This window comes from Chitinophagales bacterium (assembly GCA_013816805.1).
In the GTDB taxonomy this organism is placed as follows: domain Bacteria; phylum Bacteroidota; class Bacteroidia; order Chitinophagales; family UBA10324; genus MGR-bin340.
The window spans coordinates 1-86,050 of the sequence record JACDDS010000018.1 but is presented as its reverse complement, the minus strand read 5'-3'; the positions used below and the strand labels follow the sequence as shown (position 1 = coordinate 86,050).

At 39.8% G+C, this 86,050-nt stretch carries 77 protein-coding genes and 8 pseudogenes; 49 read left to right on the top strand and 36 right to left on the bottom strand.

Features of this window, described 5'->3' with window-relative positions; all coding sequences use genetic code 11:
• Positions 1-174: 174 nt before the first annotated feature.
• The 3 genes from H0W62_13935 (at position 175) to H0W62_13925 (ending at position 5,213) form a co-directional block, all read left to right on the top strand.
• On the top strand, positions 175-1,083 hold the full coding sequence (locus H0W62_13935) for a hypothetical protein (protein MBA3649622.1): 909 nt from the start codon (positions 175-177) through the stop codon (positions 1,081-1,083).
• A 17-nt stretch (positions 1,084-1,100) separates the two neighbouring features.
• A complete protein-coding gene (locus H0W62_13930) occupies positions 1,101-4,385 on the top strand; it encodes a T9SS type A sorting domain-containing protein (protein ID MBA3649621.1) in 3,285 nt (1,094 codons plus the stop codon).
• A 123-nt stretch (positions 4,386-4,508) separates the two neighbouring features.
• Positions 4,509-5,213, top strand: a complete 705-nt coding sequence (locus H0W62_13925; GenBank protein MBA3649620.1) for an SDR family oxidoreductase — start codon at positions 4,509-4,511, stop codon at positions 5,211-5,213.
• A 33-nt stretch (positions 5,214-5,246) separates the two neighbouring features.
• Here H0W62_13925 and H0W62_13920 read toward each other — a convergent pair whose 3' ends face one another.
• Both H0W62_13920 and H0W62_13915 read right to left on the bottom strand, forming a co-directional pair.
• Positions 5,247-6,440 (bottom strand): LysM peptidoglycan-binding domain-containing protein, encoded by a 1,194-nt coding sequence (locus tag H0W62_13920; protein MBA3649619.1) that lies wholly within the window; start codon positions 6,438-6,440, stop codon positions 5,247-5,249.
• 63 nt (positions 6,441-6,503) lie between these two features.
• Positions 6,504-7,139, bottom strand: a complete 636-nt coding sequence (locus tag H0W62_13915) for an O-methyltransferase (GenBank protein MBA3649618.1) — start codon at positions 7,137-7,139, stop codon at positions 6,504-6,506.
• Between the two features lie 248 nt (positions 7,140-7,387).
• On the opposite strand from H0W62_13915, the gene H0W62_13910 reads away from it, so the two are divergent.
• Positions 7,388-8,125, top strand: a complete 738-nt coding sequence (locus H0W62_13910) for an SDR family oxidoreductase (GenBank protein ID MBA3649617.1) — start codon at positions 7,388-7,390, stop codon at positions 8,123-8,125.
• A gap of 69 nt (positions 8,126-8,194) precedes the next feature.
• On the opposite strand, the gene hflX is transcribed toward H0W62_13910, so the two are convergent.
• Positions 8,195-9,382 (bottom strand): GTPase HflX, encoded by a 1,188-nt coding sequence (gene hflX / locus H0W62_13905; GenBank protein ID MBA3649616.1) that lies wholly within the window; start codon positions 9,380-9,382, stop codon positions 8,195-8,197.
• Between the two features lie 372 nt (positions 9,383-9,754).
• Between hflX and H0W62_13900 the strand changes: the two genes are divergently transcribed.
• Positions 9,755-9,871, top strand: a complete 117-nt coding sequence (locus H0W62_13900; GenBank protein MBA3649615.1) for a T9SS type A sorting domain-containing protein — start codon at positions 9,755-9,757, stop codon at positions 9,869-9,871.
• A gap of 62 nt (positions 9,872-9,933) precedes the next feature.
• On the opposite strand, the gene H0W62_13895 is transcribed toward H0W62_13900, so the two are convergent.
• On the bottom strand, positions 9,934-10,803 hold the full coding sequence (locus H0W62_13895) for a cyanophycinase (GenBank protein ID MBA3649614.1): 870 nt from the start codon (positions 10,801-10,803) through the stop codon (positions 9,934-9,936).
• A 189-nt stretch (positions 10,804-10,992) separates the two neighbouring features.
• Here H0W62_13895 and H0W62_13890 point away from each other — a divergent pair, with 189 nt between their 5' ends.
• Positions 10,993-11,859: a T9SS type A sorting domain-containing protein gene (locus H0W62_13890; protein MBA3649613.1), complete on the top strand. Its 867-nt coding sequence runs from the start codon at positions 10,993-10,995 to the stop codon at positions 11,857-11,859.
• A gap of 58 nt (positions 11,860-11,917) precedes the next feature.
• Here H0W62_13890 and H0W62_13885 read toward each other — a convergent pair whose 3' ends face one another.
• From H0W62_13885 to H0W62_13870, 4 genes are all read right to left on the bottom strand, one after another.
• Positions 11,918-12,604 (bottom strand): zinc metallopeptidase, encoded by a 687-nt coding sequence (locus H0W62_13885; protein ID MBA3649612.1) that lies wholly within the window; start codon positions 12,602-12,604, stop codon positions 11,918-11,920.
• 135 nt (positions 12,605-12,739) lie between these two features.
• Positions 12,740-13,186: a hypothetical protein gene (locus H0W62_13880; GenBank protein ID MBA3649611.1), complete on the bottom strand. Its 447-nt coding sequence runs from the start codon at positions 13,184-13,186 to the stop codon at positions 12,740-12,742.
• 98 nt (positions 13,187-13,284) lie between these two features.
• Positions 13,285-14,871, bottom strand: a complete 1,587-nt coding sequence (locus tag H0W62_13875) for a S8 family serine peptidase (protein MBA3649610.1) — start codon at positions 14,869-14,871, stop codon at positions 13,285-13,287.
• A gap of 245 nt (positions 14,872-15,116) precedes the next feature.
• Entirely contained in the window at positions 15,117-18,326 is a 3,210-nt protein-coding gene (locus tag H0W62_13870) for a sulfatase-like hydrolase/transferase (protein ID MBA3649609.1), read from the bottom strand.
• 806 nt (positions 18,327-19,132) lie between these two features.
• On the opposite strand from H0W62_13870, the gene H0W62_13865 reads away from it, so the two are divergent.
• The 7 genes from H0W62_13865 to H0W62_13835 all read left to right on the top strand — a co-directional run bounded on the left by H0W62_13865 (position 19,133) and on the right by H0W62_13835 (position 25,868).
• Positions 19,133-21,286 carry a hypothetical protein gene (locus tag H0W62_13865; GenBank protein MBA3649608.1) on the top strand — a complete coding sequence of 718 codons (2,154 nt, stop codon included), beginning with the start codon at positions 19,133-19,135 and terminating at the stop codon, positions 21,284-21,286.
• 109 nt (positions 21,287-21,395) lie between these two features.
• Positions 21,396-22,307 carry a hypothetical protein gene (locus tag H0W62_13860; protein ID MBA3649607.1) on the top strand — a complete coding sequence of 304 codons (912 nt, stop codon included), beginning with the start codon at positions 21,396-21,398 and terminating at the stop codon, positions 22,305-22,307.
• 171 nt (positions 22,308-22,478) lie between these two features.
• A complete protein-coding gene (locus tag H0W62_13855; protein MBA3649606.1) occupies positions 22,479-22,853 on the top strand; it encodes a response regulator in 375 nt (124 codons plus the stop codon).
• Between the two features lie 303 nt (positions 22,854-23,156).
• Entirely contained in the window at positions 23,157-23,774 is a 618-nt protein-coding gene (locus H0W62_13850; protein ID MBA3649605.1) for a hypothetical protein, read from the top strand.
• A 315-nt stretch (positions 23,775-24,089) separates the two neighbouring features.
• Positions 24,090-24,404: a hypothetical protein gene (locus tag H0W62_13845; protein MBA3649604.1), complete on the top strand. Its 315-nt coding sequence runs from the start codon at positions 24,090-24,092 to the stop codon at positions 24,402-24,404.
• Between the two features lie 16 nt (positions 24,405-24,420).
• A complete protein-coding gene (locus H0W62_13840; GenBank protein MBA3649603.1) occupies positions 24,421-25,098 on the top strand; it encodes a hypothetical protein in 678 nt (225 codons plus the stop codon).
• Between the two features lie 146 nt (positions 25,099-25,244).
• A complete protein-coding gene (locus H0W62_13835; protein ID MBA3649602.1) occupies positions 25,245-25,868 on the top strand; it encodes a DUF3455 domain-containing protein in 624 nt (207 codons plus the stop codon).
• 140 nt (positions 25,869-26,008) lie between these two features.
• On the opposite strand, the gene H0W62_13830 is transcribed toward H0W62_13835, so the two are convergent.
• From H0W62_13830 to H0W62_13805, 6 genes are read right to left on the bottom strand one after another with little or no spacing between them, the layout of a single operon-like run.
• The gene (locus tag H0W62_13830; GenBank protein ID MBA3649601.1) at positions 26,009-26,677 is read right to left on the bottom strand and encodes a tetratricopeptide repeat protein; all 669 of its coding nucleotides are present in this window, start codon (positions 26,675-26,677) and stop codon (positions 26,009-26,011) included.
• A complete protein-coding gene (locus tag H0W62_13825) occupies positions 26,677-27,684 on the bottom strand; it encodes a VWA domain-containing protein (protein ID MBA3649600.1) in 1,008 nt (335 codons plus the stop codon). The genes H0W62_13830 and H0W62_13825 overlap by 1 nt, the downstream gene beginning before the upstream one ends.
• Positions 27,681-28,664: a VWA domain-containing protein gene (locus tag H0W62_13820; protein MBA3649599.1), complete on the bottom strand. Its 984-nt coding sequence runs from the start codon at positions 28,662-28,664 to the stop codon at positions 27,681-27,683. The genes H0W62_13825 and H0W62_13820 overlap by 4 nt, the downstream gene beginning before the upstream one ends.
• Entirely contained in the window at positions 28,661-29,638 is a 978-nt protein-coding gene (locus tag H0W62_13815; GenBank protein MBA3649598.1) for a hypothetical protein, read from the bottom strand. Before H0W62_13815 ends, H0W62_13820 begins: the two co-directional genes overlap by 4 nt.
• The gene (locus tag H0W62_13810) at positions 29,639-30,514 is read right to left on the bottom strand and encodes a DUF58 domain-containing protein (protein ID MBA3649597.1); all 876 of its coding nucleotides are present in this window, start codon (positions 30,512-30,514) and stop codon (positions 29,639-29,641) included. It abuts the gene before it with no gap.
• Position 30,515: 1 nt separating this feature from the next.
• Positions 30,516-31,514, bottom strand: a complete 999-nt coding sequence (locus tag H0W62_13805) for a MoxR family ATPase (protein MBA3649596.1) — start codon at positions 31,512-31,514, stop codon at positions 30,516-30,518.
• 441 nt (positions 31,515-31,955) lie between these two features.
• Between H0W62_13805 and H0W62_13800 the strand changes: the two genes are divergently transcribed.
• Positions 31,956-32,117 (top strand): hypothetical protein, encoded by a 162-nt coding sequence (locus H0W62_13800; GenBank protein ID MBA3649595.1) that lies wholly within the window; start codon positions 31,956-31,958, stop codon positions 32,115-32,117.
• A gap of 91 nt (positions 32,118-32,208) precedes the next feature.
• On the opposite strand, the gene H0W62_13795 is transcribed toward H0W62_13800, so the two are convergent.
• Entirely contained in the window at positions 32,209-33,117 is a 909-nt protein-coding gene (locus H0W62_13795) for a prohibitin family protein (GenBank protein MBA3649594.1), read from the bottom strand.
• 116 nt (positions 33,118-33,233) lie between these two features.
• Here H0W62_13795 and H0W62_13790 point away from each other — a divergent pair, with 116 nt between their 5' ends.
• The 4 genes from H0W62_13790 to H0W62_13775 all read left to right on the top strand — a co-directional run bounded on the left by H0W62_13790 (position 33,234) and on the right by H0W62_13775 (position 38,205).
• Complete coding sequence (locus H0W62_13790; protein ID MBA3649593.1) at positions 33,234-34,604, top strand: GIY-YIG nuclease family protein; 1,371 nt, start codon at positions 33,234-33,236, stop codon at positions 34,602-34,604.
• A 32-nt stretch (positions 34,605-34,636) separates the two neighbouring features.
• Positions 34,637-35,239 (top strand): DUF479 domain-containing protein, encoded by a 603-nt coding sequence (locus tag H0W62_13785; protein ID MBA3649592.1) that lies wholly within the window; start codon positions 34,637-34,639, stop codon positions 35,237-35,239.
• Positions 35,240-35,355: 116 nt separating this feature from the next.
• Positions 35,356-37,665: a T9SS type A sorting domain-containing protein gene (locus H0W62_13780; GenBank protein MBA3649591.1), complete on the top strand. Its 2,310-nt coding sequence runs from the start codon at positions 35,356-35,358 to the stop codon at positions 37,663-37,665.
• Positions 37,666-37,725: 60 nt separating this feature from the next.
• Positions 37,726-38,205, top strand: coding sequence for a RecX family transcriptional regulator (locus H0W62_13775; GenBank protein ID MBA3649590.1), 480 nt, complete (start codon positions 37,726-37,728; stop codon positions 38,203-38,205).
• Positions 38,206-38,270: 65 nt separating this feature from the next.
• On the opposite strand, the gene H0W62_13770 is transcribed toward H0W62_13775, so the two are convergent.
• From H0W62_13770 to corA, 3 genes are all read right to left on the bottom strand, one after another.
• Positions 38,271-39,524 (bottom strand): amidohydrolase family protein, encoded by a 1,254-nt coding sequence (locus H0W62_13770; protein ID MBA3649589.1) that lies wholly within the window; start codon positions 39,522-39,524, stop codon positions 38,271-38,273.
• 81 nt (positions 39,525-39,605) lie between these two features.
• Complete coding sequence (locus H0W62_13765) at positions 39,606-40,742, bottom strand: hypothetical protein (GenBank protein MBA3649588.1); 1,137 nt, start codon at positions 40,740-40,742, stop codon at positions 39,606-39,608.
• A gap of 66 nt (positions 40,743-40,808) precedes the next feature.
• The gene (gene corA, locus H0W62_13760) at positions 40,809-41,891 is read right to left on the bottom strand and encodes a magnesium/cobalt transporter CorA (protein ID MBA3649587.1); all 1,083 of its coding nucleotides are present in this window, start codon (positions 41,889-41,891) and stop codon (positions 40,809-40,811) included.
• 126 nt (positions 41,892-42,017) lie between these two features.
• Here corA and H0W62_13755 point away from each other — a divergent pair, with 126 nt between their 5' ends.
• Together H0W62_13755 and H0W62_13750 are read left to right on the top strand one after the other, a co-directional pair.
• Positions 42,018-42,605, top strand: a complete 588-nt coding sequence (locus H0W62_13755) for a NifU family protein (protein MBA3649586.1) — start codon at positions 42,018-42,020, stop codon at positions 42,603-42,605.
• 121 nt (positions 42,606-42,726) lie between these two features.
• A complete protein-coding gene (locus H0W62_13750; protein ID MBA3649585.1) occupies positions 42,727-43,032 on the top strand; it encodes a KTSC domain-containing protein in 306 nt (101 codons plus the stop codon).
• Positions 43,033-43,038: 6 nt separating this feature from the next.
• Here H0W62_13750 and lpdA read toward each other — a convergent pair whose 3' ends face one another.
• Positions 43,039-44,442 carry a dihydrolipoyl dehydrogenase gene (gene lpdA / locus H0W62_13745; protein MBA3649584.1) on the bottom strand — a complete coding sequence of 468 codons (1,404 nt, stop codon included), beginning with the start codon at positions 44,440-44,442 and terminating at the stop codon, positions 43,039-43,041.
• A gap of 322 nt (positions 44,443-44,764) precedes the next feature.
• Between lpdA and H0W62_13740 the strand changes: the two genes are divergently transcribed.
• On the top strand, positions 44,765-45,907 hold the full coding sequence (locus H0W62_13740) for an alpha-amylase (protein ID MBA3649583.1): 1,143 nt from the start codon (positions 44,765-44,767) through the stop codon (positions 45,905-45,907).
• A 70-nt stretch (positions 45,908-45,977) separates the two neighbouring features.
• Entirely contained in the window at positions 45,978-47,294 is a 1,317-nt protein-coding gene (locus tag H0W62_13735) for an MFS transporter (GenBank protein MBA3649582.1), read from the top strand.
• Positions 47,295-47,302: 8 nt separating this feature from the next.
• On the opposite strand, the gene H0W62_13730 is transcribed toward H0W62_13735, so the two are convergent.
• Entirely contained in the window at positions 47,303-47,869 is a 567-nt protein-coding gene (locus H0W62_13730) for a hypothetical protein (GenBank protein MBA3649581.1), read from the bottom strand.
• Positions 47,870-48,060: 191 nt separating this feature from the next.
• Here H0W62_13730 and H0W62_13725 point away from each other — a divergent pair, with 191 nt between their 5' ends.
• A complete protein-coding gene (locus H0W62_13725; protein ID MBA3649580.1) occupies positions 48,061-49,089 on the top strand; it encodes a glycosyltransferase family 9 protein in 1,029 nt (342 codons plus the stop codon).
• 5 nt (positions 49,090-49,094) lie between these two features.
• On the opposite strand, the gene H0W62_13720 is transcribed toward H0W62_13725, so the two are convergent.
• A complete protein-coding gene (locus H0W62_13720; GenBank protein MBA3649579.1) occupies positions 49,095-49,331 on the bottom strand; it encodes a hypothetical protein in 237 nt (78 codons plus the stop codon).
• A gap of 143 nt (positions 49,332-49,474) precedes the next feature.
• Between H0W62_13720 and H0W62_13715 the strand changes: the two genes are divergently transcribed.
• Positions 49,475-50,110, top strand: a complete 636-nt coding sequence (locus tag H0W62_13715) for a carbonic anhydrase (protein MBA3649578.1) — start codon at positions 49,475-49,477, stop codon at positions 50,108-50,110.
• Between the two features lie 685 nt (positions 50,111-50,795).
• On the opposite strand, the pseudogene H0W62_13710 reads toward H0W62_13715, so the two are convergent.
• From H0W62_13710 to H0W62_13685, 6 pseudogenes are all read right to left on the bottom strand, one after another.
• Positions 50,796-51,131, bottom strand: a pseudogene (locus H0W62_13710) (PKD domain-containing protein).
• A 153-nt stretch (positions 51,132-51,284) separates the two neighbouring features.
• Positions 51,285-51,467 (bottom strand): annotated as a pseudogene (locus tag H0W62_13705) (PKD domain-containing protein).
• Between the two features lie 297 nt (positions 51,468-51,764).
• A pseudogene (locus tag H0W62_13700) lies at positions 51,765-52,058 on the bottom strand (PKD domain-containing protein).
• Positions 52,059-52,229: 171 nt separating this feature from the next.
• Positions 52,230-52,583 (bottom strand): annotated as a pseudogene (locus tag H0W62_13695) (PKD domain-containing protein).
• 132 nt (positions 52,584-52,715) lie between these two features.
• A pseudogene (locus tag H0W62_13690) lies at positions 52,716-52,958 on the bottom strand (PKD domain-containing protein).
• Positions 52,959-54,821, bottom strand: a pseudogene (locus H0W62_13685) (PKD domain-containing protein).
• 311 nt (positions 54,822-55,132) lie between these two features.
• Between H0W62_13685 and eno the strand changes: the two are divergent.
• From eno to H0W62_13665, 4 genes are all read left to right on the top strand, one after another.
• Positions 55,133-56,431: a phosphopyruvate hydratase gene (gene eno / locus H0W62_13680; protein ID MBA3649577.1), complete on the top strand. Its 1,299-nt coding sequence runs from the start codon at positions 55,133-55,135 to the stop codon at positions 56,429-56,431.
• A 125-nt stretch (positions 56,432-56,556) separates the two neighbouring features.
• Positions 56,557-56,907, top strand: coding sequence for a septum formation initiator family protein (locus H0W62_13675; protein ID MBA3649576.1), 351 nt, complete (start codon positions 56,557-56,559; stop codon positions 56,905-56,907).
• Between the two features lie 319 nt (positions 56,908-57,226).
• Positions 57,227-57,934, top strand: a complete 708-nt coding sequence (locus H0W62_13670; protein MBA3649575.1) for an esterase family protein — start codon at positions 57,227-57,229, stop codon at positions 57,932-57,934.
• An 82-nt stretch (positions 57,935-58,016) separates the two neighbouring features.
• A complete protein-coding gene (locus H0W62_13665) occupies positions 58,017-58,976 on the top strand; it encodes a hypothetical protein (protein ID MBA3649574.1) in 960 nt (319 codons plus the stop codon).
• 80 nt (positions 58,977-59,056) lie between these two features.
• Here H0W62_13665 and H0W62_13660 read toward each other — a convergent pair whose 3' ends face one another.
• On the bottom strand, positions 59,057-60,700 hold the full coding sequence (locus tag H0W62_13660) for a T9SS type A sorting domain-containing protein (GenBank protein ID MBA3649573.1): 1,644 nt from the start codon (positions 60,698-60,700) through the stop codon (positions 59,057-59,059).
• Between the two features lie 373 nt (positions 60,701-61,073).
• On the opposite strand from H0W62_13660, the gene H0W62_13655 reads away from it, so the two are divergent.
• The 3 genes from H0W62_13655 (at position 61,074) to H0W62_13645 (ending at position 63,532) form a co-directional block, all read left to right on the top strand.
• Positions 61,074-62,177, top strand: coding sequence for a carboxylate-amine ligase (locus H0W62_13655; GenBank protein MBA3649572.1), 1,104 nt, complete (start codon positions 61,074-61,076; stop codon positions 62,175-62,177).
• Between the two features lie 281 nt (positions 62,178-62,458).
• Positions 62,459-63,232 carry a GMP synthase gene (locus H0W62_13650; protein MBA3649571.1) on the top strand — a complete coding sequence of 258 codons (774 nt, stop codon included), beginning with the start codon at positions 62,459-62,461 and terminating at the stop codon, positions 63,230-63,232.
• A 42-nt stretch (positions 63,233-63,274) separates the two neighbouring features.
• On the top strand, positions 63,275-63,532 hold the full coding sequence (locus H0W62_13645) for a hypothetical protein (GenBank protein MBA3649570.1): 258 nt from the start codon (positions 63,275-63,277) through the stop codon (positions 63,530-63,532).
• A 10-nt stretch (positions 63,533-63,542) separates the two neighbouring features.
• On the opposite strand, the gene ispG is transcribed toward H0W62_13645, so the two are convergent.
• The gene (ispG, locus tag H0W62_13640; protein MBA3649569.1) at positions 63,543-65,498 is read right to left on the bottom strand and encodes a (E)-4-hydroxy-3-methylbut-2-enyl-diphosphate synthase; all 1,956 of its coding nucleotides are present in this window, start codon (positions 65,496-65,498) and stop codon (positions 63,543-63,545) included.
• 410 nt (positions 65,499-65,908) lie between these two features.
• Here ispG and gcvH point away from each other — a divergent pair, with 410 nt between their 5' ends.
• From gcvH to H0W62_13625, 3 genes are all read left to right on the top strand, one after another.
• Positions 65,909-66,289: a glycine cleavage system protein GcvH gene (gcvH, locus tag H0W62_13635; GenBank protein MBA3649568.1), complete on the top strand. Its 381-nt coding sequence runs from the start codon at positions 65,909-65,911 to the stop codon at positions 66,287-66,289.
• A 67-nt stretch (positions 66,290-66,356) separates the two neighbouring features.
• The gene (locus tag H0W62_13630) at positions 66,357-66,770 is read left to right on the top strand and encodes a VanZ family protein (protein ID MBA3649567.1); all 414 of its coding nucleotides are present in this window, start codon (positions 66,357-66,359) and stop codon (positions 66,768-66,770) included.
• 68 nt (positions 66,771-66,838) lie between these two features.
• On the top strand, positions 66,839-68,668 hold the full coding sequence (locus H0W62_13625; GenBank protein ID MBA3649566.1) for a tetratricopeptide repeat protein: 1,830 nt from the start codon (positions 66,839-66,841) through the stop codon (positions 68,666-68,668).
• Positions 68,669-68,690: 22 nt separating this feature from the next.
• Here the strand turns inward: H0W62_13625 and H0W62_13620 are convergent, their stop codons facing one another.
• Positions 68,691-69,395 (bottom strand): hypothetical protein, encoded by a 705-nt coding sequence (locus H0W62_13620; protein ID MBA3649565.1) that lies wholly within the window; start codon positions 69,393-69,395, stop codon positions 68,691-68,693.
• Between the two features lie 36 nt (positions 69,396-69,431).
• Positions 69,432-69,839 carry a 6-carboxytetrahydropterin synthase gene (locus H0W62_13615; protein ID MBA3649564.1) on the bottom strand — a complete coding sequence of 136 codons (408 nt, stop codon included), beginning with the start codon at positions 69,837-69,839 and terminating at the stop codon, positions 69,432-69,434.
• Between the two features lie 80 nt (positions 69,840-69,919).
• Here H0W62_13615 and H0W62_13610 point away from each other — a divergent pair, with 80 nt between their 5' ends.
• Together H0W62_13610 and H0W62_13605 are read left to right on the top strand one after the other, a co-directional pair.
• The gene (locus H0W62_13610; GenBank protein MBA3649563.1) at positions 69,920-70,465 is read left to right on the top strand and encodes a glutathione peroxidase; all 546 of its coding nucleotides are present in this window, start codon (positions 69,920-69,922) and stop codon (positions 70,463-70,465) included.
• A gap of 149 nt (positions 70,466-70,614) precedes the next feature.
• Positions 70,615-71,277, top strand: a complete 663-nt coding sequence (locus H0W62_13605) for an START domain-containing protein (protein MBA3649562.1) — start codon at positions 70,615-70,617, stop codon at positions 71,275-71,277.
• Between the two features lie 93 nt (positions 71,278-71,370).
• Here the strand turns inward: H0W62_13605 and H0W62_13600 are convergent, their stop codons facing one another.
• The 4 genes from H0W62_13600 to H0W62_13585 form a co-directional block, all read right to left on the bottom strand.
• A complete protein-coding gene (locus H0W62_13600) occupies positions 71,371-71,631 on the bottom strand; it encodes a hypothetical protein (GenBank protein ID MBA3649561.1) in 261 nt (86 codons plus the stop codon).
• Between the two features lie 170 nt (positions 71,632-71,801).
• A complete protein-coding gene (locus tag H0W62_13595; protein ID MBA3649560.1) occupies positions 71,802-72,287 on the bottom strand; it encodes a hypothetical protein in 486 nt (161 codons plus the stop codon).
• A gap of 36 nt (positions 72,288-72,323) precedes the next feature.
• Positions 72,324-74,015: a PspC domain-containing protein gene (locus tag H0W62_13590; protein MBA3649559.1), complete on the bottom strand. Its 1,692-nt coding sequence runs from the start codon at positions 74,013-74,015 to the stop codon at positions 72,324-72,326.
• On the bottom strand, positions 74,008-74,370 hold the full coding sequence (locus tag H0W62_13585) for a PadR family transcriptional regulator (GenBank protein ID MBA3649558.1): 363 nt from the start codon (positions 74,368-74,370) through the stop codon (positions 74,008-74,010). The genes H0W62_13590 and H0W62_13585 overlap by 8 nt, the downstream gene beginning before the upstream one ends.
• A 334-nt stretch (positions 74,371-74,704) precedes the next feature.
• Between H0W62_13585 and H0W62_13580 the strand changes: the two genes are divergently transcribed.
• Positions 74,705-77,278: an adenosylcobalamin-dependent ribonucleoside-diphosphate reductase gene (locus H0W62_13580; GenBank protein ID MBA3649557.1), complete on the top strand. Its 2,574-nt coding sequence runs from the start codon at positions 74,705-74,707 to the stop codon at positions 77,276-77,278.
• A gap of 188 nt (positions 77,279-77,466) precedes the next feature.
• A complete protein-coding gene (dinD, locus tag H0W62_13575; GenBank protein ID MBA3649556.1) occupies positions 77,467-78,258 on the top strand; it encodes a DNA damage-inducible protein D in 792 nt (263 codons plus the stop codon).
• Here the strand turns inward: dinD and H0W62_13570 are convergent.
• Positions 78,236-78,607, bottom strand: coding sequence for a hypothetical protein (locus H0W62_13570; protein ID MBA3649555.1), 372 nt, complete (start codon positions 78,605-78,607; stop codon positions 78,236-78,238). The genes dinD and H0W62_13570 overlap by 23 nt on opposite strands.
• Positions 78,608-78,688: 81 nt before the next feature.
• On the opposite strand from H0W62_13570, the gene H0W62_13565 reads away from it, so the two are divergent.
• From H0W62_13565 to H0W62_13515, 11 genes and pseudogenes are all read left to right on the top strand, one after another.
• The gene (locus H0W62_13565; protein MBA3649554.1) at positions 78,689-78,886 is read left to right on the top strand and encodes a hypothetical protein; all 198 of its coding nucleotides are present in this window, start codon (positions 78,689-78,691) and stop codon (positions 78,884-78,886) included.
• A gap of 64 nt (positions 78,887-78,950) precedes the next feature.
• Entirely contained in the window at positions 78,951-79,301 is a 351-nt protein-coding gene (locus H0W62_13560; protein ID MBA3649553.1) for a type II toxin-antitoxin system RelE/ParE family toxin, read from the top strand.
• A 224-nt stretch (positions 79,302-79,525) separates the two neighbouring features.
• Positions 79,526-79,864 carry a hypothetical protein gene (locus H0W62_13555; GenBank protein MBA3649552.1) on the top strand — a complete coding sequence of 113 codons (339 nt, stop codon included), beginning with the start codon at positions 79,526-79,528 and terminating at the stop codon, positions 79,862-79,864.
• Positions 79,861-80,091: a DUF4926 domain-containing protein gene (locus H0W62_13550; protein ID MBA3649551.1), complete on the top strand. Its 231-nt coding sequence runs from the start codon at positions 79,861-79,863 to the stop codon at positions 80,089-80,091. Before H0W62_13555 ends, H0W62_13550 begins: the two co-directional genes overlap by 4 nt.
• A gap of 511 nt (positions 80,092-80,602) precedes the next feature.
• Positions 80,603-80,842 (top strand): DUF433 domain-containing protein, encoded by a 240-nt coding sequence (locus tag H0W62_13545; protein MBA3649550.1) that lies wholly within the window; start codon positions 80,603-80,605, stop codon positions 80,840-80,842.
• Positions 80,826-81,146, top strand: a complete 321-nt coding sequence (locus H0W62_13540) for a DUF5615 family PIN-like protein (GenBank protein MBA3649549.1) — start codon at positions 80,826-80,828, stop codon at positions 81,144-81,146. Before H0W62_13545 ends, H0W62_13540 begins: the two co-directional genes overlap by 17 nt.
• A 181-nt stretch (positions 81,147-81,327) precedes the next feature.
• Positions 81,328-81,723: a VOC family protein gene (locus H0W62_13535; GenBank protein ID MBA3649548.1), complete on the top strand. Its 396-nt coding sequence runs from the start codon at positions 81,328-81,330 to the stop codon at positions 81,721-81,723.
• Positions 81,724-81,813: 90 nt separating this feature from the next.
• Positions 81,814-81,986 (top strand): annotated as a pseudogene (locus H0W62_13530) (DUF2283 domain-containing protein).
• A gap of 300 nt (positions 81,987-82,286) precedes the next feature.
• Positions 82,287-84,407, top strand: a complete 2,121-nt coding sequence (locus H0W62_13525) for a T9SS type A sorting domain-containing protein (protein MBA3649547.1) — start codon at positions 82,287-82,289, stop codon at positions 84,405-84,407.
• A 158-nt stretch (positions 84,408-84,565) separates the two neighbouring features.
• A complete protein-coding gene (locus H0W62_13520) occupies positions 84,566-85,312 on the top strand; it encodes a metallophosphoesterase family protein (protein ID MBA3649546.1) in 747 nt (248 codons plus the stop codon).
• A 97-nt stretch (positions 85,313-85,409) separates the two neighbouring features.
• Positions 85,410-85,936: pseudogene (locus tag H0W62_13515) on the top strand (aldo/keto reductase).
• Positions 85,937-86,050: the final 114 nt, after the last annotated feature.

Below are 86,050 nucleotides of genomic sequence, written 5' to 3'. Positions count from 1 at the left end.
AATAAAAATTATGGACATGCTTGGCAATGTTCGCCTCAGTGAAACAATGAGATCATCCAACTTTCATTGCCTGGTCAACGACCTGGCTGCTGGGTGTTACCTGATAATGGCAGTCGGTGAACAAGGCAAAGAGCTCTTTAAGGAAATAATTATTAAACAATAATCCTCATTCTTATGAAAACGTTATCTACTCTTTTGGTTTCACTGATCTGTTGGAGTTCTCTTATTGCACAAACAGTAAGTTCCGAAAATGGTTACTGGCTGCCTGCGAAAGGAACGGTGGCAACTCCTATTCAAATAAGAGTACTTGTTGTTTACGCAAACGTAGATTATACTGCCGGTAACTGTCTTACAGCACCTGTGTATGATAACAATGAATGGCCCGCAAATGCTCCACCCAAATGGGAAACAGGCGGTGGAAATTATCCCATAGCTAAACCGTTGTTTGATGCGGATTATACCGGAGCATCGAACATTACAAAGGGGACATTGACGGACTATTTCTTTGAAGCTTCCCAGGGCAGCTTAGTTGTGCTCGGCGATTATGCAAGTGTTATTGTGCCTTGTACCGCCTCCGGCCTAACCGACTACTGTTTTTCCGCCGGCCTGAATGCGCTCGCCTCATACATAACGAACAATTCGACAGCGCATGGAAAGCAATTGACCGACTTCGATATTATTGACAGCTACAGCAAAGGTTTGCAGAAAAGCAATGCAAATGATCCGAACAATGTTATTGATATAGTGTTTATCATTTGGAATCACAACCTGTACGGAAAAATTGCAGGTTCCTGTGCGGGCGGAGCAGGGGTAAATGGTAGCAATATCGTTGCGTTAAGCGATGCAAGTGGTCCCTATACTACTTATCTTGCTTCTTCATGGGGAGGATGCAGCAGGCATGATGCATGGCTCACATTTACCGCTGAATTTCTGCACGGACTTTTCGGAGGGAATAACTGGCATAGCGGCGGAGGGGCTGGACCTTGGACTTTTATGACAGCACCGAAGATGTATTGCACTACCGCACAGTATGATAATCCTTCAGATATATATTGTGGATATGACCGCCATCATCTTGGCTGATTGGAAATAGAAGCACTTTGCTGGGTGCTCTTAATGAAACCGGAACAACACTCATTGACTTTGAGCATTACTCTCAGGATAATAATCCCGATGGTGGCGTTTACATTCTGCGCGACTTTTGCAAATCGGGCGATGCGATCAGGATCAAGCTGCCCTACATTGATTATGTTGGCGGCAGCAATACAGCGCCCGGTGCGATCAAGAACCAATATTTATGGCTTGAAAATCATCAGATGATTTCAGAGTTTGATCATGAAAATAATGAAGGGGCTTTTAATTCCACACCATGGGCAAGCGGAATGTACGCATACATTCAGGTTGGCAAAGACAGGAAACTCACCACCGACCCCGGGCATTCGACAGATATTTTTCAGGATGTTTATGACTACTACGATCCAAATTGCTTAGGTAGTTGGATGATGCCAATACAAGCCGAAGGAAATTTCGATTTCGATTATCGCCCTAATTTAGAGCAACTGGGTGCTTGCTGGCAAAACAGCAGTACCTACGTAGTGCCTTTTGACAAATCATCTTACAATACACTTCCCAACCCATTTACAGGATGCTCTGATTTGTTTAATTACTATGATCGAACAGGAGATGGACGAATTTTGCTCGGATCTCCATATGCTGATAGCAGCGATGTATACAGAGGAGAAGTGGTGAATGGCGCATTTAGTTGCAATATGCAAGGATATGGCGATTCGGAAGATGCATTCAGTCTTGCTTCAGGCAAATCGAAGATTGGTATTTCAACAAATCCTTCGCCTGTTACCGTTTTAACTCTTCAGAGTCATGAATTTAATGTGGCTAACGATATTAATCCGCCAACAAGCAGTACGAGTCCATATTTCTTTGACCAATACGAAAATCGCACGATCCACCTTAATGGATTGTCGATAGAGATTTTAAATGAAATTCCAAACACCACCTGGGGAGCAACAAACATGATGGGTGAAACTCCAGTAGATCTTAAGGTAAGAATTCGTTGGGATGATTATGACATTATTAATGATGCTCGATGGTGCGCACCTGATATTCAACTTCATCCGAGCGTGCATTTTGATCCAGCGAACCTTCCCCTTAATGATCCAACCGAGTATTCGGTAAATATAACAGGCGGACATTCTGTTACGCTCGATCGCGGCGCGAGTCCCACTCAGCATATTGCCTATGATAACGATCCGGTCTCCGGCCAATATCGTTTCGCACAACCCACTGTGATGACCTGCCTGCCCAATTCATATTTTCATATCGATCCATATGGAAGTCTTTACATCAAAAATGGAAGTACATTAACAATGCAAGCGGGAAGCAAATTAGAAGTTCACGAAGGGGCTGCAGTATACGTACAGAAGGGCAGTACCCTTATTCTTGAAGACGGAGCCATGCTTTACATCTGGAATGATGGTTTAGTAGACATAGAACCAGGCGGTAAGATCATAATCAAGAATAATGTAGCAGGTCAGGGAATTCAGCTTAACTACCCGCAATATAACCAATATACAGCCGAGCTGCGGGTGGAAGGTACCCTGAAATTTGACAACGGCGCAGATTTCATTTATCAGGGAACCGGCTTTTACCATTTCATGAATAACTCCAATTTAACGTTGAGCAACAATAGTGATATTATATGGGATGGTGCGGGGCAAGGGCATAAAATGATAGAGCTTGATGACAATGTAGTGCTAACGCTGGACGGTCATCCAGTGACGATTAAAAATGGCGATGTGAGTATCCATAATAATGCGAAGATTAAAGTGTTGAATGCGTCTATAGATGTCAATCATGTAAATTTCACCGGTTTTTCATCTGCGCCTATCGGTAATGAAGGATTATATGGAAAAACAATCAGTACCGTGTGCGACATTAAAAACAGCACGTTTACAAATTTTGCTACAGGCCTTGAGCTCCGGCAGATTGCCCTTCCGCTTCAGGTAAATATCAATACCTGCAGCTTCTCCAATTGCCCTGCCGCCATCAATTGCAACCAGGTAGATAAAATGCGCATCATCGATTGCACGCCTACTTATAATCTTGCTGCTGGTTCCAAAGCTATTTCACTTATCAACTGTAAAAACACTACAATGGACGGCGGTGAGATCCAGGGATACGATCAGGGATTTAATCTGACTGACGTGAAAGCGCTTTACATGGATGGCAGCTCTGTTTATAACTGTAATACCGGAATATACGGTGTAGACTCGAAGATCTGGATGCGAAACGGAGCTAAAGTTGATCAGACACTTGTTACCGGAATGGCACTGTATGGAAGCTGGAACAGTGGCAGCGGCGCGTATACTTCTATGCTTACTATGGGTGATGCCGGTTGTGCTATGGTCGTCAGGGATGGCGGCGCAGGCATAAAAGGAACTAACACTATTTTGAATATCGATCCTGTTACAAATGATATTAATAGCGATAACAATGGATTGTTCAATCCTTTATGGTTTACACGGAACACCGGTAATAGTGCCCTGCTGTTCGACATGTGCTACACGCAAGCTTCAAATCCTATAACTACGATCAAGGCCCGAAGAAATATCTGGTGCCCGCCTGGCGGAGTAAATGTCCCGCCAGCACCGTCGAGCTATAAGTTTCAGAATTCAGCCACTTGCTCATCATCGGGCGGAGTAACATTCGACAGACAGCCTATATCTGTGTGCGTTCCTTCAACGTATGATTGTTCGTTTTGCAATGGCCAGGCAAGAATAGCCGATTCGGGAGAAGAGGATTCATCACTCTCAGTCTCCGATATTGTAACGGATGCCTTTAGTGATGCCTATGATGATTTTATAATAAAGGATAATGATAATACCCGTGAGAACTTCTCCACCCTTTCTGTTCTTGGCTTAAATTACGACTCCTTAAACACCTCCTGGACACTTACTACAGTTGACGGCATTGAGTTACCTACAGTAGATTCCATCGTTAACCTTATAATGGTAGCGAAAATATTAGATGAAGAAATAGATAGCAGTGCCGAAAGACTTTCGGGAGAAAATGTGGAAGATATCTTTGCAAAGTATTATACACAAATGCAAAGTGGTTCTAAAAGTAAACCATCTATGCTCTTTGTATATCCAAATCCAGCACAGAAGCAGGTTACCATAGAATTGAGAGGAACCTCCGAAATACGGAAAGTTATATTGTTGGATCTCTTAGGAAGGTCTTTTTACCATGGAACTATAGATTCAAAAGTTTCAGTGGATGTAAGCATGTTTCCGAAGGGTTTTTACCTTTTGAAAGGTTTGAAGGCTGATGGTAGTGTTGCTGAACTGCAGCAATTTATCGTTCAATAGTATTAAAATCAAAAATAATGGAAGATACCAAATTGTAATTTTAATATTTGAATTCAACTGCCTGATGCTGAAAATGACGATTTCCAAAAATAAAGCTACGTTTGGGATTATCGGAAGAACAATATGAATGCAGTAATTACAGGAGCTACAAAAGGCATTGGAAAAGCAATTGCAGAAAAATTTGCTGCAGAAGGCTTCAACCTTGCCATCTGTTCGCGTAATAAAAAAGAATTGGATCAGTTCTGCGAATCGCTGCAGCAGAAGTTTCCGGATATTGACATACTTGCACAGCAATGCGATGTTTCCGATAAAAAACAGCTAAAAGTTTTTGCCGATCTCATAAGGAGCAAATGGAACATCCTTTCGGTGATAGTTAACAATGCCGGAATCTTTTTGCCCGGCCAGGTGCACAAGGAGAAAGGGGGAACATTGGAAAAACTGATCAGGACGAACCTGTACAGTGCTTATTACCTCACCCAGTTTTTAATTAAGATGATGATCCGCGAAAAGAGCGGTCACATCTTTAATATCTGCTCCACTGCCAGCCTGCAGGGCTATCCCAATGGTGGATCATATGGGATTTCAAAGTTTGCATTGCTGGGTTACACTAAAAACCTGCGCTTGGAAATGATTCCCTATAATATTAAAGTTACGGCGTTGTTACCCGGGGCTACGCTCACCAATTCGTGGGAGGGCATGGATCTTCCGGAGGAGCGTTTCATGAAGGCAGAAGATATAGCCCGCGCAGTGTGGAATGCCTTCATCCTTTCACCGCAGACAGTAGTAGAAGAAATCCTGATAAGGCCGATGCAGGGAGATATAAATTGATTGCGGCAAGAAAAGCACCTTAGAAATTCCCTTTCACTTTTCAACTCTTAATTTCTCACCAACATATATCTGGCTTGAGCGAAGCTTGTTAATTCCTTTCAGCTCATCAATAGTCAGATTATATTTTTTAGAAATAGAAAAGAGGGTATCGCCTTTTGCCACTACATGATATTGCGGCTTTAACAGTTCAATTTTATCAGGGCTTATTTTAGAAATTTTTACTGAATCTTTAGTGACAGCAGTTGCTGTTAATGGAGCCACTTCTCTTTTTTCCCGCAGATAAATAACTTGACCGGATGCAGGTTGTGCGCCCTGATCGAGCAAGTTTTTTTTATACAATTCGTCGAGCTGAATACCATGGTCACGGGCAATATCAAACATAGTCTCACCTTCTTTTATGATTACCGTATCTGCGTCGCCATGACTGCGTTTGGGCTGCAGGTAAACCGTGTTGCCTGCAACCAGCTGTGAGGCAGTAGAAATATCATTATATCGCAGAAGACGTTTCATGCTGATTTCATAAGTAGTAGCGAGATCCTTAAGCGATTCTTCCGGCTGCAGCGTAACTGTTTTTATGTTATTGAATATGGAAATACGCTCTTCCGCATTCACACTGGTTAAAGAAGAATTTACTATTTCGGGATTTCCTTCTTCCTTAATGTTCAATTTTTTTTCTTCTGATTGGTTGACCTTTGCAAACCAGGCAGCGCGTTCTGCATCTTCTAAATCCCACTGGTGCAGATCATAGTCTTCTATGCATTTTATAAGAATGCCTGCATAGTGCGGGTTAGTGGCATAGCCGCATTTTTTTAATCCTTTTGCCCATTCTTTATAATCATCCGCGACATAAGTAAATAATACAGAATAGCGCTGATGCATCTTTAAAAAATCGGAGTGGTCTTTAAAAGAATCGAGTGCGGAAGGATATTTACGAAAGCACTCATTTTTACGATCGTCGTCATATAAGTAAGTTTCTCCATTCCAATCATCATGACACTTTACTCCAAAATGATTATTAGCCTGAGTGGTCAGTGGGCTTTGACCGGCAGAAGATTCAATAATGCCCTGGGCAAGTGTGATGCTTGCAGGTATTCCGGTTCGCTGCATCTCTTCTATGGCTATATCTTTATATTGATTGATATACTGATCTACCAGTTCATCATATGATTGCGCAAATGATCTGTAACAAATAAAAAAGAGAAAAAAAAATACAGTTCTTAATTTCATTCCTATCGTGTTTTACGCTGGAAATAAACGCTTACGATTTCCATCTTCGCGTGAATTGTGCAATCATTTTTTCCTGATCATCATTACGCCATCCCGTAACGGCAACAATATATGCTCTATACGAGGATCACTTTTAATCTTATTATTAAATGCAATTAATGCCTGTGTTTCTTCATCAGGCTCATTTCTTACTACTTTTCCACTCCATAAAACATTGTCTGCCAAAATCAACCCACCGCTATTCACTTTATCAAAAACCATATCGTAATAGCGGCTATAATTTTGTTTATCAGCATCGATATAAACCAGGTCAAAAACCACATTCAGCAAAGGAATAATTTCAACGGCTTTTCCTATAAGAAATTTTACACGGTTAGCGATACCCGCTTTTGATAAGTATTTCTCTGTTGTTTCTTTTAATTCTTCATTTGTATCAATAGTATAAAGAGTGCCATTATCCTGCAATCCGGCGCTCAGGCAAATGGCAGAATAGCCGGTAAATGTCCCAATCTCAAGAATATTCTGAGGCCGAATCAGTTTGCTTATCATTCGTAAAAACTGACCTTGCAGATGACCGGAGAGCATTTGCGGCATTAAGATCCGGGCGTAAGTTTCCCGATTGAGTTCTTCTAATACATTATCTTCTGCAGTTGTATATTGCTGCGAATAGTTTTCAATTTCTTCAGGAAGGAAATTCATGGATGTATATTATCAGCAAAGGTAAAAAGCCTAAAGAATAAGTAAATAATTTAGCAGTGTATTTACAAACAAGAATTTCTGAAGTGACCAGTTTAATATCCCTCATAAAAGGACCAGGTAATATAAGTCTATAAGTAATTCTCCAGACAGGGGTTTACAATTAAAAGAATTTAATTGTTAAATCGTCTCATAAATAAACTCAGGTGAAAAATACTGCACTCATAACAGGCGCTTCCGGTGGCATAGGAATGGAACTTGCAAAAGAATTTGCTAAGCATAAACATGACCTGGTGTTAATAGCCCGCAATGAATTAAAGCTTAATCAGCTTGCAGAGCAGTTAAGACAGCAGTTCAAAGCAGAAGTGATGGTGATTATAAAAGATCTGTCACAAAAAGGAGCAGCAGCTTTTATTTTTAATCAATTAAAAAGTGCGGATATACAAATTGATTACCTGGTAAATAATGCCGGTTTCGGTGACTTTGAAATGTTTATAGATGCTGACTGGAATAAGCTGGAAGAAATGATGAACCTTAACATGGTTACGCTAACGCAATTCTGTAAATTATTTTTACCCGGAATGAAAGAAAGAAAGGGTGGAAAAATTATGAATGTAGCCTCCACGGCAGCATTTCAGCCGGGCCCTACCATGGCGGTTTATTATGCAACCAAAGCTTTTGTATTGCATTTCAGCGAAGCAATTTATGATGAATTGAAGCCTTACAATATAACGGTTACAGCTCTATGTCCGGGCCCAACTGAAAGTGGCTTCCAGGAAAAGGCTGATTTGCACAATTCTAAATTAATAAAAGGTAAAAAGCTGGAAAGCTCCGCAGAGGTAGCAGCATATGGCTACAAAGCAATGATGAAGGGCAAGGCAGTTGCAGTGCACGGTCTTGTAAATAAGTTAATGGTTGAATCAATTCGGTTTACGCCCAGAAACCTCGTTGTTAAAATAGTTCGCAACATGCAGAATGAAACCAGGTAAGACATGGTTCAATTCCAGATGTTAGTTTAATAAGGTATCTGCATACACTTTTAATTGTTTGAGACTGTCTTAAAAGAATGCAGCCTTATACGGATATCGCTCTAAATAGAGTTCTTTAACCAGGTCATAGACCTTAGTTTTCAGGTCATCCACATGTTCTTTTTTGGTGGCTGAAATGAATACAGCATTTCCATTCGTTTGCTTGCTCCAGGCATGTTTTAGATTGCGCAGTAATTCTTCACGAACCGTTTCAGAAAGAAATTCATCAAAATAATTTTGTTCGTAGAGGTCCATTTTATTAAATACCAAAAGAGTAGGTTTATTCTGTGCTTTTAATTCAACGAGCGTTTCATTAACCACCTGAATCTGCTCTTCAAACTGAGGATGAGAAATGTCTACCACGTGCAGCAAAATATCTGATTCACGAACTTCATCAAGCGTCGATTTAAAACTTTCAACCAGGTGATGGGGCAGCTTACGAATAAAGCCTACCGTATCACTAAGAAGAAAAGGCATACGGCCCATTACCACTTTTCTCGTGGTAGTATCCAGCGTTGCGAACAGCTTGTTTTCGGCAAATACCTCTGATTTACTGAGCACATTCATTAGGGTAGATTTACCTACGTTGGTATATCCGACCAGTGCAACGCGGATTAACTCTCCTCTTGATTTGCGCTGTGTTTGATTTTGCTTATCAATTTTTTCGAGCTCTTTTTTTAACAGCGCTATCTGATACTTTACAATACGGCGGTCCGTCTCAATTTCTTTTTCACCCGGTCCGCGCATTCCTATTCCTCCGCGCTGGCGCTCAAGGTGGCTCCACAGTCCCTTTAAGCGTGGAAGCAGGTATTGAAGCTGCGCCAGTTCCACCTGTGCTTTTGCCTGAGCCGTGCGGGCCCTATTGGCAAAAATGTCGAGGATCAGGTTGCTGCGGTCGAGAATTTTAATCTTTAATTCCTTCTCAATATTATTGATCTGCTTTCCTGTGAGATCATCATCAAAAATTGCCAGGTCTATCTCTTTTGCTTCTACATAGTCTTTTACTTCCTCCAATTTTCCGGGGCCAATAAAGGTGCGCGGATCAGGTGCATGGAGCTTTTGAGTAAAACGTCTCATAGTTATAGCTCCCGCAGTTTCAGCAAGGAATGCCAGCTCATCAAGATATTCATTCATCTGCTCTTCCTTTTGCCCGCCATGAATAAGTCCAACTAAAATACTTTTCTCCTGAAGGTGTTGTGCTTTTGCTACCAGCGTCATGATAAAACGGTTATAAAATCCATATAATTATTTGAGTGGTGATAGGATACTCTAAAAGATTATTTTTCTAAAAATACATTTTGATTAATGAATGAAACAAACAAATACCATGGTTCTTTTCCTATGTACCATATGAGATACGGCAGTTTCTATTTGTTTAATAAAAGCCGGTAATAAGCCTGTTACTATCGCGAGATCAGGGAGCGTCGCAATTATGCCGTAATACATTTAAATTTTTTTTCATAAATTTCATAGTTAAGATTAATACATCATGCTGGAATATCTCTCCATCCTTATGTTTCTGATTACAACACAAATTAGTCACTCTGTTATGCCTCCTTTCGGCAAGAGTTTACCAATCATAAAAAATGTATCTTAACCAAGCAGGAATACACAGTTCCCCTTCAAAGTTTTCCTGATGGCATTTTAATATTGAGGGTAAACACCGGATCAAAAATAGTGACCAGGAAATTTATTAAACAACAATAGCTTACTTAAACTAGCGCTGTTATAATAAGCTGCGATAACTATTAGAATTAGCACTGTATAAATTAATTTTTTATCCTGAACTTTTCTTCCGGCAGATAAACAGAGACATCGATATCTTTTGCGCCCATTAAATAATGGCTGCCTTTTATCACTTTTTTAGGGTTAGAAAAAACGATGACCTCACTTGCTCCAGTTACCGTTGCAGAATCCTGGTGAACTATTAATGCCGTGGCTTCATCAATGCCTATACATTGATATCTCGGATATTCCATGATAGCGGAGAACAAACGGTTATATCGGCTGCGTGCCACAAAATGCATATCTACAATCACCGAATCCAGCAAGTCTAACCCTTCCGTCAATTCCAGGTTATTGCTATGAATCACTTTAAAGGTGGATGAATAAACGGTATCCTGTAACTGATTGCCGGTGATCATCTTTTCGCTCATCACTGCAGCTCCGGCGCTGGTTCCTCCCACAAGTGCGCCGTTGAAATAAGCATCATGAACAATCTGTTTTACATGTGAATTCTCTATCAGCCTCATGAACCGGCTTTGATCTCCCCCACTAATAAAAATGATCTTAGCTCCTTGCAAAGAATCTGATTTCTTTCCATCGTAAACAGCTGCAGAATCAAACTTGATAGCATTCTGACCCGTAAGATGATAGAACTGTTCATTCTCCCAAATGTAAGTGCTGTCATCACTGCTGGATAAGGTCATGATAGCAACATCATCGCCTTTTTTCCAACCTGATTCATCAATCATGCGTTGCATCAGTTTATCATTTCGATCGCCACCTCCAATAATGAATAGTGTACCCTTTGGGGATGTTTTTGCAGGTACTGGTTGTATCTTGTTTTGTTTGCATGACTGGGAAAAAATTAACGCCAGCAGGAAGAAAAAAGAGCATAGGACGGAATTTTGTTTCATTGATGCTACTAATAGTAAAATTCTTCAGGGAATGAAAAATATTGACACCTGCAAAATGAGAAATTGATTTGAAATTCCGCTATTCAGAGATGAGGATTTTGATATTAAACTATTCCTTTTAAATCTTTAGCAGCAAAGCAGTTTTTTAAAGTATTTTTCTTTATTTTTAATAAATAAAACCCGAACTTCATGAAAAAAGAAAACTCTACACTCCTCAGAAAATTAGTATCCTATTCGGCACTTGCAGCACCTATTATTGCAGGAACGACTAACGCCAACGGACAGATCGTTTATACAAACGTGGAGCCTGATGCTGTTGTTCAAAAAAATGGTGGTAATTATGCGCTTGATTTAGATGGAGATTCCAATACGGATTTTCTCATCCAGATATATGACACCATCAGCTCAAAAAATCATATAGTCCGTCAGGTTTATGCAATACCTTATCCCGGTAATTCTATAGCTGCGAGTACCAATGGTACGAGCTATGTTTATCCATTGGCTTTTAATGCAGGCGATGTTATAGACGCCAAAAAAGATTGGAGTACGTTTTCATCACAATACATGGCCACATTTGTAGGTACCAATCCTGGCGGAGATTTGCTGGCAACCTATGGAAATTGGTATAACGTGAAAGATAAATACCTTGGTTTGAGGGTTACTGCAGGTAACGGATTGCTCTATGGATGGGCAAGACTGGATGTGACTGCCAATAAAGACTCTGTCTACTTTATTGTTAAAGATTATGCTTATCAGTCCATTGCCGATTCAGGTATTGTGGCCGGAGATATGGGGCCAGCCGGGGTTGGAATTGCATCAGTAGAGAATCACCATGCAAGGATATTCACTTTTGAAAAACAGGTCTATATTTCCTCACCTTCTGCAAAAGGTACCATGAACATTCAGGTTTTTAATTTAGCAGGCCAGCAGGTTAAAGCCCTTTCTACAGATAAGAATGAATACCAGTTTTCACTTGCTGATCTTCCAGGCGGATTATACCTTGTAACAGTGGGGCAGGATGGTGCGATGGTAACGAGAAAAGTTTCTTTGAGATAGCCATAAAAAAATAAAAGCCCGTTCTCAAGGAACGGGCTTGTTTATGATTTCGCTTTAATCAGTTTCTTCTTCCTCCCGAGTAAATCATAATATAATAAACTAAAGTAGCAAGAGATCCGAGCGCAGCAACTACATAAGTCATAGCAGCCCACCAGAGGCCATCTTTAGCTTTTGTATAATCCTGGCTATTCATAAAACCGGTTTTATCCATCCAGGCAAGGGCCCGTTTACTGGCATCAAATTCTACAGGCAATGTAATAAAACTGAATAATGTAGTCAATGCAAAAAGAACAATACCTGCAAGTAACAATTGCGGAAACATCCGGATTGTTAATATTCCCGCCAGTAAGATCCATTGCATCCAACGGGAAGAAAAACTGACCACGGGAACCAGCTGGGAACGTAATGTAAGCCATCGATATGCCACAGCGTGCTGTACTGCATGTCCGCATTCATGGGCAGCAATAGCAGCCGAAGCGATGCTTCTTCCGCTGTAGATTTCCGGACTAAGATTAATTGTTTTATTCATTGGATTATAATGATCGCTTAGGTAACCTTCGGCAGAAATGATCTGCACGTCCAAAATTCCATTATCGCGAAGCATTTTCTCTGCTACGTCTTTTCCACTCATTCCGTTCGGGGATGGGTATTTGCTGTAGGCAGTGAGTTTAGAGCGAAGTCTGGCCTGTATGATAAAGCCCGCCACCAGCAATCCAATCATGATAATAAAAATAAAACCAGGCATCTCAATAAGTTTAGTTGAACATTACAGTAACAAAAGTAGTACAGTTAATTTTATTGTGTCTTTTTGTCAGAGTATTTAAAGGCGGAAATTTCAGGCAAATAAAACTAAATGACAGGGATTCTCTAAGAAGGTTCGTTACTGATGTACGTAATAATCAGTCACATTTTGTCCTGTTGTTTTAAGACAAAGAGTATCTTGTATAAACCATAATTCTTTCTCCATTGCATCTTTACTTTCTGTATCTGTAGAAAAACTGATTGATATAAGTTTATGACCGTTATCACTCTGTACTTTTTGGCTGTAAGTACCGCTCATAAATCTTACGGGCATTGCATCTACACCGCCGGAAGAATACGTTATGGAATCAGGAGCTATAAAGCAATACTGTTCCGGCCAGGCAGCCCATTTAGGATCGCCGGTTCTGAAGACGCGTGTTACTCTTCCGGAATCATTTTTTTCTAAAGAGAATTTCCAGCAACCAACCAGGTTATCTGTAATTTTTGTAGAAGAGCTGAGTACATTCTTAGTACAGGCATCTGTTATGGCTACAGAGAGAAAAGTTAAAAGAAGGATAAGTCTCATAATCGATCCATACAGTTACGGCGGTTCTGTTAACGAAGATAACAGTTAAATGGTGTTCCGATAATGATATTACTGCAGGTTGAAGGAAAGACTAAAAACTATTGCTTCATCTTCTCCGCAATTTTTACTGCATTATAGGCATTCACCACACCATTAGTTTGGGAGATTTTTTTAAGTTTTATCTTTTTATTGTCACTTCCGGGTAAGGTTATTTTTCCAGGAATTTTAACCACGCTTTTCATCAATACTTCTCTAACCTGTATAGCTGTCAGGCCAGGGAAATACGCACGAATGATTGCGGCGACTCCGGCAACAGCCGGCGAAGCCATACTGGTACCCTGCAGGTTTTGATATTTTGCATCCGTAACGGTAGAATAAATTTTCACTCCCGGGCCCCACAGATCCACACTTCTTCTTCCGTAGTTTGAAAATGAGGCTACATTTTTATCATAGGAAGAAGCTCCTACTTCAATCCAATTGGTTGCTGTGCCCGTCCCATCCGAGTAGTGAGCATTAGGATAATGATCATTTACATCATCGTCTTTACTATCATTTCCCGCGGCATGAACCAACAGGACGTCTTTGCTGGCTGCATATTTTACTGCCTCATCAACGGCTGCTTTATTATATCCATACGATTTTCCAAAGCTCATATTAATTACTTTGGCTCCATTATTTACAGCGTATCTTATGCCATTTGCAACATCTTTATCACGTTCATCGCCATCAGGCACTACACGCACAATCATAAGTCTTACATTATTTGCAGCGATGCCTTCCACCCCTTCACCATTTCCACGTACAGCTCCTATTATTCCTGCAACATGAGTACCATGCATTGATTCGGGTCCTTTTACATCATTATTCCCATAAATACGCTCTGAAGCATCTTTGTAATTATCGCCGACAATATATCTCGGATCAAAATCCAGGTTGTACATGTAATTCACCTGCGCCTGCACTTCCATAACGCCGTCATTCATTTCCCTTAGAGCATCGTGCAATGAATAACCATGAGATAAAAAGCTGAGCAGCAAATTTTTTGCTATGGCAAGTGAATCATTTTCAGGTTGAAATGAGGAGACCTGGTCGGCAGTGGGATCGTCGTTACTCAACTCTGCCGATAAGCGCTGAAGTGATTTAGCCATATTACCATAGAGTGTATAGTTGAATTTGGAAGTCATGGCTTCTCTCGTAAAATCCTGCTTCACTTTTAAATATCGCTCATAATCAGCTTTGTCCGCAGGCGAAATTTTGGAAGAATCGCTGTTACCAAATCTTGCATTGAGATCGCGGTAAACCCTCGTTATTTCCAAATTGTCATATTGCACATCACCATCTTTTCCACCAATAAAATTCCATCCATGTATATCATCAATGTAGCCATTGCCATCATCATCTATTCCATTGCCGGAAATTTCTTTGGGATTAGTCCAGACATTTGCCTTAAGATCAGGATGCTCAACATCTGTTCCCCCATCAATAATTGCGACAATTACAGTGTGACGAGTAAGGTTTTTTAATAATTCGCTGTAAGCGCGGTTATCACTTACTCCGTAATAATGGTCGAGTTTAGGGTCCAGATGGAACCAATCCTGAGGAATTGATTGGCCTGATATAGTTTGCCAGCAAACAGCACTCAGTAACACGGCCGCAATAAGTACCAGGCGCAATCTTTTTACCATGGAAAGTGATTTACAATAACTTTAGAAAACGAGGCGGCGAAAATAAGGTTTTAATGGTAATAAGAACCAGAACCGGTTTCAGTTTTCGACCAGAAATTATTTTCCTTAGATAAATCCCCAATCATTAATAGATTTATTAATTCCTTCGGAATGAATTGCTATTATATAGTATGGAATTTTAGTTTTTATATGGGAATAGTTCCTGTCTTTTAAATAGGTAAAATACAAAAAAAAGTTTTGAGGTTCTAATTTGCAATAATGACTTGCGCTGAATAGATTCTGTTATTTATAAGCACACTTACCATGTACATTCCCTCTCCAGAATTGAGAGTAATTTTTTTTACCACTTCGGTTTCATTGATGGAAAAATCTTCGGCATAGATTATTTGGCCGAGAATATTTCTTATTTCAAGGGTCGCTAATGTATAATCACCATTGGCCTTAAGCAGATCTTCCGGTAAATTAAATTTGACTGTGAATTTGTTATTAGCAGGATTCGGAAAGATGGATAAAACGAAAGAATTTGGAAGAAACATAGAATGCTCCCGGCATGTTTTCGTGACCTTTACTCCCGCTGATGTTTTACTGCAGTTGCTGCTGTTCGTAACCATAACTTTATAGGTGGCTGTTTTAGTTGCAGTATAATTTTGTCCTGTTGCTCCCGAAATATCAGCGTTTCCTTTAACCCATTGATACCTTAAGCCTGTTCCTGAGTTGGCTTGTAATACCACAGAGTTTGTCTGGCAGATATTCAGATTCCCTAACGGTGTAATGGTAGCTGTGGGAAGGCTGGCCAAATTAAGAGATGTAGTGGCAGAGGTGCCTGAACAATTAAAGGTATTCGTCTCTTTCACCTGATAGCCTGCTGCAGTCTTCGTAGAATAAGTTTGATTGGTAGCGCCGGAAATATTCTTGTTATTTTTTAGCCATTGATAAGAGATCCCCGTTCCGCTATTAGCGGTTAAGGTTATAGAAACTCCGCTGCAGGTGGTTACTGTTCCCGCGGGCGAAATGGTTGCAGCAATGGTATTTTCATCTACAATGCCATTGCAGTTATCATCTATGCCGTTACATGCATCGGCTGCTCCAGGATGAATATTTCCATTTGCATCATTGCAATCTGTATTATTTACTACATACCCCGAAGGTGCGGCACAAGCCTGCATGATAACAGTAGATTTCCCATAACCATCTCCATCACTATCCTCATAATAAGAGGATTTTACTCCCTCATCCACCTGTGAATTGCAGTTGTCATCAATACCGTTACACGCTTCTGAAGCTCCCGGATGAATATTTGCATTTAAATCATCGCAATCAGTATGGTCAGCCACATATCCGTTTAAAACCGAATCTCCTTCAGTACTTACATCAGGGTTTCCGAATCCATCGTGATCCTGGTCCGCGTAGAATGTTGATTTCTCATCAGTTAATCCATCGCAATCATCATCGATGCCATTCATTACCTCTGTTGAATTCGGATTAATGCGGGCATTGGCATCGTTGCAATCTGAAGAATTTAGGACATATCCATTTGGAACGCTGCATGCGGAAGTAGAATTATTTGCATTACCATAACCGTCTGCGTCGGCGTCTGCATAATAAATAAATTTTACTCCTTCATCAGTTTCCCAATTGCAATTATCATCAATGCCATTACAGTTTTCTGCTGCTCCGGGATGGATGCTGAGGTTGGCATCATTGCAATCCAGATCATTTGAAACATAACCTGTGGGAGCATTACAGGCGACGGTAAAAAAGGATGGGTTGCCATAACCATCATTATCTGCATCTGAATAAAAGGTTGATTTTACTCCTTCATCAATTTGGCCGTTACAATTATCGTCAATGCTATTACAGATTTCCAATACTCCAGGATGTTGACTTGCATTATTATCATTGCAATCACCGCTCATTAAAACATATCCGGAAGGAGCAGTAGTACTTTTTTTACTGATATCGGGATTTCCATAACCATCTCCGTCTGCATCCTGGTAATACACTGACTGCATTTTACAATTTCCAGGCAGAGGCTGAAGGGTGTCATTCGTGCTTAACCGAAAGCTGTCCCGTTTTACCCGGAACTGTTGAATAACGGAAGCATATGAAGGATCAAATATTAAATTATTATTTTCTTCAGGATCTGATATAAGATCAAAAAATTCTTCGGTAGAGCTGCTGCAATAACTATAGATATATTCATAGCTTAAAGATCGAATGGCTTCCCAGCAATAATCATCGGCAGGATAGAATTCAAAGAAAAAATCTTTACGGTGCACTTGACCCATTGCGAGTTGATGCAGCGAGATGCCATCCATTCTATAAGTATTCGGAACTCCGGCCGCCTCGAGCAGGGTTGGTGCAAAATCAATATTAGCAGCAAATTCATTGTCAACTACGGTTCCTGCTTCAAACCATTTCGGGTAACGAATGAAAAGAGGCACCCGAAGCGATACATCATAAGAAAGTTGTTTCTCCTTAAGATCGTGCTCTCCAAGAAAAAACCCATTATCACTTGAAAAGATAATCAGCGTGCTGTCAAGGATATGATTGGCTTCCAGATAACTGAGTACGCTGTCTACGCTGTACTCAGCAGCCTGACAAGTTTCATAGTAATCCCTGATGTATTGATCAAGGTATGCTGAGTCACCTGAATATTGATGGGCGGGATACAGATAGGAAGGAAAATTTTTCTTATAAGAAGCAAAGTTGTCAGGGAAAGTAATAGGGACATGCTGGTATAAAGTATCTTCCCCGGTTAGCGCCTGCAAAGGAGTGTGTGGAACACGGTGAAATAAAAATAGCATCCAGGGTTTACCTGAAGGTACTTTGTTTGTAAGAAAGTCGATTGCAAAATTTGTAAAGATCACGGCATCATGGCCCTGATATTTTGCAGTGGTTCCGTCATTAAATGTAATGGACGGACTTAAATGAGAGGCTACATTTGAAATTGCCCAGTAATTAAAACCAATAGGTGTGTCAGGCAAAATATCACTGAGGAGCCATTTGCCGACGAAGCCGGTGTAGTACCCTGCATTCTGAAGCAAGCTTGAGACATAAGTCAGCCCTTTTTTTGGTGAATGATAATTATCAATGGCCCCGTGATGATGAGAATATAAACCCGTATAGATAGACGAGCGGCTTGGCACGCACAATGAAGTAGTGACGCCCGTATACTTAAAATTAATCCCCTCCTCAGCAATGCGGTTTATAGCAGGAGTGCTGAAAAAGTCTGGCCCACCGTTGGGTGCAAACATATCGTACCGGGCATCATCCAGCAGAATTACCAGGATGTTAGGTGGCTTTGAATTATTCGACTGGGCAGTAATTGTATTCGAAACAAAGCTTTGTACAAACAATAATGAAATACAAATAAATAGCCGGGCAGTATATTTATTCAGGTGAAAAAATGTTTGATTAACATTTTTATTAGTAATTGCTAAATTGTTTTTCATAAAATCGGGTTTATATAATAATTGGAAGAGCGGATTATTCACTCCTCAACTAACGGATGCCTCACAGAGCAAAAGTGAGCGCTCATTACCTTATCATGAATAGATACAGATCATGACATCCGGTGGTATTTTTCCATTTATTCATAAGAGATGAGATTTTCATATTAGTGTATATAGTCAAAGTGAAATTATACGCTGTAGACGCATATGATGTAAAAATATGTAAATTATTAAGATATATCTTCAAATTTTATATGAATTTTTAAGTAATACTGCATGATTGGATTCGGGTGCTTAGGACTATTTGCTTGCGATACATTGATAGCAAAATGATTGAAATTGTTCATGTGGTAATAAACGGCGCTGACCGGTGACACCGGGACAAGCTATAAGAGGATCTAAATGAAGATTGCACTCAATAGGGGTTCGCTTTGTATAAAATTTATGAAACCCTTCATGTGCATCGATGCTCAACATCCGTTCCCTCATCAATAATTGCGACAATTATAGGGTGAGGAGTAAGATTGGTAATCAGAATCAGAACCCGTTTCAATTTTCGACCATGAAGAAAAAGCGACAGATCAATTCAAAAGAATTGGAATAACTTTTAAAAGGCTTTATATACACAAAAAGAGGAATATTAAAATATCGCTAATCTATAGTAGATATAAGATTATTAAATCCGAATTCAACTACATGTTTATGCACTTGCACTACAGCATTAGAAAGATGTTATTTACAGGGGGAAATTGAACTAATACAATTACTACTAATAATGATTAAATTACAAGGGACCATTTCAATATATGAAAATTCTATCTCCCTCAAAATTCTTCACAGGCCTTTGGGGATTTTTTATTAACTGTATTTTTTGCTCAGTACCTGCTATAATGTTTGCGCAAAATGACACGCTTTATTTTAAGCATTTTGGCATGCAACAGGGTATGTCTAGCAATAGTGTATCCAGAATAATACAGGATCATCTGGGTTATATGTGGTATGGTACCAGGGAAGGGTTAAACAAATTTGATGGTTATAACTTCACGGTATACCTGCATAATTCCAGGAATGTGAATTCACTTTCCAGTGATGATATTACCTGTTCCGCCGTAGGAGGTCAGGGGATGATATGGATTGGAACCTCTGGAAAGGGTTTGAATGGTTTCGACATTTATTCGAATAAATTTAGTTGTTATCATCAGTCTGCAAACAGCAGTTCACTGATACAGGATTCCATAACCTCACTTTTTGTCGATAGCAGCAATATAGTCTGGATAGGAACAGCAAGCATGGGTCTGGATGCATTTGATCCGCAAACAAAAATCTTTAAGCACTTCCGCTCTTTAGAAAACCAGGAAAATTCTCTCACTGATAATCACATTACGTGCATAGGCAGCAATGGAAAAGGGATACTTTGGATTGGTACAAGGTATGGTGGAATGAATAGGGTAAATACTCATAGCGGCGCTTTCACTGCTTTCAATCACAGAAACGAAAATTCTAATTCTATTTCCTCAAATAATGTTCGTGATATTTATGTAGATCCTGTGTCTAATACAATCTGGATTGCAACCGATTGGGGACTTAACAAATTTGAGCCCTGGGTGAATAAATTCACCGCTTATATTCACAATGAAAAAGATCTCTCATCCATATCAAGCAATGATGTCACCTGCGTATTTAAAGATAAATATGGAAAGATTTGGGCTGGCACTGCCGATAAAGGAGTGAATGTATTGTATGCAGAATCAACAAAGTTTCTACTCTACATTCACGACGCAGATCAATTAAATTCACTAAGCAGCAATAAAATCAGCTCTATTTCACAGGGAAGAAGTGGCATGATGTGGATTGCCACTACCGATGGGGGACTGAATGCGTTTAACCCCAAAAGCCTGCCATTTAATTTATCAAATCCTTTTACTGAACACTGTGACCATAATCACGCAGCATGTATAGTCGCTATGATTGAAACCAAAAATCATTCTATATGGTACGCTACGCCCGATGATGGCATCACTGAAATTAGCAGTTCGGGAGAAATAATCCATACTTTCAGACATGATGCAACCGTCGGCACTTCATTATGCAGCAACAACATTGTTTGTGCAATGGAAGATCATCGCGGATTGATTTGGATAGGATCCAGGGATGGTCTTAACACCATTGACCCGCAAACTCAAAAGGTTTCAAAAATAAATTTTCAAACGATAGAAGATGCAGGCGCTGCGGCATGGAATCCTCACTATTCATCTTCCGGCCATGCAATTACTGCCTTGCTGGAAACACGCAATAGCATTACGTGGATTGGAACATGTAATGGTCTCTTTTTATTTGACCCGGATAAAAATAGCACCGTATTATTTCGCACTGAAGAAGTACCAGATCCCTTCACGGGAATCATTACTTCTATTGCCGAAGATGGTGAGGGTGTAATATGGATTGGAACCAGGGAGGGTTTACTTACCTATCGACCACTTAGCAAAAAATTGACATGGTACCACCATGATATCAATAATATTCACAGCATAGGAAGTGATTATATTAATAGCGTCTATATTGATGCTGACGAAAATGTTTGGATAGGCACGGAGGATGCAGGATTAAACATTTTCAACAGAGAGGCTAATGGATTCGTAAGTTATGCTGCAGGCGACGGGCTTCCCGGCAATTCTGTGAGCAGCATTCTTGAAGACAACAATTCGCATATCTGGATTGGTACTTTAGCCGGGATCTGTAAATTAACCTTTGATCATTTTGCTTTAACCCGGATTCGTTCATTTGATGAAACGGATGGATTACCTACAACACATTTCGAAAAAAGTGCTTGTCTGAAAATGAATGATGGCCGCATGCTGTTCAGCTGCAGCAAAGGTATTATCATGGTTAACCCGGATAATCTGAATCCGAATACCAGAAAGCCCCCGGTGGTTATTACCGATTTCAGATTGTTTTTATAAATCAGTGACTCCAGGTGATCCGACAAAAATTCTGAGTACTTCGATTTCCAACACCAAAGATATCCGGCTCTGTTATAACCAAAATGTTTTCACATTTGAATTCACAGCAATGAGCTTTATTAATCCTGAAAAAAACCTATTTGCTTTTAAGCTTGATGGATTTGATAAGGATTGGCATACAACAGATTATAAAAACAGGATAGCAACTTATACCAGTCTTCCTCCGGGCAATTATAATTTCCTGGTGAAAGCGAGCAATAACGATGGTGTATGGAATGAAGATGGTACTGCAATCCATATTACTATTAATCCTCCATTCTGGAACACATGGTGGTTTTATATATTGTGTTTTTTGATGTTGGTACTCACACTGTATGTCCTTTACCGCTACAGGCTGAATCAAATTCTAAAGCTCCAACATGTACGGAATAAGATTGCGAGCGATCTTCACGATGATATCGGAAGTACCTTAAGCAGTATTGCAATTTACAGTGAGCTTGCAAATGAGGAAGTAAAAAACCATTCTCCGAAAGCTTCATCGCTATTGGATACTATAAACGAAAATTCACGTAATACCATTGAATCTATGAGCGATATCGTGTGGGCAATAAATCCTGATAACGATCGCTTTGAAAATATTCTTCAGCGCATGCGAACTTTTGCATCAGCTATTCTGGAAGCTAAGAATATGGCTCTCACATTTGAGTCATCTGCTTCCTTATCAGGATTAAAGCTATCTATGGAGAAAAGAAAAAATCTCTATCTTATTTTTAAAGAAGCTGTAAATAACGTAGCAAAATATTCTGGGGGAAAGAATTGCTCGATCAAAATAGGACTTGAAGGAAAAGTGCTGAATATGGAAATTGCAGATGTGGGAATTGGTTTTGATCTTAATAATTATGGACCCGGAAACGGATTGATAAACATGAAAAAACGCATTGATGAGATGCGTGGCAAATTTATGGTTCAAACAGCAATAGGAAAAGGTACTGTCATTCAGCTTTCCTTCCCGGCCCCCTAGTATGAATCAACCTCGTTTTTGCTAAACACTTTTAGCTGTAGTTAATAGACTAACAATAATTAAGCATTTTTTTTTTGAGAATATTATTTAGCAACCTGCATCTTGTTTTTGTTTGTCCTATCGAAAGAATTTTTTAACAATGAGTAAAATTTTTATCAGGGATTTGTCTTCATAAAGAATAAACCGCATGTAATAGAACAAACCCCTGTTAAAATATCAATCTTTGAAGACAACAAATCCCTGCTTAATGGACTGTCGCAGGTAATAGAGTGTACGCCCGGCTTTGAATTATATGGTGCTTATCCTGATTGCAATAATCTGGTTAAAGATCTCAACCTTGCTCCTCCTGATGTAGTGCTTATGGATATTCATATGCCAGGTATCGATGGAATATCTAATGCAAGTATAGTTGGAAACAAATCAAGTTACGGTTTTGATAACGAAGCGCTCCGTGTTGTGAATAGCATGCCGGATTGGATTTCTAAAAAAGTTAATGGCATAAGTGTAAAATCGTACTGCCTGCTGCCTATCGTTTTCAAACTGTGAAGAGAATTTCCTATAAGTTTATAATGGTTTTTTTCTCTTCGCATTTATGGCGAATAGAAATTGATAATCGCAATTCAAGAATCTTCTGTAAGGAAGATTTTTGATATTTTAATAACTTCTTTCCGAAAACTACCAGTAAGCTTTCCGGCGAGTTAATCGCTCTGCAAATTTTAGCAAAGGCATAAATAGATTAACTCCGGCATCTGATACTTTTGGGCACTACCACTTCATGTACTTGAAGCCGGCCTGTTAAGCACCTTACCTTTACGGCGTATATAATATATAACTATCTAAAACAATTTTATGAAAACCATTTTTATTTTTCTTACTGCTCTGTTACTTCAATACGATATTTCTGCACAGGTAAAATACACGTTATTGACTCCTCCTAAAAACATTATTGATTCATTTGTAATTGATATTAACAGTGATGGCATTCCTGATTTTATACTTAAGCATACGCAAAAAAAAGAATTAGCCGCAGGTGCAGAAGCAGTGAATTTTACCGATGATTATATCTCTTTGGTGCCTTTGAATTTCAATGCTTTCACACAATTGCCACTCGACTTCGGATCGATGATCAATAAAGATCAAAAGTGGTGTACAGTGCCTGCTGACCTGTTGTGGACATCTCACATTATGTTACGCAGCAAACATGTTAAAATCTGCAAACACGGCCCATGGATCCGTACTGCCGATAATTATATCGGAGTACAATTAAATTTAAATGGTCAATTCTTTTATGGCTGGATCAGGATTGAAGCAGCAAACAATGCAACCTCTGTTACAATTTATGATTTTGCCTTTACAGATAAGCCTATGCTTGGAATTTTCTGCAACAATGCCTATTCAATACGCCATTGCCTTTCTGTAATGCAGTTTCAGTTGCCAGTGACTGAAATGACTGTGACGGGTAAATAAATACTGATGCGTTTTATCAGGCAGTTTAAGATTTAATCCTTGTACTGCCAGCAGTCGGAGCCTTTGGCAAGACTTCGACTTTTCTTATCTATCATTCACTATCATTTCGTTTTGATATCCTATTATTCTCAGCGTTCAATATATTCTTTACAAATATTATAAATAAATAATATCTAATAATGCACCACTACCACATCATGCACTTGATGTGAGCGGTTCGGGAAGCTACTTTTGTTATCAATATATATTGACAGATTATATTAGGAGGAAGCCGAAAATCCTTTCCAGAGTAGGCAAAAAATAAATATCTAATTTATGAAAAATCAAATTCTTAAATCAAGAATGGCCGCTGTAATAATGCTGATCGCCATTTTACTCTTTTCTATTACAAGCTGTAAAAAATCAGTTTTATCTCCAAACACCTCAGATGAAAGCACATTGACAGAAGATAAGCAAGATGATGGTAGTACAAGCGCACGTTGCCTTGTTACCCATACCGAGGATGACTTGTTTGGTTATACCCTCGATATTTTTTATAACGCAGCAGGTAATCCTGATTCCATGAGCTTTGATGGAGGTTTTCCTGCAACCATGGAGTACGATAGTAAGGAATCGTCTTATAAAATCTAATTATGGTACAGACGGCGTGCACTTTGATTTTATTTATAAAGGTAACAGCCCTTTACCTGCTGTTCTAAACTATTATTATCCAGGTATAACTGACCCCCCTAACGATGAATTGATATTTATTGATAGTTTTCAATATAATATTCAGGGACAAATTATCAAGGATGGATTTACTAATTTGTTATCTCCCGAATATAATGGTGCATATATATATACATACAATAAGCTGGGAAACGTAAAAAGGGCTATGGTAAGAGCGGAAAATGGCGGAACTGTTTTTAATCCCGGCTATACTATTAATGAGGCAGCTGGTTATGATAACAATAGAAATTTTATGGCAGGCAGTAAATGGATAAAATATATTTTGTTTCACTCTGAGGTGGATCCAGCAGATTATTTCAGAATGTTTTGCAGGAATAATCCTTTGAACTGGACATGGAATTATTCCGATGGTACATTTAGTCCCATCTCAGCATCCTACATATATGATAGTGAAGGTTTCGCAAATACAGTGAACCTTAGTTTATTGGATACGGATGGTATCACTGAGGTGTTAGCTTTTACTGAAACGTCTTCTTCAACCTGTGACAATTTACAAGAGCCGGTTAAATATATGCCTTCAAACAGGGTTTCTTCTCTTCGCCAAAAGCCTGGCATATTAATGGGAATGCTTCCTTCTACAACCGTTAAGAAATAGTGATCAGGTGCTAACCTTGGTAGTAGCAAGGAATGAAATGCTTGCAGAAAATTTAAAAGTATCAATAAACATTAACTAACCATTTTCTTTAAGGACGAAGCCGAAAATCCTATTCAGAGTAGGCAAAAAAGTAAAACAAATAATTTATGAAAAGTCAAATATTTAAAGCCAAAAATATCGGGGTTGCGATGCTTATGGCTTTTTTTGCTCTTGTGATCACAAGCTGCTCAAAAGAAAATCTTTCCCCCATGGGAAATGATACGAATGTTGCTGCTTCAACAACAGATCTGAGAAAGGCCCCAATAGTGCCTGAAATAATCCAGGTTCCGGAAGGAAATAAATTAGTTTGGAGTGCTTATGCCACAGGCTCTCAGATTTACCAGTGCGAACGCAGTACAACCGATTCTACGGTATTCCTGTGGGTGTTTATAGCTCCGGATGCGACTTTATATTCCGATCAGGCATATACTGAACAGGTAGGTATTCACTATGTTGGTCCAACCTGGGAAGCCACCACCGGCCCTAAGGAAGGTAAAAAAGTAGTAGGCTTAAAATTGCAATCTATAACAGAAGATATTACCGCTGTACCGTGGTTGCTTCTCAGCGCAGTGCCCAGTTCAGAACCGGACAGTTATACGCAGATAACTTACATTCAGCGGTTGTATACTACAGGCGGTTTAGCACCCACTACAGGTGCAGATGCTGCTCACGAAGGTGAGCAGGTAAATGTTCCCTATACGGCGCAGTATTTTTTCTATGCAGCAAGATGATTAATTTTTAAGGGTACAGTTTCTTAAGGCATAGCTGTTTTGGTAAACACAAAGCAGCTATGTTTTTTTATTTTATTAATTTGTAAGTACTAAACCATATTTCTGATATCAGATTTGACTAGCCTTTACAAAAAATGTGTCTACCAATCTTTCACAATTTTTTTTCGCCCGCCAAGTAAGTTATGCTGAACCAATTGTTTTTGCGTTAGCAATTCATCCTTATTGATGGCTTCCTCTAATTTTTTTAATTCGTCAGGTGAGAGAGGAGGTATAACCATTTCAGGAATTTGTAGTTCCGTTTGATTTCTTTTATTTAACTGGATAGCAGATTGCCTTCCTTGCTGAATCATTGCATTAGCGTAAGCAAGGTTATACCGCGCCTCCTCATCATGGGGATTCAGCCGAACAGCTTCCTGATAGGCTAATATGCTTTCATCATATTTCTTTTGTGCAAGCAGGCAATTTCCAACATTAAAATACCCCGGCGCTTTTTTAGCGTTGTCTTTCTGGATGGTAATAAAGGTCTTGTATTGCATAGTGGCATTAGCGTAATCTTTCAATTTATAAAAAGCATTACCCAGGTTAAAAACAGCTTCCGGAAATCGATGGATATTGTCGTATTTAACTGCATCATTGTAATACTGTTTTGCCTGTAAGAAATCTTTTTTGGCATATGCTGAATTTCCCTTTTCAATAAGCTTTAGTGTTGATTGCGCATAAAGAGAATTGATTCCCGCAATTATTAGTAACAATGCGGCAATCATCGCTATTTGATTTATCCTTTTTTTTATTTCGCGGATGATAGTCATCAACTAAACCATTTGCTTTTCTTATTGCTTATAAACAGGTCGAATATCAGGCAGAGCAGTGCAGGAATTACCAGCCATTGAAATTTGGTATCGTATGCTGCGAAAATCTGTTCATCATACATATTATTATTTACTTCATTAAGCCGCTTTATAATTTGCTGCAGTGATTTTTCTTCAGAAGCAATCTCTGTATATATTCCATTAGTTTCCCGCGCGAGTTGTTGTAAGGTGGAGGGGATCAGTTTGGATAATACTACCTGTCCATGATCATCTCTTTTAAAAATTTGCTGTGTTCCGGTGTTTACCGGTATGGCTTTGCCATTTAAAGTTCCTGTTCCTGCTGTACAGATCATGATGTGTTCTTTTTGCGCTTCTTTAAGAGCTTGTTTTACCTGTTCCTCATGGTCTTCACCATCACTGATCAATACAATAGCCTTATAATGATTTTGATTTTCCGGTAACGCTTTTACTGCTTCAAGAATAGCTGCCCCTAAGTCTGATCCCTGTTCCATTGTATTTTCAGTGGAAGCAGTTTTTAGCATCAGCTGGACTTCGCTATGATCCTCCGTGAGCGGTAATTGCAATTGCGGAACCCCTGCGAAGGTGATCAGTGCGATCCGGTCATCTGTGCGGTGTTCAATAAGACGAGCGGCGAATTGCCGGGCAACTTCGAGACGGTTTGGTGAAACGTCCTCTGCCAGCATACTATTGGAAACATCTAACACAATAGCCAGGTCAATTCCCTCATGCTTTATCTTTTGCTTCATACCGGAACTTTGCGGATTTGCAATCGCTATAAGAATAAGTATTAAAGCACATAGCGGTACACCAAATTTTATAAAGTTTTTTTTTGCAGAGTATCCGGGAAGCAGTTGCAGCACAAGGGCAGGGTCACCAAATTTTTTCAGGAAATAAGTCTTCCACTTAAGGAATAGTACAAATATCCATACCAGCAGCGGGACCGTTAATAAAAAAAAGAGAAAAAGGGAATGTTCAAAGTGCATCATGTCAGTGTCTTAAACACGGTGTACCGCAGAAGTAATTCCAGAAATACAGCAAAGGCTGCAAGACCTGCAAACCAGCCAAAACGTTCCTCATATCGTGTAGTAGTTATCATGCTGACTTTGGTTTTTTCAAGCCTGTCAATTTCACGATAAATATCTTCAAGGTTTTTGGTGCTGGTCGCCCTGAAATATTTTCCATTCGTGATCTCAGCAACCTTAGCAAGCAGAATTCCTGCAGCAGGACTTTGCAAACCGTTTAAACCATTTTCAGCAGGTGGGTCTATATGAGAATTATGCAATTGAATACCGATGGTATATACACGGATAACGGAAGATCGGGCAAGTTGAGCAGCTTGCAAAGGAAGTATCTCCCCTGCATTATTTTCGCCATCAGTCATTAAAATGATCACGTGACTTTTGTCACTATTATTTTTTAACCGGTTTGCAGCAGTTCCCAAACCTGTTCCTATTGCAGTGCCATCCGTAATGTAGCCAGCCTTTACCTTGGCAAGGATATTCTTTAAACTGGCGTGATCTATTGTAACCGGGCATGCAGTATAGGCCTGACCTGCAAAAAGCACCAGTCCGATTCGGTCATTAGGGCGTCCGTCAATAAATGAAGCAGCAATTGCTTTTGCAGCTTCCAGCCGGTTGGGTGTAAAATCTTTTGCCAGCATGCTTCCGGAAATATCCAGTGCAATAATGATGTCGATCCCTTCACTGGAAATAATCTTTTTCCCCGAAACCAGCTGTGGGCGCGCTGCTGCCACTATGACCATAATAACGGCAATCATACGGAGCATAAATGTGCTGTGGCGCAGATAGACTTTATATGATGTCTTCGCTTTTTTAAATCCATATACAGAAGATAACTGCAGACTCACCTGTTGCCTGTTATTTTGCCACACATAAAATGCTGCCAGCAATGGTATTGAGTTTAAAAGCCAAAGGAATTGAGGATTTGCAAAAGAAAGCTGCATCATACAGAGTTATCTTTTTCAATTGCAAATGATTTTGTTTTATTTATGAAATCAACAGCGTTTATAAAAATGCGCTGGTGGTCTTTTTGCGATGGCCGTGCTTGTGCAAATTTTACCTTGTCTGCTAAAAGAAAATCTTGGCTCAGCTGATCAAGCAAACCATTGACTTGTATCTTATTTTTAAGTGAAGTAATAATTTGATGGGATGTATGTTCCAATGCAGGAATCTGAAAGAAAGACTCAATATATTCCCGCAGAATTTGTGTGATGCGGATATAGTATGCTTCTATATTCCCTTTTTGCCACAGCTCTTCCCGTTCCAGATGTTGCAGCCTGCTTAATGCGGTCTCGGCTGGAGGTTCAGCAACCGGAAGTGGTATTTGTTTTTTAAACTTTTTTTTCTTGAAGACATAGTATGAAATGCCTGCTGCTGCTGTTCCGGCCAATAGGATAGGTATTATATATAAGGTCCTTCGTCGTGAATCTGATACAAGGGCAAATGGTTTTTTAATGTCGCGAAAAGCTTTCGAGGTGTCCACCGCTACTGTGGATACCTGCATGAATAATTCAGAAGAAAAGGTGCTATCCCATATCCCATTTTTTTTCTGATAATAAAATATGAAAGACGGAATTCGTAACAGGCCTGTATCAAAGGTGGTAAGAGTAATGGTTCTTTTTTCAGTGATATAATTTTTATAGCGGATAGTATCTATTTTACTTTCTGAGAGTTTCTGAAATACGTTCGCAATAGTGTCCTGTTGTGGAATCCATCGTATAATCCAATCTTCGGGATGATCTATGGTAAGATGAATAGCAATAGGTTCTCCAATCAGGAATTCTGTAGAATCCGGAATTGCTGAAGCTTTTACAAATTGTGCTTTGGCAGTTTGGAGCTTAAAGACCAGGAAAGCTAAAAAGATCCAATGGTAATACAGCCAATTATGGAGGCCGATGCATTGTTTAATTCTTATTCCCATTTAATTACTGTGAATTCGCTTCACAAAAAAATTCATTAACGCCCTTATATAATTTTCAGCAGTGCTGATGCTAACCATTTCTGCGCCGCTTTGAAGAAAGGTGGTTTTTAAGCGGGAAAGATTCTCAATAAAAGATATTCCATACTCTTTTCTGACGCTTTTATCCGATGTGTCTATGCAAACCTTCTTTCCTGTTTCAGCATCTGTAAAAAACGAAAGTCCTGCATCAGGAAGTTCACGCTCCCTCTTATCGTACACGTGAATCCCTACCAGATCATGTTTCCTCGATGCAATGCGAAGCATAGGGTCATAGCCATAATTCAGGAAGTCCGACAGCAGAAAAACAACACTTTGTTTTTTCATTATGTTATTCAAAAAATGCAGGGCAGCGAAAATATTAGTTCCCGCTGAGGAGGGTTTAAAATCAATAAGGTCTCTGATAATACGCAGAACATGGGACCGGCCTTTTTTTGGGGGGATAAACTTTTCAATGGTTTCAGTAAAAAAAATTATTCCTACCTTATCATTATTCTTAATAGCAGAATACGCAAGCACCGCACTGATCTCCGATATAAGCTCATGTTTCATTGCCCTTACAGTACCAAATTGCATGGACCTACTGGCATCAATAAGAAGCATTATAGATAGTTCGCGTTCCTCTTCGAAAACCTTTACGTACGGATGATTCAGTCTTGCTGTAACATTCCAGTCAATGGAACGGATTTCATCACCAGGCTGGTATTCACGCACATCGGAAAATGACATGCCCCTTCCCTTAAATGCACTGTGATATTCTCCTGAAAAGGCATCGCTGCACAAGCCGCGTGTTTTAATCTCAATCGTTCTCACCTTCTTCAATAACTCAGCAGTTTCCATATCAGGGTACCTCCACCTTATTTATAATTTGCTTAATGATTTCATCTGTGGTCACGTTCTCCGCCTCTGCTTCGTAAGTGAGCCCGATGCGGTGCCTGAGAACATCGAGGCACACATTTTTTACATCGTCTGGTATTACATAGCCGCGGTGGTTTATGAAAGCAAATGCTTTTGAAGCAAGAGCAAGATGAATGCTTCCTCTTGGTGAGCTGCCATATTGCAGCAGGTTCTTCATCTTGTCGAGCTTGAAGTTTTCCGGCGAACGGGTTGCAAAAATGATATTAAGGATATACTGTTCTATCTTCTCATCCATATATACTTCCCGCACCGTTTTCCTTGCATTTAACATGTCCTGCCTGGAGATCACCGGTTCAACCTTCAGTTCCTCATTGGCAATATTCTGCCGCATAATCATACGCTCTTCTTCCTGTGTTGGATAGGTAATAACCACTTTCAGCATAAAACGATCGACCTGTGCTTCGGGCAACGGATAGGTTCCTTCGTGCTCAATAGGATTTTGTGTGGCTAAAACTAAAAACGGTTCCGGAAGCTGGAATGTCTTTTCACCAATGGTTACCTGGTGCTCCTGCATGGCCTGCAGTAATGCGCTTTGCACTTTTGCCGATGCACGATTAATTTCATCTGCAAGAATAAAATTGGAGAAGATCGGTCCCTGCTTCACTGTAAATTCATTCTTAGGCTGATTATAAATCATTGTACCAATTAAATCAGCTGGCAGTAAGTCAGGCGTAAATTGAATCCGGCTGAACTTTACATCTACCGCTAAGGCAAGCGTTTTTATTGCCAGTGTTTTTGCTAAACCTGGTACTCCTTCAAGCAAAATGTGTCCATTGCAAAGCATTCCCAGCACTAACCGTTCTATCATTTCTTTCTGGCCGATAATCACCTTACTGGTTTCATGTGTTAACCGGTCAATAAAAGTGCTTTCACTTATAATTTTCTCATTAATATTTGTAACGTCAGCAGTTGCAGTTTTCATAGATGATGTGATATACTCAATCCTGGTGAAATTATAAATTCAGCTTAATAAAGCGTGATACATCTCCTTTGCAGATAGAAGTTTATGAATAAGTTTATCAAATAGACTACAGAAAAATAGGGCACCAGTTAGTCCACTGAGAATTACGGACTCCAAGAAGCATTTTTGTTAAAGTTCAGCTCGCAGGAAAATTAAAGATTCTTACCGACAGATTCACAGCAACCACAGAAGAATACTTCATTCAGTTTCTTAGTTGTCACATTTCACATCACATGAATGGTGCAGGTGGCGGAGGTTGCGGATAAGTGATTCCAATCCGCACCTTTACAACAACTGAATTGCGTACCCAGAAATACGGCCCAAGAGTAGTTCTGAATTATTCCGGTAGTATTCTCCGTAATATTATCATTTGCTATAATTCGGATGACTGCTCCTTTTTAGGTGGCGGAGCTATCCGGACAGTTAGAGATGCAAGCCCGGCTGGCAGCATCCATAGTGGTAATCAACCTGATAGATAATTGGGCAAAAGAAGGGAACTATTACATGAAGAAATGGAGACTCCGGGTCTTCACTCTGTATTATTTCAACAGGAAGCAACCATAGGTTTAATGGTGTTAAAATTAATGTAAATAAGGAAACGGCTCGCGTAAAAGCCAATTTTAATTAGAATTGCTTATTACAATACGCTTTGAGCTTATTTGTTTTCATTTAATATGATCGGCACCCCGCCTTTTGTATCTCCCATTATAAGCACCTTCCCATTACTTGATAAGGCGAGCTCTTTATAGGCCTTGATCATCTCATATTGAAGTTGCTGTGCAGTAAGTGACTGGCTGATGATCTTCTGGTAATCAGAAATACCCTGTGCCTCAATGCGCTTGCGTTCCGCTTCCTGCCGTTCCTTCTGCAATACAAATTGCATCTTCTGCGCCTCCTGCTCGGCCTGGATCTTAGATTCTATAGATTCCTTTACCGAAGTAGGTAATGTAATATTTCTTACCAGCAATTGCTGAAGCTCGAGTCCTCGGGCTTTAAAATCATTATCGATACCCGTGAAAATTTTTTGCTGAAATTCCTCGCGCTTGTTTGAATATAAATCCACAGCGGTGTAATATGTAGCATTGTCGCGGATTTTCGTCCTGGTTACTGGGCGAACAATAACATTTTGATAATCCTCACCGATCGTCCGGAGAATATTTGGGGTACGTGCTGCAACAACACGATAAAGTACGCTCACATCAAGGGTCAGTTCCAATCCGTCGGACGTCAGTACCCGGATGGCATCATCACCTTGCTTATTACCTTCATCGGACATACCAGACATGGTGTAATTCTCAGTGCGCACATCAAATCGTTTTACAATTACAAAAGGATTTACTACATGCAGTCCGCTGTTAAGAATATTTTCATTTACCTTGCCGAATAAGGTTTGCACTCCTACTTCTCCTGCTCCTATCTGTACTACACTGGAAGAAGCAATTCCTACGATTATCATCACTGCTGCAACTACCTGTACTATGCGAGCAATAGCCCTCGTTTTTTCTGATTGCCGGAGCGCCACCGAAACCACCAGAGCGAGAATGGCAAAAATTATTAAAGCCATAATTTTTTTTCATAAATATAGCCGTTAAAATGCTTACCTGAGTTCAGATCTTAATACTATTTTAATAATTGACAAGAATGTTTAACCTTTAGTAAGAATTAACTTTCGCTGCCGGAATGTATTCCATTATTGATATTGAAACTACAGGAGCTCATGCGATACATAATCGCATTACAGAGATAGCTATTTTAAATTTTGATGGAGAAAAAATTACAGACCAGTTTATAAGTTTTGTCCGTCCCGATTCCCACATTCCTTTTTTTATTTCCTACCTCACCGGTATCACCAACGATATGGTGAATGAAGCACCTGCCTTTGAGGAAATAGCAGAAGCTATTGATAGTTTTACTCAAAATCGGGTTTTAGTGGCGCACAATGCGCACTTCGATTATAGCTTCTTAAAGCAGGCATTTCAAAGAACCGGAAAAAATTTTCAGCGAAAAACACTTTGCACCCTCCGCCTCAGCCGCAAGATCTTGCCGGGTCACCGAAAGTATTCGCTTGATCATCTTTGCAGAAGCCTGGTGATTGAATCATTACCGTGCCATCGTGCGGAAAGCGATGCAAGATCTGCATTGCATCTTTTTACACACCTGATACGCTGTGACCGTGAAGGCATTATAGCTTCTTTCCTTAAAAAGAAACAGCCGGAGATACATTATCCCCCACATCTTGCCTTAACCCAGGCAACTGCATTACCAGAATCGGCAGGGGTGTATTTTTTTCTTGATAAATCAGGAAGGGTTTTGTACATAGGCAAAGCAAAAAATTTGCGTAGCCGTATTCGGGGTCATTTTTCAGGGACTTCTTCCACGAAAGCTAAAACTTTGCTTATGAACCAGATTCATCATATCCAATATGAAGTATGCGGAACGGAGCTGATAGCAATGCTGAGAGAATCTGCTCTGATAAAAAAACATTTTCCGCCTTTTAATACTGCCCAGAAAATTTCAGAGAACAATTACGGTGCTTATGCCTATGAAGATGGAAAAGGTTATGTGCGGTTTGGTATTAAAAAGCTAAAAGCAACTGATCGGCCGCTGGCATCATTTGCATTGCTGCAGGAAGCCCGCCATTTTCTTGAAGAAAAAAGGAAACAGTTTCATTTATGCCCAAAGTTCTGCGGGCTGCAGCAAGCTGCCGGTGCCTGCTTTGATGTGGCTTTAAATTTATGCGGCGGTGCCTGTTCGGGAAAAGAAAGTGCGGAAGTGTATAATCAGCGTGCCGTACAGGCGAAGGATTCTCTGAAAACTGAGAGCAAAACTTTCATTATTGTAGAAAAAGGAAGAATGGAGACCGAGCGTTCTGTAGTGCTTGTGGAAGATGGAAAATACCTAGGCTATGGTTTCACAAGCAATACAACTGCACAGGAATTTCAGGTTTTGAAAGAGAATATTGAACATCAAAAAGATAATCGTGAAGTTCAGATGATTCTTCAATCCTACCTGTTTAAAAATACAGGCTGTCAGATAATCTTTCCTGCCTGAAATAGTCCAATCAATCTTAACTAAATGCCCATTTGAATCACCTCGCTCATTTATACTTATCCCGTTATTCCGAAAGAATGATGGTAGGGAATTTTATAGCAGATGCGGTGAAGGGCAAAAAATATTCAGTATTTGATTCTGAAATAGCCCGGGGTATTTTAATGCATCGTGAGATCGATACGTTTACGGATTCGCATTTTATTGTAAAACACAGCAAAAGGTTACTGTATAAAAGATATGGTCTGTATTCCTCGGTGATTGTGGACATATTTTACGATCATTTTCTTGCCAAAAATTTTTCTTACTATTCACCTGTTTCTTTAGCAAATTTCTCCTCTCAGTGTTATGAATTATTGTATTCTTATTTTGACCAGCTTCCTTCCCGCTACCAGCGAATGCTGCCTCACATGAAACAGGAAAACTGGCTCATTGACTATGGGAATATTGAGGGTACTCAAAGATCACTTACAGGGATGTCGCACAGGATTAAATATAATCCTGGAATACAACATGCAACCACTGAACTCAGAATGTATTACAAGATTTTTAATGAAGATTTCCATTTATATTTTCCGCTATTAGAAGAGCACATTTCAGGCTGGTATAAAAAAACAAAAAAAACGAAGGATATATAACGATAGTCAGAAGATATTGCATGCTGCAATTACGATCCTTTATGCCCGTTCTGGTGAAATATTTCAGGACGGGGCTCGTTTCGAGAGGACTTCAAAAGTTTATTTTCGCTTTAATTATGAGAAATTTTTCCATTCTGTATATAGTATCTGTATTCTTTATTCAGTTTTCTTATATACATCATGCTAAGGCACAGACACTAGGGCTGGGACAATGGGATGAAATGCTTCCATATAGAAATGCATTAAGCGTTACAGCGTCTCCAAATAAGATTTATTGCGCCACCTTGCTATCGATGTACTCTATTGATAAGAATGACAATTCACTGGAGCGCTATACTAAAATCAATGGCCTTTCTGATATTGAAACCCGGGTTATCGCCTTCGATTCAATTCATAATCTGCTGCTTATTTGCTATCAAAACAGCAACATTGATATTATGCAAAATGGAGCCGTGATCAATATTTCCGATATACAGCGCAAGAGTATAACCGGTGATAAAACGATATACAGCATTTTTATCTATGGCGATTTTGCCTATCTCAGCTGCGGCTTTGGTATTGTGGTGGTTGACCTTCTTAAACATGAGATAAAAGATACCTACTATATTGGCTCCACAGGTAATTCATTGCAGGTAAACAGTGTTACCTCAGATGGAAATTATTTGTACGCTGCTACCATTTCCGGAATATTGCGGGGTGCACTTAATGACCCTAATCTTGCCAACTACAGTGATTGGCATAGCTATACTCCGGCTGAGGGAATTCATACAGGAAATTATATTGATGCCTCCTTTTTTAATGGTAACGTTTACGCTGCCAAAGGAGATTCCGTTTTTGAATTGAATGACTTAGGCTGGATTCCATTTTTTGTACGCCCTGGCAGCAGCATAAAAAAGCTTGAATCGAATACAAATTCTTTGTTAATCTGTCAAACGGGAGGTGGAAAAGCCCAGGTTTCAATTTTGCACACCACCGGTTTAATAGATTCCATAGCTTCACCCCAACCCTACCAGGCAATTTCAGACAGAGGCATTGTCTGGATTGCAGATCTGTATGCCGGACTGGAGAAGTTCCCCAGCAATTTTTTAGAAACAATTTATCCTGACGGACCGTGGACTTCGAATGTGTTCGATATGGCAGTAAACAGCTCTAACCACAATGTTTACATTGCTTCTGGTGGGTATAATCCTTCATTCGGTTTTACTTTTAATGCAACCGGATTTTTCACCAGGGTAGATGGCACATGGAATCACTATGATGCTTTTAATACGCCTGGATTTATAGACACTTTCGATATTGTTTGTACTGCTATAAATCCTCAGAATAACCTTGTATACTTTGGAAGTTGGTGGAGAGGTATTGCCGAATTTGACGATCAAAAAGGGATTACGAATCAGTTTGATATGAGCAACAGCACTCTTGAGGGAACGAACGGTGATCTTGCACGTGTTAAAGTTGCAGGTATTGCTTTTGATGTCCAGGGAAATATGTGGTGCTCGAATCTTGGTGCTTTAGATCCCATTTCGGTTCGCAAAAAAGATGGAACCTGGTTGCGGTTTAAACCACCTTTTCCTCTGATTCAGCAGTGGATTACCCAGATTTCCTTTGACCAGTTCGGACATGTATGGTTTATTTTGCCTCGCCTTGGAGTTATGGTATATGATCCGGGAAACAGCCTCGACGATCCAAACGATGATCAGTACAGACTTATAACCGTGGGAGCCGGATCCGGGAACTTACAAACTTCAAATGTCAACTGCATTGCTACTGATCAGGATGGAAATATTTGGGTAGGAACAAATGAAGGAGTATCCATTTTTTACTGCCCTGGTGATGTTTTTTCAGAATCAGGGTGTGAAGGGCAACAGATTGTAATTACTGCGGAAGATGGATACAATGGTTATCTGCTGGGTACAGAAAATGTCAAAAAAATTGTTGTGGATGGTGCGAACCGGAAATGGTTTGCCACCGATAATGGACTCTGGCTATTTTCGGCTGATGGTACGCAGCAGCTTCAGCATTTCACGGCTGATAACAGTCCTCTTTTTATAAATTTTATAGATGCGCTGAGCATCGACAATTCAACCGGGGACATTTATATTGGAACAGAAAAGGGATTAATGGTCTATCGTGGTGATGCTACCCTTAATCCTTCGGGCAGCTGTTCACCAACTATTTTCCCTAATCCCGTGCGCGAAAATTATTCCGGGCCTATTGCTATTAGCGGCGTTTCCAATAATGCTGAAGTGAGGATTACGGATATAGCCGGCAATCTGATTTTTCGAACCAAAGCTAATGGCGGCCAGATAATATGGAACGGAAATAACTATCGTGGTCAACGGGCGGAAAGCGGCGTTTACCTTGTGCTGATTTCAAATGAAGATGGAAGCATTTCCTGTATAGGAAAATTGCTGATGATGAGATAAGGTTACATATCTCCATACTGTTAGTTATTGCTCTCCCATATTTCCCGGCTCTAAATTAATATGGTTTCAAAAAATAAAACCTTAACTCATGCGCAGGTGGTGGAGCGGATGAGAAAATATTGCGCCTACCAGGAGCGCAGTCACCAGGAGGTTCGACACAAATTATTAGAACTCGGTGAAAGAGGCAATGAATTGGAAAACAGCATTACAATCCTGATAGAAGAAGGATTTCTTGATGAAGAACGTTTTGCCAGGGCATTTGCGCGTGGAAAATTCAGAATGAAAAACTGGGGCCGAAATAAAATAGTTAATGAACTTAAACGGCGGGCTATTTCCGGTTACTGCATTAACAAGGCAATGACGGAGCTTAATAAAGATGAGTATGAAGCTACGCTCCGGAAATTAGCCGAGAAAAAGGCAGCGTCATTTAAAGATCTGAACATTTTTACTTGCAAAAAAAAGCTTTCCGATTTTCTGATTCGAAAAGGCTATGAACCGGAACAGGCATGGAAGGCAGCAAATTCAATTTATAAGAAATAAGTTTTTTAATATTCTTACTATAATACAAATATGTTAAGTTAGAATCCATATTAAGATTCAATCTGCTATGGAGGATAATAGAACGCTGATTTTAAATATTTTTCCGGGTTCCTGAGCGCAATTTTCATAAAGAGCGATTCATTAAGCACTTTCCGAAAATCAGAAACCAGATCTTTTTCATTTTTCTCCTGTTCGGTCATATAGTAATCTGTGCCAAATAAAATTTTATCACCAACCTCATCGCTTAAGATGTCCTCTTTCAATAGTTTGAAGACGTGTGTTTCGAACAGAGTATAAGAGACATCGGTGTACACATTTCTATATTCTACCAGCATCCTTTTAATTTTATAATACCACGATTTTTCATTTTTAGTCCTTAAGTAATCCATTATCTGATCACTTCCTCCATAATGAGCCATGCATATCTTCAGTTCCGGGAACCGCTCTAATACCAGACGGTAATTATCCGGATTGGAAAAATTATTCTTGAAAACACGGTTTCTTAATTGTGAAGTATCAATAAATACGGTATCAATAAATTTATTATCCAGATCCCTTGGATGCAGGTGGTCGGCGGTTAGCTCTCCTTTATAAAAAACGCCCCCTTTTGTACAATGGGTCATTATAGGAATTTCCTTTTCCTGGGCATACTCATATAATAATTTAAGCCTTGGGTCAAAGGGGTAAAAACCTAATGCAGGATAAAACTTTATTCCGATATAGCCTAGATCTTCGATGTAGTGGCGTGCAAAACTTAGCAGTTGCTTTTCATCTCCGCTTCGGGGATCGATGCAAAGAAATGGTAAGAGATGCTGAGGATATTTTTTTTTGAGCCGGGTAATAAAAGACAGCTGGGTCAGATAATTTATACGCGGCATTCCCGCAGCCATATGGTCCATATTGAGAGTAAGCACCACGAAGCGGGTATCTTCAGAATAACACGGAATTTTCCTCAGTTTTTCAAAGATGAGTTCCTGGCTTTTTTCACGTCCTGCCTCTATAAGATAAGCATATTTTGCAACGAAATCTTTAGGTGTATCCGCAAACCATTCAAAAATACGGGCAAGCCAACGGGTAAAAACTGACCTTCGAAGCCAGCCACTTACCTTTTCCAAAACATAAGAATCTGAATGCATTACAGTACTTACTACCGGAATCTTTTGAAGATTGACTACCACCCAGTGTGATGCCCTCTTCCAGTAAAAAACAAGATAAAAGGAGAACTTGCTTTTACTTAATAATCGGATCAATCCGTGTCCGAGAAAATCTTCCGGAACACTCTTGGCATTAAATATATGGGTATGGCAATTGTAAAACATCTATAAGTTATTTAACACTGAGATCTTATTTTTTCATGGTAGAATAATATAGTTAAAGATTACTTAGAAAAGGATTTAGAATCAGGTTTCAGTTTTATTTCCCGTCGACCTCATATTAACAAATTTCTTCATAGTATCAAACCAAAACGGTGCTCCCAAGGAGACAGCAATTGCAGTAAAAATCCATCCAAGAAAAGTGAGCAGCCCAAGCTTGTCCGCATTCATTTTTATATTTTTTTTAATACCACTATAGCAGCCCCGGAACTGTTGCCAATAGGTTTTAATTTTTAATGCAACTGTGGTATCTTTTACAGAAAGAGTATCATGGGGAAAATATGCCGAATCTATTTTCCAGCCGATTGGAAGGTTTAATTCTTTAATTTCATTATAAACAAATGCAATGGAGTCCATTTTTCTTTTCATATCAGAAAAATAGATCGCGCTATCCCGCAAAGTACCTGTAGAATCACCGGCTAATGTGTCCTGGTTAATTTTTAACCCGCCGCTGTTGATTACCTGTTGGGCCTGGTAATTTAAAGCCGTTCGCAGATCTTTGTTCCTGTATATAACACCCGTAATATAAATGGTATCTACATTCAGCACTATTGCAATCAACAATCCGAAAAAGAACAGCCATTTTCTGAGATCTCTTTTATACCACCCGGTGGCGCGGTCCATATATTCATTATACCAGTCTTCCAGGTGATCTTTCAGTTCTAAAAAATCTTTCGACTTATAAATAAAGTTGTTTAAAAAGGCTTTTACATCGCTGGATCCCAATGTCTGCACACCTTTCTTAAAGTTATAAAACGTTCTTTCGTGATTATCTTTAAAAGTTATTTCCCCGGCAACGTTATCTGACGGATAAATTTCAGTATACACAATATTGCCATCCGGATTCGAAGTTATTTTTATCTGCTTCCCTTCAAAAATCATTACATCTATTAACGCCTTGGTAAATACATCAGAAGAAATATAACTGGGAAGATGGTCATCTGTTCGCTTTAACCCATCGATAAGCGGGTGTTCGTACATCAGCTCGGTCCAGTTCTTATTTCTTGGGTCATTAAAAACTTCATCAATGGCCCAACGGAGGTCTTTTCCTCTTTTCTGAAAAATGGAAGTTACTATCTCAACTATTCCTGATGTAAGTATACTGAGCAGAAAAAAAATAAACACCATGGCAATAGCGACATTGAGTATGGGCAGATCGAGCATGGTATCTTAAAAGATCTGAAAGATAAACAAGTCTTTTTTTAATTTCAGGCAGAATGATTCACCCAATTAGAACCATTTCTTTTTTTTAAAATATAATACCATTATGGCTGCTACAGATAGCATAAGGCCCCAGGCGAAAGCGTAGCCGTATTTCCAGTTAAGTTCCGGCATAAAACGAAAATTCATACCATATACTCCAGCAATAAAGGTGAGCGGAATAAAAATGGTGGAGATAATGGTAAGCACCTTCACCACCTCATTCATTCTCAAACTGAGTGTGGAGAGGTATACGTCCATAATATCACTGAAGAGATCACGGTAAGTTTCAGTAGCATCTATAACCTGAACGATATGGTCGTATAAGTCACGGAAATAAGGTAATGTTTCGGGTTTAACCTGTGCCACCTCACTGCGCAATAAATAATTTACCACCTCGCGCAAAGGCCATACTGATTTGCGAAGAAAAATGCTGTCCTGCTTCAGGTCGTTATACCTTTTCAGAAACTGCTGCGATGGCTCCATCGCAACTTCTTCTTCCATTTTTTCAAGCTCCTCTCCTACAGATTCAATTATCAAAAAGTACTCATCCACTATTTTATCCATTAAGGTATAGCATAAGTAATCGGATCCCATTTTTCGGATGCGTGACTCAGGATCATGTAATCTTTCACGCAGCTTATCAAACAAATCTTTTTCATCTTCCTGAAAAGAGATTACAAAGTTTTTACCGAGGATCATGCTTATCTGCTCAATTTTTAAGCAGTGCTGCACCTTATCATAGGTAAGCATCTTTAAAATAATAAAAACATACTCTTTATCATCGTCTACTTTTGGCCGTGAATCTGTGTTTACAACGTCTTCAAGTACCAAAGAACTAACTCCATAATACTTGCCTATTTTTTCTACTATTTCGGTTTTATAAATACCCGCTACATTAATCCAGGTGTTTGTCAAGGAATTTTTATACTGAAAACATTCTTCAGCACTGAAATAAACTTTTTCATTAAAATGCTTTTCATCAAAATCTATCACAGTTATACGGACCGGGGCTTCCCGCTCATCCCCCACGTAAACCAGATTCCCTGGCGGCATTCCGATCTTTTTTTCAGCCTGTCGCCTGCGATACGCCTTTCTTTTCCTTATTCTCATTATTAAAAGCTTAAGTAAATCTTCTGAAAGTTACATTCATCATTTATATCCTCTTCTATAATTTAATATCCTATGAACTATCATGACTCTGTTTTTGTTAATTTTGCTATAAAAAAATTTAATTGAATGGAAACCACTCTTAATAAAAAGTTAGTAGATGTATATACTGAAATGACTCCAAACCCTGAAACAATGAAGTTTGTAGCGGATGTAATGCTGTATGCAAACAATTCGGCGGATTTTGCGGATGAATCAGCTGCCAAAGAGTCACCACTGGCTACGGAGCTTTTTGGGTTTCCTTTTGTAAAGGGAGTTTTTATCATGAATAATTTTGTCACCGTAACTAAAACGCCAGAAGCGGATTGGACCGAACTGATCCCTGCACTCCGTTCTTTTGTAAAAGAATACCTGGAGGAAGGAAAGGAAACTATTTCAAAAAATTATAAACCCTCTAATAAAACAGAAGCTTCACAGGATGAAAGCACTGTGATAACTAAGATTAAGGAAATGCTTGAGAACTATGTAAAGCCTGCTGTGGAAATGGATGGAGGCGCTATTAAATTTAAATCCTACCACGAAGGCACTGTAACGCTTATGTTACAGGGCTCCTGCAGCGGTTGCCCGTCTTCTATGATTACGCTTAAGGCAGGCATCGAAGGATTACTAAAACGTATGGTTCCGGAAGTTCAGGAGGTGGTTGCCGAATCGATATAGATAAAACATTGATTTTAATTTGCCGGAAAAAGCAGTTTTAATTTCAACAGGTTATTAATAGATTAAGCTTCTTGCTTTATAAATATCAATAGTTTGGTTTGAAGATTATTTTCGGTCTGATATGAAACTTCCCGATAAATATGGCATTCGGTTAAACACTGAGAATCATAGAAAAGTAAGCTCTCAGGCTGTATCCAGCATTGATTATTCTGTAAAAGAAAAGATAATAGAGATTAAGTTTAAGGAAGAGGCGAGAATTTTCCATTATTTGAATGTTAAAAGGAATGAATGGAATAAAATGATGGGGCTTGCTGAGAAGAAAAAGGGTTTGGGTGTCTACATTAATCAGGTGTTCAAGAAGCCTTATAATGACGATTACCGTGATTATTATGAGCTGATAGGTATATCAGAACCAGTTGATATATAAAATTTATTAAAGGTGTATTGCCCTGTTTTCAGTAGCCATCAGACATGCTTCACGGAAAGCTTCCGTATAGGTAGGGTGAGCGTGGCTAATGCGGGCAATATCTTCGGCACTTGCTCTGTATTCCATAGCTACCACCGCTTCTGCAATAAGATCTGCAATGCGTGGGCCAATCATATGCACGCCTAATATCTCATCGGTCTCCTTATCGGCCAGCACCTTAACAAAGCCATCGGTGTCCATTGCAGCCCTGGCGCGGCCACTTGCCTTGAAAGGAAACGAACCTTTTTTATATGATAAATTTTTTTGCTTTAATTCCTGCTCGGTAAATCCTACAGAAGCCACCTCAGGCCATGTATAAACTACTCCGGGAATAAGCGAATAATTGATATGCGGTTTTTGACCTGCGATTGTTTCAGCTACAAATACACCTTCATCTTCTGCTTTGTGTGCAAGCATAACACCACGTATCACATCTCCGATAGCATAGATCGAAGGCACGGAAGTTTGCAACTGATCATTTACCGGAACCTTTCCCTTATCATCGGTATGCAATCCTGCATTTTCCAGGGCTAAGTTTTCAGTGTACGGTCTTCTACCGACAGCCACCAGGCAATAATCAGCTTTTAGTTCCACCTTTTCTCCTTTTCCATTTTCAGCTGTAACGTTCACAACATTTTCTTCGGCAATAGCACTGATCACTTTATGAGAAAGGAAACTTTCAATTCCTATATTGTTCATGCAACGCAGCAATTCCTTCCCAAGATCACCGTCCATATTTGCAATAAGCGAATCCAGGTATTCAACAATTTTTACTTTGGTACCAATACGTGCATACACACTCGCAAGCTCGCAGCCGATAATGCCACCGCCAATAACTACCATCTCTTTTGGAATAGCTGTGAGTGATAATGCCTCAGTGGAGCTGATGATGCGTTTTTTATCTATTGTGATTCCGGGAAGAGTTGCCGGTTTGCTCCCGGTTGCTATGATGATATTTTTAGAATCGATCTCTTCTCTGCTCCCATCGGTTTTCCTTATGGCAATTTTATTGTTTGAAACAAAACTTCCTAAACCGGAATAGACATCAATTTTATTTTTTTTCATCAGGAAATTAAGTCCGGCAGTATTTGTCTTTACTACCTCGTTTTTCCTGTTTATCATCTGTAAAAAATCGACGGAAGGATTTTCTATATGGATGCCATGCGCTTTAAAGTGGTGGGTAGCATTAAAAAAATACTCTGTAGAATCGAGCAATGCCTTTGACGGAATGCAGCCCACATTCGTGCAGGTTCCACCCAGCGTTAAATATTTTTCAATAATAGCAGTCTTCATTCCGAGTTGCGCACAACGAATGGCTGCAACATATCCTCCCGGACCGGATCCAATTACCGTTACATCGTAGTTGCTCATGAAATAATTTAGTGGCTAAAATTATCTTTTATTTTGGAGTGCTTTCAGCTACATTAATAAGATTTTAGCATATTGTATATTCAGCTGCTGATTTCTGCTCATACCGCCTTATGAAAAAAAACCTTTTTCCGTTTTTAGTTTGTTTCTTGTGCCTTTTTTCATTCTATTCCTGTCTTCATACAGAAAAGAAACACGCTTCTTCAAGAGTTCCATTAACGGTGCCTCCTGTAAGCAAAGTAACCATGTATGAATTATTTGTACGAAATTTTTCAAAAGAAGGGACATTCAATGCGTAATTCCCAGGCTCGATGCCATTAAAGCGATGGGAATAAATACCATTTGGCTAATGCCTGTTCAGCCTATCGGAAAAGTAAATAAAAAAGGTGCTTATGGATCGCCCTACTCTATCAGCGATTACTATAAAGTAAATCCCGATTTTGGAACGGTGGCAGATTTTAAAAGACTTGTCGATTCGGTCCATGCAAAAGGGATGTACCTTATTATAGATGAAGTGGCGAATCACACCGCCTGGGATAACGGTTGGATTTACACCAATCCTGACTGGTATACCCATGATTCTGCCGGTAAAATTATTCCTCCGAATCCTGATTGGACTGATGTTGCAGATTTGAATTATGACAACAGCCAATTGCGTGCTGAGATGATTAAGAGTATGAAATACTGGATTGATAGCTTTAACATCGACGGCTACCGTTGCGATGCAGCTTCTATGGTACCTGATGATTTCTGGAAGTCCTGTATTGATACCCTTCGAAAAATGCGGCCTCTTTTAATGCTGGCAGAAAGTGACGATCCGAAAATGTATAAGGATGGTTTTGATATTACTTACGGATGGAATATGTATCACGATTTAATTCACATATGGAAAGGCGACTCCTTAACTTCTTCCCTATTCAGAATTCTTGCATCCGATGAGGTAAATTATCCTGCTGAGTATCATGCAATAAGGTTTATTACCGATCACGATGAGAATAGCTGGGACGATGTGCCGCAAGTTAAATTTTTGAATGAAGATGGTGCGAAAGCTGCATTTGTTACCATGGTGACGCTGCCAGGTGTTCCATTTATTTACCAGGGCCAGGAAGTTGGATATCCTCAGAAAATCAACCTGTTTGAAAAATATAATATCGATTGGAACGAAAATCCGGAGGTGCGTAGTTTTTATACCACTATGCTTACTTTATATGATTCATCTGAAATTTTACAAAATGGCAGACTGGAAAAAATCAACTCCGGTAGTGAAGATGTTCTAATGTTTAACCGGATACTTGAACATGATTCAATGACAGTAATGGTGAATGTGCGCAACCATCCTGTAAATATTGTGTTGCCAGGGGTATTAGCCGGAAAAAGTTATTGCAGTGTATTAAAAAATAAGGCTGTGAAACATTCAAAGAGCTTCCAGCTTGGCCCATACGAGTATGAAATTTTACAATTTCAATAAATAATATCTGCTGCATGGCTTATAGCATACTTTGTTTTAATAGTCAAGCATTCATTTATAAAGCTGCTTTATGAAAGGGAAACCGAGACTTACATTTTGGCAGATCTGGAACATGAGTTTTGGATTTCTGGGGATACAATTCGGATGGGATTTGCAGCGCGCTAATATGGGCCCTATATATGAATACCTTCATGCAAGCCCTAACCAGATTCCCTTACTCTTTTTAGCGGCTCCCTTAACGGGACTCATTGTACAGCCCATTATCGGGTATTTAAGTGACCGTACGTGGCATCCCGTGTTTGGAAGAAGAAGACCTTATTTCCTGATAGGTGCAATACTCAGCTCCATTTGTCTGTTTCTTATGCCTAACAGCAGTTCTTTGTGGATGGCCGCCGGGCTATTATGGATTCTTGATACATCAGGCAACATCAGTATGGAACCCTTCAGGGCTTTTGTTGCCGATAAGCTTCCGGAAGAGCAGCGGACACGGGGATTCGCGATGCAAAGCTTAATGATTGGCCTTGGGGGAAGCTGTGCATCGGCTTTACCCTGGATGCTAAGCCATTGGTTAAATGTTTCAAACTCTGCAGCAGCGGGAATTCCTCCGTCTGTTGAATACGCATTTTACATAGGGGGCACCATGTTTTTACTGGCCATCCTTTATACTGTATTTACTTCAAAGGAATACCCTCCTTCTGATCCCGGAAACAGAAATAAAATTAAGGATACACATAAAGGGTTTGGCAATGGCGCAAGAGAAATTATGCATTCCATTATTAATATGCCTGTCAGGATGAAGCAACTTGCAGTCGTTCAATTTTTTACCTGGCCCGGATTATTTCTTATGTGGTTCTATTATTCAACAGCTGTAGCAAGAACCATTTTTGGCGCAGCAGATGAAAAAAGCCCCGCCTACACCCAGGGCGTGGAATTTGCCGGCCTTACTTTATCATTTTACAATGTAGTGGCATTTGTATTTGCACTTGTGATACCCTTATTAGCACGTTCCATTGGAAGAAAACCTACTCATGCTTTTTGTCTTATATGTGGTGCTATCGGATTAATATCCGTTGGATTTGTTCATGATAAAAATTTGCTTTTTTTAAGCATGACGGGAATAGGGATCGCCTGGACCAGTATTTTATCAATGCCATATGCTATGTTAGCAGGCAGCCTGCCTGAAGATAAGGTCGGAATCTATATGGGTATCTTTAATTTTTTTATTGTACTACCGGAGATTATCGCATCCCTGTTCTTTGGCTGGATCATGTCACACTTACTCGATAATAACCGAATGCTTGCCGTTCAGATTGGCGGAGTTTTGATGCTGCTCGCAGCGATTATCTGTTACTTTATTGTAAAGGACACCAATGGAGAAAAAGCGTGATGCATACTTTATGTTTTATCTTTTACATAACGTACCGAAAATCCATTTGCCCTTCTGTAGGATAACCGTTCAATTATAAGCTTACCTTTTATGAAATGCAGTGCGTAAGCGGTTTGATCTTCATCCGGAGTGGCCGTCCAATAAAACCCCCAGGAATCTTTAAAATTAAAAATATCAGTAGGACTGATATTCGCGCTCTTGTTTCCTCCGTATTTAAGATTCAGGCCAGAACTGCCATCTAAAAATAATTTTGTAACGGCAATTGAGTCACCACCTAAAGTATTGATCAACTCATTCCATTCATCAAGGGTTGGAAGATGCCACCCTTTCGGCGCACCGTATAAGGCGTTGCTGTAAAAATAAAGACGGCCATATTCTTTATTGCTGTCAGAGTCATTATTAAAATACCAGCTTTTTGGAGTGCGAAAATCCCAATTTGCGGTCATCCACGTTTGTTTCCCGATCCGAATGGAAGGAAAATCTGATACTATTTTTGCGCCGGGTAATGCAATCCGGTAACCATTAGAGCATAACAGAAATAAAGGAACCAGAAAAAAAGTTAAAAATGGCTTCAATATGAAGGGTTACTATTGCAAATTAATGTAAAAATATTTTTTTGAATATTGCAGATGGATACGGCTTAAAATAAATATTGTATACTAAAAATAATATTCATTATTGATTCAGAAGAATAAACTATACAAGCAGCACTTAAATTATATGGCTGCAAAAATGATTTGGAAGGGGAAAATTGATCTAACAGTTCATGCAAGAAGATGCCAGGGCCTTCACCCCTCAATCAATCCTTATTATTCAAACTGCTTTCCTTGGGGATGTAATATTAGCAACTTCACTTGTTGAAAAGCTCCATTTCTTTTTCCCGGAAAGCAGAATTGACTTTCTATTGCGAAAAGGAAATGAAGGAGCGCTTGCGAATAATCCAAAAATTAACCAGGTAATGATTTGGGATAAAAAAAGGAAGTACTCCAGCCTTTTTCAGTTGTTACATACCATACGCCAAAGCAAATATGATCTTGTAGTTAATGTGCAGCGCTTTGCTGCATCCGGAATCCTTGCAGGACTTTCAGGAGCTAAGCACATTATAGGCTTCGATAAAAACCCGCTCTCATTTCTTTTTACAAGGAAAGTAAGGCATTCATTTAAAGGCCATGAAGTACAGCGAAATTTAAATCTTATAGAAAATATTACATCGCAGGAAACGGTAAATCCTGTTATGTATCCTTCTGTAGCCGATGAACATGCCATTTCGGTTTATACCCAAAGCCCGTACCTTTGCATTGCGCCCGCATCTGTGTGGTTTACCAAGCAATTTCCGGTGGAAAAATGGGTGCATTTTATAGAATCCATTACTGGTCTATATCAGGTTTATTTCCTCGGTTCTGAAACGGATTCAGCACTTTGTGAGAAAATAATATCACTGATAAAACATCATCAGGTGCAATTGATCAACCTTTCAGGGAAACTTTCACTTACGCAAACAGCTGCCCTTATGAAACAAGCTGCAATGAACTATGTAAATGATTCGGCTCCGTTGCATATTGCATCGGCAGTTAATGCACCGGTTACTGCTGTTTTCTGCTCCACAGTTCCAGAGTTTGGATTCGGACCTCTTTCAGAAAAGTCTTTTGTAGTGGAGATCAACCATGGACTGTATTGCAGGCCGTGCGGCATTCATGGATATAAGGCCTGTCCTGAAGGGCACTTTAAATGTGCCTTTGAAATTCAGATAAAAGACCTGCTCCGGACGATAAATATTCCTTCAACCAATACTTAGCTATATTATTTTTCTAAAAGATAAGCAGTTATGCTTGCACCAATCTTTTTAATCTGATCAGTGGACTGATTGGTTTTTAAATCAAACCAATGGTCAGCACCCTCATTGTCTTCTTTTTGTTGGATCTGGATTTCTCCTTCCGGCAAATGTATTTTAAAAATTTTTCCGTTCTTTTCCGTTGATTGTTCCAAATCAATATCTATAAGTTGTCCGTTATAATCTATTTGAAAATTATTTTGCATAAGTAAATTTAAACAATCACAGTGCCAAAGAAATTTTACTTTGTTACTATTGATGCTTGTACCAATTAGCAAGTGCCTGAATAAATAATATTTTTTTTCAATCAGGATTACTTTAATTAGTAAATTAAATTTTAAGATTACTCATGAAATCTTACGAAAAATTGCTACTTGAAAATAAGGTATGGGCAAAAGGTAAAATAACAGGTGACCCTGAATATTTTAATCGGCTTGCAAATCTGCATACACCTGAATTTCTTTGGATCGGCTGCAGTGACAGTCGCGTTGCCGCAAATGAGATCACCGGAACACAGCCCGGAGAAATATTTGTTCATCGCAATATTGCCAACATGGTGGTCCATACAGATGTCAACCTTCTGAGCGTTCTTGATTATGCGGTAAATGAATTAAAGGTACAGCACGTTATTGTATGTGGTCATTATGGTTGCGGAGGCATAAAAGCGGCAATAACTAACCACGATTACCAGCAAGTGCTGAACATGTGGCTGCGGAATATTAAAGATGTTTATCGGCTGCATGCAGAAGAATTAAACACTATTGATGAAGAGGAAAAGCTTTGCGATCGCCTGGTGGAATTAAACGTGCAGGAACAGCTTATTCATCTTGCAAAAACATCCATTATTCAGCGCGCATGGAAATACAACAATAAACCACATTTGCACGGGTGGGTTTATGGGTTGAAAGATGGCTTGATAAAGCCCTTAACGGATATGAGCCCCGGCACCCGAATAGATCCATTATATGAGTACGATAATCTATAGCTCCTGTCTGCATTTTACCTTGCGAGGCATTCAAACAAAAAAAATCCTGCTGTAACTTACGGCAGGATTTCCCATAGAAAGCTGCATCATTTACTTTAACTCACCGAAGCAGCGAGACATTTCCATGCTTCGTAATTTCCTTTCCATTCAATAGCGTAGCCTTCGCATACCAGACATATACACCAACATCGGCTATCTCACTTTTATATTCTCCATCCCATTTTCCTTTCGGATCATTCGTCTGAAATACCATATTTCCCCAACGGTCGAAAATGGCGAAATCAAGGGTCGAGATACCTACCTGGATCATTTCATGGAAATAATCATTCTTTCCGTCGTTATTCGGTGTAAAGGCAGATGGAAAAAAGATATCGTCCTGCTTTACGATAACAATTGGGCCCAGTATTGCTGTATCTGAACAGGAGCCATTGTAAGCAATGAGGGTCACAAAGACAGTATCTGGAGCCGTGTACGTATGCGTGGGGCTCACATCATTGCTTACAGTTCCATCTCCGAAATCCCATGCATAGCTATCTGCACCCTGAGATGTATTATTAAAGTGTATGGTTGCCTGTGAAATATCTATTGGATCACTTGTGTTCTCTGTAGTAGTAAAGGAAGATATAGGCTTTGAATAAACCTTAATGTATTGAAGATAGGTAACACTACCCGAACATCCTGAGGAAGTCGTGACTGAAAGGGTTACGTTATATACTCCCTGGTGATACACATGTTGCGGATTTTGTTCAGTGCTGGTAGTGCCATCCCCAAAGTCCCATGAAAAGGAAGTTCCGTTGGGTGTAAGGTTTTGGAACTGTACCGTCAAAGGATCACAACCGGATGTATCAGAAGCAATAAACGCAATAGCGTTGGAATCCACTTGTATTAACTGGGGCAGGGTAAGCGTAGCCGAACAGCCGCTATCGTTTAATACCGTTAGTGTTACATCATATGTTCCTCCGTTATAGGTGTGAGCAGGACTAATTTCCGTGCTCGTAGTGCCATCACCAAAATCCCACAGGTAAGCCGTTCCCCCTGTCGAGTTATTGGTAAACTGAACATTAAGCGGTTCGCAACCTGCAGTTGGAGCAGCACCAAAAGCTACTGTGGGGCTGGGAGACACTACGATTAATTGGGTAGACGTTTGAGACGCAGAACAGCCGGAATCTGCGGTTACGGTAAGGGTAACGTTGTAACTCCCGGCGGTATAGGTATGAGAAGGATTTATTCCTGTACTGGTAGTGCTGTCGCCAAAATCCCAGAAATAATTACTGCCACCTGTAGAGTTGTTTGTGAAATTCACTGTCAATGGATTACAACCAAAAAGAGGATCTGCAGTGAATGAAACTACCGGCATACTGCTTACTTTAATATATTGAGATAATATCAGCGTATCAGAACAGCCCTGCAGATTAGTTGCTATCAGGATTACATCATAAGTGCCGCTATGATATAAATGAGAAGGGCTTATTTCAGTGCTTGTATTTCCATCACCGAAAATCCAAACGTATGAGCTCGCACCAGTAGAATTATTAGTGAACTGCACCGTCAAAGGATCACATCCGCTTACAGGTGTTCCGAAGAATGAAGCCACCGGAGATGGCAATACCTTAATATAATCAACAATAGTTTCCTTTGCGGAGCATTCCAGTCCGTTAGAAACAGTAAGTGCTACCGTGTAGATTCCTGCGGAATACGTATGGATTGGGTTTGGAAGCGTACTCGTACTGCCGTCTCCAAAATCCCATAAATAGGTTCCTCCGCTTCCGCTGGAATTTGAAAATTGCACTGTTAACGGTTCACATCCTGCAGTGTCTGAAGCAGCAATAGTTACGGAAGGCCGTGGTGAAACGACAATATAATCCGGTAATATTAAAGTATCGGAACATCCATTGGAATTGTATGCAATAAGTGTAACCGTATAGTTTCCAATTAAATATTTATGCATCGGGTTTTTTTCACTGCTTGAAGTTCCATCTCCAAATAGCCACGTGTAACTGTCCGCATTAGTAGAATTATTTTTATAAACTACAAGGGCTGAGTCGCAACCACTTTGTGGTGATCCTGAAAAAGAGACAACAGGCGAAGACTTTACATGAATGTAATCAGCAATTGATTGTGTGGCGGAACAGCCATTGTTTGTAACGGTAAGAGTAACTGTAAAATCACCCGCGCTATAAGTATGGGTAGCATCTGAATCCGTGCTTGATGTGCTGTCACCAAAACTCCATAAGTATGTATCACCTCCAGACCCCGAAGTAAAGAAAACGGTCAGCGGCTCGCACCCTGCTGTATCTGAAGCCGAGATATTTATAGTAGGAATGGTACCAACATGAATAAAATCAGACAGCGTAAGGGTATCCGAACATCCGTCGGAACTTTGAGCGATTAACGTTACACTATATGTCCCTTCATGGTAGATATGAGTAGGATTTTTAAGGTTGCTCGTGGTACCATCTCCAAATAACCACATAAAACTATCCGCTCCGGTTGACGTATTTGAAAAGGCTACTGTTAAAGGATCACATCCGCTTGCGGGTGAAGCGCTGAAAGATGCGGAAGGAGAAGAAACCCGGATAATTACGTGGGCAGGGCACTCACTTCCATTTACGGTGAGGGTCACAACAAATATCCCGTTTGTTGAAAAAGTGTGAGAAGGATTTTGTTCAATGCTTCCAGAGCCATCACCGAAGTCCCAGGCATAACTTGCACTGTCGGGCTTTCCCTGAAAATTGACTGTAAGAGGAGCACAACCGGAAGTATCCGAAGCAATAATAGAAGCGTTAGAAGAGCCATTACTTACCTTAATATAATCGGGTATCGTGAGTGTACCCGAACAGCCATAGATATTGGTTACCGTTAAAGTAACGGTGTAAGTGCCGGCATGATAGGTATGAGATGGGTTGTGCTCAGTGCTGGTAGTACCATCTCCAAAATCCCAGGAAACAGAATCCGATCCTGATGCATTCGATTGAAAAAAGACGGTTAGCGAATCACACCCTGAATTTGGTAAAGCAGTAAAGGCGGCACTTGGAGATGGATTTACAGTGACTGTAACCGTATCGTTCACAACGCATCCTCCGCTTTCCACTTCCACATAATAGGTGGTTGTTACATTGGGGGATACCTTATTATTTTGCCGCGTGCTTTGAAAGCCAGCCGGATTTGATGTCCATTTATAAGTGAATACACCATTGCCTCCTGAGGCTTTTGCTGTCAGGTTTACCTCCGTACCTTTACAAATGCTATCAGGTGCTGCTGAAGCCTCTACATTTACATCGGAGGTCACCTTAATAGTAACCTTGTCCTTTGCTTCACAGGAGCTGTTTTGATCTGTAGTGAGTACGAAAGAATACGTTCCCGGGCCAGGCAGGGATGCTATTGGATCCCGTATGGTATCATTGTTTAAATACTTCCCATTGCTCCAGTTAATTGGTTTTTCTCCCGAAGCATGTAACTGCACTACAGCATTTTGAGAACAAACAGTAGTATCACTCCCGGCGTTTGCATATGACTTTTTAACATGGATGCCAAACGTATACATTTGCTGGCCGAAAATGGGACATTGATTATCTTTTACGATCACAGTAAATTCATAGAATCCGGCATCCTTATCTGTAGGAGTCCAGCTAAAGTGACCGATAACGGGATTGGTTCCCGAAGTATTAAAATGGGCTCCGGGTATAGAAGTCGCAAGATTGGTTTGGATTGTTACAGCATCCTCTGCGTTCCTGTCAAAGCCTGTAATATCAAATGATAATGCAGTGTTCGGACAGGTTCTTATTATATTATCTTTCGGACTATTTTGAAAGCCGTTTACAATATTCTCTAATCCATTTTGTATTTGCGGTAACTGATTACTACACTGTGTGGCATTAACCATTATGTCACGTTGGATACTTCCAATCTTTACTCCGTTCCGGTACTCATCTGTTCTTACTGATATAATTGCCACCTGAGTTTTATCAGCACTGAATAGCATTTCCCCCGAGTGTAATCCAAAGATGAAAATGCCTCCTTTTGTTGAAAGGGGATGAGTTGGCGTAAAGCCGGGATCAGAATAAGGAATGGGTTGACCGGGACCTTCTAATGGCTGCACTAAAAAATATACCAGCGAATCACCGTCGGCATCCCGGGTACCAAGGCTATACTGAAATTGCTCACTGACGCAGGCCTGAGCAATAGGTAAGGATGAAAACACCGGAGAATGATCGAGGTGTGGAATGCTGTTATTGATCCGGCATTCAGAATACAATGTGTGGCTTTCCGGATTTGCCAGGTTGGTTATAGCGGCACTTCGGTTAGAATCCATTACACTTACTACCCAGTCTGCTGCAGGATTAGGCAGATTAAAAGACACATCATAAAGAGTCTGATCATAGCCTGGATAAGTACCACCGGTGCATGTGCTGCTTAGCGATGCACATAAGTTAACCAAATGTGAAATACTGTCTGTTCCGTAAGTGCTCGAAGTGCGCTTCGCAATGTACGAGGCAGCGTATCCAAGCGAGGCGGAAGTGACTTTTAAGGTAAGCGTTACAGGAGCAGGACCTTCACTGCAATCACGGTACAAAGCAACCGTAAAATTGTATTTCTGTAGCGATTTGCTCGTGCATACATAACTCATATCCAAACCAACTGCAGCGGTAGAATTTTTTACAGAACCTAATGTAACCAACAAAAATACCAGCGTGTAAATAAGTTTTTTCATCCGTGATTATTTATTATAAGATCACTTATTTGTGAGCAGATCATTTAAAATTAAACTTACTGAATATATCTTCTAACAATGCAATGTCCTTCACGGGTTATGTTCTTTATAACCTACTATGGCATTTTACCGTGCAACATAATAATGTTATGCCTGAAATAAAAGAACAGATCAATAATTTTATCCACGGGGACCTGGAAACTGGAATGGAATAAAATCCCGGTACTCATTTCTAAAAGCTATGCAGATTTAAATAATTTTGAGCTCTCAGAATGCGAGTATAGTTCCAAACTTTAAAATTAAACATTATAATGAGTGCAATTGCGAAGATCCATTCAAGGCAAATACTTGATTCACGCGGAAACCCCACCATTGAAGCTGAAGTAACTACGCAGAGCGGCTATTATGGCCGGGCGTCAGTACCGTCGGGTGCATCCACCGGAAAGCATGAAGCTGTGGAGTTACGCGATAATGATAAAAAAATTTATTTAGGAAAAGGGGTACTTCAGGCTGTGAAAAATGTTAATGAAATAATTGCTGAACTACTAACAGGTACAGAGGTGGCTGATCAGCAAAAAATTGATAAGCAAATGATTACTGCTGATGCCACAGACAATAAATCCGGGCTTGGAGCGAATGCCATACTTGCAGTATCCCTGGCCGCAGCTCATGCAGCAGCTAACGAATTGCATCTGCCTTTGTACCGGTATTTAGGAGGAGTAAATGCTTGTACGCTTCCTGTTCCTATGATGAACATCCTGAACGGGGGAGTGCATGCGGATAATAAAATTGATTTCCAGGAATTTATGATAATGCCTTTCGGTGCTGATTCATTTTCTGAGGCATTGCGCATGGGTGTGGAAGTGTTTCACAGATTAAAAAGTGTACTTAAGAAAAAAGGATATGCGACTAATGTAGGCGATGAGGGTGGCTTTGCGCCGAATATTCAATCTAATGAAGAGGCCATTGAAACCGTGCTTCAGGCAATAGACGATGCAGGATTTAGTGCCGGGAAAAATATTTGGATTGCGATGGATGCAGCTGCCAGTGAATTATGGGATGACAAAAAGCAAAAATATATCTTCAATAAATCCGATGGCAAGATTTTCAGTTCAGATGAAATGGTTGATTTTTGGGCGGCGTGGATCAAAAAATACCCGATAATTTCTATAGAGGATGGGTTGGCAGAGGATGATTGGGAAGGATGGAAAAAATTAACGATGGCTCTTGGGAACAGGATACAATTGGTAGGGGATGATTTATTTGTAACCAATGTAAAGCGGTTACAGGAGGGCATTGATGAAAAAGTTGCTAACTCGATTTTAATAAAAGTAAACCAGATTGGCACGCTAACAGAAACTATAAGGGCAGTGGATATGGCGCACCGCAGCTCCTATACCAGTGTAATGAGTCATCGCAGCGGTGAAACAGAAGACACTACGATTGCTGATCTGGCAGTCGCACTGAACTGCGGACAGATAAAAACAGGATCCGCTTCCAGATCAGACAGAGTTGCAAAATATAACCAGCTAGTGCGTATTGAAGAAGAACTTGGAAATAACGCATATTACCCTGGAAAAAATTTCAAATTCCTGCAACAAACTTCATGAACAATTAATAATAAGCAGTTAATAATATGCGTTACAAACGCCCCTGTCAATAAAATCTCTGAAAGATTTAAAGTTTTTAATATTTCTTATATTAATTTTATCAACTTTGAAATAATTATTGTTTGATGAAAATTAATTTCAAAACACTTCTGTATAATGTTCGCAGGGGCAGAATTGCTCCTTTCTTTAAAAATAAATATGTAATTACCGTAACGGCCTTTCTTGTCTGGATGCTCTTCTTTGATAAAAATGATATCATCACACAAATCCAACTACACCAAAAGCTCAGAGGGTACCAGCAAAAAAAAGAATATTATCAGCAGCAGATAAAAGAGGTTAATAACACCAAAAGAGAATTGCAGACTAACCAGGCTTCACTTGAAAAATTTGCAAGGGAGCGTTACATGATGAAAAAAGACAATGAAGATTTGTATGTAATTGTCCCCGCCAAAAAAGAAGAAAAAAAAATAAATTGAAGCTGGTATATTCTTCTGATAATCTAAGGTTTTTTACATTTAGCTTAAATCCTAAAATTTCCAGCGGGACATATATCCTTAAAGTGCAAACCGGCGACCGGTCCATGCAAAAATTTTTCGAAATGCAACGATAGTATTGGCGTTATTATACCACTGTCGGAAAAGGTGTTTTAAGGGCAACTCCTTATGGAACATTCCAATATTTCATGAGGTGATTTGGGGAGCTGCCATATTCCTGCTAATTAATTTATTTTAATATTCCCTACCATTTTCCTTTTTGTCTACATTAGCCCGGTCTTTCATTAAACCATTTTTTCCTTTGATCGAGCAATATTTTAAATGGCATTCACCAACTCTGGGCCGTGAAACGGAAATGCTTGTTTTTGGTGACCGTGGATACCCTATAATAGTTTTCCCTACTTCAATGGGGCATTATTATCAGAATAAAGATTTTAAGCTTTTAGATGCCGTACAATGGTATGTAAATGAAGGTAAAGTCAAAATCTATTGTGTCGATAGCGTGGATAATGATAGCTGGTATAATAAAAAGGTGGATCCCTCCGTCCGTGCAGCTAACCACGTTGTTTATGATCAATTTCTTCGCTATGAAATGGCACCACAGGTACTGCAGGATTCCTGGCATTCTAAACTGGCCGTTGCAGGTTGCAGCTTCGGTGGCTATCACGCTGCAAATTTTGCTTTTCGCTATCCTGAAATAACGGGCTACCTGTTCAGCATGAGTGGTGCCTTTGATATAAAGCCGCAGGTAAATGGCTACTACGATGATAATGTCTTTTATAATAACCCTTTTGATTTCTTGCCTGAACTTAATAACCCTGCACTTTATCAAATGGGCATTGTGCTTGGCTCCGGAGAGCATGATATCTGCCTCCCCTCCAATAAGAAGTTATCGGAGATACTTCATAATAAAAACGTACCACATTGGCTGGATATCGTGGCAGGAGCTTCTCATGACTGGCCTTTGTGGAGGGAAATGTTTCCCCGATACCTTGGTGAGATTAAGTAATAACTAAATTAAAATTGCTCAAAATCTAAAACAAAATATATTCCGGGCATTAAATTATTTCTGAATATAAAATATTACAACGATGAAAAAAATCGGGATTCTTTTCGGCATGGAACGTTCGTTTCCTCAGGCTTTTATCGAAAGAGTCAATTCAAAAAATGTAGAGAATATTATTGCTGAACCGGTCCGGATCGATAAGGTGGCACAGGGTTATCCTTCTGAATATTCCGTGATAATCGATCGCATTTCCCAGGATGTTCCTTTTTATCGCGCATATTTGAAAAATGCTGCTATTTCAGGAACAGCTGTTCTAAACAATCCTTTTTGGTGGAGTGCTGATGAAAAGTTTTTTAATAATGCGCTCGCTGTTAAAATTGGCGTACCCGTTCCAAAAACGGTATTGCTTCCTTCTTACGATCATCCCGATGATACTTCTTCGGAATCGTTCAGCAACCTGGTATCTCCGCTGGATTGGGAAAATATAATTGGCTACATCGGTTTTCCCGCCTACATGAAACCCCATTCAGGTGGCGGTTGGAAAAGCGTATATAAAATCAGTGATCAACAGGATCTTTTTGCCAGGCATGCCGAAACAGGTAAGCTGGTTATGATGCTTCAGGAGGAAATCAAGTTTGACTCCTATTTCCGGTGCTATTGCCTTGGTGGAAAATCGGTGCGCATTATGAATTATGAACCCCGTAACCCCCATCATTTGCGTTACGCTGCCACCCATCATGTATCGGAAGAGTTGTTGCAGACTGTTCATAATTATGTAATAAAATTGAATCAGGCTTTGGGTTATGATTTTAATACTGTAGAATTTGCCATCCGGGAAGGAGTGCCTTATGCCATAGATTTCTGCAACCCGGCTCCCGATGCCGAAAGGCATTCAGTAGGTGATGAAAATTTTGAATGGGTAGTGGAAAATGCTGCAAATATGGCCATTGAAAGAGCATTAGCTAATCAGGAAGGAGAAGATAATCTTACCTGGGGGGCGTTTGTAAAGCGGGGTTCCCAGGGAATGGGGATGATGAAAGAATAATGATGTTAACTATGAATAAGAATATCTAATGAAAACGCTTTTCTTATTTCATATGATTTTGATCCTCAATGTTATATTGCTTAAAGCAGAATTATTTTTTGGTCTTCAACCTTATTTTTAAAAACAATTTTGATCATATAAATTCCACGCGGTAAGTTAGAAACGTTTAAAATGTTGTCTCCAAATGATAATTGAGTTTTCCATGTTAATTGGTCATAAACATTATAAAAATAGATTTCTCCACCACTTGCATTACTAATGTTCAACCACTCGTGTGCCGCTGTGGGATACAATAAATAATTTAATTTGTGAAGAGATACAGGTGCTGTCGTTGGAATATTTGTAAAAATATGAAGATAATAAGATGCATCTACGTCATTAACTGACTGCAAAAATGGAACACTACTAACTGAATAGATCATGTTATTATTGCTGTTTCCGGTAATTACAAGGAAATCACCCACATTACTTTCATTTTCTGAAAGCAACGATCCATCATTACTGTATTGAATTATAAAGCCATGAATCGTATTAAAAGATCCATCTTCTGCATAATCTTTAATATGCCCGTATAGATAGAAAGAATCAGATGCGAGCTTATAAAAATCATTTAAAACAAAAAATTCTTTGCCTGTAGTGGCTGCATCAGGATCTGCGGTATATGCTTCAGTAAATTTCAGATTTCCGCTTGTATCATATTTAGTTAAGGTGATTTGTTGATTATCATACGCTTCTCCCGCGATATATATATTACCTTTAAAATCTGTTAGAATTTTTTTTGCAGCATCTGCATGAGTTTGACCCGATGATGAGGTTCTGAACCAATCGATCCTTCCATCCCTTTCTCTTATTTTATAAACCACTTGCTGAGATGCGTTTGTCGTTTTAGATTTTAAATTCAACGATCCGGCCACGTACAAAAAACCATTTACAGAGATACAGTCATAGGCAATATCTAAACTGTCATTTTTACGACTTTCACCATCGAAGCTCTTAGACCAAAATAAATTTCCATCCTGATCAAAGGCCATAGCAATGAAATTATGTACTCCCTCGAAGCTCCTATAACCGCATACGTAGGCATGACCTGCCATATCCGTAGTGATTGCACTTCCCTGGTTACCGAAAGAGAAACCTTCTCCGAACAGCTTTTGACCATCCGGTTGAATTTTGGTAATCAGCAAAAGACCCCAGGAACCTATAAAATAACCACCGGTAATCCAAATATTTCCTGCATTATCAATTGTCATATCTTTTGCAACCGGCTGGCCATAAGAAGCTATTAAAATTTCCCATATCAGCTGGAGTTGCAAATTGTATTTTACAAGCTGCACATCGGAGCTATCCGTTTGATCTGGTTTATATCCTAAAACCATATAAATATTATCGTCACTATCAATTACCATTTTTACAAGACTGCATTCTAGACCGATTTTATACGATACAGGTGGAATGTATTGATTCGGGCTTCCGTCAGGGTTGAAACAACGTAATACAATGCTCGTATTCTTATCAATATTTTTATCACGATTGCAGGTAGCTGTATAAATATTACCATCTGAACTTGTAACCAGTCCTGCATTGGGGTAACTTATATAGTCGGAAATTTTTCCATTAATAACATGGCACGTATCGCCTGTAGGCTGATCCGTAGATTGTAATACGGATGCAACTAAACCTAATCTGATTAAAAGAAAAAAAATGATAAGACCGGTGTATTTCATGTATATTTTTTAATGGTAAATAGACTTAAAATTTATTCAGAAGTTTAATTGAATTTAAAATTGGAATATATTACCAGATTTAATTGAATTAAGAGAATGAAAAGATCTGTTTAACTGTTAATTCTTTTCGGATGCTGCCAATAATCTATTTGGAAAAATCAGGAAACATTTTAAAATTTACAAAGAAAGCTTTGACTTCGCAAGAATAAAAAGTATTGCTTGCATCTTAGATAAATGGCATCTATTGCTTCTAAATTACAATCACTAGATTTTTTTTTACTGCTATATTGCATGATCAACAATTAATAGTGCTGATCAGATCAAAATCTGAAATAGAGGTTACACTATCTTTCAACACCATATTATCTTTCAAATGAATAAGGAGCTATTTACCATTGGTATCGAAGAAGAATTTATGATCATTGACCCGGAAAGCCGGGAATTGGTATCGCACATGCATGAGGTGGTGGAAGGAGGGAAAACCATTTTAAATGAGCAGGTAAAGGCGGAGATGCACCAGGCGGTAGTGGAGGTTGGCACTAATATTTGTCACGATGTGAAAGAGGCCCGTGAGGAAGTAAGGAAGCTTCGGAAAGTAATTTCAGAAATTGCAAATCAGCAAGGCGCCCGCATAGGCGCCGCCGGTACACATCCTTTTTCACGCTGGCAGGATGCACTTATCACCGATCATCCGCGCTATGTGGATATTGTAGGTGAAATGCAGGATGCTGCACGCTCCAACTTGATTTTTGGGTTACACGTACATGTAGGAATAGATAACCGGCAAACCGGAATTCAGATAATGAATGCCATCCGGTATGTATTGCCACATATCTTCGCTCTTTCTACTAATTCTCCATTCTGGTTAGGAAGGAATACCGGGTTTAAATCTTACCGGACTAAAGTGTTCGACAAATTTCCTCGTACCGGCATCCCTGAAAATTTTGTGTCCGCAGCTGAATATGATGAATACATAACCCTTTTGATAAAGACAAACTGCATCGATAATGGGAAGAAAATATGGTGGGATCTTAGACTTCATCCTTTTTTCAATACACTGGAGTTCAGAATATGCGATGTTCCTATGAGGTTGGATGAAACAATAGCACTTGCAGCAATTATGCAGGCTGTGGTAGCTAAGCAGTATAAGCTTATGCAGCAAAATTTAAGCTTTCGGCACTACAAGCGGGCGCTGATAAATGAGAATAAATGGCGTGCTGCCAGGTATGGTATAAATGGGAAGATGATTGATTTTGGAAAAGAAGAAGAAGTGCCTTTCTGGATGTTAGTGGAAGAAATGATTTCCTTTGTGGATGATGTGGTAGATGATCTGAATTGCCGGGAAGAAGTGGAATATCTTCGGCAGATTCTTATAATGGGAAGCGGTGCAGACCGACAGTTAAAAGTCTTTCAGGAATACGGCGATCTTAAAAAGGTAGTGGATTATATAGTAGAAGAAACCAATGTGGGCTTATAATAGCAGTTTTGAACTTATTAGTTATGTTAATGTTTAATCTTCGTACGTTTTATTTAAACGTAATTTTTAATTTGGCAAAAAGAGAGAAATTTGTGTCGGATATTGTTCTTGAAAATGAATTCTCCATTAAATCATAATAATTATAAAACCAGGATTCCATTTATTTCACTTGCCGAATTGAAAATTTTTTTAGGAAATAACTTAACCCAACTGTGTTAACGGAGAAACCCACCATACGCATTGCAATTCTTGATTTGTACAATCGGGTAGCAAATGAAGGTATGCGGGGTATACGATCTCTGCTATATGTAGAGTCAAAAAAAACAGATGCCCGGCTCAGATGGGATATTTATGAAGTAAGAAATGCCAACCAGCTGCCCAGTCTGGATTACGATGTCTACATTTCTTCAGGCGGACCAGGTAGTCCCCTGGAAAGCGGGGAGCCCTGGGAAAAGAAATACTTTGATCTTATTGACCAGCTTTGGGCACATAACCTTTCCAATCCGGATCAGAAAAAGCATGTTTTTTTTATTTGTCATTCCTTCCAGCTAATATGCAGACACTGGAATATCGGTGAAGTGAATAAGCGCCATTCCCCGGCTTTTGGCATTTTTTCAATACATAAAACAGATGAAGGGATAGAAGAACCTTTATTCCTGAATCTTCCTGACCCTTTTTATGCAGTCGATTCCAGGGATTATCAGGTAATAACACCCGATATATCTCTTATTCAAAAAGAAGGATTCAAAGTTCTTTCATTTGAAAAGATCAGACCTCATGTTGAATTGGAACGTGCCGTAATGGCGGTTCGATTTTCAGATGAATGGATAGGTACACAATTTCATCCCGAAGCCGATCCTCAGGGAATGATCCGTTATTTTTGTCGCCCTGAAAAGAAGGAAAGCATCATTAAAAATTACGGTGAAGCAAAGTTTTACCAGATGATTGATTACCTGGATGATCCGGACAAAATTGTTTTAACTCAGCAACACATCATCCCCGAATTTCTTAGAAATGCGTTTAACAAGATTTTAGAGACCGCCGAATGTGTGTAACAACAAATACAAAATTTATTACCAAACCAATAACTTAGCCTTATGAAGCACCTGAAACGTATCGTTGTTTTTCTTACATTAAGCTTTATATTTTTCATATCTACCCATACTGATTCTTATGCACAATGCGCTGCATGTAAAGAGGCTGCGGAAAGCTCCCTTAAAGAGGGTAATACGCAGGCAAAGGGATTAAATCTTGGCATTATGTATCTTCTTGTAATTCCTTATATGCTTGTTGGAGGTATTGGATATTATTGGTATGCAAATAGCAAGAAAGATAAATCAGGAAACAGTATTTGATTGAATATTTCTATTCAACATTCAAGGCTATCATTGATGGTTCTTCTACCCAGTCTCCATTCAACTTAATCAGGTCGATCAGCTCATCAACCGCAACCTCTGTATTGACTGCGCGCTTTACAATTTCTTTTCCTTTGTATAAAGTGATTTTTCCGATACCGCTGCCTACATACCCGTAGTCTGCATCTGCCATTTCCCCTGGTCCGTTTACAATACAACCCATTATAGCAATCTTAACCCCCTTTAAATGGTTGGTTCGTGCCCGTATTTTAGCAGTGGTCTCCTGCAGATCAAATAAGGTTCTCCCACAGGAAGGGCACGAAATATATTCTGTTTTCGAAATACGCTGTCGTGTTCCCTGCAAAATTCCAAAACTGATGCTGTTGATTGTTTTAGGAGGAAGTCCTGAAAATGCCAGCCAGATGCCATCGCCGAATCCATCCAGAAGCAACGCACCAAAATCTGCAGATGCATACAGCATTAATTCATCCTGGCTAATATTTGAAAAATTCCGACGGATAATAACAGGATTTTTTACTTCTTCCTTATTCAAATCAAAAAACACCCGCCGGTAATCATTTATGCTATTATTATCTTCTGCACTAAGAATGACTACTGCATTGGCATCAGCCTTAAGCTGATTGTACAAGTCTTTACCGCCGTCTTCAATTTTAATCAGTATAAACTTAGGCTGGGCAGATTTGCTTTTTTCACGTAAGAATTCTTCGACACTGAATAAGGGATAACTGCGTTCAAGTTCCGGATGATTTTTCCAGGATGCAAAATTCTCTATTAATCCCAATGTACCGGGCAGCTCAAAACTAATTTTATGGTCTCCAGCGAAAATATAATCCGCGGCCATGTCACTGATGTTCCACTTATCCGTTACTCTATTATACCGGTATCCGAATGGAATAAAATCTTCAGGTGTAATTTCTTTTTGTAGACAGCTGTCTCCGATAACCACAGGTACGTGATCATTACCAATGTTTACTACCAGGTTAGCAGATCGTCTTTTAAAGTCAACAGGATTGATAATTGAACTAATTGATGATGCCGGTTTTTGACTTTCTCTTTTCCGCGGATATCGCTTTGCAAGAATTTTAGCAACAGGTATTTCGTATTCAGGTTCTTCGGTTAGCGATACACGGATAGTATCACCCAGGCCGTCTTCCAGCAAAGTCCCGATACCGAGCGCTGATTTAATTCTTCCATCCTCACCATCACCTGCTTCGGTAACTCCGAGATGCAACGGGTAGTTTCTGCCGGCTTCTACCATTTTGTTCACGAGCAACCGGTACGCCCTCACCATCACCTGTGGATTGCTTGACTTCATGGAAAGCACGATATCAAAATACTTTTCATCTTCAGCAATCTTTAAAAATTCGAATGCACTTTCCACCATGCCAAGGGGGGTATCACCAAATCTGCTCAATATCCGATCGCTCAGTGAACCATGGTTTGTTCCTATTCTCATGGCTGTACCGTGATCTTTACAAATCCGGATTAATGGTAAAAATTTATCACGGATTCGGTCCAGTTCCGATTGGTATTCCGATTCCGTATATTCTATTGTCTGAAATCTTTTTTTATCGGCATAATTCCCTGGGTTAATACGAACCTTTTCGACAATTCTTGCAGCGGTTTCAGCGGCATTAGGAGTAAAGTGAATATCCGCAACAAGCGGAACAGAGTAACCTCTTTTCTGCAATTCCTTTTTTATTTCTTTGAGGTTCTGCGCTTCGCGAATGCTTGGTGCAGTAATACGCACCAGTTCGCAGCCTGCAGTAATCAGACGAATCGATTGCTCCACTGTGGCCAGGGTATCCATGGTATCCGTAGTAGTCATGGACTGAATGCGAAGCGGATTATTGCCACCTATAATTACGCTGCCGGCTCTTACTTCCCGTGTTACAAAGGAGCCATAAGCAGTTATTGAATTAGCTGGCGGTAAGGTATCAATCATATCGCAAAATTAAGCTTTGATATAGAGAGAAGAAAACTTAACCATTTGCCTTTTTAGAATTATAACTATATAATTTTGTGGTATTGTAACTGCTGTTAAGGTCTCCTATTGTATAATTGCTTTGATCACGTCAGAAAATAAACAAAAATCCAGAATTCCGGCTCTTAGCTTTGCAGGTTGTTTATTAATTGGTTTAATAGCAGGAGGTATCTGCCACGACATTATTTCCGGAACATTGATTGGTGGAGGTATGGGATTGATTACAATGCCTGTTTTGAAATTTTTTATTTGGACCAACAAATAATCGTACAAAACACTTCACTGATTTATAATCTTTTAATATTTTGAAATCGGGCATTAAATCTTTGATGAATGCATGTTTTCATGTACGTTTGAAAAAAATATAGATCATGAATTTTCCTGATAATTTAAAATATACCAGTGATCACGAATGGGTCAGGGTGGAAGATAGTAACGGTTATGTAGGGATTACTGATTTTGCTCAAAGTGAATTAGGTGATATCGTATATGTTGAAATTAACACTGCCGGTGAAACTATGAAAAGGGAAGCGACGTTCGGTACCGTGGAAGCAGTAAAGACAGTTTCTGATCTTTTCCTTCCTTTGTCCGGAAAAATTCTGGAGGTGAATCCAAAGCTGAATGATCAGCCTGAACTGGTAAACAAGGATCCCTACGGTGATGGATGGATGGTAAAGATATCTATTAATGATCCTGCCGAATTAAATGATCTGATGGATGCAGTTACTTACAAACAGCTCACAGGCCATTAAAATAATTTTATTATTTCCTGGATATTTCACTTTATTATATTCTCCTGGTTAAATCATATAGCCGTTAATGCGCCTGATTAAAAATTTTAGCATTTTCTTAACCTGGCTGCTTATTATATTTTATCTTTCTTTTGCCCCGCTTCGGAATTGGCCTCAGGAAGACATCTTTCAAAAACTATACATAGATAAATTGGTGCACATTACCATGTATTCCTTGCTAAGTTTTTTTCTCCTCATTGGATTTTTCAGGCAACAAAAAAATCAGCCACTGCGTTATAGAAAAGTTGCAGGCTGCATCATATTCTGCATAATAGTTGGTGTCTCTATTGAATTCCTTCAGCCTGTATTAACGATGTACCGTAAGTTTGAATTTATGGATATGGTTGCCAATGCTCTCGGTTCTATAGCGGGATTGTATTTATTTAAAAGTGTATTAAATAAAAAATGGATCGGCCTTGGGGTGAAACCAGCAGATCATTAATAGTATCCTGTCTGCTATACAGTAATGGTCCTTCATTTAATGTAATTTTAAAGGTATCCTACAGAATTATGAAGAATAAATTTATTAAGCTGCACTTGTTTTTTTTGCTGATCATTTTTACGAATAGTTATGCTCAATCTCAGCAGGATGTTCAATTGGCTCAGGAATATTTAAAAAATTCTGAGTATGACAAAGCTGCCTTACTGTATGAGAAATTATTAAACAAAGCGCCGACAAATTCGCAGTACTATCAAAATTATCTGCAGTGTCTTACAGCTTTAAAGCAATACGATGAGGCTTCTAAAGTAATCCGGAAACAAATTAAAAGATTTCCAGGCGACCTTACCTATTACGTTGATCTGGGAAATGTATATGCGGAGAAGAATGATGAAAAAGCTGCTGCCTTACAGTATGAAGAGGCGCTCCGCGATATAACGGCGGACATGCAGCAGATCAGCAGGCTGGCAAATAAATTCCAAAGCAGCGGTTTAACTGATTACGCTATTAATGCATACCTGAAAGGAAAGAAGGTGTTAAATGCAGAGAATTCCGACCTGTTTAATATTGATCTGGCAACATTGTATGCTAAGAAAAATGATGTTCCTAACACAATAACGACATACCTGGATATAATGGAATTTAATCCATCACAAAATGATTTTGTGGAAGGGCAGCTGCAGCCTCTTATTGAGAATGATCTTTATGCAAAAGAGCTGCTGACGCAGTTATATCATCGGATTCAGAAGCAGCCTGAAAGGGGAGATTTTTCAGAAATGCTGATCTGGTATTTTGTACAAAAGAAAGATTTCGCTTCCGGATTTTTACAGGTAAAAGCGCTCGATAAAAGAAATAAGGAAGATGGTCAGCGTGTATTCCAGTTTGCCCAATCGGCATTTGATGAGGGTGATTATGATGCCTCTTTAATGGCGTACCGGTATATCATCTCTGAAAAAGGGAAAAATAATTTTATGTACCAGCCTTCTAAAGCAAGCGAATTAAAAACCACGCAAATCAAACTTACTATTCAAAATAATTATACATCAGATGATTTGAAAAAGCTTGAGTTTAACTATGAGGCCTATTTTGCAGAATTCGGTAAAAATCCTCAGACACTTGCTATGGTACGTGATTTTGCAACGTTTGAGGCTAAATACATTCACAACCTCGAAAAGTCCATTCAGCTGCTTAGTGATGCTATTTTAATAAATACAAATGATAAAAAATTGACAGGCTATTTAAAACTTGATCTTGGTGATGATTATGTGATTGCAAATAAAGTATGGGATGCCATGCTGCTCTACGGGCAGGTTGATAAATCTTTTAAGGAAGATCCCCTTGGCGAAGAGGCCCGTTACAGAAATGCACTGCTCAGTTACCACATAGGAGATTTTGATTGGAGCAAGGCTCAATTGGATGTTTTAAAAGGATCTACCTCAGAGTTAATTGCTAATGATGCTCTTGCCCTTTCTGTTTTTATCCAGGACAATATGGGACTGGATACCACTCCGGAACCAATGAAAATGTATGCCCGGGCGGACATGCTTATTTTTCAAAATAAATTAATAGAGGCGCTCGTAACGCTCGATTCGCTAAGCGAGAAGTTTCCGCAACATGCACTTGCAGATGATGTATTGTTTGAAAAGGCCAGAATTCTGTTAAAACAAAAAAAATATACGGAGGCTGCTGCAATGTTTAATGAAATTGACAGCAACTATTCATTTGATTTGCTTGCAGATGATGCTCTTTTCGAACTGGCACAGTTGTATGAAAATAATCTGAACAATAAAGAGAAAGCAATGGACCTCTATAAGCAGATTTTATTAAAATATAAAGGAAGCATTTATGTGATAGAAGCCAGAAAGCGATTCCGGGATTTGAGAGGAGATCAGCCCAACTAATTTTTTCCAAATTAGCTTATAGTTAAAACCTGGAAAACAAGTCAGTACGTACCCGGTCCATTACTTCTATATCAGTAATCTTTCCATCAGGTCCGCGATCGCCTGACAATAATATATTTCCATGACGCTCATAGTTCCACCACGGTGTTTTTATGTCAGGCTTTTGTTCTGAGCTCTTTTCAAAATATTCCCATTGCGTTACCAGGTAATTTTTCCGGTCTACATAAATGTGGTACATATTTTCCGGAGTAACCCCAACCTTATTAAAGGTAACTTCCATCACGTAACAATCATTGTTCAGCGTATCTCTTGAAGTGCCGACATAGGAAATGTTAACACCCGGATCTTTGAGCTTAAAGGGCATGAGCAGCCAATAACTGTCATTCGCCCAGATCTTATATCCACGATCCATAAAATAAGCATTTGAATCAGGCTGCATCAGTTCTGACGTGTTTCTAAATACATGTCCTTTTTTTGAATTAATGTTGGTTAGTATAACCAACTTCTTTCCGGAAATTTCAATACGAACATCCCCTGTCCACTTATCCCAGTAAATAGTTCTTCTTCCGAAAAAATTCCACTTCAGATAATGTACCTTTTCCCAGTTTTGTTTACCTCCCAAAGCGATCATTACTGAATCAGCGACAGCTGAAGAGCGCGAATCAATTTGTTGTGTAAAACCAATGATCGGAGAAATTAAAAATGCGCAGATTAAAATCTTCTTCATGGAGTTTTTTTATTAAATAAACCAAATAGTACAAGTTCATGCCGGATATTCCACAAAATTCCGCTCCGTTTCATAAAGGCGCACCTTTAAATCCAGATCATTTCGCAGCCGCTTACGGATTTTGTCATAGATCACTATAGCAATATTTTCCGCTGTGGGATTTAATTCCTGAAATTCCCGGGTATCCTCATTCAGATTCTTATGGTCAAAGCAATCCAGCACTTCTTCTCTAATAATATCTTTCAGAATTTTTAAGTCCATTACATAACCGGTCTCCTCATCCACTTCTCCCGTTACTTTTACCTCTAAGGAATAGTTGTGACCATGATACAATGGATTACTGCAAAGGCCGAATACAGCAGCATTTTTTTTATCGTCCCAATCTTTTCTGTAAAGCCGGTGTGCGGCGTTAAAATGCTCCTCTCTGAAAACTGCTACTTTCATTACTTCAAACTTGATAGTCCGATTAATTAAATGATTTATAATTTGTAAACATTAATGCAATTTAAATCGTTTAATGAGACATGAATGTTAAAATTATATTATTTATTACTATGAGATTTTTTCCACTCTATAGTTTCGCGCAGGTCTCTAATACTGATATCTATTCATTTAAAGTGGAATCTCTGGAAGGGGACACCATTAATTTTTCCGAATTTAAAGGTAAAAAGATTTTAATCGTAAATGTGGCGTCACAATGCATGTTTACTCCGCAATATGAGGGTCTTCAAAATCTTTATGAAAAATATAAAGAGAAATTAGTGATCATTGGCTTTCCGTCAAATGATTTTTTTAAACAGGAACCAGGAAATAGTACAGAGATCAAACAGTTCTGTTCTTCGAAATACCATGTCACATTTCCGATGGCTGCAAAAGTTTCAGTTAAGGGATCTTCTATGTCCCCGGTATATCAATGGTTAACAAGCAAAAAATTGAATGGTACAGAAAATTCAAAAGTAAGCTGGAATTTTAATAAATATCTTATTAATGAGAGGGGAGAATACATAGCGCATTTCGGCTCCAAAACAGAACCTCTTAGTAAAGAAATTACTAATTTAATTGAAAATTGAGAGCCCATTTAAATGGCTCGCCGCATTTTTTTCCTTATAGCCAAGGATACCGTTTGCATGCTTGCAGAACTCAATTCTCTGAAGTCTTCTATATAGACTTTAAGACATAGCTAACATGGCATATTGTACCTTTGAGCTTATCTTAAAATATGAAAGCAGTAAGGATTTTTGCAATTGGCTGTATAATTTTCATTTCCGTTTCTTTTACTATCGATAAAAACCCGGAATGGGTTTTACAAAAGCAAGAGTCCGGGATTTTGGTATACACCAGGTTGTCTGCCGGCTCAAACCTTAAAGAAGTTAAGGTTACCAATAAAGTTAAATCGTCTCTTTCCGGAATCGTTGCTCTTCTGCTGGATACTAAAAATTATCCGAATTGGATATATGCCTGCAGCGAAGCAAGAACCTTAAAGGTGATAAATGATCACGAGCTGTATAGCTACCAGGTAACACATCTGCCGTGGCCTTTTAATGATAGGGATGTGATTTCTTATTTTAACATCAGTCAGGATTCAGATAATAAAACGGTAAGGTTTAACCGGACAGGAATACCAGATTACCTGCCTCCTGTAGATGGGAAAGTTCGTTTACCTCAATTCCGTTCCGACTATACACTTAAGCCACTCACCGCCGATAGTGTGCTGGTGGAGCTGGAGCTTCATTTGGATCCCGGAGGCTCCTTACCTGCATGGCTGCTGAATGCAAACCTCGTTACTGCTCCATATAAAAGCACCGTGGAAATGATGAAGCAACTGCCCAGGTATCAAAATGCTTCTTATTCTTTTATCAAAGAAAATAATCAACAGTATTGATCCTCTTATTTAGTGTTGTCAAATATGTTTGATGGACAGCAGGGAAGTCTTCTATACAGAATAAAAATACTTGTAGGAATAAATTACAATCAGTTAAACACTTAACTGGAAATGCGATATATAGTCCTTAATCATAGGGTGTTCGTTCACAATTTTATCCGGATTGCTTTGCTGACAAGGAGTTGGGGCTGGGTTTTCCACTTTCTTTTTTTCATCTGTTACATTCAACGGGACTACTCTTATGCGTGCCTCCATTATTTCCCTATTCTCTCCCGGGAAAAAACTGTTATTGCTTTTGGCAAAAGTGGCAGTAAGTGTCAGCATTAAAATAGAAAGGAAGGAGAAGAATTTCATGGGGTATATTTTCTTGATGACGTTTTGAATGACGAAAAGTTACAATTTATTTCTAAATATAATGATCAGCTAATTAAACAAATAAAAAAGCGGGGAACCACCCCCGCCTTGTAACCCACTATACCAACACAATGCATCCATTATTAAACAATTGATCTATTCTTTATGGATTAATGTTTACGTGCTGTATTAAAAGAGGTGTGTGCTGCTTTTCCATGATTTTTAACAGCAATCATGGAGGCAACGTAAAACAGCGGTTTCGTTACAGAAATTGATTCCGTTTCTCTTTGTAGTTTTTCCATAATTCCCTCCTCATTATACTGGTTTTGTGAGGTGACAAAAACCGGGTGCGTAATAGCCAGTGGAAGGTTAGCAGAAAATTCTTCGGTCTCCATCTGTATCCTGTCGGCCATAGTTTTTTCTTCCAGCTTATAGGATACCGCTTTTTTTAAATGTGAAGCGTGTTCAATGGTACTGTTATCAGCGAGCATTAATTCACTTTCATGCTGCAACTGATCCAGGATTCGCTGTTCACCATCGGTTTTTGCCACAGCATTTGCATTAGGGCAGCATTCACCTGAATTATAAGGTTGCTTTGCAGATGAAGGAGAATTGAAACCGAAAAGGCTGATGAGAATGATTGCAATTGTTTTCATGATCTTAGTTTTAAATAGTTTTTTGAATATTTTTAGTTACAGAGTTTTTATTTCTACACCGGTAGAATCAATGCGTATCCGGGTTCCGCTGTCGTGGTCATCATTTTCTTCTTTGTCGCTGTATTCCGGGCAATTGTTACACTTAAGTCCATCTTTTGTCATCGTCCAGGTATGTCCAAGCATATCATAGTCGTAGGTATCGGATATGTTGTGAACATTATCCAATAGATCGCCCATGCTTTTATCGAGCATTACAGATTTCCCTACAGCAAGCATCAGAATAACTTTTATCTCCTGGCCACGGTATTTATCCCTTGTATTCATCTTAAAATAATCTGAAAAATTTATGACGCTATCATTAATGAAATAATGGTAGCTGACATTGTTTGCCAGGTGGCGGGCTTCATCATATGTTTTACCGCACGAATTAATTTTTTGAATGATGTAGCTGGAATCGTTGTCGCTTTGTTCTATATCTATACGAACCTCATGGCTAAGAACAGAGTCCGAGTTTTCGCTAAGGGTAAATAAATCACCGGTTCCGAAGTGAATATTGTGGTGATGAAAGCTATAATCATCATTACTGCCCTCAAAGGATCTGGTTGCCTTCAGAGATATTATATTTCCGGACAACGCCGTAAGCATATATTTTTGCTTCACTGTTGCAGAATCTGAAAATTCAGTGGCGATGCGGATTCCATGGTAAGCACAAATTCCTATTCCTACCAGCCATAATCCAGCCATCACTGCACCGATCATTCTCAGGTTAAGGTTTAGCCTGAATAATATCTTTAAGCCATTCAGAAGAAGGAGTATAAAGGGGATTCCTATTGCAAGCAATCCGCCAATGGCAAGCCACCAGATTTGCGAGGTAGAAAGCACCATGTTGGTAATCGTGTGAGGGACTGCAAACCGGAAAGCACCTATGCCTGTAAAAATGGCTATCGTTAGTCCGATGAGCACCGCAATACTCATGATGGTTATAAAGATTCCAAAGATTACAATGATAAATTTTATTATTCCACGGATTATTTCTCCAAAAAAATTAAAGATGTTTTGTGTCGCGGAACGTGCCTTGGTTTTTACCTGGTCTGAAGAGATGTTCTGTGCCCATGCCTCGCCTTTTTTTCTAAGGTTTTCCATTTCTTCCTTCACATTTTTCTCGATATTCCGGATAGTAACCGGCTCTCCGCGCATTTGCAGCTTGTCGGAAGCAGTTACAGCCTCCGGAATAATGATCCACAGAATTATATAGATTAAGACTCCCGATAAAACCGGCATAATTACCAGAAGAACAAATACCAGGCGGATCCATAATGGGTCAACGTTAAAGTAAGAAGCAATGCCGGAACAAACCCCGCCGATCATTTTTTCGTCGGGATTGCGGAAGAAGCGCTTTTTGACATTCTCGTAATACGTATTGGCATCACCAGTGCCGGATGCATTTTTGTTTATTACTTCCTCATCGCTTACAAAATCCTCCGGCTTACCCATGGCATCGATAACTGCCTTTACATCTTCCATCATAATTACATTTTTGCTGTCACCTGCTCTTTCAGTGAACATTTCAGCAAGACGGCCTTCGATGTCGGTTATAATTTCCTCTTTCCCCTGGGTACCAGCAAAATGGCCTTTAAGCCTGTCGAGGTACTGCCTGAGCTGCTCGTACGCATTTTCATCAATGTGAAAAACTATTCCACTAAGATTGATGGTTACCGTTTTATTCATTGTTTAAAGGATTTTGTGTGGTGTGAATTTTTTGAGTGGTTAATTCAACTGCTGCAACTAATTCGTTCCAGGTTTTTCTAAGCTCTTCCAGAAACCTTTCTCCAAGTCCGGTGAGCTTATAATATTTTCTGGGAGGCCCTGATTTTGATTCAACCCATTGATAGCTGAGGTAGCCGTCATTTTTAAGCCGGGTAAGCAAAGGATACAGGGTACCTTCCACAACTATCAGTTTTGCTTTTTTCATGCGATCGAGAATCTCTGAAGCATAGCATTCGTCATCACTGCCAATGATGGATAAAATGCAAAACTCGAGGATGCCTTTGCGCATTTGAGCTTGTGTGTTCTCGATGTTCATGGCATTAAAATGTTTTTGACATAACAAAGATATATGCGCAACTTGTTACCTTGTATCACATAGTACCATTTTATTTTAAATTATAATGATAATTATCTGATAATCATCTAAATAAAATTTAGTACTATGTTTAAAAAAGTACTATTATTTTTATAAAAATGGCTGTTATGTATTTTATAACAGTTACATAAACATGATTATACATTTAATTGTTGGCCTTTTCCACAGCCTTGTTTATAAATTTTTCTGCGTTAGATTGATCATTCAATTACTTTCGTTTCTCCTAAATTTTTTTCCACTTTAATTGTTATAAAGCATGTTAAACACGCCCTCCATGAAAATGGCAAAACAACTTATCGCCCCCAATCAAACATATACCTATGAACAGGTGCTTGCTTCATCTGTAGAATATTTTAATGGGGATGAGCTTGCTGCTACTACGTGGATGAATAAATATGCAGTTAAAGATTCACAGGGTAATTATTACGAATTATCGCCCGACGATATGCACCATCGCATGGCAAGGGAGTTTGCAAAAGCGGAGCTTAAGTTTTCTGAACGGTCCACACTTAATGGTTCTTTCAAGCATCTTTCAGCATACGGACAAGCCAGAGCTTCACTGGGTGAAGCAAAAATTTTCGAATACTTTAGAAAGTTTCAGTACATAATACCACAGGGAAGTGTAATGGGGGTACTTGGAAATCACACCATGATTGCATCCCTTTCCAACTGCGTGGTACTGCCCGAGATTTATGATTCCTACGGCGGAATCTTTTTTACCGATCAGCAGCTTGCTCAATTGTTTAAAAGAAGATGCGGGGTAGGTATTGATATTAGCACCATTCGCCCCGCCGGTGCTGAAGTAGCTAATGCTGCAGGTACTACTACCGGTGCAGTATCTTTTATGGAACGTTTTTCAAATACCACCCGTGAGGTAGCCCAGCATGGCCGCCGCGGAGCTTTGATGATCACCATGGATATAGCCCATCCCGATGTAGATCGCTTTATCACTGCAAAACAGGATCTTCTGAAAATAACGGGTGCTAATGTTTCTATACGCCTGAGCGATGAATTTATGCAGGCGGTCACGGATAATGAAGAATACACCCATCGCTTTCCAATTAATGTTCCTGTTGAAGAGGCGCAATTCACCAAGACAGTACAGGCGAGAGAGCTGTGGAACACCATCATTATGTGCGCGCATAAATCTGCAGAACCTGGTCTTATCTTCTGGGACCGTCAGCATAAATATTCCACTTCTTCAATATATCCCGGTTTTAAAAATGTATCCACTAACCCCTGCAGCGAAATTGCCATGCAGGGCGGAGACAGCTGCCGATTAATTGCACTTAACCTTTTTTCACTGGTTGAAAATCCTTTTTCACCTGAAGCAACATTCAATTTTAATAAATTTTATGAAGTAACTTATGAAGCCCAGCGCCTTGGTGATGACCTCGTAGAGCTGGAGCTGGAGCATATTGACCGCATACTGGAAAAAATAAACAATGATAGCGAGCCCGGTTTCATAAAAGATAATGAAGTACGCACCTGGAAGCTTTTGCAGGAGCAGGGCAGGAAAGGACGCAGAACCGGACTTGGCTTTACCGCACTCGGCGATACCCTGGCAGCACTAAACCTTCCCTTCGATTCTGAGGAGGCATTAAAGGTGATAGAGCAGATTCAAAAAATAAAATGCACTGCTGAATTCGACAGCAGCATAGACATGAGCATTGAGCGCGGACAGTTTGAAGGCTTTAATCCGGAGATTGAAAACACTTCCGGGTTTGTGCAGATGATGAAAGAAGAAATACCGGAAGTATACGACCGCATGATGAAATTCGGAAGAAGGAATATCTCCATATCTACCGTGGCACCTACGGGTACGCTTTCCATTCTCGCCCAGACATCATCCGGGATTGAGCCGGTATACATGCTTGCATACAAGCGCCGCCGCAAGGTGAACCCGCATGATAATAATGCACGCATCGACTTTACTGATGCCAGTGGAGATGCCTGGATGGAGTTTGATGTGTATCACTCAAAGCTCAAGCAGTGGATGGAGGTTACCGGAGAGCGTGACCTTACCAAATCGCCTTATTATGGCAGCACGGCTCCTGAAATTGACTGGATAAAGCGGGTAAAGATTCAGAGCATGGTGCAGAAATATGTTACGCATTCCATCTCATCCACCATCAACCTGCCCAATGATGTTCCTGTAGAAAAGGTAGGTGAGATTTATTTGGAAGCGTGGAAGCATGGGCTGAAAGGCATTACTGTGTACCGCGACGGATCGCGTACGGGAGTGCTTGTTTCTAAGGAAGAAAAGAAAAAGGATACGATAAATGAAGTGCCTGTCTCGCACGCCCCCAAGCGTCCCAAGGTGCTGGAAGCAAATGTACTGCGCTTCATGAATGGCAGCGAAAAATGGATGGCGGTGATCGGATTGCTGAAAGGAAGACCTTATGAAATCTTCACGGGTGTGGTGGATGAAGACTCCATTCACCTGCCGAGCTATGTGAACCACGGCTGGGTCATAAAGACCCGGCTCGAAGACCGGACCACCCGGTACGATTTTCAATATGTAGACCGCGCAGGATACAAGGTAACTATTGAAGCCCTGTCACGGTCCTTTACCCAGGAGTTCTGGAACTACGCCAAGCTCATCAGCGGCGTATTGCGCCACGGCATGCCGCTGCCCCATGTAGTAGACCTCATCGAAAACATGGATTTAAAATCCGATTCACTCAACACCTGGAAGGCGGGTGTAGAGCGCGCCCTCAAGAAATACATAGAAGACGGAACAGCAGCCGTTGACCGTAAATGCTCCGAATGCGGCGACCCGAACGGGCTGATCTACCAGGAAGGGTGTCTGGTTTGTAAAAGCTGCGGAAGCAGTAAATGTGGGTAGAAAGTAATCCGGATTTTGGATTGGAAATTTTGAAGAGAAAGGAAGAAAATTAAGTATTTGGAGGCTTTGTGTGTGGCTTCCCTCCTTTGGAGGAAATGGAAGTAATAATCACCAGGAAGGTTGTTTGGTTTGTAAGAGTTGCAGGAGCAGTAAGTGTGGGTGAAAAATCCTTCAAAAAAAATTTACCGATGAAACAAGAATTAGTAAAGGCACTTTTTAAAAGTTTTGAAGAAGCTGCTCATGAACAAGATGGTATTGAGTTTTGGTTTGCAAGAGAATTGCAACCACTCCTTGGTTATGGCAGATGGGAAAATTTTCAGAAAGTAATTGATAAAGCGAAAACAGCTTGCATTAACTCCGGGCAGCAGATGGCTGATCATTTTCGTGGCGTCACGAAAATGATCAGGATTGGTAAGACCGCCGAGCGCGAAGTAGATGATATTATTCTCACGCGATATGCCTGTTATCTAATTGCGCAAAATGGAGATCCCCGCAAGGATGAAATTGCTTTTGCGATGAGCTACTTCGCTATCCAAACTCGTAAGCAAGAGATCATTGAGCAACGAGTCGGAGAAATTGAACGCATTTATGCAAGAGAGAAACTTTCATTTTCACAGAAGGAATTATCTGGTGTCATGTATCAGCGAGGTGTTGATCAGCAAGGATTCGGGAGAATTATCAGCCAGGGTGATCAAGCACTGTTTGGAGGATTTACCACTGGCGACATGAAAATACGTCTTGATGTTCCAGAAGGAAAGCCATTGGCAGATTTTCTTCCGACAATTACCATCAAGGCAAAAGACTTTGCGAATGAAATAACCAACTTCAACATAAAGAAGGATGATCTTCGTGGGGAAGAAAAAATTACTCATCAGCACGTGAAGAACAATCAGACCGTCAGGAACAGTTTAATACAGAGTGGAATTAAGCCGGAAAAACTTGCAGCAGAAGAAGATATCAAGAAGATTGAAAGAAAGTAAAAGGTGAAAACAAACGACTCGCAAAATAGACGAAGAAACTAAAGAAGTGACAATATCGATCGATTCCCTCAACACCCGGAAAGCAGGCGTAGAGCGTGCCCTCAAGAAATACATTGAAGACAGCACCGCAGCCGTCCACCGCAAATGCTCCGAATGCGGTGACCCGAATGGCTTGATCTATCAGGAAGGGTGTTTGGTTTGTAAGAGCTGCGGAAGCAGTAAATGCGGATAGAAAGTAATTCGGATTTCGGATTGGAAATTTTGAAGAGAAAGGAAGAAAATTAAGTATTTGGAGGCTTTGTGTGTGGCTTTCCTCCTTTGGAGGAAATGAAGGAGGTAATTGATTCACCAGGAAACATATTTTTTTATAAGAGTTCGAAGCCGTCAGTGCGGCTAAGAAATTTTTACTTCGTAAAAACCTTTTGTATTAATGCTTACAAAAACACAAGTTATAGAAGGGCTGCAAAATCTTCCGGAAGAGATTTCTGTCGATGAATTGTTCGAGCGTTTCCTGGTCATTAACAAGATAGAAGAAGCACGTAAGAACTCAAAGCAGGGTCATTCATTCTCTGAGGAAGAAGCCAAAGAAAAAATGAACAGATGGCTAAGATCAGATGGAACAAAATAGCGCTGGATGATCTTGACCAATAGCACAATACATTTCAAAAGTTTCAGTACGCTACGCTGAAAGAATGGTTCAAAGAATTTTTGCCAGAACTGAAATCCTCAAGCATTCACCTTTTACCGGAACTAAAGTTTCCGAAATGAATGATGATAACATTCGTCACCTTTTAGAAGGCAGTTATCGCATTATTTATGAAATCCATTCTAAAGATGAAGTTGAAATTCTTACCGTTTTTCATGGCGGACGACTGCTTCAGAATAAGTTAGGAAATAATTTCTTGAAACCAGTAGGAATACGAGTCATAATAACAAGTGATCTAGAATCTATTGATACAAAATTCATTGAAGAACTATCCAATTCAACTAACCAGCAAAGTAGAGTTGAAGAAGCGGATAGAAGATCTAATGACAAGGTGTAAACGACCTCTCTCGTTTAATCCTCAGCACTGTCTCCGAATGCGCAAGCTATGTGAGCGAGCCCGGGACAGGGCGGCTTACAAACTGAAGTAGAGCTACTGCGTTTCAATTTTGCAAGCATCGGATTTTATTTATTGCGGGGTTCATGACTGTCGCATCAACTCGTTTATATGTTTTTCAACATTGGTGTTGGGTACAAGGCAAATTCCTTTCCTTAATTTTCCAAATGGATGTTTCAACTTTCGCTGACGTTGTGATTGAGGACTTCAAAATCACGGAATACCTTCTCAACATCAATCATCCTGAAGGCAGTGTAAAAGCTGATTATTTTATTCAACATGGATTTGATTCTGAGAAACCGGAAGTGCTGAAGCAATTTTTAGTTGATCATCTTGAACAATGCTCACTGGTTGATGTAGTAGAAACATTATTCGGAACCAAGTACATTGTAACAGGTAAAATGAAAGCACCCGACGGTTATGAATTCATGCTGCGTGCAATTTGGATGAAGCCCGCAAAAGAAAACATCCTTAAATTTGTAACTGCTTATCCTGTTCAATTATGATCCAAGAATTCGAACGAATTGTTCTTACAGAAAATCTTCCGGGAACTCCCTTCATCAAAGGCGACGTAGGCACCATTGTGATGATTCACGAAAACGGAAAAGGATATGAAGTAGAATTCTTCGCTGCTGACGGAAGCACGCTCGGCGTCGAGACCGTTGAAGCATATCAAATCATTTCCGCAAAAAATGTGAAGAAGGTGCTTCACATTAATGATGTAGCCGCGTAATCAAAAGATTTCTTTATCAATGGTAGTAGTGCTCGAGATGTTGTGGCATACTCTACCAGCAATTGAAGTGGAGAGCTAATGCTTTTCATTTTTGCAGCATGATCGGGATCGGGTTTATTCATTGCGGGGTTCATGATGCATTTTCCAGTGGTTTCAATTTTCATTACCACTGATAACACAAATTTATTTTAGGAATTAAAAAAAAATTGAATTTTGGTAAAAATTTATTTAAACGAAAATCAAAAACATGAAATCAAATCCGGTAGTACACTTTGAAATGACTTATGAAGACAGCCAACGCCTTCAGAAATTTTTCTTCCGCCGCCAAGTCTTCGCCGCAAATCCTCCGCACTGTCTCAGAATGCGCAAGCTATGTATGTGAGCCCGGGACAGGGCGGCTTACAATCTGAAGTGAGTTATTGCATTTCATTTGGCAAGCATCGGTTAATATATCGTAATCTTCCCCCTTATCTTCTTCAAATTCTATTCTGTAACTTTGAAAGAAAAAAGAATGGTACTGCACGATCTCATCACCATTGATCCGGAAATTGTGAGCGGCATTCCGGTGTTTACCGGCACACGGGTTCCCATTCAGAGTTTGTTCGATTACATTAGTGCAGGAGATTCACTGGACACTTACCTCGAAGATTTTCCCGGTGTAAAAAAAGAACAGGCACTAAGGTTACTTGAGTTAGCAGGAAAGGAATTCAACAGTCAACTGCTACACAAACTTCATGAAGATATTGCTTGATGAAAATCTACCTCGGCGATTGAAGTTTCAATTAAAGGAATATGAGATATTCACTGTTCGTGAGTTGCAATGGGATGCATTTAAGAACGGTGTCTTATTGAAGATGATGGTTCAGGAAAACTTTGAAATTTTTATTACTGCCGATCAAAACCTCGAGTACCAGCAGAATCTGAGATCACTTCCCATAACTGTAATTGTTCTCATCATTCCTACTCTAAGGTATGACGATATTAAGCCGCTGATACCAAAATTAATTGAGCTCATTCCCAAAGCAGAGAAGTCAAAAATTTTTCACATTGAATAAAAGACGCACTACTGCGTTTTAATTTTTCCCCACATGCTGCGGATCGGGTTTATTCATTGCGGGGTTCATGATGCATTTTCCAGTGGTTTCAATTCCATTACTACTGATAACACAAATTTATTTTAGGAATTAAAAAAAAATTGAATTTTGGTAAAAATTTATTTAAACGAAAATCAAAAACATGAAATCAAATCCGGTAGTACACTTTGAAATGCCTTATGAAGACAGCCAACGCCTGCAGAAATTTTATTCACAGGCTTTCGGCTGGAACATGCAAACCACGGGCCCTGAAATGGGAGATTATATTACGGCAGGAACCACCGAAACCGATGAAAACAGAATCGTAAAAACGCCGGGCAACATCAACGGGGGTTTCTTTCCGAAAAATCAGGCTCCCAATGCGGGCACTTCTGTCGTTATTTCTGTAGATGATCTTCACTCTGCCATCAAAAAAATTACAGATGCCGGAGGAAAAGTAGAAGGCGAACCCATGGAGATTCCTGGAATCGGTCAATGGGTAGTGTTCATTGACTCCGAAGGAAACCGCGTGAGCATTCTACAACCAGGCGGCATGTAACCTTTCACTCCAGCCCAGTCTTCCCTGCGAATCCTCTGTACTGTCTCCGAATGCGCAAGCTATGAGAGTGACACTTATTATTTTTGAAGTATGAAAATAACCCATGATAAAGAAGTTGACTCTTTGAGCATCACGTTCAAAGAAACTACAGTCACTACGGAGACGTACCTGAAGGCATTGCACTCGATTATGATAAAGATCACGTGCTTACCGGCATAGAGATATTAGATGTAAGCACAAAACTTGGTAATCTTTCTACGTAATTGTGTTGCCTCAACTGATAAGCAATTACGTCATTTCATAAAATAGATAAGTTAAATTGATTACGGCTTTCCGTGCTTTTCGTTCAAAGGCGCGGAAGCTTTTTTGTCCTTTTCGGTAGCCGGAATCCCTAAACTCCATTCACTTACAAACAATTGATGTCCAATCACCATATTGGGATCAACCTTGTTTCCGCTGTATTTAAAATGATTTTCAAATTCAATTAGAGTCTAAAAATTAATATCTTTAATTACAGCAACTTCAATTGCAGCAACCTTCTTAATCTTAAACCCAAAAGCCAGATGAAACTCACTTTCGCTCTCCTGCTCGCTTTTACTTCTATTACGTACGCTCAAACATGGGAACAAACCAATGGTCCTTACGGCGGTGATGTTCGATGCCTGGTCATGGATTCCAACCATAACATATTTGCGGGAACGCGCGGAGGTGGGGTCTTGCGATTTGAAGACAATGGAAATACCTGGGCACCAATGAGCAATGGCCTTACCGCAACGGATGTATGGGCATTAGCAGTAACACAAGGCAATGATCTTTTTGCAGGAACATTAGGAGGCGGAGTTTTTCGTTCCGAAGATGGCGGGGCAAGCTGGACAGCAGTGAACAATGGGCTCACCTTCCCTTTCGTAGTAACCCTGGTTGTTAATTCGGTGGGTGAAATTTTTGCCGGAACCTTTGAAGGTGGCGGCGTCTATCGGTCTACCGACAATGGTGAAAGCTGGTCGTTGATCATTAATGGACTCACCAATACATATGTCCCCGCTTTGGCGGTGAATTCATCAGACGAGATCTTTGCAGGAAGCTGGGGCAGCGGCATTTTTAAATCAGCTGACAATGGAAATACCTGGACTGCAATTGACAGTGGGGTCACTGGTCAGTACATAACAGCACTGGGAATTAACTCCCATGGCGATATTTTTGCGGGGACTGATTTTGGAGAAGGAATTTTCCGATCAATAGATAATGGAAATACCTGGACGAAATTGCCCCTTGCAAGCTCTAATAATGTGTATGCCATTGTGTTCGATTCCAGCGGCAATGTATTCGCGGGAACTTATGGCGATGGCATTTTTTATTCTTCCGACAATGGTGATAACTGGAGCCAGGTGAATGCTGGCCTGACCTCCACTTTTGTTTTATCAATGTTGGTAGATTCCGATAATAACTTTTTCGCAGGGACATATTTTGGAGGAGGAGCTTTCCGGTCAGAAGATGGCGGCCAAACGTGGATGGAAATAAATACCGGATTGATTGCAACAGAGGTGCGCGCTCTTGCAGTGAATAACAATGAGATCTTTGCAGGAACCTATGGCATTGGTATTTTTCGTTCTCAGGATGGCGGAGAAAGCTGGATGAAGATCAACAATGGTTTAACCGCTAAATATATCAGCTGCCTTGCAATTAATTCAGGCGGAGACATTTTTGCTGGAGCCGATTTTATTGATGGCGAAGGAGGCATCTTTCGATCTACCGACGATGGTGAAAGCTGGGTTGAAGTGAATAATGGAATCATAACCACTGATGTTCGTGCACTGGCTATCAATTCAAGCGGCGAAATTTTTGCTGGAACCTACCTGGGAGGTGGTGTTTACCGGTCAACAGATAATGGAGATACCTGGACCCAAATTAATAATGGTTTAACCTGTCCTTACATCTGGTCATTCACAATTAACTCAGATGATGAGCTCTTTGCAGGAAGTGCCGGTTGCGGGGTCGGCGTTTTTAAATCAACGGATAACGGCGATACGTGGATTGCTGCAGACAGCGGATTGACCTTTACCGATATTACAGCTCTTGCAATCAATTCAGATAATGATCTCTTTGCAGGAACCTACTATGGAGGTGGCATGTTTCGCTCCACTGACGACGGGGATAACTGGACACAGATTAATAACGGCCTGACGAACACCAATCCTTCAGCCATAACCATCGACTCGGCTAATAATATTTACGCGGGAACTTCAGGAGGCGTTTTTAAATCAATGGACAACGGGGATAATTGGGTTGAAACCAATGATGGCCTGACCGCGATTGATATTCGTGCTTTGACAACAAACAGTAACGGAGTTATTTTTGCCGGAACAGCAGGTGGGGGTGTATTCCGTACAGGCACCGCAACTTCCACCGGACATATTATTTCGTCCAATTTTTTTCTAGCACAGAATGACCCGAATCCTTTCAATGGTAATACGGTTATCCGGTATCGCCTTTCAAACAAGGAACAGGTAACGCTAAAAGTGTTTGATGCTCTTGGCAGAGAAGTTTCTACTCTTGTGGATGCCATCGAAGCACCAGGATTGAAAACAGTTTTATTTAATGCCCCACCATCCGGAAGCCGAATTTATTACTACACACTTCAAATGAAGGAACACTCGGAAACCAGGAAAATGTTGGTTGCCCAATGAAAGAAATAATTTTCACTTAACCTTTATTAAGAGATCATCAATTCCTTCAGCCTGAAAAAATTACATGGATTTATTATGATGTCATTTTTTTCCTTCACTAACCGGTAGTTGGATTATTGGTGAGTCATATGTAATTTAATTTAGGCATCTATATTCGTATGCGTGTAGCTGCAATCTATGATATTCACGGGAACCTTCCGGCACTCGAGGCGGTGCTCCGTGACATCCGTCTGGCACAGGTTGATCAGATAGTAATTGGCGGGGATGTAGGGCCGGGGCCAATGCCAGATGAAACCATTGAAACGTTATTAAGTCTTGATATCCCAGTCCGGTTTATTCAGGGTAATGGCGACCGTGAAGTTCTCGAATTAATGTCAGGAGCGGAATCAAGCACATTGCCCGAACAGGTTAAGGAACTCCTTCGCCATTCAGCGGAGCATCTTTGTTCTGAACATGTGCAACTAATGACAAGCTGGCCTAAAACTCTCATAATTGACATTGCGGATTTAGGTAAAGTAATGTTTTGCCATGCTACACCGGAAAGTGATACAAAAATATTTACACGCCTGACTCCTGAAGATCGCCTGTTGCCGCTTTTTAAAGGGCTTAATGTTCAGTTGATCATCTGCGGCCATACACATATGCAGTTTGACCGAATGATCGGGAAGATCCGGGTTGTTAATGCAGGCAGTGCAGGAATGCCGTTCGGGGAGCGGGGTGCCTATTGGTTATTGCTTACATCTGATGTACAGTTACGGCATACAACCTATGATCTGGAAGAAGCTGCTGAACGAATCCGGAAAACATCCTATCCCCAAGCCAGCGATTTTGCAGAACACAATATATTGCATCCGCCAACGGAACAGGAAATGATCGAAGCATTTTCAAAAATGGAATTGAGGTAAGAATGACTACTTGATATAGATTAATGCGGGGGTCATAAATTTGCCTTAGATATTTATTAAAATTTTCGTACTAAAAAACACCTTCTAAAAGTATTTTATGGAGCATACGATACTTCGCCGTTCTATTCCAACTACAGGTGAACTGCTTCCTGTTATTGGATTGGGTACCTGGCAAACGTTTGATGTTGGTAAGGATAAAATTCAACGCACTACGTTAAAAGAGGTGATGCAGGCTTTTCTGCTGGCAGTTGGTAGTATAATAGACTCTTCTCCTATGTACGGATCTGCAGAAGAGGTAGTAGGGGATCTTACACAAGAATTGCAGCTGAGGGAAAAGCTTTTTTAGCTACTAAGGTCTGGACTACCGGCCGGCAAAAAGGCATTGACCAAATGAATGCTTCTTTCAAAAATATGCAGACAGAAGTTATGGACTTGATGCAGGTACATAACCTGGTAGACTTTGACACGCATATTAAAACGCTTCGTGAGTGGAAATCAGAAGGTCGTATACGTTACATTGGTGCCACGCATTATACAGTGAATGCTTATCCGCAGCTGATACAACTTTTGAAAAATGAGAAATTGGATTTTATTCAGTTCAACTACAACATAGGGTGTTCCTGAAAATGATTTTGCCTTAGGGATGGGAATAGATTTTATTGTCTTCGAGTATCATTTTTTCTTTTTTATTCTATCATCAGCGTTGTAATTGTTTTATACAGCCTCTTTTTTTGATGG

What these genes read in the sequence shown, in the direction of transcription:
- H0W62_13935 (MBA3649622.1), top strand. Translation starts at nt 175, where the DNA reads ATGAAAACGTTATCTACTCTTTTGGTTTCACTGATCTGTTGGAGTTCT.
- H0W62_13925 (MBA3649620.1), top strand. Translation starts at nt 4,509, where the DNA reads ATGAATGCAGTAATTACAGGAGCTACAAAAGGCATTGGAAAAGCAATT.
- H0W62_13920 (MBA3649619.1), bottom strand. Translation starts at nt 6,440, where the DNA reads ATGAAATTAAGAACTGTATTTTTTTTTCTCTTTTTTATTTGTTACAGA.
- H0W62_13915 (MBA3649618.1), bottom strand. Translation starts at nt 7,139, where the DNA reads ATGAATTTCCTTCCTGAAGAAATTGAAAACTATTCGCAGCAATATACA.
- H0W62_13910 (MBA3649617.1), top strand. Translation starts at nt 7,388, where the DNA reads ATGGAACTTGCAAAAGAATTTGCTAAGCATAAACATGACCTGGTGTTA.
- hflX (MBA3649616.1), bottom strand. Translation starts at nt 9,382, where the DNA reads ATGACGCTGGTAGCAAAAGCACAACACCTTCAGGAGAAAAGTATTTTA.
- H0W62_13895 (MBA3649614.1), bottom strand. Translation starts at nt 10,803, where the DNA reads ATGAAACAAAATTCCGTCCTATGCTCTTTTTTCTTCCTGCTGGCGTTA.
- H0W62_13890 (MBA3649613.1), top strand. Translation starts at nt 10,993, where the DNA reads ATGAAAAAAGAAAACTCTACACTCCTCAGAAAATTAGTATCCTATTCG.
- H0W62_13885 (MBA3649612.1), bottom strand. Translation starts at nt 12,604, where the DNA reads ATGCCTGGTTTTATTTTTATTATCATGATTGGATTGCTGGTGGCGGGC.
- H0W62_13880 (MBA3649611.1), bottom strand. Translation starts at nt 13,186, where the DNA reads ATGAGACTTATCCTTCTTTTAACTTTTCTCTCTGTAGCCATAACAGAT.
- H0W62_13875 (MBA3649610.1), bottom strand. Translation starts at nt 14,871, where the DNA reads ATGGTAAAAAGATTGCGCCTGGTACTTATTGCGGCCGTGTTACTGAGT.
- H0W62_13870 (MBA3649609.1), bottom strand. Translation starts at nt 18,326, where the DNA reads ATGAAAAACAATTTAGCAATTACTAATAAAAATGTTAATCAAACATTT.
- H0W62_13865 (MBA3649608.1), top strand. Translation starts at nt 19,133, where the DNA reads ATGAAAATTCTATCTCCCTCAAAATTCTTCACAGGCCTTTGGGGATTT.
- H0W62_13860 (MBA3649607.1), top strand. Translation starts at nt 21,396, where the DNA reads ATGAGCTTTATTAATCCTGAAAAAAACCTATTTGCTTTTAAGCTTGAT.
- H0W62_13850 (MBA3649605.1), top strand. Translation starts at nt 23,157, where the DNA reads ATGAAAACCATTTTTATTTTTCTTACTGCTCTGTTACTTCAATACGAT.
- H0W62_13845 (MBA3649604.1), top strand. Translation starts at nt 24,090, where the DNA reads ATGAAAAATCAAATTCTTAAATCAAGAATGGCCGCTGTAATAATGCTG.
- H0W62_13835 (MBA3649602.1), top strand. Translation starts at nt 25,245, where the DNA reads ATGAAAAGTCAAATATTTAAAGCCAAAAATATCGGGGTTGCGATGCTT.
- H0W62_13830 (MBA3649601.1), bottom strand. Translation starts at nt 26,677, where the DNA reads ATGACTATCATCCGCGAAATAAAAAAAAGGATAAATCAAATAGCGATG.
- H0W62_13825 (MBA3649600.1), bottom strand. Translation starts at nt 27,684, where the DNA reads ATGATGCACTTTGAACATTCCCTTTTTCTCTTTTTTTTATTAACGGTC.
- H0W62_13820 (MBA3649599.1), bottom strand. Translation starts at nt 28,664, where the DNA reads ATGATGCAGCTTTCTTTTGCAAATCCTCAATTCCTTTGGCTTTTAAAC.
- H0W62_13815 (MBA3649598.1), bottom strand. Translation starts at nt 29,638, where the DNA reads ATGGGAATAAGAATTAAACAATGCATCGGCCTCCATAATTGGCTGTAT.
- H0W62_13810 (MBA3649597.1), bottom strand. Translation starts at nt 30,514, where the DNA reads ATGGAAACTGCTGAGTTATTGAAGAAGGTGAGAACGATTGAGATTAAA.
- H0W62_13805 (MBA3649596.1), bottom strand. Translation starts at nt 31,514, where the DNA reads ATGAAAACTGCAACTGCTGACGTTACAAATATTAATGAGAAAATTATA.
- H0W62_13795 (MBA3649594.1), bottom strand. Translation starts at nt 33,117, where the DNA reads ATGGCTTTAATAATTTTTGCCATTCTCGCTCTGGTGGTTTCGGTGGCG.
- H0W62_13790 (MBA3649593.1), top strand. Translation starts at nt 33,234, where the DNA reads ATGTATTCCATTATTGATATTGAAACTACAGGAGCTCATGCGATACAT.
- H0W62_13780 (MBA3649591.1), top strand. Translation starts at nt 35,356, where the DNA reads ATGAGAAATTTTTCCATTCTGTATATAGTATCTGTATTCTTTATTCAG.
- H0W62_13775 (MBA3649590.1), top strand. Translation starts at nt 37,726, where the DNA reads ATGGTTTCAAAAAATAAAACCTTAACTCATGCGCAGGTGGTGGAGCGG.
- H0W62_13770 (MBA3649589.1), bottom strand. Translation starts at nt 39,524, where the DNA reads ATGTTTTACAATTGCCATACCCATATATTTAATGCCAAGAGTGTTCCG.
- H0W62_13765 (MBA3649588.1), bottom strand. Translation starts at nt 40,742, where the DNA reads ATGCTCGATCTGCCCATACTCAATGTCGCTATTGCCATGGTGTTTATT.
- corA (MBA3649587.1), bottom strand. Translation starts at nt 41,891, where the DNA reads ATGAGAATAAGGAAAAGAAAGGCGTATCGCAGGCGACAGGCTGAAAAA.
- H0W62_13755 (MBA3649586.1), top strand. Translation starts at nt 42,018, where the DNA reads ATGGAAACCACTCTTAATAAAAAGTTAGTAGATGTATATACTGAAATG.
- H0W62_13750 (MBA3649585.1), top strand. Translation starts at nt 42,727, where the DNA reads ATGAAACTTCCCGATAAATATGGCATTCGGTTAAACACTGAGAATCAT.
- lpdA (MBA3649584.1), bottom strand. Translation starts at nt 44,442, where the DNA reads ATGAGCAACTACGATGTAACGGTAATTGGATCCGGTCCGGGAGGATAT.
- H0W62_13740 (MBA3649583.1), top strand. Translation starts at nt 44,765, where the DNA reads ATGGGAATAAATACCATTTGGCTAATGCCTGTTCAGCCTATCGGAAAA.
- H0W62_13735 (MBA3649582.1), top strand. Translation starts at nt 45,978, where the DNA reads ATGAAAGGGAAACCGAGACTTACATTTTGGCAGATCTGGAACATGAGT.
- H0W62_13725 (MBA3649580.1), top strand. Translation starts at nt 48,061, where the DNA reads ATGCAAGAAGATGCCAGGGCCTTCACCCCTCAATCAATCCTTATTATT.
- H0W62_13720 (MBA3649579.1), bottom strand. Translation starts at nt 49,331, where the DNA reads ATGCAAAATAATTTTCAAATAGATTATAACGGACAACTTATAGATATT.
- H0W62_13715 (MBA3649578.1), top strand. Translation starts at nt 49,475, where the DNA reads ATGAAATCTTACGAAAAATTGCTACTTGAAAATAAGGTATGGGCAAAA.
- eno (MBA3649577.1), top strand. Translation starts at nt 55,133, where the DNA reads ATGAGTGCAATTGCGAAGATCCATTCAAGGCAAATACTTGATTCACGC.
- H0W62_13675 (MBA3649576.1), top strand. Translation starts at nt 56,557, where the DNA reads ATGAAAATTAATTTCAAAACACTTCTGTATAATGTTCGCAGGGGCAGA.
- H0W62_13665 (MBA3649574.1), top strand. Translation starts at nt 58,017, where the DNA reads ATGAAAAAAATCGGGATTCTTTTCGGCATGGAACGTTCGTTTCCTCAG.
- H0W62_13660 (MBA3649573.1), bottom strand. Translation starts at nt 60,700, where the DNA reads ATGAAATACACCGGTCTTATCATTTTTTTTCTTTTAATCAGATTAGGT.
- H0W62_13655 (MBA3649572.1), top strand. Translation starts at nt 61,074, where the DNA reads ATGAATAAGGAGCTATTTACCATTGGTATCGAAGAAGAATTTATGATC.
- H0W62_13650 (MBA3649571.1), top strand. Translation starts at nt 62,459, where the DNA reads ATGCGGGGTATACGATCTCTGCTATATGTAGAGTCAAAAAAAACAGAT.
- H0W62_13645 (MBA3649570.1), top strand. Translation starts at nt 63,275, where the DNA reads ATGAAGCACCTGAAACGTATCGTTGTTTTTCTTACATTAAGCTTTATA.
- ispG (MBA3649569.1), bottom strand. Translation starts at nt 65,498, where the DNA reads ATGATTGATACCTTACCGCCAGCTAATTCAATAACTGCTTATGGCTCC.
- gcvH (MBA3649568.1), top strand. Translation starts at nt 65,909, where the DNA reads ATGAATTTTCCTGATAATTTAAAATATACCAGTGATCACGAATGGGTC.
- H0W62_13630 (MBA3649567.1), top strand. Translation starts at nt 66,357, where the DNA reads ATGCGCCTGATTAAAAATTTTAGCATTTTCTTAACCTGGCTGCTTATT.
- H0W62_13625 (MBA3649566.1), top strand. Translation starts at nt 66,839, where the DNA reads ATGAAGAATAAATTTATTAAGCTGCACTTGTTTTTTTTGCTGATCATT.
- H0W62_13620 (MBA3649565.1), bottom strand. Translation starts at nt 69,395, where the DNA reads ATGAAGAAGATTTTAATCTGCGCATTTTTAATTTCTCCGATCATTGGT.
- H0W62_13615 (MBA3649564.1), bottom strand. Translation starts at nt 69,839, where the DNA reads ATGAAAGTAGCAGTTTTCAGAGAGGAGCATTTTAACGCCGCACACCGG.
- H0W62_13610 (MBA3649563.1), top strand. Translation starts at nt 69,920, where the DNA reads ATGAATGTTAAAATTATATTATTTATTACTATGAGATTTTTTCCACTC.
- H0W62_13605 (MBA3649562.1), top strand. Translation starts at nt 70,615, where the DNA reads ATGAAAGCAGTAAGGATTTTTGCAATTGGCTGTATAATTTTCATTTCC.
- H0W62_13600 (MBA3649561.1), bottom strand. Translation starts at nt 71,631, where the DNA reads ATGAAATTCTTCTCCTTCCTTTCTATTTTAATGCTGACACTTACTGCC.
- H0W62_13595 (MBA3649560.1), bottom strand. Translation starts at nt 72,287, where the DNA reads ATGAAAACAATTGCAATCATTCTCATCAGCCTTTTCGGTTTCAATTCT.
- H0W62_13590 (MBA3649559.1), bottom strand. Translation starts at nt 74,015, where the DNA reads ATGAATAAAACGGTAACCATCAATCTTAGTGGAATAGTTTTTCACATT.
- H0W62_13585 (MBA3649558.1), bottom strand. Translation starts at nt 74,370, where the DNA reads ATGAACATCGAGAACACACAAGCTCAAATGCGCAAAGGCATCCTCGAG.
- H0W62_13580 (MBA3649557.1), top strand. Translation starts at nt 74,705, where the DNA reads ATGAAAATGGCAAAACAACTTATCGCCCCCAATCAAACATATACCTAT.
- dinD (MBA3649556.1), top strand. Translation starts at nt 77,467, where the DNA reads ATGAAACAAGAATTAGTAAAGGCACTTTTTAAAAGTTTTGAAGAAGCT.
- H0W62_13565 (MBA3649554.1), top strand. Translation starts at nt 78,689, where the DNA reads ATGCTTACAAAAACACAAGTTATAGAAGGGCTGCAAAATCTTCCGGAA.
- H0W62_13560 (MBA3649553.1), top strand. Translation starts at nt 78,951, where the DNA reads ATGGTTCAAAGAATTTTTGCCAGAACTGAAATCCTCAAGCATTCACCT.
- H0W62_13555 (MBA3649552.1), top strand. Translation starts at nt 79,526, where the DNA reads ATGGATGTTTCAACTTTCGCTGACGTTGTGATTGAGGACTTCAAAATC.
- H0W62_13550 (MBA3649551.1), top strand. Translation starts at nt 79,861, where the DNA reads ATGATCCAAGAATTCGAACGAATTGTTCTTACAGAAAATCTTCCGGGA.
- H0W62_13545 (MBA3649550.1), top strand. Translation starts at nt 80,603, where the DNA reads ATGGTACTGCACGATCTCATCACCATTGATCCGGAAATTGTGAGCGGC.
- H0W62_13540 (MBA3649549.1), top strand. Translation starts at nt 80,826, where the DNA reads ATGAAGATATTGCTTGATGAAAATCTACCTCGGCGATTGAAGTTTCAA.
- H0W62_13535 (MBA3649548.1), top strand. Translation starts at nt 81,328, where the DNA reads ATGAAATCAAATCCGGTAGTACACTTTGAAATGCCTTATGAAGACAGC.
- H0W62_13525 (MBA3649547.1), top strand. Translation starts at nt 82,287, where the DNA reads ATGAAACTCACTTTCGCTCTCCTGCTCGCTTTTACTTCTATTACGTAC.
- H0W62_13520 (MBA3649546.1), top strand. Translation starts at nt 84,566, where the DNA reads ATGCGTGTAGCTGCAATCTATGATATTCACGGGAACCTTCCGGCACTC.